This is a genomic window from Streptomyces sp. NPDC008121, from assembly GCF_042957155.1.
Classification (GTDB): domain Bacteria; phylum Actinomycetota; class Actinomycetes; order Streptomycetales; family Streptomycetaceae; genus Streptomyces.
Window position 1 is genome coordinate 105,331 of record NZ_JBIBHT010000005.1, and the last position, 114,125, is coordinate 219,455.

Annotated in this window: 98 protein-coding genes and 1 tRNA gene (1 of these 99 running past the window's edge); 39 read left to right on the forward strand and 60 right to left on the reverse strand. The window is 71.8% G+C overall.

Features of this window, described 5'->3' with window-relative positions:
• Positions 1-137: 137 nt before the first annotated feature.
• The 9 genes from ACFZBD_RS18085 to ACFZBD_RS18125 all read right to left on the reverse strand — a co-directional run bounded on the left by ACFZBD_RS18085 (position 138) and on the right by ACFZBD_RS18125 (position 8,398).
• The gene (locus tag ACFZBD_RS18085) at positions 138-476 is read right to left on the reverse strand and encodes a metal-sulfur cluster assembly factor (RefSeq protein WP_383163842.1); all 339 of its coding nucleotides are present in this window, start codon (positions 474-476) and stop codon (positions 138-140) included.
• Complete coding sequence (sufU, locus tag ACFZBD_RS18090; RefSeq protein WP_250768641.1) at positions 473-934, reverse strand: Fe-S cluster assembly sulfur transfer protein SufU; 462 nt, start codon at positions 932-934, stop codon at positions 473-475. The genes ACFZBD_RS18085 and sufU overlap by 4 nt, the downstream gene beginning before the upstream one ends.
• A gap of 9 nt (positions 935-943) precedes the next feature.
• Complete coding sequence (locus ACFZBD_RS18095; RefSeq protein ID WP_391140570.1) at positions 944-2,212, reverse strand: SufS family cysteine desulfurase; 1,269 nt, start codon at positions 2,210-2,212, stop codon at positions 944-946.
• Complete coding sequence (gene sufC, locus ACFZBD_RS18100) at positions 2,209-2,973, reverse strand: Fe-S cluster assembly ATPase SufC (RefSeq protein WP_365715232.1); 765 nt, start codon at positions 2,971-2,973, stop codon at positions 2,209-2,211. Before sufC ends, ACFZBD_RS18095 begins: the two co-directional genes overlap by 4 nt.
• 7 nt (positions 2,974-2,980) lie before the next feature.
• On the reverse strand, positions 2,981-3,298 hold the full coding sequence (locus ACFZBD_RS18105) for a bifunctional 3-phenylpropionate/cinnamic acid dioxygenase ferredoxin subunit (protein ID WP_391140571.1): 318 nt from the start codon (positions 3,296-3,298) through the stop codon (positions 2,981-2,983).
• Complete coding sequence (sufD, locus tag ACFZBD_RS18110; RefSeq protein ID WP_391140572.1) at positions 3,298-4,479, reverse strand: Fe-S cluster assembly protein SufD; 1,182 nt, start codon at positions 4,477-4,479, stop codon at positions 3,298-3,300. The genes ACFZBD_RS18105 and sufD overlap by 1 nt, the downstream gene beginning before the upstream one ends.
• An 87-nt stretch (positions 4,480-4,566) precedes the next feature.
• Positions 4,567-5,982, reverse strand: coding sequence for a Fe-S cluster assembly protein SufB (sufB, locus tag ACFZBD_RS18115; RefSeq protein WP_391140573.1), 1,416 nt, complete (start codon positions 5,980-5,982; stop codon positions 4,567-4,569).
• The gene (locus ACFZBD_RS18120) at positions 5,979-6,707 is read right to left on the reverse strand and encodes an ArsR family transcriptional regulator (protein WP_391140574.1); all 729 of its coding nucleotides are present in this window, start codon (positions 6,705-6,707) and stop codon (positions 5,979-5,981) included. Before ACFZBD_RS18120 ends, sufB begins: the two co-directional genes overlap by 4 nt.
• Positions 6,708-6,871: 164 nt before the next feature.
• Complete coding sequence (locus ACFZBD_RS18125; protein ID WP_391140575.1) at positions 6,872-8,398, reverse strand: carboxypeptidase-like regulatory domain-containing protein; 1,527 nt, start codon at positions 8,396-8,398, stop codon at positions 6,872-6,874.
• A 174-nt stretch (positions 8,399-8,572) separates the two neighbouring features.
• Between ACFZBD_RS18125 and ACFZBD_RS18130 the strand changes: the two genes are divergently transcribed.
• The 3 genes from ACFZBD_RS18130 (at position 8,573) to ACFZBD_RS18140 (ending at position 11,324) form a co-directional block, all read left to right on the forward strand.
• Positions 8,573-9,499 carry an ATP-binding cassette domain-containing protein gene (locus tag ACFZBD_RS18130; RefSeq protein ID WP_391140576.1) on the forward strand — a complete coding sequence of 309 codons (927 nt, stop codon included), beginning with the start codon at positions 8,573-8,575 and terminating at the stop codon, positions 9,497-9,499.
• The gene (locus ACFZBD_RS18135) at positions 9,496-10,281 is read left to right on the forward strand and encodes an ABC transporter permease (protein WP_391140577.1); all 786 of its coding nucleotides are present in this window, start codon (positions 9,496-9,498) and stop codon (positions 10,279-10,281) included. Before ACFZBD_RS18130 ends, ACFZBD_RS18135 begins: the two co-directional genes overlap by 4 nt.
• Before the next feature lie 83 nt (positions 10,282-10,364).
• Positions 10,365-11,324 carry a COX15/CtaA family protein gene (locus tag ACFZBD_RS18140; protein ID WP_391140578.1) on the forward strand — a complete coding sequence of 320 codons (960 nt, stop codon included), beginning with the start codon at positions 10,365-10,367 and terminating at the stop codon, positions 11,322-11,324.
• A gap of 14 nt (positions 11,325-11,338) precedes the next feature.
• Here ACFZBD_RS18140 and ACFZBD_RS18145 read toward each other — a convergent pair whose 3' ends face one another.
• From ACFZBD_RS18145 to ACFZBD_RS18155, 3 genes are all read right to left on the reverse strand, one after another.
• Entirely contained in the window at positions 11,339-12,463 is a 1,125-nt protein-coding gene (locus ACFZBD_RS18145; RefSeq protein ID WP_391140579.1) for an amidohydrolase, read from the reverse strand.
• Between the two features lie 92 nt (positions 12,464-12,555).
• On the reverse strand, positions 12,556-12,876 hold the full coding sequence (locus ACFZBD_RS18150; RefSeq protein ID WP_391140580.1) for a hypothetical protein: 321 nt from the start codon (positions 12,874-12,876) through the stop codon (positions 12,556-12,558).
• 103 nt (positions 12,877-12,979) lie between these two features.
• Positions 12,980-13,927, reverse strand: coding sequence for a heme o synthase (locus ACFZBD_RS18155; protein WP_391140581.1), 948 nt, complete (start codon positions 13,925-13,927; stop codon positions 12,980-12,982).
• A gap of 340 nt (positions 13,928-14,267) precedes the next feature.
• Between ACFZBD_RS18155 and tkt the strand changes: the two genes are divergently transcribed.
• The 5 genes from tkt to pgl are packed head-to-tail and all read left to right on the forward strand — an operon-like array spanning position 14,268 to position 20,866.
• Positions 14,268-16,370 (forward strand): transketolase, encoded by a 2,103-nt coding sequence (tkt, locus tag ACFZBD_RS18160; RefSeq protein ID WP_391140582.1) that lies wholly within the window; start codon positions 14,268-14,270, stop codon positions 16,368-16,370.
• Between the two features lie 35 nt (positions 16,371-16,405).
• Complete coding sequence (tal, locus tag ACFZBD_RS18165; protein ID WP_391140583.1) at positions 16,406-17,524, forward strand: transaldolase; 1,119 nt, start codon at positions 16,406-16,408, stop codon at positions 17,522-17,524.
• Between the two features lie 5 nt (positions 17,525-17,529).
• Positions 17,530-19,062 (forward strand): glucose-6-phosphate dehydrogenase, encoded by a 1,533-nt coding sequence (gene zwf, locus ACFZBD_RS18170; protein WP_391140584.1) that lies wholly within the window; start codon positions 17,530-17,532, stop codon positions 19,060-19,062.
• Positions 19,059-20,087, forward strand: a complete 1,029-nt coding sequence (gene opcA / locus ACFZBD_RS18175; RefSeq protein WP_391140585.1) for a glucose-6-phosphate dehydrogenase assembly protein OpcA — start codon at positions 19,059-19,061, stop codon at positions 20,085-20,087. The genes zwf and opcA overlap by 4 nt, the downstream gene beginning before the upstream one ends.
• Positions 20,084-20,866, forward strand: coding sequence for a 6-phosphogluconolactonase (pgl, locus tag ACFZBD_RS18180; protein WP_391140586.1), 783 nt, complete (start codon positions 20,084-20,086; stop codon positions 20,864-20,866). Before opcA ends, pgl begins: the two co-directional genes overlap by 4 nt.
• 34 nt (positions 20,867-20,900) lie before the next feature.
• On the opposite strand, the gene ACFZBD_RS18185 is transcribed toward pgl, so the two are convergent.
• The 5 genes from ACFZBD_RS18185 to ACFZBD_RS18205 form a co-directional block, all read right to left on the reverse strand.
• Positions 20,901-22,469 carry a PH domain-containing protein gene (locus tag ACFZBD_RS18185; protein WP_391140587.1) on the reverse strand — a complete coding sequence of 523 codons (1,569 nt, stop codon included), beginning with the start codon at positions 22,467-22,469 and terminating at the stop codon, positions 20,901-20,903.
• Positions 22,466-22,981, reverse strand: coding sequence for a PH domain-containing protein (locus ACFZBD_RS18190; RefSeq protein WP_391140588.1), 516 nt, complete (start codon positions 22,979-22,981; stop codon positions 22,466-22,468). Before ACFZBD_RS18190 ends, ACFZBD_RS18185 begins: the two co-directional genes overlap by 4 nt.
• A 4-nt stretch (positions 22,982-22,985) precedes the next feature.
• On the reverse strand, positions 22,986-24,650 hold the full coding sequence (gene pgi / locus ACFZBD_RS18195; protein WP_391140589.1) for a glucose-6-phosphate isomerase: 1,665 nt from the start codon (positions 24,648-24,650) through the stop codon (positions 22,986-22,988).
• A 157-nt stretch (positions 24,651-24,807) separates the two neighbouring features.
• Positions 24,808-25,572: a sugar isomerase domain-containing protein gene (locus ACFZBD_RS18200; RefSeq protein ID WP_391140590.1), complete on the reverse strand. Its 765-nt coding sequence runs from the start codon at positions 25,570-25,572 to the stop codon at positions 24,808-24,810.
• A 166-nt stretch (positions 25,573-25,738) separates the two neighbouring features.
• The gene (locus ACFZBD_RS18205; RefSeq protein WP_391140591.1) at positions 25,739-26,701 is read right to left on the reverse strand and encodes a BadF/BadG/BcrA/BcrD ATPase family protein; all 963 of its coding nucleotides are present in this window, start codon (positions 26,699-26,701) and stop codon (positions 25,739-25,741) included.
• Between the two features lie 73 nt (positions 26,702-26,774).
• Between ACFZBD_RS18205 and ACFZBD_RS18210 the strand changes: the two genes are divergently transcribed.
• The gene (locus ACFZBD_RS18210; protein WP_391140592.1) at positions 26,775-27,623 is read left to right on the forward strand and encodes an SIS domain-containing protein; all 849 of its coding nucleotides are present in this window, start codon (positions 26,775-26,777) and stop codon (positions 27,621-27,623) included.
• Positions 27,624-27,720: 97 nt separating this feature from the next.
• On the opposite strand, the gene ACFZBD_RS18215 is transcribed toward ACFZBD_RS18210, so the two are convergent.
• From ACFZBD_RS18215 to ACFZBD_RS18265, 11 genes are all read right to left on the reverse strand, one after another.
• Entirely contained in the window at positions 27,721-28,056 is a 336-nt protein-coding gene (locus ACFZBD_RS18215) for an RNA polymerase-binding protein RbpA (RefSeq protein ID WP_003976875.1), read from the reverse strand.
• Between the two features lie 110 nt (positions 28,057-28,166).
• Complete coding sequence (secG, locus tag ACFZBD_RS18220; RefSeq protein WP_391140593.1) at positions 28,167-28,397, reverse strand: preprotein translocase subunit SecG; 231 nt, start codon at positions 28,395-28,397, stop codon at positions 28,167-28,169.
• Positions 28,398-28,516: 119 nt separating this feature from the next.
• On the reverse strand, positions 28,517-29,293 hold the full coding sequence (gene tpiA, locus ACFZBD_RS18225; protein ID WP_391140594.1) for a triose-phosphate isomerase: 777 nt from the start codon (positions 29,291-29,293) through the stop codon (positions 28,517-28,519).
• A gap of 6 nt (positions 29,294-29,299) precedes the next feature.
• On the reverse strand, positions 29,300-30,511 hold the full coding sequence (locus ACFZBD_RS18230; RefSeq protein ID WP_391140595.1) for a phosphoglycerate kinase: 1,212 nt from the start codon (positions 30,509-30,511) through the stop codon (positions 29,300-29,302).
• 110 nt (positions 30,512-30,621) lie between these two features.
• Positions 30,622-31,632 carry a type I glyceraldehyde-3-phosphate dehydrogenase gene (gene gap / locus ACFZBD_RS18235; protein WP_391140596.1) on the reverse strand — a complete coding sequence of 337 codons (1,011 nt, stop codon included), beginning with the start codon at positions 31,630-31,632 and terminating at the stop codon, positions 30,622-30,624.
• Between the two features lie 223 nt (positions 31,633-31,855).
• On the reverse strand, positions 31,856-34,810 hold the full coding sequence (locus tag ACFZBD_RS18240) for a M14 family zinc carboxypeptidase (protein WP_391140597.1): 2,955 nt from the start codon (positions 34,808-34,810) through the stop codon (positions 31,856-31,858).
• Positions 34,811-34,960: 150 nt separating this feature from the next.
• Positions 34,961-35,950, reverse strand: a complete 990-nt coding sequence (whiA, locus tag ACFZBD_RS18245) for a DNA-binding protein WhiA (protein WP_365715207.1) — start codon at positions 35,948-35,950, stop codon at positions 34,961-34,963.
• On the reverse strand, positions 35,941-36,963 hold the full coding sequence (gene yvcK / locus ACFZBD_RS18250) for a uridine diphosphate-N-acetylglucosamine-binding protein YvcK (RefSeq protein ID WP_391140598.1): 1,023 nt from the start codon (positions 36,961-36,963) through the stop codon (positions 35,941-35,943). Before yvcK ends, whiA begins: the two co-directional genes overlap by 10 nt.
• Positions 36,960-37,970, reverse strand: coding sequence for an RNase adapter RapZ (gene rapZ / locus ACFZBD_RS18255; protein WP_391140599.1), 1,011 nt, complete (start codon positions 37,968-37,970; stop codon positions 36,960-36,962). The genes yvcK and rapZ overlap by 4 nt, the downstream gene beginning before the upstream one ends.
• Entirely contained in the window at positions 37,967-40,114 is a 2,148-nt protein-coding gene (gene uvrC / locus ACFZBD_RS18260) for an excinuclease ABC subunit UvrC (protein WP_391140600.1), read from the reverse strand. Before uvrC ends, rapZ begins: the two co-directional genes overlap by 4 nt.
• Before the next feature lie 161 nt (positions 40,115-40,275).
• Entirely contained in the window at positions 40,276-40,701 is a 426-nt protein-coding gene (locus tag ACFZBD_RS18265) for a Rieske 2Fe-2S domain-containing protein (RefSeq protein ID WP_391140601.1), read from the reverse strand.
• A 174-nt stretch (positions 40,702-40,875) separates the two neighbouring features.
• On the opposite strand from ACFZBD_RS18265, the gene ACFZBD_RS18270 reads away from it, so the two are divergent.
• Positions 40,876-41,772: a PfkB family carbohydrate kinase gene (locus ACFZBD_RS18270; RefSeq protein WP_391140602.1), complete on the forward strand. Its 897-nt coding sequence runs from the start codon at positions 40,876-40,878 to the stop codon at positions 41,770-41,772.
• Positions 41,773-41,811: 39 nt separating this feature from the next.
• Here ACFZBD_RS18270 and uvrA read toward each other — a convergent pair whose 3' ends face one another.
• Positions 41,812-44,820, reverse strand: coding sequence for an excinuclease ABC subunit UvrA (gene uvrA / locus ACFZBD_RS18275; RefSeq protein WP_391140603.1), 3,009 nt, complete (start codon positions 44,818-44,820; stop codon positions 41,812-41,814).
• 198 nt (positions 44,821-45,018) lie between these two features.
• Here uvrA and ACFZBD_RS18280 point away from each other — a divergent pair, with 198 nt between their 5' ends.
• The 3 genes from ACFZBD_RS18280 to ACFZBD_RS18290 all read left to right on the forward strand — a co-directional run bounded on the left by ACFZBD_RS18280 (position 45,019) and on the right by ACFZBD_RS18290 (position 47,858).
• A complete protein-coding gene (locus ACFZBD_RS18280) occupies positions 45,019-45,708 on the forward strand; it encodes a maleylpyruvate isomerase family mycothiol-dependent enzyme (protein ID WP_391140604.1) in 690 nt (229 codons plus the stop codon).
• An 84-nt stretch (positions 45,709-45,792) separates the two neighbouring features.
• A complete protein-coding gene (locus tag ACFZBD_RS18285; RefSeq protein WP_391140605.1) occupies positions 45,793-46,449 on the forward strand; it encodes an MBL fold metallo-hydrolase in 657 nt (218 codons plus the stop codon).
• A gap of 131 nt (positions 46,450-46,580) precedes the next feature.
• A complete protein-coding gene (locus ACFZBD_RS18290; protein WP_391140606.1) occupies positions 46,581-47,858 on the forward strand; it encodes an MFS transporter in 1,278 nt (425 codons plus the stop codon).
• 170 nt (positions 47,859-48,028) lie between these two features.
• Here ACFZBD_RS18290 and ACFZBD_RS18295 read toward each other — a convergent pair whose 3' ends face one another.
• The 5 genes from ACFZBD_RS18295 to ACFZBD_RS18315 all read right to left on the reverse strand — a co-directional run bounded on the left by ACFZBD_RS18295 (position 48,029) and on the right by ACFZBD_RS18315 (position 55,165).
• Positions 48,029-49,012 carry a TerC/Alx family metal homeostasis membrane protein gene (locus ACFZBD_RS18295; RefSeq protein ID WP_391140607.1) on the reverse strand — a complete coding sequence of 328 codons (984 nt, stop codon included), beginning with the start codon at positions 49,010-49,012 and terminating at the stop codon, positions 48,029-48,031.
• A gap of 243 nt (positions 49,013-49,255) precedes the next feature.
• Positions 49,256-51,211: a TerD family protein gene (locus ACFZBD_RS18300; RefSeq protein ID WP_391140608.1), complete on the reverse strand. Its 1,956-nt coding sequence runs from the start codon at positions 51,209-51,211 to the stop codon at positions 49,256-49,258.
• 98 nt (positions 51,212-51,309) lie between these two features.
• On the reverse strand, positions 51,310-51,888 hold the full coding sequence (locus tag ACFZBD_RS18305; protein ID WP_391140609.1) for a TerD family protein: 579 nt from the start codon (positions 51,886-51,888) through the stop codon (positions 51,310-51,312).
• A gap of 152 nt (positions 51,889-52,040) precedes the next feature.
• Positions 52,041-54,179 (reverse strand): excinuclease ABC subunit UvrB, encoded by a 2,139-nt coding sequence (gene uvrB, locus ACFZBD_RS18310; protein WP_391140610.1) that lies wholly within the window; start codon positions 54,177-54,179, stop codon positions 52,041-52,043.
• Positions 54,180-54,250: 71 nt separating this feature from the next.
• Positions 54,251-55,165, reverse strand: a complete 915-nt coding sequence (locus ACFZBD_RS18315) for an MHYT domain-containing protein (protein ID WP_391140611.1) — start codon at positions 55,163-55,165, stop codon at positions 54,251-54,253.
• Positions 55,166-55,348: 183 nt separating this feature from the next.
• On the opposite strand from ACFZBD_RS18315, the gene ACFZBD_RS18320 reads away from it, so the two are divergent.
• Entirely contained in the window at positions 55,349-55,882 is a 534-nt protein-coding gene (locus ACFZBD_RS18320; RefSeq protein WP_391140612.1) for a methylated-DNA--[protein]-cysteine S-methyltransferase, read from the forward strand.
• Between the two features lie 262 nt (positions 55,883-56,144).
• Entirely contained in the window at positions 56,145-57,455 is a 1,311-nt protein-coding gene (locus ACFZBD_RS18325; RefSeq protein WP_391140613.1) for an MFS transporter, read from the forward strand.
• 134 nt (positions 57,456-57,589) lie between these two features.
• On the opposite strand, the gene ACFZBD_RS18330 is transcribed toward ACFZBD_RS18325, so the two are convergent.
• On the reverse strand, positions 57,590-57,946 hold the full coding sequence (locus ACFZBD_RS18330) for a cupin domain-containing protein (RefSeq protein ID WP_391140614.1): 357 nt from the start codon (positions 57,944-57,946) through the stop codon (positions 57,590-57,592).
• A gap of 130 nt (positions 57,947-58,076) precedes the next feature.
• Here ACFZBD_RS18330 and ACFZBD_RS18335 point away from each other — a divergent pair, with 130 nt between their 5' ends.
• Genes ACFZBD_RS18335 through ACFZBD_RS18350 form a run of 4 tightly spaced genes read left to right on the forward strand, consistent with a single transcriptional unit; the run spans position 58,077 to position 62,046 of the window.
• Positions 58,077-59,015 carry a hypothetical protein gene (locus ACFZBD_RS18335; protein WP_391140615.1) on the forward strand — a complete coding sequence of 313 codons (939 nt, stop codon included), beginning with the start codon at positions 58,077-58,079 and terminating at the stop codon, positions 59,013-59,015.
• On the forward strand, positions 58,999-60,195 hold the full coding sequence (locus ACFZBD_RS18340; RefSeq protein WP_391140616.1) for a hypothetical protein: 1,197 nt from the start codon (positions 58,999-59,001) through the stop codon (positions 60,193-60,195). Before ACFZBD_RS18335 ends, ACFZBD_RS18340 begins: the two co-directional genes overlap by 17 nt.
• A gap of 49 nt (positions 60,196-60,244) precedes the next feature.
• On the forward strand, positions 60,245-61,159 hold the full coding sequence (locus tag ACFZBD_RS18345; RefSeq protein ID WP_391140617.1) for a pseudouridine-5'-phosphate glycosidase: 915 nt from the start codon (positions 60,245-60,247) through the stop codon (positions 61,157-61,159).
• Entirely contained in the window at positions 61,156-62,046 is an 891-nt protein-coding gene (locus tag ACFZBD_RS18350) for a PfkB family carbohydrate kinase (RefSeq protein WP_391140618.1), read from the forward strand. Before ACFZBD_RS18345 ends, ACFZBD_RS18350 begins: the two co-directional genes overlap by 4 nt.
• A gap of 54 nt (positions 62,047-62,100) precedes the next feature.
• Here the strand turns inward: ACFZBD_RS18350 and ACFZBD_RS18355 are convergent, their stop codons facing one another.
• The gene (locus ACFZBD_RS18355; protein WP_391140619.1) at positions 62,101-62,736 is read right to left on the reverse strand and encodes a uridine kinase; all 636 of its coding nucleotides are present in this window, start codon (positions 62,734-62,736) and stop codon (positions 62,101-62,103) included.
• 5 nt (positions 62,737-62,741) lie between these two features.
• Entirely contained in the window at positions 62,742-63,347 is a 606-nt protein-coding gene (locus tag ACFZBD_RS18360; RefSeq protein ID WP_391140620.1) for a winged helix-turn-helix transcriptional regulator, read from the reverse strand.
• 83 nt (positions 63,348-63,430) lie between these two features.
• Here ACFZBD_RS18360 and ACFZBD_RS18365 point away from each other — a divergent pair, with 83 nt between their 5' ends.
• The gene (locus ACFZBD_RS18365) at positions 63,431-64,642 is read left to right on the forward strand and encodes an aminotransferase class I/II-fold pyridoxal phosphate-dependent enzyme (RefSeq protein WP_391140621.1); all 1,212 of its coding nucleotides are present in this window, start codon (positions 63,431-63,433) and stop codon (positions 64,640-64,642) included.
• A gap of 382 nt (positions 64,643-65,024) precedes the next feature.
• Here ACFZBD_RS18365 and ACFZBD_RS18370 read toward each other — a convergent pair whose 3' ends face one another.
• Positions 65,025-65,759 (reverse strand): hypothetical protein, encoded by a 735-nt coding sequence (locus ACFZBD_RS18370; protein ID WP_391140622.1) that lies wholly within the window; start codon positions 65,757-65,759, stop codon positions 65,025-65,027.
• A gap of 155 nt (positions 65,760-65,914) precedes the next feature.
• On the opposite strand from ACFZBD_RS18370, the gene ACFZBD_RS18375 reads away from it, so the two are divergent.
• Positions 65,915-66,574 (forward strand): DUF2293 domain-containing protein, encoded by a 660-nt coding sequence (locus tag ACFZBD_RS18375; RefSeq protein WP_391140623.1) that lies wholly within the window; start codon positions 65,915-65,917, stop codon positions 66,572-66,574.
• 143 nt (positions 66,575-66,717) lie between these two features.
• Here the strand turns inward: ACFZBD_RS18375 and ACFZBD_RS18380 are convergent, their stop codons facing one another.
• The 3 genes from ACFZBD_RS18380 to ACFZBD_RS18390 form a co-directional block, all read right to left on the reverse strand.
• Positions 66,718-67,464 carry a chaplin family protein gene (locus ACFZBD_RS18380; RefSeq protein WP_391140624.1) on the reverse strand — a complete coding sequence of 249 codons (747 nt, stop codon included), beginning with the start codon at positions 67,462-67,464 and terminating at the stop codon, positions 66,718-66,720.
• A 233-nt stretch (positions 67,465-67,697) separates the two neighbouring features.
• Positions 67,698-68,987 carry an SWIM zinc finger family protein gene (locus tag ACFZBD_RS18385; protein ID WP_391140625.1) on the reverse strand — a complete coding sequence of 430 codons (1,290 nt, stop codon included), beginning with the start codon at positions 68,985-68,987 and terminating at the stop codon, positions 67,698-67,700.
• Entirely contained in the window at positions 68,984-71,833 is a 2,850-nt protein-coding gene (locus ACFZBD_RS18390) for an SNF2-related protein (RefSeq protein ID WP_391140626.1), read from the reverse strand. The genes ACFZBD_RS18385 and ACFZBD_RS18390 overlap by 4 nt, the downstream gene beginning before the upstream one ends.
• Positions 71,834-72,031: 198 nt before the next feature.
• On the opposite strand from ACFZBD_RS18390, the gene ACFZBD_RS18395 reads away from it, so the two are divergent.
• On the forward strand, positions 72,032-72,367 hold the full coding sequence (locus ACFZBD_RS18395; protein ID WP_391140627.1) for a hypothetical protein: 336 nt from the start codon (positions 72,032-72,034) through the stop codon (positions 72,365-72,367).
• Between the two features lie 33 nt (positions 72,368-72,400).
• Here the strand turns inward: ACFZBD_RS18395 and ACFZBD_RS18400 are convergent, their stop codons facing one another.
• Together ACFZBD_RS18400 and ACFZBD_RS18405 are read right to left on the reverse strand one after the other, a co-directional pair.
• Positions 72,401-72,868 (reverse strand): DoxX family protein, encoded by a 468-nt coding sequence (locus tag ACFZBD_RS18400; RefSeq protein ID WP_391140628.1) that lies wholly within the window; start codon positions 72,866-72,868, stop codon positions 72,401-72,403.
• 112 nt (positions 72,869-72,980) lie between these two features.
• Positions 72,981-73,676: a methyltransferase domain-containing protein gene (locus tag ACFZBD_RS18405; RefSeq protein WP_391140629.1), complete on the reverse strand. Its 696-nt coding sequence runs from the start codon at positions 73,674-73,676 to the stop codon at positions 72,981-72,983.
• Positions 73,677-73,899: 223 nt separating this feature from the next.
• Here ACFZBD_RS18405 and ACFZBD_RS18410 point away from each other — a divergent pair, with 223 nt between their 5' ends.
• Positions 73,900-74,208 carry a DUF6343 family protein gene (locus ACFZBD_RS18410; RefSeq protein WP_391140630.1) on the forward strand — a complete coding sequence of 103 codons (309 nt, stop codon included), beginning with the start codon at positions 73,900-73,902 and terminating at the stop codon, positions 74,206-74,208.
• Between the two features lie 48 nt (positions 74,209-74,256).
• Here the strand turns inward: ACFZBD_RS18410 and ACFZBD_RS18415 are convergent, their stop codons facing one another.
• The 3 genes from ACFZBD_RS18415 to ACFZBD_RS18425 all read right to left on the reverse strand — a co-directional run bounded on the left by ACFZBD_RS18415 (position 74,257) and on the right by ACFZBD_RS18425 (position 76,445).
• The gene (locus ACFZBD_RS18415; protein ID WP_376445837.1) at positions 74,257-74,625 is read right to left on the reverse strand and encodes a tetratricopeptide repeat protein; all 369 of its coding nucleotides are present in this window, start codon (positions 74,623-74,625) and stop codon (positions 74,257-74,259) included.
• Positions 74,626-74,818: 193 nt separating this feature from the next.
• Positions 74,819-75,427 carry a dephospho-CoA kinase gene (gene coaE, locus ACFZBD_RS18420; protein ID WP_391140631.1) on the reverse strand — a complete coding sequence of 203 codons (609 nt, stop codon included), beginning with the start codon at positions 75,425-75,427 and terminating at the stop codon, positions 74,819-74,821.
• Between the two features lie 79 nt (positions 75,428-75,506).
• Positions 75,507-76,445, reverse strand: a complete 939-nt coding sequence (locus ACFZBD_RS18425; RefSeq protein WP_391140632.1) for a PAC2 family protein — start codon at positions 76,443-76,445, stop codon at positions 75,507-75,509.
• 260 nt (positions 76,446-76,705) lie between these two features.
• Here ACFZBD_RS18425 and ACFZBD_RS18430 point away from each other — a divergent pair, with 260 nt between their 5' ends.
• Positions 76,706-77,653, forward strand: a complete 948-nt coding sequence (locus ACFZBD_RS18430; protein ID WP_391140633.1) for a right-handed parallel beta-helix repeat-containing protein — start codon at positions 76,706-76,708, stop codon at positions 77,651-77,653.
• A 124-nt stretch (positions 77,654-77,777) separates the two neighbouring features.
• Here ACFZBD_RS18430 and rpsA read toward each other — a convergent pair whose 3' ends face one another.
• Positions 77,778-79,280: a 30S ribosomal protein S1 gene (gene rpsA / locus ACFZBD_RS18435; protein ID WP_391140634.1), complete on the reverse strand. Its 1,503-nt coding sequence runs from the start codon at positions 79,278-79,280 to the stop codon at positions 77,778-77,780.
• Positions 79,281-79,623: 343 nt separating this feature from the next.
• On the opposite strand from rpsA, the gene ACFZBD_RS18440 reads away from it, so the two are divergent.
• Together ACFZBD_RS18440 and ACFZBD_RS18445 are read left to right on the forward strand one after the other, a co-directional pair.
• Entirely contained in the window at positions 79,624-80,451 is an 828-nt protein-coding gene (locus ACFZBD_RS18440; protein ID WP_391140635.1) for a methyltransferase domain-containing protein, read from the forward strand.
• 147 nt (positions 80,452-80,598) lie between these two features.
• Positions 80,599-83,226 (forward strand): ATP-dependent helicase C-terminal domain-containing protein, encoded by a 2,628-nt coding sequence (locus tag ACFZBD_RS18445; protein ID WP_391140636.1) that lies wholly within the window; start codon positions 80,599-80,601, stop codon positions 83,224-83,226.
• Here the strand turns inward: ACFZBD_RS18445 and ACFZBD_RS18450 are convergent.
• From ACFZBD_RS18450 to ACFZBD_RS18460, 3 genes are all read right to left on the reverse strand, one after another.
• Positions 83,210-84,199 carry a porin PorA family protein gene (locus ACFZBD_RS18450; RefSeq protein WP_391140637.1) on the reverse strand — a complete coding sequence of 330 codons (990 nt, stop codon included), beginning with the start codon at positions 84,197-84,199 and terminating at the stop codon, positions 83,210-83,212. The two genes, ACFZBD_RS18445 and ACFZBD_RS18450, sit on opposite strands and share 17 nt — an antisense overlap.
• Positions 84,200-84,214: 15 nt before the next feature.
• Positions 84,215-84,355, reverse strand: coding sequence for an SPW_0924 family protein (locus ACFZBD_RS18455; RefSeq protein WP_391140638.1), 141 nt, complete (start codon positions 84,353-84,355; stop codon positions 84,215-84,217).
• A gap of 194 nt (positions 84,356-84,549) precedes the next feature.
• Entirely contained in the window at positions 84,550-86,295 is a 1,746-nt protein-coding gene (locus tag ACFZBD_RS18460; protein WP_391140639.1) for a lytic murein transglycosylase, read from the reverse strand.
• Positions 86,296-86,480: 185 nt separating this feature from the next.
• Here ACFZBD_RS18460 and ACFZBD_RS18465 point away from each other — a divergent pair, with 185 nt between their 5' ends.
• Entirely contained in the window at positions 86,481-87,365 is an 885-nt protein-coding gene (locus ACFZBD_RS18465; RefSeq protein WP_391140640.1) for a DUF4184 family protein, read from the forward strand.
• 200 nt (positions 87,366-87,565) lie between these two features.
• Here the strand turns inward: ACFZBD_RS18465 and polA are convergent, their stop codons facing one another.
• Positions 87,566-90,220 (reverse strand): DNA polymerase I, encoded by a 2,655-nt coding sequence (polA, locus tag ACFZBD_RS18470; protein WP_391141189.1) that lies wholly within the window; start codon positions 90,218-90,220, stop codon positions 87,566-87,568.
• Between the two features lie 244 nt (positions 90,221-90,464).
• On the opposite strand from polA, the gene ACFZBD_RS18475 reads away from it, so the two are divergent.
• From ACFZBD_RS18475 to ACFZBD_RS18515, 9 genes are all read left to right on the forward strand, one after another.
• Positions 90,465-92,747: an FdhF/YdeP family oxidoreductase gene (locus ACFZBD_RS18475; RefSeq protein ID WP_391140641.1), complete on the forward strand. Its 2,283-nt coding sequence runs from the start codon at positions 90,465-90,467 to the stop codon at positions 92,745-92,747.
• A gap of 86 nt (positions 92,748-92,833) precedes the next feature.
• Positions 92,834-93,337, forward strand: coding sequence for a hotdog fold thioesterase (locus ACFZBD_RS18480; RefSeq protein WP_391140642.1), 504 nt, complete (start codon positions 92,834-92,836; stop codon positions 93,335-93,337).
• Positions 93,338-93,478: 141 nt separating this feature from the next.
• Complete coding sequence (locus ACFZBD_RS18485) at positions 93,479-93,631, forward strand: hypothetical protein (RefSeq protein WP_391140643.1); 153 nt, start codon at positions 93,479-93,481, stop codon at positions 93,629-93,631.
• Positions 93,632-93,703: 72 nt separating this feature from the next.
• Positions 93,704-93,895, forward strand: a complete 192-nt coding sequence (locus ACFZBD_RS18490) for a hypothetical protein (RefSeq protein WP_391140644.1) — start codon at positions 93,704-93,706, stop codon at positions 93,893-93,895.
• A gap of 442 nt (positions 93,896-94,337) precedes the next feature.
• On the forward strand, positions 94,338-95,573 hold the full coding sequence (locus ACFZBD_RS18495; RefSeq protein ID WP_391140645.1) for an ABC transporter substrate-binding protein: 1,236 nt from the start codon (positions 94,338-94,340) through the stop codon (positions 95,571-95,573).
• 106 nt (positions 95,574-95,679) lie between these two features.
• A complete protein-coding gene (locus ACFZBD_RS18500; protein WP_391140646.1) occupies positions 95,680-96,612 on the forward strand; it encodes a branched-chain amino acid ABC transporter permease in 933 nt (310 codons plus the stop codon).
• Between the two features lie 5 nt (positions 96,613-96,617).
• Positions 96,618-98,378, forward strand: coding sequence for a branched-chain amino acid ABC transporter permease (locus ACFZBD_RS18505; RefSeq protein WP_391140647.1), 1,761 nt, complete (start codon positions 96,618-96,620; stop codon positions 98,376-98,378).
• 5 nt (positions 98,379-98,383) lie between these two features.
• Positions 98,384-99,457 carry an ATP-binding cassette domain-containing protein gene (locus ACFZBD_RS18510; RefSeq protein WP_391141191.1) on the forward strand — a complete coding sequence of 358 codons (1,074 nt, stop codon included), beginning with the start codon at positions 98,384-98,386 and terminating at the stop codon, positions 99,455-99,457.
• On the forward strand, positions 99,454-100,170 hold the full coding sequence (locus ACFZBD_RS18515) for an ATP-binding cassette domain-containing protein (RefSeq protein ID WP_391140648.1): 717 nt from the start codon (positions 99,454-99,456) through the stop codon (positions 100,168-100,170). The genes ACFZBD_RS18510 and ACFZBD_RS18515 overlap by 4 nt, the downstream gene beginning before the upstream one ends.
• Before the next feature lie 84 nt (positions 100,171-100,254).
• Here the strand turns inward: ACFZBD_RS18515 and ACFZBD_RS18520 are convergent, their stop codons facing one another.
• Positions 100,255-100,923: a response regulator gene (locus ACFZBD_RS18520; RefSeq protein ID WP_391140649.1), complete on the reverse strand. Its 669-nt coding sequence runs from the start codon at positions 100,921-100,923 to the stop codon at positions 100,255-100,257.
• A gap of 98 nt (positions 100,924-101,021) precedes the next feature.
• On the opposite strand from ACFZBD_RS18520, the gene ACFZBD_RS18525 reads away from it, so the two are divergent.
• Together ACFZBD_RS18525 and ACFZBD_RS18530 are read left to right on the forward strand one after the other, a co-directional pair.
• A tRNA-Leu gene (locus tag ACFZBD_RS18525) sits at positions 101,022-101,094 on the forward strand.
• 110 nt (positions 101,095-101,204) lie between these two features.
• Positions 101,205-101,984: a helix-turn-helix domain-containing protein gene (locus tag ACFZBD_RS18530; protein ID WP_391141193.1), complete on the forward strand. Its 780-nt coding sequence runs from the start codon at positions 101,205-101,207 to the stop codon at positions 101,982-101,984.
• Between the two features lie 10 nt (positions 101,985-101,994).
• Here ACFZBD_RS18530 and pyk read toward each other — a convergent pair whose 3' ends face one another.
• Together pyk and ACFZBD_RS18540 are read right to left on the reverse strand one after the other, a co-directional pair.
• The gene (pyk, locus tag ACFZBD_RS18535) at positions 101,995-103,425 is read right to left on the reverse strand and encodes a pyruvate kinase (RefSeq protein ID WP_391140650.1); all 1,431 of its coding nucleotides are present in this window, start codon (positions 103,423-103,425) and stop codon (positions 101,995-101,997) included.
• Between the two features lie 142 nt (positions 103,426-103,567).
• Entirely contained in the window at positions 103,568-104,251 is a 684-nt protein-coding gene (locus ACFZBD_RS18540; protein WP_391140651.1) for an SIMPL domain-containing protein, read from the reverse strand.
• A gap of 143 nt (positions 104,252-104,394) precedes the next feature.
• Between ACFZBD_RS18540 and ACFZBD_RS18545 the strand changes: the two genes are divergently transcribed.
• Positions 104,395-106,191, forward strand: coding sequence for a 5'-nucleotidase C-terminal domain-containing protein (locus ACFZBD_RS18545; RefSeq protein WP_391140652.1), 1,797 nt, complete (start codon positions 104,395-104,397; stop codon positions 106,189-106,191).
• A 43-nt stretch (positions 106,192-106,234) separates the two neighbouring features.
• Here ACFZBD_RS18545 and ACFZBD_RS18550 read toward each other — a convergent pair whose 3' ends face one another.
• The 6 genes from ACFZBD_RS18550 to ACFZBD_RS18575 all read right to left on the reverse strand — a co-directional run.
• Positions 106,235-107,650 carry a SidA/IucD/PvdA family monooxygenase gene (locus ACFZBD_RS18550; protein ID WP_391140653.1) on the reverse strand — a complete coding sequence of 472 codons (1,416 nt, stop codon included), beginning with the start codon at positions 107,648-107,650 and terminating at the stop codon, positions 106,235-106,237.
• Positions 107,647-109,047 carry an aminotransferase class V-fold PLP-dependent enzyme gene (locus tag ACFZBD_RS18555; protein ID WP_391140654.1) on the reverse strand — a complete coding sequence of 467 codons (1,401 nt, stop codon included), beginning with the start codon at positions 109,045-109,047 and terminating at the stop codon, positions 107,647-107,649. Before ACFZBD_RS18555 ends, ACFZBD_RS18550 begins: the two co-directional genes overlap by 4 nt.
• 156 nt (positions 109,048-109,203) lie before the next feature.
• Positions 109,204-111,705 (reverse strand): aminopeptidase N, encoded by a 2,502-nt coding sequence (pepN, locus tag ACFZBD_RS18560; RefSeq protein ID WP_391140655.1) that lies wholly within the window; start codon positions 111,703-111,705, stop codon positions 109,204-109,206.
• 87 nt (positions 111,706-111,792) lie between these two features.
• Complete coding sequence (locus tag ACFZBD_RS18565; RefSeq protein WP_391140656.1) at positions 111,793-112,998, reverse strand: asparaginase domain-containing protein; 1,206 nt, start codon at positions 112,996-112,998, stop codon at positions 111,793-111,795.
• Positions 112,998-113,303, reverse strand: coding sequence for a chorismate mutase (locus ACFZBD_RS18570; protein ID WP_391140657.1), 306 nt, complete (start codon positions 113,301-113,303; stop codon positions 112,998-113,000). Before ACFZBD_RS18570 ends, ACFZBD_RS18565 begins: the two co-directional genes overlap by 1 nt.
• Positions 113,304-113,314: 11 nt before the next feature.
• On the reverse strand, positions 113,315-114,125 hold the 3' portion of the coding sequence (locus tag ACFZBD_RS18575) for a helix-turn-helix domain-containing protein (protein WP_391140658.1). 77 nt of this gene lie beyond the right edge of the window; only the last 811 of its 888 coding nucleotides appear in the window; the start codon falls outside the window, past its right edge — the gene reads right to left on this strand; the stop codon is at positions 113,315-113,317.

Sequence of the window (114,125 nt, forward strand, 5' to 3'; positions counted from 1 at the left end):
TCTCGGGGGGGGGGGGGGGGGGGGGGGGGGGGGGGCCCCCCCCGGCGGGCCCCCCCCCCGGGCGGGGTCGGGGACCGGGCCGGGCCCCCCCGGGCGGGGGCCCCCCACGGCCGTTCACCGGATGTCCGGCGGAAGCGTCAGACGTTGAAGCCGAGCGCGCGCAGCTGCTCCCGGCCGTCGTCCGTGATCTTGTCGGGGCCCCACGGCGGCATCCAGACCCAGTTGATCTTGAGTTCGCTGGCGATGCCGTCGGTGGCGGCCTTCGCCTGGTCCTCGATCACATCGGTCAGCGGACACGCCGCCGACGTCAGGGTCATGTCCAGCGTGACGACGTTGGAGTCGTCCACGTGGATGCCGTAGATCAGGCCGAGGTTGACCACGTCGATGCCCAGCTCGGGGTCGACGACGTCGTACAGTGCCTCGCGGATCTCTTCCTCGGAGGCCGGCTTCATCGTGGCCTCGGCGTTCTCGGTCATGCCGACTTCCTCTCCGCGTCGCCCAGTGCCTGGGCGGTCGCGTCCTTCCACGCCATCCAGCTGAGCAGCGCGCACTTGACCCGGGCGGGGTACTTGGAGACCCCGGCGAACGCGACCGCGTCCTCCAGGATCTCCTCCATCGCGTCGTCCGGCTCGATCTGGCCCTTGGACTGCATCAGTTCCAGGAAGGTGCCCTGGATCCGCTGCGCCTCGGCCAGCTCCTTGCCGACGAGCAGTTCGTTGAGCACGGAGGCCGAGGCCTGGCTGATCGAACAGCCCTGGCCTTCGTACGACACGTCCTCGATCCGCGACCCGTCGTACTTCACCCGGAGCGTGATCTCGTCGCCGCACGTCGGGTTGACGTGGTGCACCTCGGCATCGCCGTCCCGAAGACCGCGCCCGTGCGGGTGCTTGTAGTGGTCCAGGATGACGTCCTGGTACATCGAATCCAGCTTCACGAGAATCCCCTAGCCGAAGAAGTTCCGTACGTGCTCCAGACCCTCGACCAAGGCGTCGACCTCGGCGGGGGTGGAGTACAGATAGAACGACGCCCGCGTGGTCGCAGGAATTCCGTACCGCAGGCAGACCGGCCGCGCGCAGTGGTGGCCGACCCGGACCGCGATGCCCTGTTCGTCCAGGACCTGGCCCACGTCGTGCGGGTGGATGTCCCCGAGCGTGAACGAGATCGCCGCGCCGCGGTCCTCGGCCGTGGTGGGGCCGATGATCCGCAGGTCCGGCACCTCCAGGAGGCGACGGACGGCGTACTCCGTGATCGCGTGCTCATGGCGCGCGATGTTCTCCATGCCGATCGCCGAGAGGTAGTCCACGGCCGCGCCGAGGCCGACGGCCTGGGCGATCGGGGGCGTACCCGCCTCGAACTTGTGCGGGGCCGGCGCGTACGTCGAGGAGTGCATCGACACGGTCTCGATCATCTCGCCGCCGCCGAGGAACGGAGGCAGGTCCTCCAGGAGCTCCTGCCGTCCCCACAGCACGCCGATGCCGGTCGGGCCGACCATCTTGTGGCCGGTGAAGGCCACGAAGTCGGCCTGCAGCGCCTGCACGTCGAGCACCATGTGCGGGGCGGCCTGCGAGGCGTCGATGCAGACCAGCGCACCGACCTCCTGCGCACGCCGGATGATCGTCTCCACCGGGTTGACCGTGCCCAGCAGGTTCGAGACCAGCGTGAACGAGACGATCTTGGTCTTCTCTGTGATGACCTCTTCGATGTTCGACAGGTCGAGGCGCCCGTCGTCGGTGAGGCCGAACCACTTCAGCTTCGCGCCCGTGCGCTGCGAGAGCAGCTGCCACGGCACGATGTTGGAGTGGTGCTCCATCTCCGTGATGGCGATCTCGGTCTCGTGGTCCACGCGGTAGGGCTCGTCGGCCCAGCCCAGCATGTTGGCCACGAGGTTGAGCGACTCGGAGGCGTTCTTGGTGAAGATCACCTCGTCGCGGCTCGGCGCGTTGATGAACGCCGCGACCTTGTCACGGGCGCCTTCGTACAGCGCCGTCGCCTCCTCGGCGACCGTGTAGACGCCGCGGTGGACATTGGCGTTGTGGCGCTCGTAGTAGGTGTTGAGCGCGTCGAGCACCTGGCGCGGCTTCTGCGAGGTCGCCGCGGAGTCCAGGTACACGATCTTCTTGCCGTCGTGGACCACGCGATCCAGGAGCGGGAAGTCCTTGCGGATCGCCTCGGTGTCGAGGAGGCCGGAGAGCCCCTGATGGGCAGAAGTCACGCGGATGCGCCACCCTTCACGTACTTGTCGTAGCCCTCGTTCTCCAGCTGGTCGGCCAGCTCGGCGCCACCGGACTCGGCGATGCGGCCGTTCGCGAAGACGTGCACGAAGTCGGGCTTGATGTAGCGGAGGATCCGCGTGTAGTGCGTGATCAGCAGCGTGCCGACCTCGCCGCTCTCGCGGACGCGGTTGACGCCCTCGGAGACGACGCGCAGGGCGTCGACGTCGAGGCCGGAGTCGGTCTCGTCGAGGATCGCGATCTTCGGCTTGAGGAGCTCCAGCTGGAGGATCTCGTGGCGCTTCTTCTCACCGCCGGAGAAGCCCTCGTTGACGTTGCGCTCGGCGAAGGCCGGGTCCATCTGGAGCTGCTCCATGGCGGACTTGACCTCCTTCACCCAGGTACGCAGCTTGGGGGCCTCGCCGCGGATGGCGGTGGCGGAGGTGCGCAGGAAGTTGGAGACCGAGACACCGGGGACCTCGACCGGGTACTGCATGGCCAGGAAGACGCCGGCGCGGGCGCGCTCGTCGACCGACATCTCCAGGACGTCCTCGCCGTCGAGGGTGACGGTGCCGCCGGTGACCGTGTACTTCGGGTGGCCGGCGAGCGAGTACGCCAGGGTCGACTTGCCGGAGCCGTTGGGGCCCATGACGGCGTGGGTCTCGCCCTGCTTGATGGTCAGGTCGACACCCTTGAGGATCTCCCGGGGGCCGTTCTCGGCCTCGACGGAGACGTGCAGGTCGTGGATTTCAAGCGTTGCCATGGGTGACTCAGGACTCCTGGGTGACGGAGACGAGCACATCGTCCCCTTCGATCTTTACGGGGTATACGGGGACGGGGCGCGTCGCGGGAAGGCCGGACGGCTTGCCGGTGCGGAGGTCGAAGCTGGAGCCGTGCAGCCAGCACTCGATGGCGCAGTCCTCGACCTCGCCCTCCGAGAGGGAGACGTTCGCGTGCGAGCAGATGTCGTTGATCGCGAACACCTCGCCCTCGGTCTGCACGACCGACACCGGCGTGCCGTCGACCTCGACCCGCTTGGGGGTGTCGCTCTCCAGCTCGCTCAGCGCGCAGACTCGGACGAAGGGCATCAGACGGATGCCTCCAGCTCGGCCTCGATCTTGGCGAGGAGGCGCTCCTGGACGTCCGGCAGACCGATCTGCTGGACCAGCTCCGCGAAGAAGCCGCGGACGACGAGGCGACGGGCCTCGATCTCCGGGATACCGCGGGACATCAGGTAGAAGAGCTGCTCGTCGTCGAAGCGGCCGGTGGCCGAGGCGTGACCGGCGCCGGCGATCTCGCCGGTCTCGATCTCCAGGTTCGGCACGGAGTCGACCCGGGCGCCGTCCGTGAGGACCAGGTTCCGGTTGAGCTCGTAGGTGTCGGTGCCCTCGGCCTTGGCCTGGATGAGGACGTCACCGATCCAGACGGCGTGCGCGTCCTGGCCCTGCAGCGCGCCCTTGTAGGCCACGTTGGAGGTGCAGTGCGGGGTGTTGTGGTCGACGAGGAGGCGGTGCTCCTGGTGCTGGCCGGCGTCGGTGAAGTAGAGGCCGAACAGCTCGGCCTCGCCGCCGGTGCCGGCGTACGCGACGCGCGGGTGGAGGCGGACCACGTCGCCGCCGAAGGTGACGATGACCGACTTGAAGCTCGCGTCGCGGCCGACCAGGGCGTTGTGCTGGGCGACGTGGACGGCCTTCTCGTCCCAGTCCTGGACGGAGACCACGGTGAGCTTGGCGCCGTCGCCGAGGAGGTAGTCGACGTTGGCGGCGAGCACCGCGTCGCCGCTGTGGTCGATGACCACGACGGCCTCGGCGAACGCGCCGAGCTCGATCACCTGGTGGCCGAAGGCGACGCCGCCCTGGCCGTGCACGGCGATCCGGATGGGCTCGGTGAGGACGGTCTCCTTGGCGACCGAGACGACCGAGGCCTTCTCGAAGGAGGAGTACGCCTGGGCGGCGACCCGGTCGACGGGCATGCCCGCCTTGCCGAGCCGCGCGTCGTCGCGGCCGACGGTCTCCACGGTGACGCCCTCGGGGGCCTCGATCTCGACCTTGACGCCCTCGCCGGTGGCGACGGCGGTGCCGTCGTGCAGACCGCGCAGGCGCTCCAGCGGGGTGAAGCGCCACTCCTCCTCGCGCCCGTGCGGGACGGGGAAGTCCGCGACGTCGAAGGACGGGGGCGCGCTCATGCGCGTGGCGACGGTGGACTCGGCGGCCACCGCGATCGAGCCGGCGGTGGTGGAGCCCGCCGGGATGTTCTGAGCCTCAGCCATGGCTGTCGTCTTGCTCTCTTCCTACGTTTCGATCCTCGGCCCGCCCGTGTGGGGCGGGCCGCTAGCTGGTGGCGGGGCGTCGACGCGTCAGCCGACGGACCCTTCCATCTGCAGCTCGATCAGCCGGTTCAGCTCGAGCGCGTACTCCATGGGGAGCTCCTTGGCGATCGGCTCGACGAAGCCGCGCACGATCATCGCCATGGCCTCGAACTCGGTCATGCCGCGGCTCATCAGGTAGAAGAGCTGGTCCTCGGAGACCTTGGAGACGGTGGCCTCGTGGCCCATGGAGACGTCGTCCTCGCGGACGTCCACGTAGGGGTACGTGTCCGAGCGGGAGATCGTGTCGACGAGCAGCGCGTCGCACAGGACGTTCGACTTGGAGCCGGGGGCGCCTTCGCCGATCTCGATGAGACCGCGGTAGGAGGTGCGGCCGCCGCCTCGCGCCACCGACTTGGAGACGATGTTGGAGGAGGTGTTCGGTGCCATGTGGACCATCTTGGCGCCGGCGTCCTGGTGCTGGCCCTCGCCCGCGAAGGCGATGGAGAGGGTCTCGCCCTTGGCGTGCTCGCCCATCAGGTAGACGGCCGGGTACTTCATGGTGACCTTGGAGCCGATGTTGCCGTCGACCCACTCCATGGTCGCGCCCTCGTAGGCCACGGCGCGCTTGGTGACCAGGTTGTAGACGTTGTTCGACCAGTTCTGGATCGTCGTGTAGCGGCAGCGGCCGCCCTTCTTCACGATGATCTCGACGACCGCGGAGTGCAGCGAGTCGGAGGAGTAGATCGGGGCGGTGCAGCCCTCGACGTAGTGGACGTAGGCGTCCTCGTCGACGATGATCAGCGTCCGCTCGAACTGACCCATGTTCTCCGTGTTGATACGGAAGTAGGCCTGGAGCGGGATCTCGACCTGCACGCCCTTCGGCACGTAGATGAACGATCCGCCGGACCACACGGCCGTGTTCAGCGAGGCGAACTTGTTGTCGCCGACCGGGATGACCGTGCCGAAGTACTCGCGGAAGAGCTCCTCGTGCTCCTTCAGCGCGGTGTCGGTGTCGACGAAGATGACGCCCTGCTCCTCCAGGTCCTCACGGATCTGGTGGTAGACGACCTCGGACTCGTACTGGGCCGCGACACCGGCGACGAGGCGCTGCTTCTCCGCCTCCGGGATGCCGAGCTTGTCGTACGTGTTCTTGATGTCCTCGGGCAGTTCCTCCCAGGAAGCGGCCTGCTTCTCGGTGGAGCGCACGAAGTACTTGATGTTGTCGAAGTCGATGCCCGACAGGTCGGAGCCCCAGCTCGGCATGGGCTTCTTGTCGAAGAGGCGCAGACCCTTCAGCCGCAGCTTCAGCATCCACTCCGGCTCGTTCTTCTTCTCGGAGATGTCGCGGACGACGGCCTCGGAGAGACCGCGCTTGGCGGTGGCACCGGCCGCGTCCGAGTCGGCCCAGCCGTACTCGTACCGACCCAGGCCCTCGAGCTCGGGGTGGCTGATCTCGGTGGTCATGCGGGGTTCCTCCCGGCCGTACTTGCGGATGCTGATGATGGGGTGGTCTGTGGGGTGCTGTGCGGGATGAACGTGGTGCAGACGCCGTCGCCGTGGGCGATGGTGGCCAGGCGCTGGACGTGCGTTCCCAAGAGGCGGGAGAAGATCTCCGTCTCCGCCTCGCACAGCTGGGGGTACTGCTCGGCGACGTGGGCGACCGGGCAGTGGTGCTGGCAGAGCTGCTCGCCGACCGGCGCGTTCCGCGCAGTGGCAGCGTACCCGTCGGCGCTCAGCGCCTTGGCCAGAGCCTCGGTGCGCTGCGCCGGCTCCGCCGACTCGACGGCCTCGCGGTACGTCTCCGCCTGGGCCTCCAGCCGGTCGCGGGCGAAGGCGGCCACGGCCGCCTCGCCCCCGGCGTTCTTCTCGATCCACCGTAGGGCGTCCACGGCCAGCGCGTCGTACGACTGGTCGAAGGCGTCCCGGCCGCAGTCGGTCAGCGCGAAGACCTTCGCGGGGCGGCCGCGGGTGCGGGCCCCGTAGACGCGCTTCTCGCGGGCCTCGACGACGTTCTCGGCGACGAGCGAGTCGAGATGGCGGCGCACGGCCGCCTGGGTGAGGCGCAGGCGCTGCGCGAGGTCGGCGACCGTCGAGGGCCCGTGGTCCAGGATGGACCGCGCGATCCGGTTGCGAGTCGATCGCTCACCGGTCGCGAGTTCCTCCAGGGGAGCCTCTCCGACGTTTTTCACAACGCCATTGTTGCGTAATTCCTTCGCGAGTGACAAGCGACGCGGATCAAGGGGACGGTGCCGTGCATCACGCAGGTAAGGCTTACCTGACCTGCGAAAATGATCTCCAGAAGGGCCGGCGGCCGCGCCCCGGGAGGGCGCGGCCACCGTCGTTCGCTGCGGCCTCAGCGGCCCTGGGCGGCCCCTTCGGTGCCCCCGTGACCTCGCACGATCACCTTCACCGGGATGTCGATCACGGGCCGGCGCCCGCTCTCCGAACGGACCCGCACGGTGCCTCGCAGCACGGTGCCGGGGGCGGCGCCGGTCGTGTCGACGGTGACCGTGACGGCCGCCCGGTCGTAGGGCTCCTGTCCGGCACCTTCCAGGCCGCCGGAGGCCGGGGAGACGGTGAGCCAGCCCTGCCCGTCCTTCTCGGCCGCCGTGTACGCCGTGGGGATGCCGCCCTCGTTGATCAGGGTGAGCGTCCGGGCGCGTCGCGAGTCCGCCGGGGCCTCGACCGTCAGGGACCGCGTGTCGGCGGTGACGCGGCCGGTGCCCAGCTCGCCGTCGACCAGACGGACGCTGCCGGGCACGGCGGTGACCGGGATCCGGTCGCCCCCGTAGGACGGCGCGTCGAGGACGACGTCGTAGTCCTGCCAGGACGCCGGCACCTGGAACAGATAGGCCCCGTCGGCGCCGGTGGAGCCGGACGGCCCCACGCCCCCGCTGAGGGCCGCGACCCGGGCGCCGGCGACCGGGAGCAGGTCGTTGGCGTCGGTGACCCGGCCGAGGATCACGGCGGTCCTCGTCTGGCGGAGGGCGATCACCGTCCCGTCGCGCAGGGTGCCCTCGTCCCGCGAGTAGATCAGGGCGCCCTCCCCGGTGTGGCTCTCGGCGCCGATCGTGGCGGACGAGCCGTTCTCCCGTCCGGTCCCGGAGAGGTCCCGGTAGTGCAGGGCGGCGGTGCCGTCCTCGCCGATCACGGCGGCGAAGGAGATCCGCTCGCCGTGTGACGGGCCGGCGATCCGCACGTTCCGCCATTCGACGACGATCCGCCGGTGCGGGGCGGTGCCGGTGGCGGCCCAGTAGACGCCCGACCGGCCGTCGACGGCGAGGTCGTCCCCGAAGGCGTGGAGCGTGCCGTCGGCCGACCCTCCTCCGGGCGGTGCGAAGGAGAGCGTGCCGTCGACGGAGGCGGTCAGCGAGCGGTACGCGCGGCCGTAGAAGGGCACGGGGAACGGCAGCGCGAAGGACGCCGTGCCGGAGGCGCGGTCGGTGAGGCGGAGCCGTTCGGTCCCGGCCGGGAACTCGGCGGCGGTCGTGACCGAGCAGGCGGTGCCGAAGGTGTCGGTACGGGGCGCCAGCGCGACGTCCTCGGCGCCGCCGGTCGCGCCGACCTCGACCGCGACGGTCGCGGGAGAGGCGCAGCGGTGCGCGGGGGCGACAGCTAGCTCATATGCTCCGGCGGCCGGAAGGCGCAGGGTGTAGCGGCCGTCGGCGCCGGTGGTCGCGGTGGCGCCGGACGGGGAGGCGGTGACGACGGCGCCCGCCTCGGCGCCGGTGGCGCCGGTCACGAGACCGGTCAGGTCGATCGTGGCGGTGTCGGCCTGCGCGGGGGCGGCGGCCAGCGCCAGGGGGAGCACGAGGGCGGCGGTGGTGAGCGCGGCGAGGGTTCGCCACCGGTCACGGCGGTGCGATCGGGCCAGACGCACGGACTCTCCTTCACGAAAGGTGCGACATCTGTTCGCACGAACACCTGATCGTGAAGGAGGAGCGTGCTCGACGGCACGGCTTTCGCCCCATGTTTTCGGCCATTCCCGCGCCGCCGCGGCGGCCGGTTCTCCCCGCCGACCGGAGCGACCGGACGGCTCTCTAGACTTCCGGGCATGAAGAACGAGTCCGTCGTCCAGGTCCGGGGCCTGGTCAAGCGGTACGGGAACAAGACCGCCGTCGACGGCCTCGACCTCGACGTCCGGGCGGGCACCGTGACCGCCGTCCTGGGCCCGAACGGGGCCGGGAAGACCACCACCGTCGAGAGCTGCGAGGGCTACCGCAGGCCCGACGCCGGCACCGTCCGCGTGCTCGGCCTCGACCCGGTCGCCGACGCGGCCGCGCTCCGCCCCCGGATCGGCGTGATGCTCCAGTCGGGCGGCGTCTACTCCGGCGCCCGCGCCGACGAGATGCTCCGCCACATGGCCAGGCTGCACGCCCACCCCCTGGACGTGGACGCCCTGATCGAGCGCCTCGGGCTCGGCTCCTGCGGCCGGACCACCTACCGCCGGCTCTCCGGCGGCCAGCAGCAGCGCCTCGCGCTCGCCCTGGCCGTCGTCGGCCGCCCCGAGCTGGTCTTCCTCGACGAGCCGACCGCCGGACTCGACCCCCAGGCCCGCCACGCCACCTGGGAGCTGGTGCGCGAGCTGCGCGCCGACGGCGCCACGGTCGTCCTGACCACCCACTTCATGAACGAGGCCGAGACCCTCGCCGACGACGTCGCCATCATCGACGCCGGCAAGGTCGCGGCCCAGGGCAGCCCCGAGGAGCTGTGCCGGGGCGGCGCCGAGAACACCCTGCGCTTCACCGGCCGCCCGGGCCTGGACCTCGGCTCGCTGCTCAAGGCCCTGCCCGACGGCTCGGCCGCCGCCGAGCCGGTCCCGGGGACGTACCGGATCAGCGGCGAGGTGGGCCCCCAACTGCTCGCCACCGTCACCACCTGGTGCGCCCGGCACGGCGTCATGCCGGAGGGCATCTCGGTGGAGCGCCACACGCTCGAGGACGTCTTCCTCGAACTGACCGGCAAGGAGCTGCGCGGATGAGCACCGGTAAGGACACGGGCACGGGCACCTTCACGCCGAGGCCCGGCGCGGCCCCGGTCGGCCGGATGATCGCGGCGCAGACGGCGCTGGAGACCCGGATGCTGCTGCGCAACGGCGAGCAGCTGCTGCTGACGGTGATCATCCCCTCGCTGCTGCTGGTGCTCTTCTCCACGGTCGACATCGTCGACACGGGCGCCACCGAGGCCGTCGACTTCCTCGCGCCGGGCGTCCTGGCGCTGGCCGTGATGTCCACCGCCTTCACCGGCCAGGCGATCGCGACCGGCTTCGAGCGCCGGTACGGCGTGCTCAAGCGGCTCGGGGCCTCCCCGCTCCCCCGCTGGGCGCTGATGACCGCCAAGACGCTCTCGGTGCTGCTCACCGAGATCCTCCAGATCGCGCTCCTGACGGCGATCGCACTGGGCCTCGGCTGGTCCCCTCAGGGCAACCCCCTCGCCGTGGCCCTGCTGCTCCTCCTCGGCACGGCCGCCTTCTCGGGTCTCGGCCTGCTGATGGCCGGAACGCTGAAGGCGGAGGCGACCCTGGCCGCGGCCAACCTGGTCTTCCTGCTGCTGCTGGTGGGCGGCGGGGTGATCGTGCCGCTGGAGAAGTTCCCCGACGCGGCCCGCTCGGTCCTGGAGCTGCTGCCGATCTCGGCGCTCTCCGACGGCCTGCGGGACGTGCTCCAGGGCGGCGCCCCGATGCCGTGGGGACAGGCGCTGACGCTCACCGTGTGGGCGGTCCTCGGGCTCGGCGCGGCGGCGAGGTTTTTCCGCTGGGAGTAGCCGGAGGGTGACGTTCCGGGGTGACTTCACCCGTAACGCACCCCTCGTGAACGCGTGCACAAGCCCCGTCTACGATAGGGCCCGTGTTGACCCCCCTCGCCCACATCGCCAGGCGCTGGACCCCGTCCCCCCGGACCCTCCGGCGCGCCGCGCTCTCCGCCGTCGTGATGAGCGTCCTCATCATCGTCACGGGCGGCGCCGTCCGGCTGACCGGCTCCGGCCTCGGCTGCGACACGTGGCCCAAGTGCACCGACGACAGCCTCATCGTGACGCCCGAGCAGGGCTACCGCGGGGTGATCGAGTTCGGCAACCGCATGCTGACGTACGTCCTGTCGGCCGCCGTCGGCTGGGCCATCATCGCCGCGCGGTCCACCAAGCCGTGGCGGCGCGGGCTGACCCGGCTCGGGTGGGCGCAGTTCTGGATCGTCGCGAGCAACGCGGTCCTGGGCGGCATCACCGTGTGGATGGGGCTCAACCCGTGGACCGTCGCCGGTCACTTCATCGCCGCCAACGCGCTCCTGACCGTCGCCGTGATCACCTGGCACCGCACCGGCGAGGGCGACACGCCGCCCCGGCCGCGCGTCCCCGGCCCGGTGCGCAAGCTCTCCTGGGCGATCATCGCGACCTCGGTCCTCCTCATCGTGCTCGGCACGGGCGTCACGGGCTCGGGCAAGCACGCGGGTGACAGCAGTGACGTCCCGCGCATGCCGTGGGACTGGACCGCCGCCGCCCATCTGCACGCCATCGGCGCCTGGCTGGTCTGCGCCCTCGCCCTCGCGATGTGGCTGGTGCTGCGGGTGGTCGACGCCCCCGACGACATCCGTGCGCGCGCCCGCGCCCTGCTGATCGTGCTGCTCGCCCAGGGCGGGATCGGCTATCTCCAGTACTTCACCGGCGTCCCCGAGGTCCTGGTCGGCGCGCACATGCTCGGCTCCGCGCTGATGTGGATCGCGGTCCTGCGCCTGGCCCTGAGCCTGCGCGAGCGCCCGCTGACCGGCCCGGAGACCCCGGCCAGGACCGACGCGGCACTCACCGCCGTGTAAGCCCGGCTCGCCGTTCACCGCAGGGCGAGGCGCGAGAGCCCGGCGCCGGGGCCCGGCCGCACGGCCGGCACCGCGTCCAGGCGGTAGACGCGCCGCGCGTTGCCCGCCGCGATCATCGTGGCGACCCGCTGCGCGTCCGTACGGGACCAGGAGCCGTCGCCGACCCACTCGCCGAGCACGCGCGCGAGCGCCGCCCGGAAGACGCTCGCGGCGACCACGTGGAGTTCGGGCAGGGCCCGCGCGCCGCTGGAGAAGAGGAGCTTGCCGAAGGGCGCCAGCTCCAGGAGTTCGGCGAGGACGGCGGCCGCCCGCGCCCCGGTCCGGGTGACGACCGGCCCGAGGTCGGCGTACACGTGCGGGAAGGCCCGGCTGAGCCGCGCCGCCTGACGGTGGTACGGATAGCCGTCCAGCAGCACCAGGTCGGCGCCGAGGCCGCTGGTGGCGGTCGCGAAGCCGGCGAGTCCTGCCGGGTCCTCGCCCCCCACGTGCAGCTGGAGCGGGCGTCCGGCGCCGATGGCGATCCAGAGCAGATGGCGCAGCAGCACCGGGTCGGTCAGCCGGCCCCCGGCCCCGCGCCGGGCCAGCCAGCGGCCCGCCGCCCCGCGCACCTCGCCGGGCCCGGGCGGGTCGGGGACGTGCGCGAGCCCCCCGCGGACAGCGTCGGCCGAGCTGAAGGCGACGGCGGTCGCCGCGGCGCCGTGCACCGCCTCCGCGAGGTTGGCGAGGAGCGCGTCGACGGTCCCGGAGGTGTCGGCGACCTGTTCGGCCAGCGGCTCCAGCCGGACGACCTCATGGGCGTCGGCGTCGCCCGCGGCGGCGATCTCGGCGGGCCCCGTCAGATCCGCCGGCCGCCCGGTGTCCACCAGATAGGTGGTGATGCCGGAGGCGCGCAGCAGCCGCCGGCCGGTCTCCAGGACACCCAGTTCGCGGCGGCGGGCCAGATAGCGGGCCGGCGTGCAGTGGGGCTCCAGGCCGAGCAGGGGCGGGCACCAGCGGCGTACCGCGAAGCCGGTCTGGGTGTCGAAGAAGGTGGTGCCGGGCGCGGCGGTGCCCAGCTGGGCCTCGAAGGTGCCGAGGCCGAGCTCCGTGCGGAGCACGCCGTGGCAGTGCTGGTCCACCAGGCTCGGAGTCTCGATCATGCGGGGGCTCCCTGTGTGGACGTGCTTCCACACGTCCTAACGGGTGAGCCCCGCGCGAGGTTGTTGCCTCCGTGACAGGTGAGCGAAGCCGCTCACCTGTTGGACGGGCCGCCGATCTGGATGCCCGCCATCCGGGTCCACTCGTAGGGGCCGGTCACGACCTTGGCGGCGAACTCGCCGTCGAACTCGTCGTGGAGGGTCAGTCCGGCCTTCTCGGCGGCCTGCTGGGCGACGGGGTACGAGGGCGCCACGAGGTCCCCCCAGCCGCCGTCCTCGCCGACGAGGACGATCCGGGTGCCGGTCTGGCCGATGTAGGCCAGCTGCCCCTCGGCGCCGCCGTGCTTCTCGGAGAACGCCCGGATCTGCTTGGCGAGCTTGGCCGCCTTGCGCTCTGCCTGCTTGGTGTCTGCCATGTGCAGGATGCTACCGAGGGGTAGATCCAGTGGCGACGGCCGGGGCGTGTGGGGTGTCCCACGCGCCCCGGCCGTCCGCACGAGCCTGGAGGTTCCGGTTCCGCTACCGCAGGAAGGGGTCCACCGCGACCGCCACGAAGAGCAGCGAGACATAGGTGATCGACCAGTGGAAGAGGCGCATCTCCTTGAGCTTCGCGCCGGTCGCGCCCGACTTGGCGCGGTTCAGGAGACCGTGCGCCTCCCAGAGCCACCAGCCACCGGTGAGCAGCGCCACCGACGTGTAGAACCAGCCGGTGTAGCCGAGCGGCGTCAGCAGCAGCGAGACGGCGACCATGACCCAGCTGTAGGCGACGATCTGCCTGGCGACGACCTTGTTGGACGCGAGGACCGGCAGCATCGGCACGCCCGCGCGGGCGTAGTCGTCCTTCACCTTCATCGACAGCGGCCAGTAGTGCGGCGGCGTCCAGAAGAAGATGACGAGGAAGAGGATGACCGCGGCCCAGGACATCGAGTCGGTGACGGCCGACCAGCCGATGAGCACCGGCAGACAGCCGGCGATGCCGCCCCAGACGATGTTCTGCGCGGTGCGGCGCTTGAGGATCATCGTGTAGACGACGACGTAGAAGAGGAGCGCGCCGAGCGAGAGGGCGGCGGAGAGCCAGTTGACCAGGAGGCCGAACCAGAGGGTGGAGACGACGGCGAGGGTGAGGCCGAAGACCAGGCCCTCGCGCGGCGAGACCATGCCGGTGACCAGCGGGCGCTGCGAGGTGCGGTCCATCAGCGCGTCGATGTCGCGGTCGATGTACATGTTCAGCGCGTTGGCGCCGCCCGCCGACAGATAGCCGCCGAAGCAGGTGGCGAGCACCAGCCACAGGTCGGGCACGCCCTGCTCGGCGAGGAACATCACCGGGACGGTGGTGATGAGCAGCAGCTCGATGATCCGCGGCTTGGTCAGCGCCACGAACGCCTTGACGCGGGCCCCGAACGGCCGATGGCCCCCCGGGCTGGGAGTCAAGACGACCCCTGCGGGTCGGGACTCGACGGCCGTCACGCACACCCCTGACAGAGAATTTCCCAGCAAGCTCCCCAGTGAAGACGGGGTGAAGACTTGCGCGTACCACGCCACTCTAGACGTTGCCCATACGCCGATCTTCTCCGGGGTGGGCTCGTGTTGAGGGGGCTCGTTCCGGGGCGTTCCGGCGCTGCGTCCCACGGATCGGACGTCCCTCGGGAGGCGAAGTGACAGAGTCGCCCTCAGTCTTGAAGTGTCCGCTCATTTGAGGGACATGCACTCGAAAAGATGGACGTTGTGTCGGGGGTAGGCTCGACAACGCCGGTACACCCTCAGTCACCGGCTTATGCAGACATGTGGAGAGGAGCCCTGACTCAGGGTGAGCACTAAGCCGACCACCACAGACCTCGAGTGGACCGAATTGGACCAGCGGGCCGTGGACACCGCCCGCATCCTGGCCGCGGACGCCGTACAGAAGGTCGGCAACGGCCATCCTGGTACGGCCATGAGCCTGGCCCCCGTCGCGTACACGCTCTTCCAGCGGGTGATGCGCCACGATCCGGCGGACCCGGAGTGGGTGGGCCGCGACCGGTTCGTGCTGTCCGCCGGGCACTCGTCCCTGACCCTCTACACCCAGCTGTACCTGGGCGGTTTCGGTCTCGAGCTGGACGACCTGAAGGCGTTCCGCACCTGGGGCTCGAAGACTCCGGGCCACCCGGAGTACGGCCACACCCGGGGCGTGGAGACGACGACCGGCCCGCTGGGCCAGGGTGTCGCCAACGCCGTGGGCATGGCGATGGCCGCCCGCTACGAGCGCGGCCTGTTCGACCCGGAGGCGGCCCCCGGCACCTCCCCCTTCGACCACCACGTGTACGTCGTCGCGGGTGACGGCTGCCTCCAGGAGGGCATCTCCGCCGAGGCGTCCTCGATGGCCGGTCACCAGAAGCTCGGCAATCTGATCCTGCTGTGGGACGACAACCACATCTCGATCGAGGGCGACACCGAGACGGCCGTGTCCGAGGACACGATGAAGCGGTACGAGGCCTACGGCTGGCACGTCCAGCGCGTCGAGCCGAAGGCCGACGGCGACCTGGACCCGGCCGGCCTCTACGCCGCCATCAAGGCCGCCGAGGCCGAGACCGAGCGCCCGTCGTTCATCGCGATGCGCTCGATCATCGCCTGGCCGGCCCCGAACGCGCAGAACACCGAGGCCGCGCACGGCTCGGCGCTGGGCGACGAGGAGGTCGCGGCCACCAAGCGCGTCCTCGGCTTCGACCCGCAGCAGAGCTTCGAGGTCTCCGACGCCGTCATCGGCCACACGCGCGCGCTCGGCGACCGCGGCCGCGAGGCCCGGGGCGCCTGGGAGAAGTCGCTCGCCGAGTGGCGTACGGCCAACCCCGAGCGGGCCGCCCTGTTCGACCGGATGCAGGCCAACGAGCTGCCCGAGGGCTGGGAGTCGAAGCTCCCGGTGTTCGAGGCCGGCAAGGGCGTGGCCACCCGTGCCGCCTCCGGCAAGGTCCTGCAGGCGCTCGGCGCGGTGATCCCGGAGCTGTGGGGCGGCTCGGCCGACCTCGCGGGTTCGAACAACACCACGATCGACAAGACCTCCTCGTTCCTGCCCGAGGGCAACCCGCTGCCGGAGGCCGACCCGTACGGCCGCACGATCCACTTCGGCATCCGCGAGCACTCCATGGCCGCGGAGATGAACGGCATCGCGCTGCACGGCAACACGCGGATCTACGGCGGCACCTTCCTGGTGTTCTCCGACTACATGCGCAACGCCGTGCGCCTGTCCGCGCTGATGCACCTGCCGGTGACGTACGTGTGGACGCATGACTCGATCGGTCTGGGCGAGGACGGCCCGACGCACCAGCCGGTGGAGCACCTGGCCTCGCTGCGCGCCATCCCGGGTCTGAACGTCGTGCGCCCGGCGGACGCCAACGAGACCGCGATCGCCTGGCGGGAGATCGTCAAGCGGCACACCCGCGAGTTCGGCAAGGGCGCCCCGCACGGTCTGGCGCTGACCCGCCAAGGCGTGCCGACGTACGCGCCGAACGAGGACACCGCCAAGGGCGGGTACGTGCTCTTCGAGGCCGAAGGGCCCTCCGGGCAGAACACAGAGCCGCAGGTCGTGCTGATCGCCACCGGCTCCGAGGTGCACCTGGCCGTCGAGGCCCGCGAGCAGCTCCAGGCCGAGGGCGTGCCGACCCGAGTGGTCTCGATGCCCTCGGTGGAGTGGTTCGAGGAGCAGGACCAGGGGTACAAGGACGCCGTTCTGCCGCCGTCGGTCAGGGCCCGGGTGGCCGTCGAGGCCGGCATCGGTCTCACCTGGCACAAGTACGTCGGTGACGCAGGCCGGATCGTCTCGCTGGAGCACTTCGGTGCGTCGGCGGACGCCAAGGTCCTCTTCCGCGAGTTCGGGTTCACCCCCGAGGCCGTCGCCGCCGCGGCGCGGGAATCTCTCGCCGCCGCCTCGCGCTGACGCCCATACGTACGACTAATGGAGATGCAACTCTCATGACAGACGCTCTCAAGCGCCTCTCCGACGAAGGCGTCGCGATCTGGCTGGACGACCTCTCGCGTCAGCGGATCACGTCCGGCAACCTGGCCGAGCTGATCGACCAGCAGCACGTGGTCGGTGTCACCACCAACCCGTCGATCTTCCAGAAGGCCATCTCGGAGGGTCACGGCTACGACCAGCAGCTGACCGACCTCGCCGCGCGCCGGGTCACCGTCGAAGAGGCCATCCGCATGATCACGACGGCGGACGTGCGTGACGCCGCCGACATCCTGCGTCCGGTCTTCGACGCGACCGACGGCCAGGACGGCCGGGTCTCCATCGAGGTGGACCCGCGGCTGGCCCACAACACGACGGCCACCGTCGCCGAGGCCAAGCAGCTGGCCTGGCTGGTCGACCGGCCCAACACGCTCATCAAGATCCCGGCCACCGAGGCGGGTCTGCCGGCGATCACCGAGGTCATCGGCCTCGGCATCAGCGTCAACGTGACGCTGATCTTCTCGCTGGAGCGCTACCGCAAGGTCATGGACGCCTACCTGGCCGGTCTGGAGAAGGCCAAGGAGCGCGGCCTGGACCTGTCCAAGATCCACTCGGTGGCGTCCTTCTTCGTGTCCCGCGTGGACACGGAGATCGACAAGCGCCTGGACTCGGTCGGCACGGACGAGGCCAAGGCTCTGAAGGGCAAGGCGGCCCTCGCGAACGCCCGTCTCGCGTACGAGGCGTACGAAGAGGTCTTCTCATCTGAGCGCTGGGCGGCGCTGGACAAGGCGCAGGGCAACAAGCAGCGTCCGCTGTGGGCGTCGACCGGCGTGAAGGACCCGGCGTACAAGGACACCCTGTACGTGGTGGACCTGGTCGCCCCCGGCACCGTCAACACCATGCCCGAGGCGACCCTGGAGGCGACCGCCGACCACGGCGAGGTCTCCGGTGACACCGTGCGGGGCACCTACCAGCAGGCGCGCGCCGAGCTGGACGCCGTCGCGAAGCTCGGCATCTCGTACGACGACGTCGTGCAGCTGCTGGAGGACGAGGGCGTCGAGAAGTTCGAGGCGGCCTGGAACGACCTGCTCAAGTCGACCGAGGCGGAGCTCCAGCGCCTCGCACCTTCGGAGGCGTAACCACCTTGAGCGCTGTCCACGGAGCCAACCCGCTCCGTGACGCCGCAGACCGACGGCTCCCGCGCATCGCGGGGCCGTCGGGTCTGGTGATCTTCGGCGTCACGGGCGATTTGTCCCGGAAAAAGCTGATGCCCGCCGTCTATGACCTGGCCAACCGCGGCCTGCTGCCGCCGGGCTTCGCGCTCATCGGCTTCGCCCGCCGCGAGTGGCAGGACGAGGACTTCGCACAGGAGGTCCACGACGCCGTCGAGCAGCACGCCCGCACCCCGTTCCGCGAGGAGGTGTGGCAGCAGCTGATCCAGGGGATGCGCTTCGTCCAGGGAGACTTCGACGACGACGACGCCTTCGAGCAGCTGAAGTCCACCATCGAGGAGCTGGACAAGGCGCAGGGCACCGGCGGCAACTTCGCCTTCTACCTCTCCGTGCCGCCGAAGTTCTTCCCCAAGGTCGTCCAGCAGCTGAAGAAGCACGGCCTGGCCGACCAGAAGAACGGCTCCTGGCGCCGCGCGGTCATCGAGAAGCCCTTCGGCCACGACCTCGCCTCCGCCAAGGAGCTGAACGAGGTCGTCCACGAGGTCTTCCCGCCCAACGAGGTCTTCCGGATCGACCACTACCTCGGCAAGGAGACCGTCCAGAACATCCTGGCGCTCCGCTTCGCCAACACCCTCTTCGAGCCGATCTGGAACCGGTCGTACGTCGACCACGTGCAGATCACCATGGCCGAGGACATCGGCATCGGCGGCCGGGCCGGCTACTACGACGGCATCGGCGCCGCCCGGGACGTCATCCAGAACCACCTCCTCCAGCTGCTCGCGCTGACCGCGATGGAGGAGCCCGCCTCCTTCGACGCGGACGCGCTCGCGGCCGAGAAGACCAAGGTGCTCGGCGCGGTCAAGCTGCCCAAGGACCTGGGCGCCTCGACCGTGCGCGGCCAGTACGCCGCCGGATGGCAGGGCGGCGCCAAGGCCGTCGGCTATCTGCAGGAGGACGGGATCGACCCCAAGTCGAAGACCGACACCTTCGCCGCGGTCAAGCTGGAGATCGACAACCGCCGCTGGGCGGGCGTCCCCTTCTACCTCCGTACCGGCAAGCGGCTCGGCCGCCGCGTCACCGAGATCGCGGTCGTCTTCCAGCGCGCCCCGCACTCCCCCTTCGACTCCACCGCGACGGAGGAGCTGGGCCAGAACGCCCTGGTCATCCGGGTGCAGCCGGACGAGGGCGTGACGATGCGCTTCGGCTCCAAGGTGCCCGGCACCTCGATGGAGGTCCGGGACGTGTCGATGGACTTCGCCTACGGCGAGTCCTTCACGGAGTCCAGCCCCGAGGCGTACGAGCGGCTCCTCCTTGACGTGCTGCTCGGCGACTCGAACCTCTTCCCGCGGGTCGAGGAGGTCGAGCTGTCCTGGAAGATCCTCGACCCGATCGAGCAGTACTGGGACAAGCACGGCAAGCCCGCGCAGTACCAGTCCGGGACCTGGGGTCCGGTCGAGGCGGACGACATGCTCGCACGAGACGGACGGAGCTGGCGCAGGCCATGAAGACGGACCTGACGGACACCACGTCCAGCAAGATCAACAAGGCGCTGGTGCTCGGACGGCGGGCCATCGGCACGCCGGCCGTCGGCATGGTGCTCACCCTCGTCATCGTCACCGACGAGGAGAACGCCTACGACGCCCTGAAGGCCGCCAACGACGCGTCCCGCGAGCACCCCTCGCGGACGCTGGTGGTCATCAAGCGGGTCTCGCGTTCGCCGCGTGACCGGGCGAAGGCGCGGCTCGACGCCGAGGTCCGCCTCGGCGCCGACGCCAGCACCGGCGAGACGGTCGTCCTGCGGCTGTACGGCGAGGTCGTCGACCACGCCCAGTCGGTGGTCCTTCCGCTGCTGCTGCCCGACGCCCCCGTGGTCGTCTGGTGGCCGGTCAACGCCCCGGCCGACCCGGCGAACGACCCGCTGGGCGCGCTCGCCCAGCGGCGGGTGACGGACACCTACGCGTGCGAGCAGCCGATCCGCGAGCTGACCGGCCGCGCGGAGCGGTACACCCCGGGGGACACGGACCTGTCGTGGACCCGGATCACCCCCTGGCGTTCGATGCTGGCCGCCGCGCTCGACCAGGTCGTGTGCGAGGTCACCTCGGCCGAGGTGGAGGGCGAGGAGTTCAACCCGAGCGTCGAACTGCTCGCCATGTGGCTGGCGGACCGGCTGAAGGTGCCGGTACGGCGGGCCAAGTCGTCCGGTCCCGGGCTCACCTCCGTCCGGATGGAGTCCACCTGCGGGCCGATCGTCCTCGACCGGCCGGACGGCTCGCTGGCGACGCTCTCCATCGAGGGGCAGCCGGACCGTGCCGTGGCGCTGAAGCGCCGTGAGACGGCGGAGCTGATCGCGGAGGAGCTGCGGCGGCTCGACCCGGACGACACCTACGCCTCGGCGCTGCGGTACGGCGTCCACCGGCTGGAGGAGAACGTCGCCCCGACGGCTCCCGAGCCGGCCGAAGCGGCGGCGGCCACCGACCCCGCTCCCTCGTCGGCGAAGAAGCCCGCGGCGAGGAAGGCGGCGTCCAAGTGAGGGTTCCGCAGCTCGTCGTCCACCGCGACAAGGAGCTGATGGCCCAGGCGGCCGCGGCCCGGCTGATCACGCGGATCGTGGACGCCCAGGCCGCGCGCGGCTCGGCGTCCGTGGTCCTCACCGGGGGCCGCAACGGCAACGGGCTCCTCGCGGCGCTCGGCGCGGCTCCGGCCCGGGACGCGGTCGACTGGTCGCGGCTCGACCTGTGGTGGGGCGACGAGCGGTTCCTGCCCGAGGGCGACCCGGAGCGGAACGTCACCCAGGCCCGTGCGGCGCTGCTCGACAGCGTGCCGCTGGACCCGGCGCGGGTGCACGCCATGCCGGCCTCGGACGGTCCGTACGGTGACGACGTGGAGGCGGCGGCCGCCGCCTACGCCACCGAACTGGCCGCCGCGGCCGGTCCCGAGGACCATGCCGCGGTGCCGTCGTTCGACGTGCTGATGCTGGGCGTCGGGCCCGACACCCATGTGGCCTCGCTCTTCCCGGAGCTTCCGGCGGTCCGCGAGACCGAGCGGACGGTGGTCGGGGTGCACGGCGCGCCGAAGCCGCCGCCGACCCGGGTCTCGCTGACCCTTCCGGCGATCCGGGCGGCGCGCGAGGTCTGGCTGCTGGCGGCGGGCGAGGACAAGGCGAAGGCGGCGGCGATGGCGCTGTCGGGCGCCGGCGAGATCCAGGCGCCGGCGGCCGGGGCGTACGGCCGGTCGCGGACGCTCTGGCTGCTCGACGCCGCGGCGGCCTCGGAGCTGCCGCGTGATCTGTACCCGTCGGCGTCGGCCTGACGGACGGCGCGTCGGACGGGCGTGAAGGCCCGGTTCACCCGTGGGTGGGCCGGGCCTTCGGCGTCGGTACGGGTTCCAGGAAGGGCGCGAGGAGTCCGGGCACCGCCGCCGCCGCGAAGGCGAGGCCCTCGCTCTCGTCGGCGTCGAGGATGTCGTACGCCCCGGCGCCGGCCGCCGTGGTGGCGGTCAGCGTCAGGACCCCCGCGCGGCGCTGGAAGACGGACTGCTTGACGGTCCAGCCGATGACCCCGTCGCGCTGGAGCGCGACCGTGGCGCGCCGGACGGTGCCGGACCGGGTGACGAGATAGCCGTCCGTGATCCCGTGCCCGAGGCCGCGGTAGGCGTCGAGGGCGAAGAGGACGCCGGTCGGGACCAGGACGACCGCGCAGGCCGCCGCGACGTGGAACAGGACGGGAGTCAGGAAGGCGCCCAGGACCGCGAGGACCACGACCGGGGCGAGAGCGGCCCACAGGGCCCAGCGCAGCCGCCGGCCGCGGGCGGCGCGGGGGTGGGCGACGAGCGGGGCGCCGGTGGGCGCCGCGGGTTCGCCCAGGACCTGGGCGGCGACCCGGTCCGCGACGGCCCGGGGGGCCGGGGGCAGCAGGGTCTTGTGGTCGCCGTGCTTGTCCTCGTCGTCGTGGGTGAGGCCGGTGGCGACGGCGTCGACGCGGGCGGCGCGGCAGAGCCGTACGCCCAGCGGCTCGACGAGTTCCACGCCGCGCAGCCGCCGTTCCTCGATCGAGACCGAGCGGGCGGTGAGCAGTCCGCGGCGCACCCGCAGGGTGCCGCCGGGCTCGCGCTCCAGTCGGTAGTTCCACCACATCTCGACCCAGAGACCGAGTGCGCCGACGATTCCGGCGAGGGTGGCCAGCAGCACCAGGACGACGATCATCCAGACGACCGGTGTGTCCCGGAAGCGGTCGCCCACCCAGTCGATGACCGCGCCCTGGGCGCCGAACCACTGGCTGACCTGCATCACGGCTCCGGCCGCGGCTCCGCCGAGGAGCGGGGCGACGAAGGAGACGGGGGCGTAGCGGATCCAGCTCGGGTCGAGGGCGGCGAGCGCGCCGTCGTGCCGGGCATCCTGCGCGTCGGGGACCTGCCGGTCGAGGAGTTCGCGGCGCAGCCGCTCCCCCTCCGCCCTGCTGACCGGGTCGAGTTCGAGGGTGGACTCGCCTCCGCCGCTGTTCTCGCCGGTGCCGATGCGGACCTTGACGAGGCCGAGCACGCGCTGCAGCGGATGGGCGGTGAGGTCGACGCTGCGGATGCGTTCGCGGGCCAGCGAGCGGCGTTTGACCAGCAGGAGTCCGGTGTGAAGTTCGACCCTCCCCCAGCCTTCGGCCGGGGGCGCCCCCGTCTCGCTCGGCTCCGCCCCGATGCGGTAGCGGGTGCGGCGCCAGCGGACGTAGTCGACGGCGGAGCCCGCACCGACGAGCAGAAGGGCTCCGGCGAGGACCCAGGCGACGGCCTGCCACAGCGGCAGGGAGCCGGCGAGGCCGAGCGCGACGGGCAGCCCGGCCCCGCCGGCGACGCCTGCGAGGACGGCGGCGGTGACCAGGACCGTACGGCGGTCCAGGCGCCGCCACTCCTCGGCCGGTGTCATGTCGCGTCCCCGGGCGTGGCCTGGGTGATGCGGGTCAGCCGCCGGGCGAGGTCGGCGGCGAGTTCGTGGTCCAGGCCCTGGATCCGGACCGCGCCCTTGGAGGACGCGGTCGTCACGGTCACCGTGGCGAGCCTGAAGGCCTGTTCCAGCGGTCCCCGTATGGTGTCGACGGTCTGGATCCGGGACATCGGGGCGATCCGCCACTCCTGCCAGATGGCTCCCGTACGGACGTAGACGGCGTCCTCCGTCACCTCCCAGCGGTGCACCCGGAACCACCAGGCGGGGAAGAACGCGGTGCAGGCCAGGCCCGCCGCGGCCGTGGCCGCGGCGGCGAGCAGCAGCGCGAACCGCGCGGGGGCGAGGAAGGCGCCGAGGACGCCGAGGACGAGCACCGGGACGGCGGTCGTCACCAGCCACTGGGTCCGCCACCAGGTGACGGCCCGTTCGTTCAGCGTGTTGTCCGGCGGTCGCAGCCGCACCTCGGTCCCCACCGCGTTCTCCCCCCTGGTCATCGGATCAGCCGCGTCCGCGCAGGGTGCGGTAGGTGTCGACGAGTGCGGCGGTCGAGCCGTCGAGCCGGTCGCCGCCCTCGCCCCGGGTCAGGACCGGCTCGATCTTCTTGGCGAGGACCTTGCCGAGCTCGACGCCCCACTGGTCGAAGGAGTCGATGTTCCAGACGGCGCCCTGGACGAACACCTTGTGTTCGTAGAGGGCGATGAGCTGGCCGAGGACGGAGGGAGTGAGCTCCTTGGCCAGGATGGTGGTCGTGGGGTGGTTGCCCCGGAAGGTCTTGTGCGGGACCAGCTCCTCGGCCACGCCCTCGGCCCGGACCTCCTCCGGGGTCTTGCCGAAGGCGAGCGCCTGGGTCTGGGCGAAGAAGTTGGCCATCAGCAGGTCGTGCTGCGGGACAAGACCCGGCGGCAGGTCGGCGACGGGCTCGGCGAAGCCGATGAAGTCCGCCGGGATGACCTTGGTGCCCTGGTGGATCAACTGGTAGTAGGCGTGCTGCCCGTTGGTGCCGGGGGTGCCCCAGACGACGGGGCCGGTCTGCCAGTCGACGGGGACGCCGTCACGGTCGACGGACTTGCCGTTGGACTCCATGTCGAGCTGCTGGAGGTAGGCGGTGAACTTCGAGAGGTAGTGCGAGTACGGCAGGACGGCGTGCGACTGGGCGTCGAAGAAGGCGCCGTACCAGACGCCGAGCAGCCCGAGGAGCAGCGGCGCGTTCTCCTCGGCGGGGGCCGTACGGAAGTGCTCGTCGACGAGGTGGAAGCCGTCGAGCATCTCGCGGAAGCGGTCCGGGCCGATGGCGATCATCAGCGAGAGGCCGATGGCCGAGTCGTAGGAGTAGCGGCCGCCGACCCAGTCCCAGAACTCGAACATGTTCGCCGTGTCGATGCCGAACTCCTCGACCTTCTCGGCGTTGGTCGACAGCGCCACGAAGTGGCGGGCGACGGCCTCCTGGCCGGCCCCGAGTCCGGTGAGGAGCCAGGTCCGGGCGGAGGTGGCGTTGGTGATCGTCTCGATGGTGGTGAAGGTCTTCGAGGCGACGATGAAGAGCGTCTCGGCCGGGTCGAGGTCGCGGACGGCCTCGTGGAGGTCGGCGCCGTCGACGTTGGAGACGAAACGGACCGTCAGGTCCCGCCGGGTGTAGGCGCGCAGGACCTCGTAGGCCATGGCGGGGCCGAGGTCGGAGCCGCCGATGCCGATGTTCACGATGTTCTTGATCGGCTTGCTGGTGTGGCCGGTCCACTCCCCCGCGCGGACCTTGTCGGCGAAGGCGCCCATCCTGTCCAGGACGGCGTGCACCGCGGGGACGACGTTCTCTCCGTCGACCTCGACGACCGCGTCGCGCGGGGCGCGCAGCGCGGTGTGCAGCACCGCCCGGTCCTCGGTGGTGTTGATCTTCTCGCCGCGGAACATGGCGTCGCGCAGCTCGGCGACGCCGGTCGCGGCGGCCAGCTCGCGCAGCAGCGCCAGCGTCTCGTCGGTCACCAGGTGCTTGGAGTAGTCCAGGTACAGGTCGCCGACCCGCAGGGTGTAGCCGGTGCCCCGGTCGGGGTGGTCCGCGAACAGGTCGCGCAGATGGGTCTCGCCCCACTGCTCACGGTGCTTGCCGAGGGCGGCCCACTCCGGCGTCTGGTTGAGCCGCACGCGGCCTTCGGTCTTCATCTCGGACATCGCCCACTTCTTCTCTCACTGCCTGTTGCCCCGCTGCCTTCCCAACCTAATTGATCGCCGGTGCCGACGACGCGACGGCGCCGTGAACGGGCGGTGGCGTCGGGTGCCGGGGCGTCAGCGGCCGCCGGAGTGCGGGGAGCTGGGGGGCAACGGCGCGTCAGTGGCCGCCGCGATGGAGGCGGCCCGCGTAGTGGGCCTCCAGGGCCGCGTTGCGCTCGTGGCCGCCCGGCAGGTTGGCCGAGACGTAGACCGGCGGCCGGTGGCCCTCGGCGAGCAGCAGGGCGACCGCCTCGGCGACCACCATCTGCACGAGGAGGGAGGAGGTGAGGGTGGAGATGCCGCAGAGCCCGCCGCCGTCGGGCAGCGGCAGCACGGCGTCGCCGGTGGGGGCGCGATTGTCGAGGACGACGTCGGCGAGGTCGGCGAGCCGGTGGCCGCCGGCGTGCAGGGCGGGAACGGCGTGGGTGTGTTCCAGGGAGGTGAGGGCGACCAGCCGGTGACCGGCCGCGGTGACCTTCAGCGCCAGGTCGACGATCGCGTTGTTCACACCGGAGTTCGAGATGATGACGAAGAGGTCCTGGGGGCGGGGCGTGGCCAGGGCGTAGAGGCGTTCGGCGAGGCCCGGGGAGCGTTCCAGGAGCGGGTCGGCGAGCACCGCCGGGTCCTCTCCGCCGCGCAGGACGAGGTCGGCGAGGGAGAGACGGCTGGTGGGGACGAGGCCCCCGGCGCGGCCGGCGATCTCCAGGGCGGCCGCCTGGGAGTGCCCGGTGCCGAAGGCGTGGACCACTCCGTCGGCGGCGACGCAGTCGGCGAGGAGCCGGGCGGCGGCGGGGACGGTCTTCTCGTTGGCGGTGACGGCACGCTCGACGGCGTCCCGGGCGTACTCGGCGAAGAGGGCGGCACCGAGGGGCGGTTGTGGCATGAGCGGACCTCCGCTGGTTCGTTGAACCTATTTCTGGAGAGCGATCCGAATCAATGAACCAGCGACGGCCGAGCCCGTCAAGAGCGCCCGCCCGACGGGCGCCCCGACGGCCGCGGGCGGGGCGCGGGGTTCAGGCCCGACCCGGCGGCCGGGGCCGTGACGGCCGCTACCGGTACGGAAGCCGGGCCAGGGACACCGCGCCCGTGAGGCCGTCCGGAGCAGGGCGGGGGGCCAGGCCCGACCGGGCCACATGGGCGGTGAGCCGGGGCAGCAGCGGGCCGCCGGGGCCGAGCAGACCACCCGTCACCACCAGCGGCTCGCCCGGGCGGGGCGCCAACGCGCAGACGGTGGCCGCCAGTTCCTCCGCCGCCCGGTCGAGCAGCTCCCCGGCCACCGCGTCCCCGGCCCGCTCGGCATCGGCCACCAGGGGGCTCGGCGCGGCGAGGCGGACCGGGTGCCCTGCGTACCCGTACCCGACGATGTCCTCCTTGCTCAGCCCGCCGCACAGCTCCCCCACCGGCCCGGCGAGGGCGGTGGCAGGGCCGCGGCCGTCGAGGGAGCGCAGCACGGCCCGCAGCGCCTCGCGCCCCAGCCAGAAGCCGCTGCCCCCGTCACCGAGCAGCCAGCCGTCGCCGTCCACGGTCAGCACCGCCCGGCGGCGCTCCACCCGCGCGGCGGCGGCGCCCGTCCCGGCGATCAGGACGAGTCCGTCCGCCGGCGTGCCGGGCCCCGAGGCGAAGGCGATGTCCGCGTCCCCGAAGACCTCGACGCGTCCCGGGACGATCCCGGTCGCGGCCAGCGCCTCGGCCAGCGCCGAGCGGGCGTTGTCGTGGCCGCCGCCCGGTCCGCCGCCCGCGAAGCCGGCCACGACGGCGAGGACCGCGCCGCGCCGCCCCTCCGGCACGGCGGTGCCCAGGGCCGCCGCCAGGTTTCCGACCAGGGCCGCGCGCGGAACGCTCAGCGCGTTGCCCGGGCCGCCCGCCCCCTCCCCGAGGCTCTCCCCGGTCGCCGCGTCGGCGAGCCGCGCCCGCGTCCGCGTACCGCCGGCGTCGACGCCGACGACCACCGGCCGGCCCGGCCCGTCGGCCGCAGGGCCGCCGGCCCCCGTCTGAATCCCGGATTCGTTCATCAGCCCGCATGGTGGTTGATAGATTCACGCCTCGACAAGACCCCCGACCCGCCCGGGCAGGAGTGAGGCCCCCGTGATCACCGCGCTGATCCGTTCCGAACTTCCCCGGATGTCCGGTTCCCTGCGCAAGGTCGGCGCCTGGGTGCTCGACGATCCGGCGCGGGTCGCGGGCGTCTCCGCCGCCGAGCTGGGCCGCCGCACCGGTACGTCCCAGGCCACGGTGACCCGGTTCTGCCGGGCCCTCGGCCTCGACTCGTACCAGCGGCTGCTGCTGGCCCTCGCCCAGGAGCAGGGCGAGGAGGACCGCGGCGGGCAGACGCGCCCGCTCGGCCCCGACATCGGCCCCGACGACCCGCTCGACCAGGTCGTCGCGGCCGTCGCCCGGGCCGATCAGCAGGCGCTGCGCCGGACCGCCGAGCGGCTGGACCTCGACACCCTCGACCGCGCGGCCCGGGCCCTGGCGACGGCACGCCGTATCGACGTGTACGGCGTCGGTGCCTCCGGGGTCGTGGCCCAGGAGACCCAGGCGCGGCTCTTCGGCATCGGCTGCGACGCCCGGGGCTGGACCGAGGTGCACGCGGCGGAGACCTCGGCCGCCCTGCTGACGCCCGCCGACGCGGTCGTGGCGCTCTCGCACTCCGGCGCCACCCGCGAGGTGCTCGCCCCGCTGCGGCTGGCGGCGGAGCGCGGCGCCACCACCCTGGCGGTGACCGGCGATCCGCGCTCCCCCGTCGCCCGGGCCGCCGGAATCCATCTGACCTCGACCTCGGCGGAGACCGGCTTCCGGCGCGGCGGTTTCGGGACGCGGCATTCGGTGCTGCTGATCCTGGACTGCCTCTACGCGCGCGTGGCGCAGCTGACCTACCAGCGGTCGACGGCGTCGATGGCGCTCACCGCGCACATCGCGGACAAGCACCGTTGACGGCGGCCCGCGCGCGGGCGTGCGGACATGCGAAACGGGCCCTGCCCGCGAACTCGGTTCGCGGGCAGGGCCCGTTCGTCACACCTTCACGCCGGGATCAGATCTCGCCGCGCAGTTTGGCGAGCGCCTCGGCGAGGATCGCCTCGCCGTCGGCGTCGCTGCGCCGCTCGCGCACGTACGCGAGATGCGTCTTGTACGGCTCGGTGCGCGGCGGGTCCGGCGGGTTGTCCCGGTCCTGACCGGCCGGGAAACCGCAGCGCGGGCAGTCCCACGTCTCCGGAACCTGCGCGTCACTGGCGAAGCTCGGCTGCGTCTCGTGCCCGTTCGAGCACCAGAAGGAGATGCGGAGGCGCGGCGCCGACTCGCCGCGCTCGGCCTCCCCCATCGGCCCCGCTCCGACCCGGCTTCCCCGGATCGCGTTGCCACTTGCCACGGTCGTAACTCCCTGCGTGATGGTGCTCGAAGATGCCCCAGTCTACGTAAGGCCCAACGCGCGTCCAGTGATTGGAGTTACACAGAACTCCGCCACGCCGGAACGGACGCTCAGCCGTTCACCTTCATCAGAAGTGCAAGTACGATAATGCACGCGAACCAGAGCAGACCGACCACCACGGTGATCCGGTCCAGGTTGCGCTCGGCGACGGAGGATCCGCCGACGGAGGACTGCATACCTCCACCGAACATGTCGGAGAGGCCGCCGCCCTTTCCCTTGTGCATCAGCACGAGCAGCATCAGCAGCCCGCTGAAGACGATCAGGGCGATCGAGAACCCCATAACCACGGCTGGACCCTACTTCCTGGCAATTCGGGAAAAGTACGAACGACGGGGGCCGACAGGCTCACACAGCCTGGTCGGCCCCCGCAAGGGTACGACGGATCGCCGCTACCGCATACTCACTGGTCGCGGAAGCGGACGATCCTCACGAACTCCTCGGCGTCCAGTGCGGCGCCGCCCACGAGGGCGCCGTCCACGTCCGGCTGCGCCATGATCGCGGCGACGTTCCCGGCCTTGACCGAGCCGCCGTACTGGATGCGGACCTTGTCGGCCAGCTCCTGCGAGTACAGCTCCGCGAGACGGCCGCGGATCGCGCCGCAGACCTCCTGGGCGTCCTCCGGGGTGGCCACCTCGCCGGTGCCGATGGCCCACACCGGCTCGTAGGCGATCACGATGGACTCGGCCTGCTCGGCCGAGACGTCCTGCAGACCGCCGTCGAGCTGCTTCAGGGTGTACGGGACCTGCTCGCCGGCCTTGCGGACGTCCAGGCCCTCGCCGACGCAGAGGATCGGGGTCAGGCCGTGCTGGTAGGCGGCCTTCACCTTGGCGTTGCAGACCTCGTCCGACTCGGCGTGGTACTGGCGGCGCTCGGAGTGGCCCACGGCGACGTAGGCGCACTTCAGCTTGGACAGCATCGCGCCGGAGATCTCGCCGGTGTAGGCACCGGACTCGTGCGCCGACAGGTCCTGGGCGCCGTACTTGATCTTGAGCTTGTCGCCGTCGATCAGGGTCTGCACGGACCGCAGGTCGGTGAAGGGCACCAGCACCGCGACCTCGACGGCGTCGTAGTCCTTGTCGGTGAGGGCGAAGGCGAGCTTCTGGACGTGCGCGATGGCCTCGAGGTGGTTGAGGTTCATCTTCCAGTTGCCCGCCATCAGCGGGGTACGCGAACTCACTTTTTCTCAGTCCTCCAGAGCGGCGAGGCCGGGGAGCGTCTTGCCCTCGAGGTATTCGAGGCTGGCGCCACCACCGGTGGAAATGTGGCCGAAGGCGTTCTCGTCGAAGCCCAGGGTCCGGACGGCGGCGGCGCTGTCGCCACCGCCCACGACGGTGTACGCGCTGCTGTCGACCAGGGCCTTCGCGACGGCGGCGGTACCGCCGGCGTAGTCCGGGTGCTCGAAGACGCCCACCGGGCCGTTCCAGAAGACGGTCTCGGCGTCGGCGATCTTCGACGCGTACAGTTCGCGCGTCTTCGGGCCGATGTCGAGGCCCTCCTTGTCGGCCGGGATCTTGTCCGCGTCGACGGTGACGAAGTCCGCCGGGGCCTTCGTCTTCAGGTCCGGGAACTCGCCGGCGGCCAGGATGTCGACGGGGAGGACCAGCTCGACGCCGTTCGCCTCGGCGCGCTTCATGTACTCCTTGACGACGTCCACCTGGTCCTTCTGGAGCAGGGAGATGCCGACCTCGTAGCCCTTGGCGTAGAGGAAGGTGTACGCCATGCCGCCGCCGATCAGCAGGCGGTCGGCCTTGCCGAGCAGCTCGTCGATGACGGCCAGCTTGTCGGAGACCTTGGCGCCGCCCAGGACGACGACGTACGGGCGCTTGACGTCGGAGGTCAGCTTCTTCAGGACGCCGACCTCGGTGGCGATGAGGTAGCCGGCGGCGTGCGGCAGGCGGGCCGGGAGGTCGAAGACCGAGGCGTGCTTGCGGTGCACGGCGCCGAAGCCGTCGCCGACGTACAGGTCGGCGAGCGTGGCCAGCCGGTCCGCGAACGCGCCGCGCTCGGCGTCGTCCTTGGAGGTCTCGCCGGCGTTGAAGCGGAGGTTCTCCAGCACGGCGACCCGGCCGTCGGCGAGGCCCGCGACGGTGGCGGTGGCGGAGTCGCCGACCGTGTCCGTCGCGAAGGCCACGTCGGCGCCGAGCAGTTCGCCCAGCCGCGCGGCGGCGGGGGCGAGGGAGAACGCCGGGTCCGGGGCGCCCTTCGGGCGGCCCAGGTGCGAGGCGACCACGACACGGGCACCTGCGTCGGCGAGCGCCTTGACCGTGGGGAGGACGGCGCGGATCCGGCCGTCGTCGGTGATGGTGGTGCCGTCCAGGGGCACGTTGAGGTCGGCGCGGACGAATACCCGCTTGCCGGCGACGCCTTCGGCGAGAAGCTCGTCGATCGTCTTCATCTTGTCCTGACTCCTTGGAACGCGGTGGAGCACACGAGACAGGGCTCGTACAGCGCGACGTTACGCTGTCCGAGCCCTGCGCTCACATCAAGGGGTGCCTGCCCTGAGGCTTAGAGCTGACCGCCGACGAAGACGGTGAGGTCGACGAGACGGTTGGAGTAGCCCCACTCGTTGTCGTACCAGCCGAGGATCTTCACCGAGGTCCCCTCCTGGACCATGGTCAGGGAGGAGTCGAAGGTGCAGGAGGCCGGGTCGCTGACGATGTCCGACGACACGATCGGGTCCTCGGTGTAGTAGAGGATGCCCTTGAGGTCGCCGTCCTCGGACGCCTTCTTGAAGGCGGCGTTGACCTCGTCCTTGGTGACCTCGCGCTGCAGGGTCACGACGAGGTCGGTGGCCGAGCCGGTCGGGACCGGGACGCGCATGGCGATGCCGTCCAGCTTGCCCTTGAGCTGCGGGAGGACCAGGGCGGTGGCCTTGGCGGCACCGGTCGTGGTGGGGATGATGTTCTCCGCGGCGGCGCGGGCGCGACGCAGGTCGGAGTGCGGGAAGTCCAGGATGCGCTGGTCGTTGGTGTACGCGTGGACCGTCGTCATCAGGCCCTTGACGATGCCGAAGTTCTCGTCGAGGACCTTGGCCATCGGCGCCACGCAGTTGGTGGTGCAGGAGGCGTTGGAGATGACGTGGTGGTTGGCCGCGTCGTACTTGTCCTGGTTGACGCCCATCACGATGGTGATGTCCTCGTCCTTGGCCGGAGCCGAGATGAGGACCTTCTTGGCGCCACCGGCGATGTGCTTCTCGGCGTCGGCCTTCTTGGTGAAGATGCCGGTCGACTCGATGACGATGTCGACGCCCAGGTCGCCCCAGGGGATGTCGGCCGGGTTGCGCTCGGAGAGCACCTTGATGGTGTGGCCGTCGACGGTGATGGTGTCGGCGGTGTGGGTGACCTCGGCCTTGAGGCGTCCCAGGATCGTGTCGTACTTCAGCAGGTGAGCAGTGGTCGCGGTGTCACCCAGGTCGTTGACAGCCACGATCTCGATGTCGGCACCCTGCTCAAGGAGCGCGCGGAAGTAGTTGCGACCGATGCGGCCAAAGCCGTTGATGCCTACGCGGATCGTCACGAACCGATCTCCTCGTTAGGTACGCCGGTTTCGACGCCGGCGAGATTCTTTTAGGGATGTCCCCGACCGCTTACGACCCTACCTCTCCCATCGGCTGAGAGTGACATCGTGTGCGGCTGGAAACCCCTGGGAAAGCACCGTGGCCCGTAACTACCGGCGGGTTCGAGCCACGGTGCGGCTTTCATCCCGATCACTGACTGTGATCAAAAGGGCGGGTGGTCGCTCAGCCGTGCACCGCGCGGAGCGCCTTCCGGATCAGTGCGCTGCGCTGGTCCGCGCGCGTGACGTGCTCCAGGCCGAAACCGAGGAGGACGGTGTCACGCGTGGTGACGGCGGCCTGGGAGTGGAACATCCCGGTGGAGCGGGTCCAGTCGCTGCCGTTCCCGGGGCTGCCGGCCGGCGGTCCCGGTACGGACCAGTCGCCGAGCGCGGTCTCGAAGCCCTCGGCGTCGGTCGCCGTGGAGCCGACGACGAGCTTGGTGTCGTCGACGAAGGCGCCCATCTCTCCGGTGCCGGGGTCCGAGATGTACGAGATCGACAGCTCGACCGTCCGGCCCGCGTAGGCGCTGAGGTCGATCGAGGCCTGCCGCCAGCCGTGGGAGGGGCCGGTGAAGGCGTTCCAGGAGCCGGTGGTGCCGGTGGTGGCGCAGCCGTCCTCGCCGACCGTCAGGTAGCGGGCGAGGAAGGGGTGGCCCTGGACGTAGTAGCCCTCGCCGCAGTCGGCGGGGGCGGCGGTGGAGGTGCCGCCGTTGGCGTCGGGGAGCGTGGTCCAGTCGTCCTGGCCGGCGGTGTGCGCCTCGACGACGAGGTTGTCGTAGCCGGGCTCGGTGTCGTAGCTGACCTGGAAGGAGAGGCTCGGCTTCGCCGCGGCGGGCACCGCGGTGAGGTCGACGGTGCGGGTGAGGCGGCTCCAGGTGTCGTCGGCGTGGCGTACGGCGGCGAAGTACGCGCCCTCGTACGGCTCGAATGGGGTGCGGACGCCCGGGTAGTCACCGGCGGAGGCGCTGCTGCCGAAGTCGGGGAACTGCCGCGGGGGCAGGGTGTCCGAGGTGACGGTGTACGCGCCGGCGTTGTCCAGCGGGTTGCCGGCGGCGGCGCCGAGGGTCGCCGAGGCGCCCGCGAAGCCGCCGGCTCCGGCGAAGCCGGGCGGGTTCTTCAGGCCGGCCCGGTGGTAGGCGCCGAGGTAGTACTGGGCGAAGTCGTTGGAGTCGGCGCGGCCGATGTCGACGAGGCCGCCGGACTTCTCGCCGGCGTTGAGCAGCTTGCCGCCCTCGTTGAGGTAGTCGCGGACGGCCAGCATGACCGGCCCGGAGGGCTGCTCGGCGCCGGTGTACCAGACGACGGTCCGGAAGTGGCTCAGGACGCCGAGCGGGTCCGGGACGCCCTGGGTGGCGACGTCCCAGACGGCGGCCTTGCGGCCGCTGTCGGCGAGCGCCTTCACGTAGGCGGCGGTGTGCCGTGCGGCGGTCGTGCCGCCCTCCTCGGCGAGGACGAGGACGTCGCCGCGCGGCCGCTCGGCGACGGTGTACGTGAACGGGGTGGAGGAGGCCGCTCTGCCCTCGCGGGTACGGGCGGTGAACCAGACCTCGACCGTGTCGCCCGGCTCGGCGTCCTCCACCTCGGCCCGGTACCGGTCGAAGTAGAGGTTGTCCTCGCCGCCGTAGGTCTCGCCGCCCTTCCACGCCTCCAGCCGCTCGCTGTGGACGCGGCCGCCGTTGACGCGGTACCTGAGCTCCTTGCCGCGCAGGCTCTTGCGGGCGGTGACGGACACCTCCTGGTCGCCGCCGCGGGCGTAGGAGGTGGCGAAGGGCTGCGGGGTGAAGTCGGGGGCGTCGAGACCGGTGACGGAGACGGGCCGGTCGGGCCGGGCCGCGCTCTCGGCGACGGCGACGGCGAAGGGCACGTTCTTGGCGAACTCCGCCTGGATCAGCTTCTCGTCGTCGGGGAAGGTGAAGACGGAGGCGCAGTCGGCGGGTTCCCAGGCGTCGGCGGGGTCGACGCGGGAGGCGGTGGCACAAGTCGACATCTCCGGGGTGAACATCTGCATGCCATTGACGTTGGCCGCGTGTCCGTCGGCCTCGCCGTTGGTGGTGTAGAGCTCGGAGGAGACCTGGGGGCGGTAGCCGGGCACGGCGGACTTCTCCGGGGTGCCGGCGAGCGCCTTGAGGGCCACGTCGTCCGGGGTGTCGGTGGCGACCTGCCAGCCCACGCCGTACAGCAGCAGCTGGGCGGCGGAGTGGTAGTTGATGCCGTACTGGAAGCCGATGCGCCGCTGGAAGGCGTCGAGGGCCCGGGTCTCCGGCTCGGACATGGGGCGGGGGCCGCGGAAGGTCTCGTCGGCCGGGTCGGGCGACGAGCCCTCGTTGTCGTAACCCCACTTGTAGGCGAAGTTGCGGTTGAGGTCGACGCCGTCGTCCGGGCCGATCTTCCCGTCGCCGTCGTTGTCGCGGAGGTTCTTGCGCCACTGGCGGTTCGCCGGGTCGGCGTGGGTGTGGTCGTAGCCGTCCGGGTTGGCGGAGAGGACGAACCACAGCTCGGTGGTGTCGACGACCCGGGTGAGCCGGGCGTCCTTGCCGTAGCCGTCGAGGTAGTGATGCATCAGCCGCCGGGTCATCTCGGTGGTGATCCACTCGCGAGCGTGCTGGTTGGAGGCGTAGAGGGTGGCGGGCCGGGATCCGTCCCGGATCGCGCGGGCGCCCTTGCTGATCTTGAGGGCGAGGATGTCCTGGCCCCCGACGGTCTTCCCGATGGAGACGACCTTGGTCAGGCCGGGGTGGGCCCGGGCCGTGGCGAGGATCTCCTGCTTCAGTCCGCCGGCTCCGCCGTACGGGCGGAAGACGCCGTCCCCGGCGCCGGCGACGCGCCGGGCGGCCTGGGCGGAGAGCGTGTGCTCGGCCAGCTCGACGCCCTTGCCGCGGAGCCCGGCCGCCTGCCGGTCGGTGAGGTGGAGCTCCAGGGTGGCGGAGCCCTTCTCGGGCACCTGCTCGGTGAGTTCGTGCGCGTCGGTGCCGGCTTCGAGGAGCAGCGGGACCTGTGCCCGGCTGACCTCCGCACGCCATACCGAGAGGGCGTCGCCGCCGTCGGCGTCCTGTGGTGCCGCTCCGGCGACGGGTGCCGTCGCCAGACCCGCGATCAGCAGTGAAGCCGCGGCGAGGATCGATCTCGCTCTGCGTCTCATGAGCCCCCCTTGCTGTTGTCTGCCACGAAGGTGAACAGACGACAGGCTCATGACAGTCCTTGATCATGTCAAGGACGCCTCCGGCGCGCCCACGAAAGCTGCCGGTGCCTCAGAAAGGCACCGGCAGCGGGGTGTTGGGCCGAACGGGGCTCAGCCGACGAGGCTGTCGTCCAGCTCTTCCGACAGGTTGGACTCGGTTCCCGGGATGCCCAGGTCCTGGGCCCGCTTGTCGGCCATGGCGAGCAGGCGGCGGATCCGGCCCGCGACGGCGTCCTTGGTCAGCGGCGGGTCGGCGAGGGCGCCCAGCTCCTCCAGGGAGGCCTGCTTGTGCTCCATGCGCAGCCGGCCGGCGGCGGCGAGGTGCTCGGGCACCTCCTCGCCGAGGATCTCCAGGGCCCGCTGGACGCGGGCGCCGGCGGCGACCGCCGCACGGGCCGAGCGGCGCAGGTTGGCGTCGTCGAAGTTGGCCAGTCGGTTGGCGGTGGCGCGGACCTCGCGGCGCATCCGCCGCTCCTCCCAGGCCAGCACCGACTCGTGCGCGCCGAGCCGGGTCAGCAGGGCGCCGATGGCGTCACCGTCCCGGACGACGACCCGGTCCACCCCGCGCACCTCACGCGCCTTCGCGGCGATCGAGAGCCTGCGGGCGGCACCCACCAGGGCCAGGGCGGCCTCCGGGCCCGGGCAGGTGACCTCCAGGGAGGAGGACCTGCCCGGCTCCGTGAGGGAGCCGTGGGCGAGGAAGGCGCCGCGCCAGGCGGCCTCGGCGTCGCAGGTGGCGCCGGAGACGACCTGCGGGGGCAGCCCGCGGATCGGCCGGCCGCGGCCGTCGACCAGACCGGTCTGCCGGGCCAGCTGGTCGCCGCCCGCCACCACCCGGACGACGTACCGGGAGCCGCGCCGCAGCCCGCCGGGAGCCATCACGATCAGCTCGGAGCTGTGGCCGAAGATCTCCAGGATGTCCCGCTTGAGGCGCCGCGCGGCCATGGCCGTGTCCAGCTCCGCCTCGATCACGATCCGCCCGCTCACCAGGTGCAGACCGCCGGCGAACCGCAGGATCGACGAGACCTCTGCCTTCCTGCAGCAGGTCCGGGTGACGGGAAGCCGGGAGATCTCGTCCTTCACCGCTGCCGTCATCGCCATGGGCCGATCCTTCCATGCATCCGAAAAATACGGTCGTACGCGGCGGCCAACAGCTCCGGGTCGTGCTTCGGGAGACCGTCGGCCCGGGCGACCGGCGCCAGCTCGACCGCGGCGCCGAGCCGCTTGGCGGCGTCGGACAGGGACTCGCGGTCGGGCACGGCGGCCTCGTCGGCCAGCACCACGTCCAGGGCGAGTTTAGGGGCGTGTCGTCCCAAAACCTCCAAATGACGCTGCGGAGAGAACCCCTCGGTTTCTCCGGGCTGCGGTGCGAGGTTGAGCGAGAGGACACGCCGGGCCTTGGTCACGACCAGGGCGTCGAGCAGCTCGGGCACGAGCAGGTGCGGGATCACCGAGGAGAACCAGGAGCCGGGGCCCAGGACCACCCAGTCCGCGTCGAGGACCGCGGCGACGGCCTCGGGCACGGCCGGCGGGTCGTGCGGGAGGAGGTGCACGGACTGCACCTCGCCGGGGGTGAGCGCCACCGTCGCCTGGCCGCGGACGGTGTCCACGTCGTCCGGGCGCGCCGGGTCGTGCCCCTTGACCAGCGCCTGGAGCTCCAGCGGCACGGCGGACATGGGCAGCACCCGGCCGTGCGCGCCGAGCAGCCTGCCCACCAGGTCCAGGGCCTGCACGTGGTCGCCGAGCTGCTCCCAGAGGGCCACGATCAGCAGGTTGCCGACCGCGTGCTCGTGCAGGTCGCCCTTGGACTCGAAGCGGTGCTGGATGACCCGGGCCCAGGTCTGGCCCCAGTCGTCGTCGCCGCACAGCGCGGCGAGCGCCTTGCGCAGGTCCCCGGGCGGGAGCACGCCCAGCTCCTCCCGGAGCCGGCCGCTGGAACCGCCGTCGTCGGCGACGGTGACCACGGCGGTGAGGTCACCGGTGATCCGGCGCAGGGCGGCGAGGGAGGCCGACAGGCCCATGCCGCCGCCCAGCGCGACGACCTTGGGCTGGGCGCCGCGCCTGCGGAGCGTACGCACCGAAAGGGTGGACGTACGCCGGCGGTACGGCTTCACTCGCGCCCCATGTCCCGGTGGACGACGACGGTCTCGACCCCTTCCGCGGCGAGACGGGCGGCGAGCTTCTCGGACGTGGCGACGGAGCGGTGCTTGCCCCCGGTGCAGCCGACGGCGATGGTCACGTACCGCTTGCCCTCGCGGCGGTAGCCCGCGGCGATCAGCTGGAGCAGCTCGGTGTAGCGGTCGAGGAACTCCTTGGCGCCGGGCTGGTTGAAGACGTACGCCGACACCTCCTCGTTGAGGCCGGTGAAGGGCCGCAGCTCGGGGACCCAGTGCGGGTTGGGCAGGAACCGCATGTCGACGACGAGGTCGGCGTCGACGGGCAGCCCGTACTTGAACCCGAAGGACATGACCGTGGCCCGCAGCTCCGGCTCCTCGTCGCCGGCGAACTGGGCGTCCATCTTGGCGCGCAGCTCGTGGACGTTGAGGCTGGAGGTGTCGATCACCAGGTCGGCGTCGCCGCGCAGCTCGCGCAGCAGGTCCCGCTCGGCGGCGATGCCGTCCGTGATCCGGCCGTCGCCCTGCAGCGGGTGCGGCCTGCGGACCGACTCGAAACGCCTGACCAGGGCCTCGTCGGAGGACTCCAGGAAGACGATCCGGCGGGTGACCTGCTGGGCGTCGAGGGCGGCCAGGGACTCCCGCAGGGCGTCGAAGAACTGCCGGCCGCGGACGTCGACGACGACGGCGATCCGGGCGACGTTGCCCTGGGAGCGGGCGCCGAGCTCCACCATGGTGGGGATCAGCGCGGGCGGCAGGTTGTCCACGACGAACCAGCCGAGGTCCTCGAGGCACTTCGCCGCGGTGGACCGGCCGGCGCCGGACATGCCGGAGATGATCACCAGCTCGGGGATGGCCGCGTCGGCGGCGGTGTCGCCGTTGGCCTCCGTGCCCGTACTCATGTGTCCTGCTCCGTCTTCTCGCTGATGCCGTTCGTGCTCTTCACGCTCGGCGCGCTCTGCGTGCCGGTGCTGCTCGTGCTGGTCCTGCGGGTCGTGCGCGGTCATGCGGTGCTGCCCCCGTCGTCTTCCATGATCTCTCCTGTTGCCGTGTTCACGGCCGGTGCGGCCGGAGCCGCCTGGGCGAGGGCCACGGCGACGGCCTCGGCGGTCTTGCGGCCCATGCCGGGGACCTCGCAGATCTGCTCGATTGTCGCCTGCCGGAGCCGCTTCACCGAGCCGAAATGCTTGATCAGCGCCTGTTTGCGCGTGTCGCCGAGGCCGGGCACGGCGTCCAGGGGCCCCGTCCTGATGCGCTTGTTCCGCTTGGAGCGCTGATAGCGGATGGCGAAGTCGTGAGCCGTGTCACGTACCCGCTGAAGGAGGTACAGACCCTCGCTGGAGCGGGGCAGCACGACCGGGTCGTCGTCGCCGGGCAGCCAGACCTCCTCCAGGCGCTTGGCGAGGCCGCAGACGGCGATGTCGTCGATGCCCAGCTCGTCGAGGGCGCGCCGGGCGGCCGCCACCTGCGGCTGCCCGCCGTCGACCACGACGAGCTGCGGCGGGTACGCGAAGCGCTTGGGCCGCCCGTCGTCGGCGGGGACCTCGCCGGAACGGGCGAAGCCGCCGCCGGGGGGCGTGCCGCCGTCCGTGACGGCGTACGGGACCGAGCCGGCCGGCGCGGACCCGCCCGGGGCCGTCCCGTCGACGAAGCCGTTCACCGAGCCGTTCGCCGCGCCGTCGACCCCCGCGGCCGCGGCCTCCGCCGCCTCGGTGTCGTCGACGCCCTCCGGGCCCCACTCCCCCGTCCGCTCCTTCTCGGCGAGGTAGCGCTTGAAGCGGCGGCTGATCACCTCGTGCATCGAGCGGACGTCGTCCTGGCCCTCGAAGCCCTTGATCTGGAAGCGGCGGTACTCGCTCTTGCGCGGCAGGCCGTCCTCGAAGACGACCATGGACGCCACGACGTCGTCGCCCTGGAGGTGCGAGATGTCGAAGCACTCGATCCGCAGCGGCGCCGAGTCCAGCTCCAGGGCCTCGGCGATCTCCTCCAGGGCCCGGGAGCGCGTGGTCAGGTCGCTGGCGCGCTTGGTCTTGTGCAGCACGAGGGCGTGCTGGGCGTTGCGCGCGACCGTCTCCATCAGGTCCTTCTTGTCGCCGCGCTGCGGGATCCGCAGCGAGACCGCCGAGCCCCGGCGTCCGGAGAGCCACTGCCCGACCGCCTCCAGGTCCTCGGGGAGGGCCGGGACGAGCACCTCCTTGGGGACCGCGTCGCCACTCTCCTCGCCGTACAGCTGCTGGATGGCGTGCTCGACGAGCCCGGCCGTCGACACGGCCTCGACCTTGTCCGTGACCCAGCCGCGCTGGCCGCGCACGCGTCCGCCGCGGACGTGGAAGATCTGGACGGCGGCCTCCAGCTCGTCCTCCGCGAGCGCGATCAGGTCGGCGTCGGTGGCGTCGGCGAGGACGACGGCGTTCTTCTCCATGGCCCGCCGCAGGGCCTCTATGTCGTCGCGGAGCCGGGCCGCCCGCTCGTACTCCATCTCCTCGGCCGCCGCCGTCATCTGCTTCTCCAGGCGGCGGATGTACGTGCCGGTGCGGCCGGCCATGAAGTCGCTGAACTCCTCCGCCAGTTCCCGGTGCTCGTCCGGGGCGATCCGGCCCACGCAGGGGGCGGAGCACTTGCCGATGTAGCCCAGGAGGCAGGGGCGTCCGGCGGAGGCGGCGTTCCGGAAGACGCCGGCGGAGCACGTGCGGACGGGGAAGACGCGGAGCATCAGGTCGACGGTCTCGCGGATGGCCCACGCGTGCGCGTACGGCCCGAAATAGCGCACGCCCTTCTTCTTGTGGCCGCGCATGACCTGGACCCGCGGGAACTCCTCGTTGAGGGTCACCGCGAGATACGGATAGCTCTTGTCGTCCCGGTACTTGACGTTGAACCGGGGGTCGAACTCCTTGATCCAGGAGTACTCCAGCTGCAGCGCCTCGACCTCGGTGGAGACGACGGTCCACTCCACGGAGGCGGCCGTGGTGACCATCGTGGCCGTGCGCGGGTGCAGGCTCGCCAGCGGCTGGAAGTAGTTGGCCAGCCGCTGGCGCAGGGACTTCGCCTTGCCGACGTAGATCACCCGGCGGTGCTCGTCGCGGAATTTGTAGACCCCGGGCGAGTCGGGGATCTGTCCCGGCTTGGGGCGGTAGCTGGAGGGGTCGGCCATGTTCCCCACCCTACTGGCGGGAACTGACACTCCGGGTGTCCGTCCCGGTCCTCCGACCGCCCCGACGCGCCCCCGCGGGGGGACCCGGGCAACCGGCGCCGACGAGGAGCGTCGAGCGTGATCGGGAGCGGGCCGGGCCAGTCATGCCGCGCCCCCGGGTGCTACGCCTCCGGGCCCGCCACCAGCTTGCCGCCGACGACCCGGACGGGGACCTCGGGGAGCGGGACGGTCGCCGGACCCCGGAGGGCCTTGCCGGTGGTGACGTCGAAGCGGCTGCCGTGGCAGGGGCAGTTGCCCTCGTTGTCCTCGATCTTGTCCAGGACGCAGCCGGCGTGGGTGCACTGGGCGCTGAACGCCTTGTACTGCCCCTGGGCCGGGCAGCTCACCAGGACCCGCTGCTCGCGGTAGAGCTTGGCGCCGCCGACGGGCACCTCGTCCGGGGCACCGAGGTCGACCGGGGCGGTCGGGGTCGGGACCTGGGCGTGGCCGAGCTTGGACTCGGTGGAGCAGGCGGCGACACCCAGCCCGGCGGCACCGGCGAGGGCGGCGCCTTTCAGTACGGTGCGGCGGGTGGACTGGCCGGACATGAGCGCTCCACGGTCGGATCGGGGCATGACGTGACCGACCCGACGATACCGGCGCGCTCCGAGCGTCCCCCGCCCGGGCCGGGCGTCCGCCGGGAGCGCCCGGCCCGGGCGTCCGCCGGGAGCGGCCGGGCCGGCGGGGCTGTGCCCGCCCCGGGCATGGGTTACGTTCACGGCGTGATCGTCGTCGCCGGTGAGTCCCTGATCGACCTGGTCCCGGACGGGGCCGCCGCCCCGCCCTCTCCGCTGGACCCGCTGGTGCCCAGACCCGGCGGCGGCCCGTACAACACGGCCGTGGCGCTGGGGCGGCTCGGCGCGGAGGTGGCGTTCTGCTCGCGGGTCTCCACGGACGCCTTCGGCGAGGCCCTGGTGGCGGGGCTGCGGGCGGCGGGGGTCTCCGACGTCCTCGTCCAGCGCGGGCCCGAACCGACGACCCTGGCGGTCGCGACCCTGGGTGCGGACGGTTCGGCCCGGTACGGCTTCTACGTCGAGGGCACGGCGGACCGCCTCTTCGCCCTTCCCCCGTCCCTGCCGGCGGGGGTGCGGGCGCTCGCCTTCGGCACCTGTTCGCTGGCTCTGGAACCGGGGGCGAGCGCCTACGAGGCGCTGCTGCGGCGCGAGTCGCGCCGGGGCGCCTTCACGCTCCTCGACCCGAACGTCCGGGCCGGGCTGATCCCGGACGCGGCGGCCTACCGGGAGCGCTTCGCGGGCTGGCTGCCGTACGTCTCCCTGCTGAAGCTCTCGGAGGAGGACGCGTCCTGGCTGGGCGGCACTCCGGCGGAGTGGCTGGCCCGGGGCCCGTCGGCGGTGGTCCTGACCCGGGGCGCGGAGGGTCTGACGGTCTTCACGCCGTCGTACGAGGTGTCGGTGCCGTCGGTCCGGATGCCGGTCGTGGACACGATCGGCGCGGGCGACACGGTGAACGCGGCGCTGCTGCACGGCCTGGCGGACCGTCCTGTCGGGACGCTGGACGCCGGGGCCTGGAGCGACCTTCTGGCGTACGCGGCGCGGGCGGCGGCGCTGACCTGCACGCGCGCGGGGGCGGAGCCTCCGTACGCGCGCGAACTCGGCTGAGGCCGTGGCGCGGCTGTCCCCCGCGCCACGGCCCCGGGCTCACGCCTTGCGGGCGCGGGTCACCGTCTTCTTCGCGGCGGTCTTCTTCGCCGCCGGTGCGGCCGTCTTCTTGGCGGGCGCCTTGGCCGTCGTCTTCTTGGCGGCCGTCTTCTTCACCGTCCCGGAGCCGCGGCGGGCGGCCGGGATGGCCGCGTCGCTGATCCGGTCCGCGCCGAGGATCTCGCGGAGGAACTTGCCCGTGTGGCTCGCGGGGACCGACGCGACCTCCTCCGGGGTGCCCTCGGCGACCACGAGTCCGCCGCCGCTGCCGCCTTCGGGGCCCATGTCGACGACCCAGTCCGCGGTCTTGATGACATCGAGGTTGTGCTCGATGACGATCACGGAGTTGCCCTTGTCGACCAGGCCGGACAGGACCTTGATCAGCTTCGAGATGTCCTCGAAGTGCAGACCCGTCGTCGGCTCGTCCAGGACGTAGACCGTGCGGCCCGTCGAGCGCTTCTGGAGTTCGGAGGCGAGCTTGACGCGCTGCGCCTCGCCGCCGGAGAGGGTCGGCGCGGACTGTCCGAGGCGGACGTATCCGAGCCCCACCTCGTGGAGCGTGCGCAGGTGGCGGGCGATCGTCGGGACGGCCTCGAAGAAGTCCAGCGCCTCCTCGATCGGCATGTCCAGGACCTCGGCGATGGACTTGCCCTTGTAGTGGACCTCCAGGGTCTCCCGGTTGTACCGGGCGCCGTGGCAGACCTCGCACGGGACGTAGACGTCCGGGAGGAAGTTCATCTCGATCTTGATGGTGCCGTCGCCGGAGCAGTTCTCGCAGCGGCCGCCCTTGACGTTGAAGGAGAACCGGCCGGGCAGATAGCCGCGGACCTTCGCCTCCATCGTCTCGGCGAAGAGCCGCCGGACGTGGTCGAAGACGCCGGTGTAGGTCGCCGGGTTCGACCGCGGGGTGCGGCCGATCGGCGACTGGTCGACGTGGACGACCTTGTCGACGAGGTCGTCGCCCTCCACGCGCGTGTGGCGCCCGGGGACCGACTTGGCGCCGTTCAGCTCGCGCGCCAGGTGGGTGTAGAGGATGTCGTTGACCAGGGTTGACTTGCCGGAGCCGGAGACGCCGGTGACGGCCGTGAGGACGCCCAGGGGGAAGGAGACGTCGATGTCCTGGAGGTTGTTCTCCCGGGCGCCGTGCACGGTGAGCCGGCGCGAGGGGTCGACGGGGCGGCGGATGTCCGGCGTCCCGATGGCCCGGCGGCCGGAGAGGTACTGCCCGGTCATCGACTCCTCGTTGGCGAGCAGCTCGGCGAGGGGCCCGGAGTGGACGACCTTGCCGCCGTGCTCGCCGGCACCGGGACCGATGTCGACGACCCAGTCGGCGACCTTGATCGTGTCCTCGTCGTGCTCCACGACGATGAGGGTGTTGCCCATGTCCCGCAGGCGGACCAGGGTCTCGATGAGCCGGTGGTTGTCCCGCTGGTGCAGGCCGATGGACGGCTCGTCGAGGACGTAGAGCACGCCGACGAGGCCGGAGCCGATCTGGGTGGCGAGCCGGATGCGCTGGGCCTCGCCGCCGGAGAGCGTGCCGGCCGCGCGGTTGAGGGAGAGATAGTCCAGGCCGACGTCGACGAGGAAGCGCAGTCGTTCGTTGACCTCCTTCAGGACCCGCTCGGCGATCTTCTTGTCGCGGGCGTTGAGCTTCAGGCGGCCGAGGAAGTCGGCGCAGTCGCTGATCGACATCGCCGAGACCTCGGCGATGGAGCGCTCCATGACCGTGACGGCGAGGACGATCGGCTTGAGGCGGGTGCCCTCGCAGGTGGGGCACGGCACCTCGCGCATGTAGCCCTCGAAGCGCTCGCGGCTGGAGTCGCTCTCGGCCTCGCTGTGGCGCCGCTTGACGAAGGAGACGGCGCCTTCGAAGGCGGGGGTGGTGTACGCCCGCTCCCGTCCGTAGCGGTTGCGGTAGCGGACCTCGACCTGGGTCTTGTGGCCGTGCATCAGGGCCTTCTTGGCCCGCTGCGGGAGTCCGGCGTACGCGATGTCCGTACGGAAGCCGAGCGCCTGGGAGAGTCCGCCGATGAGCCGGCCGAAGTACTCCCTGGTGTGGCCGTGGGACCAGGGGTGGATGGCGCCCTCGTCGAGGGACTTGTCCGGGTCCGGGACGATCAGCTCGGGGTCGACCTCCATGCGGGTGCCGATGCCCGTGCAGTCGGGGCAGGCACCGAAGGGCGAGTTGAAGGAGAAGGAGCGCGGCTCCAGCTCCTCGAAGGAGAGGTCGTCGTACGGGCAGTAGAGGTGCTCCGAGTACATCCGCTCGCGCTCGGGGTCGTCCTCGGCGAGGTCGACGAAGTCGAGCACGACCATGCCGCCGGAGAGACCGAGCGCGGTCTCGACGGAGTCGGTGAGCCGACGCTTGGCGCCTTCCTTGACGGTGAGGCGGTCGACGACTACCTCGATCGTGTGCTTTTCCTGCTTCTTCAGCGTCGGCGGTTCGCTCAGCTGTACGGTCACGCCGTCGACGCGGGCCCGGCTGTAGCCCTTGGTCTGGAGGTCGGCGAAGAGGTCGACGAACTCGCCCTTGCGCTCGCGCACGAGGGGCGAGAGGACCTGGAAGCGGCTGCCCTCGGGCAGCTCCAGGACCCTGTCGACGATGGCCTGCGGCGACTGCCGCGAGATCGGCCGGCGGCACTCGGGACAGTGCGGCTTGCCGATGCGCGCGAAGAGCAGCCGGAGGTAGTCGTAGACCTCCGTGATGGTGCCGACCGTCGAGCGCGGGTTGCGCGAGGTCGACTTCTGGTCGATGGAGACGGCGGGCGAGAGACCCTCGATGAAGTCGACGTCCGGCTTGTCCATCTGGCCGAGGAACTGCCGGGCGTACGACGAGAGCGACTCGACGTACCGGCGCTGTCCCTCGGCGAAGATCGTGTCGAACGCGAGGGAGGACTTGCCCGACCCGGAGAGCCCGGTGAAGACGATGAGGGAGTCACGCGGGAGGTCGAGCGAGACGTTTTTCAGATTGTGCTCGCGAGCGCCACGAACGATGAGACGGTCGGCCACGCCGGTCCGCACCTTTCTTGAGAGAGCGGAGGCACAGGGAGGGGGGTCACAGGATGTCCGATGTGCCTGAATGTGTGCCTGCATACCCAACAACCAAGGATGCCGGATGCTTCCTGCGAGCCTATAGCACGCACATTCGATTTCCGGCCGTGCACCGACCGCTTCACCCGAACGAGTGGCGGCGCTAGGGTCGGCGCCATGATCGACCACGTACGTGACCTGGACTCTGTACGCCAGGCGACCGACCGACTCCTCACCGCGGCCGCCGCATGGGACAACGCGGCGGTGGCCCTGCCGTCACGGCTTCCCGGCTGGAGCCGCGGCCATGTCCTCGCCCACCTCGCCCGCAACGCCGACGCTCTGGTGAACGTCCTCCAGGGCCGGCCCATGTACGTCTCCGCCGAGGCACGCGACGCCGACATCGAGCGGGACGCCGCCCGCCCCCTCGACGCGCAGCTCGCCGACATCCGCGCGACCGCCGCGCGGTTCGACGCCCTGGGCGCCGAGCCCGCCGACTGGGAGCGGACCGTGGAGCTCCGCAACGGCGTCACCGACCGCGCCGCGCGGATCCCCTTCCGCCGCTGGGTGGAGGTCGCCCTGCACCACGTCGACCTCGGGACCGGCTACGAGCTGGAGGACCTGCCGGAGGAGTTCGTCCAGCGGGAGATCGACTTCCTGACGGAGCGGTTCCGCGGGCACCGGGACGTGCCGCCGACCGGCGTCCGGGCCGAGAGCGGCCGGGAGTGGACGACCGGCGGCGGGGCGTCCGGCGGCCCGGTGACCGTGTCCGGGCCCGCGCCGGAGCTGCTCGGCTGGCTCGCCGGACGCCGCGACGGCTCGGCCCTCAAGGTGGAGGGCGGTCCGCTCCCGCAGCTGCCGGCGTTGTGACCCTCAGCGTCGGCGCCCGGCGCCCGGGGGGTGTCTTGTCACGACCCCGGCAGGAGCGGCCCGAAAGGCCCTAGGCTGGCACCCATGACGTACAGCGGAGCGGTGAAGGTCGGCGGACCTGCGGACGTGCACGAGCTGTCGGACCTGATGATCTCCAAGGTCGCGGTGGGCCCGATGGACAACAACGCCTATCTGCTGCGCTGCCGGGCGACCGGCGAGCAGCTGCTGATCGACGCGGCCAACGACGCCGAGACGCTGCTGACGCTGATCGGTGACGACGGCATCGCCTCCGTCGTCACCACCCACCAGCACGGCGACCACTGGCAGGCCCTCGCCGCGGTGGTCGCCGCAACCGGCGCGCGGACGTACGCCGGCGCGTACGACGCCGACGGGATCCCGGTCCCGACCGAGGTGCGCGTCGAGGACGGCGACACGATCCGGGTGGGCCGGGTCGAGCTGACCGCACGGCACCTGGTCGGTCACACCCCCGGCTCGATCGCCCTGGTCTACGACGACCCGCACGGCCACCCGCACGTCTTCACCGGCGACTGCCTCTTCCCCGGCGGCGTGGGGAACACCTGGAAGGACCCGGAGGCCTTCGCCAGCCTCCTCCACGACGTCCGGACCAAGCTCTTCGACGCCCTGCCCGACGAGACCTGGGTCTACCCCGGGCACGGCAAGGACACCACCCTCGGCGACGAGCGGCCGCATCTCGACACGTGGCACGAGCGCGGCTGGTAGCGGCCGCTCCCGGCCCGGGCGCACGGCCTCGGGTCGTGCGCTCCCACGCGCCCCCGTAACCCTCCCCGTCGACGGGTAGTTGGCGCGGCATGCACGACAGTCACTCTCCGCGTCCGCCGTCCGCTCCCTCCATGGCGCGGCTCGCCGCCGCCTCCCTCGTCGGCACGGCCATCGAGTTCTTCGACTTCTTCGTCTACGGAACGGCCGCCGCGCTCGTCCTCGGCCCGCTGTTCTTCCCGACCTTCTCCCCGCTCGCCGGGACCCTGGCCGCCTTCGGCACCTTCGCCGTGGGCTTCGTCGCCCGCCCGCTCGGCTCCGCCCTCTTCGGCCACATCGGCGACCGCTACGGACGGCGACCGGTCATGTTCGCCTCCCTGGTGCTGACCGGCTGCGCCACGGTCGCCGTCGGCTGTGTCCCCACGTACGCGACCCTCGGCATCACCGCCCCCGTCCTCCTCCTCGCCCTGCGGTTCCTGCAGGGGCTCGGGCTCGGCGGCGAGTGGGGCGGGGCGGTGCTGCTGACGGCCGAGCACGCGCCCGCCGGGCGGCGCGCCCTGTGGTCGAGCTTTCCGCAGATCGGCCCCCCGGTGGGGTTCCTGCTGGCCAACGGCGTGATGCTGGCGCTCTCCGCCGGGCTGACCGACGCGCAGTTCCGCGAGTGGGGGTGGCGGGTGCCGTTCTGGGCGGCCGGGCTGCTCGCGGCGGGCGGTCTGCTGCTGCGCTCCTCGCTGGCGGAGACACCGCAGTTCGAGGCGCTGAGCGCGGCCGGAAAGCGGGCGAACGCGCCTCTGGCGGAGGTGGCGCGCGATCACTGGCGTCTGGTGCTGCTGACCGCCGGCGCGCTCGCCGTGGGGTACGCGGTCTTCTACACGGTGTCGACCTGGGCCCTGGCGTACGGCACCGAGCGGCTGGGGATCGACCGCACGGTGATGCTGGTCTGCGTCATGGGGGCGGTGGCGATCAGCGGCGTGGTGACGCCGTTCGTGGCGATCCTCGGTGACCGGCACGGCCGTCGGCCGCTCTGCCTGGTGGGCTGCGCCGCCTCGGCGCTCTGGATGTTCCCGATGGTGGCCCTGCTGCACACCGGCCGACCGGTACTGATGTTCCTCGGCTTCACGGGCGCGCTGCTGGCGTTCATCACGATGTTCGCGGTGGTCGCCGCGTACCTCCCGGAGCTGTACGAGCCGCGGGTGCGGTGCACGGGCGCGGCGGTCGGCTACAACCTCGCCGGGGTCCTCGGCGGGGCGCTGACGCCCATCGTGGCGACGGCCGTCTCGACCGGCGCGGGCACGCCGTGGGGCGTGGCGGTCTATCTGACGGTGGTGGCGCTGGTGAGTCTGGGCTGCTTTGCGCTGCTGCCGGAGACACTGCCGGCCCGCGAGGAGGCCCCAGAGCTGGCGCGGGTCTAGGGCCTTTCGTCTGGATCAGGCCGGATGAGGGAGCGGGCCCTGAGGGGCCTCCCCCGGCGCCGGGGCTCCCCGGGGGCGGAGACGCGCCGCGGCCGGCGCGGGCGGTGGTGTACCGCCCGCGCCGGCCGCGGTGTTGTTCGATACCGGCGCGTGTCGCGCCGTCGGGACGGTCAGGCCTCGACGCTGTCCTTCTCGGCCTCGCCGGCCTCGGCCGCCTCGCGCTGCGCCTGCTTCTTGGAGGCGATCAGGCTGGTGATCGTGGTGATGACCAGGACGCCGCAGATGACGGCGAGCGAGAACGGGATGGAGATCTCGGGGACGTGCACCCCGGATTCGTGCAGTGCGTGCAGCACCAGCTTCACGCCGATGAAGCCGAGGATCACCGACAGGCCGTAGCTGAGGTGGACCAGCTTCTTCAGCAGGCCGCCGATCAGGAAGTACAGCTGTCGCAGACCCATCAGGGCGAAGGCGTTGGCGGTGAAGACGATGTACGGGTCCTGGGTCAGGCCGAAGATCGCGGGGATCGAGTCGAGGGCGAAGAGGATGTCGGTGGTGCCGATGGCCAGCATGACGACCATCAGCGGCGTCAGCACCCGCTTGCCGTTGACCTGGATGAAGAGCTTGGTGCCGTGGTACTTGTCCGCGACGCCGAACCGCTTCTCGACGGACTTGAGGAGGCGGTTCTCCTCCCACTCGTCCTCGTCCTCGTCGGCGCGGGCCTCCTGGATGAGCTTCCAGGCGGTGTAGATCAGGAACGCGCCGAAGATGTAGAAGACCCAGGAGAAGCTGGCGATGATCGTGGCGCCGGCGGCAATGAAGATCGCGCGGAGCACCAGGGCGATCAGCACACCCACGAGCAGCACGCGCTGCTGGAGGTGGGAGGGCACCGAGAACTTCGCCATGATCAGGACGAAGACGAAGAGGTTGTCGACACTGAGCGACTTCTCGGTGATGAAGCCGGCGAAGAACTCGCCCGACGCCTGGCTGTTGCCGAAGAACAACAGGCCGAGGCCGAAGAGCGCGGCCAGGACGATCCAGACGATCGTCCAGATTCCGGCTTCCTTGATCGACACGTCATGGGGCTTGCGCCCGATGAGGAAGTCGATACCGATCAGGGCGGTGAGACCGAGAATGGTCAGCACCCAGAGAGTCATTGAAACGTCCACTGCGCCTCCGGCGTCGTACGGCTACTGATCAGCGTCGTCGCTGCCGGAGGTCTCTTCCACCCGGGACCGTCCGTGACGGGCCGGGCCGACGCCCCGGGATCAGACCGCTCACGATCTGTCCGTATTGACGGGAACGCCGCACATGGGGAGTACTCCCCTCCGCGCCATGAAGACTACCCGAAGACCCAAGAAAAGGTAAAGGAGAGGGTAAAGAGAGCCCAAGGAGGCAGGTCAGCGGCCCCCTTGGCGACGGGCCTCGGCGACCTGTGCCAGGACCGTACGGAGCACATGGCTCCCGTCCGGGATGCGCGGCGGCTCGTACGTCCACGCGTGACCGACCCACGGGTCGGCGAGGTGGTCGTCGGCCACCGGGGTGATCCGGAGCAGGGAGCGCCACAACGGATCGAGGACGGGGCCGTACGCCGAGGCCTCCTCCCGGTCCGCCACCATCATCAGGTGGACGCCGACGGACGGGCCCTCGTCGGCGAGGTAGCGGAGCTGGGTGACCGCCCGGTCGTCGAAGCCGTGCGGGAAGTCGTGGACGATCAGCAGCTGCTCGGCGATGTCCACGCCGGGCGGCAGCGCGTCGGGGGCACCGGCCCGCACGGCCATCTGGACCAGGTCGACCCGTTCGGTGAGCCGGGCCAGGACGGCGCCGACCCCGGCGGCCCCGGCGGCCGGAGGGCTCGCGAGGACCCCCGCCTCGGCGAGCGGGGCGAGGGACGCGGCGCCCGCGCCGGCCGGGTCGATGACATGGACGGTGAACTCGCCGGAGGGATACACGGCCAGCAGCCGGGCGGCGTGCGCGACGGCGGTGTCCAGCGCGAGGCGGCGCAGCTCCGTCTCGTCGAGCAGGTTCGCCGCCTCGGAGTGGCCGCGGCCGCTGTCCACCCACAGTCCGCGCTCCAGCGGGAGGCGGACCAGCATGGGGATCCGCAGCCCGGTGCGCTCGGGAAGGTGGAGGTCGCCCAGGCGCACGGCCATCGGGACCTCCATGGGGACGCGGTAGGCGTGCCAGACGGGGTTGTCCCAGCGAGCGAAGGCGGTGGGCAGGGCAGGTTCGACGACCTCGGCCTCCGCCGCCAGCTGGTCGAGGTCCCGGTCCAGGGCCTCCTGGGCGCGGGCGGTCAGCTCGTCGTGCCGGGAGCGGGCCGCCTCGCGGGCGGCGTCCCCGGCACCGCCGATCCGGCTGCGGGGGTCGGACAGGGCCCGGTCGAGCTCCTGGTCGAGGCGGGACTCGGCGAAGTCGCAGGCGCTGCGGTACGCGGCGGTGCTGCGGGCGAGGTCCTCGAACATGCCCCACACCTGGTTGTAGAGCCGCTCCTCCATGGACCACCCGGAGGCGTCCCCGGCGACGGGAACGGGCGGGGCCTGGGCCGGCTGAGGCTGGGGGGCGGCCGCCTGGCGGCGGGGGTGGGCGTAACTGATGCCCCCGCCGGGGGTCGGGGCGCCGGAGGCCGCGGCCGAGGCGGGGGCCGGGGGCGTGACGGGCGCGTCGGCGGGCAGGGCGGGCGTGGTGGCCGGCGGGGGCGTCACCGGCAGCGTCGGAGCCGCGTCGGAGGCCGCCACGGGCGAGGAGTGGCGTACCCGCTCGGTGTCGGGGACGCGCGGCGGCGGGGCGGAGACGGAACGGGCCATGCCCCGGGCGACGGCGTCCAGGACGGTCGCCGCGAGCTCCGCGGGCCGCTCCACGCCCTGGTCGCCGAGCATGGCCGCGAGGCCGCCTTCGTACCCCTGGCCGACGGCGCGGACCTTCCAGCCTCCCTGGCGGCGGTACAGCTCCAGGGCGACGACGGCGGACTCCCGGTCGAGGCCGGTGAGGGTGAAGCTGGCGATCTCGACGCCGTCGAGGCCGGTGACGGCCACGAAGGGGGCGGCGACGGCGCCGAAACAGGACGGCCCGCCGACGCCGACGGGCAGCGCCAGGAGGACCGAGACCCGATGGACGGAGTGCGGCAGCGCTTCGAGGTCGACGGCGAGGCGGTGGTCGGCGGCGGCCTGCTGCGAGACCTCGATGCCGGGCAGCGAGGGCGATCCCGGATGGGCGATCCACTCGACGCCGGCCACCCTGCCCCCCTCGTCGCCGAGGGTGGCTCCGGCGACGACCGGATGCCCGGCCGACACCCGGACCTCCAGTCGGGTGTGGGGCAGGGGGTGGTTCTGCCCGCGGACCAGCTCGGCCGTCATCGACTCTGTCCCCTCAGCGTCTTTCCGTGTGGATCATGTGGGACAGCTCCCGGCGGCCTGCTGCCTCCGGGAGCTGTGGGTTCGCCTGCGGGTGCCGTCTACAGATGCGGCAGGATCGCGGGCATCAGGTCCTGGAACGTCCGGCCGTTGGCCGGGTTGCCCAGGGCGGTCATCTGCCAGCCGGAGCCGGCCCGGTGCACCTTCGCCATGATCTGCGCGGTGTACTGGCCGCCGCCGTCCAGGGTGTAGCGCGCGAGCTCCTGGCCGTTGGTCTCGTCGACGATCCGGCAGAAGGCGTTCTGGACCTCCTGGAACGTCTGACCGGTGAAGGAGTTCACGGTGAAGACGATCTGGTCGATGTGGACGGGGACGCGCTGCAGGTCGACCAGGATCGACTCGTCGTCGCCGCCCTGACCGGCGCCCCCGACCAGGTTGTCACCGGTGTGACGGACCGAGCCGTCGTCGCTGACCAGATGGCGGAAGAAGACCACGTCCACCGGCTGCTTGTCCGCGAAGAGCACCGCGGAGGCGTCCAGGTCGACCTCCCGGGTGCGCGAGCCGAACAGTCCGCGGCGCGGAGCCGCCTGCCAGCCGAGCCCCATCCGTACCGAGGTAAGGGCGCCCCCGCCCTGCTTCTCCAGGCTGATGGCCTGACCCTTGGTCATGTTGACCGTCACGCGCTGTCCCCTCTCGTTGCGATCCCCGCGGCCGTCTCTGCTGTGCGTGCGGTTGGCAGCACCCTACGCAGGGGGGCGGACGGCGCAGCAGCCGCCGTCCGGTTTTGTGTCGGTCTTGCAACACACCGGACGGCGTCCGGGGCGCGGCGCTGTCAGGCGAGACCCGCCTCCTTCATCTGGCGCAACTCCTTCTTCAGCTCTCCTACTTCGTCACGGAGCCGGGCCGCCACCTCGAACTGCAGCTCCGCCGCGGCGGCGCGCATCCGGTCGGTCATCTCCTCGATGATCGACGCCAGTTCGGTGGCCGGCCGGTCGCCCAGCTCGAGGGTGGAACCGGCCTTTCCGCCCTTGCCCTTGCCCTTGACGCTGTGGGCGGCGAGGGAGGGCACGGGGGCCTTGGCGCTCTTGCCGTCCTTGCCCTGGCGGTACCCGGTGCCCAGCAGCTGCTCGGTGTCGACCTCCTCGCGCGCGATCGTGGCGACGATGTCGTTGATCTTCTTGCGCAGTGGCTGGGGGTCGATGCCGTGGGCGGTGTTGTACGCGATCTGCTTCTCGCGGCGCCGGTTGGTCTCGTCGATGGCCTTCTCCATCGCGGGCGTGATCGTGTCCGCGTACATGTGGACCTGGCCCGAGACGTTGCGCGCCGCGCGGCCGATGGTCTGGATCAGGGAGGTGCCCGAGCGCAGGAAGCCCTGCTTGTCGGCGTCGAGGATGGCGACGAGGGAGACCTCGGGCAGGTCGAGGCCCTCCCGGAGCAGGTTGATGCCGACCAGGACGTCGTACTCACCCGCCCGCAGCTCGCGCAGCAGCTCGATACGGCGCAGGGTGTCGACGTCGCTGTGGAGGTAGCGGACCTGGATGCCCAGCTCCAGGAAGTAGTCGGTGAGGTCCTCGGACATCTTCTTGGTGAGGGTGGTGACGAGGACGCGCTCGTCCCTCTCGGTGCGCAGCCGGATCTCGTGGACCAGGTCGTCGATCTGGCCCTCGGTGGGCTTGACGACGACCTCGGGGTCGACCAGGCCGGTGGGGCGGATGATCTGCTCGACGAAACCGTCGCCGCGCGACAATTCGTACGCCCCGGGGGTGGCGGAGAGGTAGACCGTCTGGCCGATCCGCTCCTGGAACTCCTCCCACTTCAGCGGGCGGTTGTCGAGCGCCGAGGGGAGCCGGAAGCCGTGGTCGACCAGGGTCCGCTTGCGGGAGGCGTCGCCCTCGTACATGGCGCCGATCTGCGGCACGGTGACGTGCGACTCGTCGATGACGAGCAGGAAGTCCTCGGGGAAGTAGTCGAGGAGGGTGTTGGGCGCGGAGCCCGGCTCGCGGTCGTCGAAGTGCATCGAATAGTTCTCGATGCCGGAGCAGGAGCCGATCTGGCGCATCATCTCGATGTCGTACGTGGTGCGCATGCGCAGGCGCTGGGATTCCAGCATCTTGCCCTGCTTGTCGAGCTCGGCGAGGCGGGTCTCGAGCTCCCGCTCGATGCCGTTGATCGCCTTCTCCATGCGCTCGGGACCCGCCACATAGTGGCTGGCGGGGAAGACGTACAGCTCGCGGTCGTCGCTGATGACCTCGCCGGTGAGCGGGTGGAGCGTGGAGAGGGCCTCGATCTCGTCGCCGAACATCTCGATGCGGACGGCGAGCTCTTCGTAGACCGGGAAGATCTCGATGGTGTCGCCGCGGACGCGGAAGGTGCCGCGGGTGAACGCCAGGTCGTTGCGCGCGTACTGGATGTCGACGAAGCGGCGCAGCAGCTGGTCCCGGTCGATCTCCTCGCCCACCTTGAGCGAAACCATCCGGTCGACGTACTCCTGGGGCGTACCGAGGCCGTAGATGCAGGAGACGGAGGCGACCACGATGACGTCACGGCGGGTGAGCAGCGAGTTCGTCGCGGAGTGGCGCAGCCGTTCGACCTCCTCGTTGATCGAGGAGTCCTTCTCGATGTAGGTGTCCGACTGCGGAACGTACGCCTCGGGCTGGTAGTAGTCGTAGTACGAGACGAAGTACTCGACGGCGTTGTTCGGCAGGAGCTCGCGGAACTCGTTCGCCAGCTGGGCGGCCAGCGTCTTGTTCGGCGCCATCACCAGCGTGGGGCGCTGGAGCTTCTCGATCATCCAGGCGGTGGTCGCGGACTTGCCGGTGCCGGTGGCACCGAGCAGGACGACGTCCTTCTCGCCGGCCCGGACGCGCCGGTCGAGGTCGGCGATGGCCGTCGGCTGGTCGCCGCTGGGCTGGTAGGGACTGACGACCTCGAAAGGCGCCACCGTACGTTCGATCTGGGAAACGGGCCGCATGCAACCACCGTACGACCCCCCACTGACAGTCGGGCGGTGAACGGGGCGCGGGCCGGGCGACGGCGGCCCGGTCACCAGTCCTGGGAGCGGTGGACGCCGCGCTGGGTGCCGCCGCGGCCGCCCCGGCGCGCCCCCCGGCCCGACGGCGGCTTGGCCGCCCAGTTGGCGGGCTCGCCGTAGGCGGCCGGGCGGCGCGGCGCGGGCACGCCGGGCCGGGGGCCGCCCTGGGAGGCGGGGCGCTGCCAGTCCGGCTCCCCCATGACGAGCAGCGGGTCGAACATCACGACGACCGCCGCCAGGAGGAGGAAGACCCCGGGGCCGATCAGCATCGGCAGCAGCAGGGAGGTGGCGGAGTCGCCGACGACCGGCGAGGTGCCCTCGGCGTACAGGTTGACGTGGACCGCCGCCATGGCGGTGTAATGCATGCCGCTGACCGCGAGGCCCATCACCATGCTGGCCCCCAGGCTGGCCAGGAAGCCGTGCACCGAGACGGCGGCCCAGAGGGCGGCGGTGGCCGCCACGACCGCGATGACCACGGAGAGGGCGACGGTGGGGGTGTCGTACTCGATGCGCCCGTGGAGCCGCATGCCCGCCATGCCGAGGTAGTGCATGGTGGCGATGCCGAGGCCGGTGATCGTGCCGCCGGTGACCAGGGTGAGGCGCGTGGCGCCGCGGTACCCGACGATGAAGATGCCGATGCCGACCATGAGGACGGCGACGCCGAGACTGGCGAAGGTCAGCGGCCGGTCGTAGCCGATGGGGACCTGCCGGACCGAGAAGCCCATCATGGCGATGAAGTGCATCGTCCAGATGCCGGTGCCGATCGAGGTGGCGCCCAGGACCAGCCAGCCGGCCTTGAAGCTCTCCCGGTTGCGCAGCGATCTGGTGGTGCAGCGCAGCCCGAGGGCGCCGCCGAGGCAGGCCATGAGGTAGGCGGCCACCGGCGTGACCAGGCCGTAGCTGAATCCGTCGACCGTGCCCTGCATGAGCGTGAGTCCTCCACCCGTGGCGCAACGTCGTCCGAAAACAGTCGGTACCGCTGAGTAGTACTACGGGGCGAGATTATGGCGCGCGGGCGGCCACACGACCACGCGGTCCGGGAATTGGTACGCGTGGGGCCGGCGTGATGCCCGACCGTGTTGTCAGTGCCGGGTCGTACCGTGGGCGGCATGGACACCACGGTGGAATGGGCGGTCGTCGAAGGCTCCATCGGCCCGCTGTTGCTGGCCGCGACCGATCGCGGCCTGGTGAGCGTGGTCTTCCATGCCGACGAGACGGTGCGGGAGCGGGCGCTCGACCGGCTCGCCGGGCAGCTGGGAGCCGCTCCGGTGGAGAGCGGCACGGGCCGGCTCGCCGAGCCTATACGCCGGCTCGCGGAGTACTTCTCCGGTGATCTGCACCGCTTCGACATACCGCTGGACTGGACGCTGACGGCCGGATTCAACCGGCAGGTGCTGCGCGCGCTGGCGGACTCGGTGCCGTACGGGACGGTGGTGGGGTACGGAGACCTGGCGAAGCGGGTGGGGCAGCCGGGCGCGGCCCAGGCGGTCGGGGCGGCGATGGGCTCCAATCCGCTGCCGCTCGTCGTGCCGTGCCACCGGGTGGTGGAGAGCGACGGCGGCCTCGGCGGCTTCGGTGGCGGCCTGGAGACGAAACGGAGACTGCTCGCCCTGGAGGGGGTCCTGCCGGAGCCGCTGTTCTGAGGGGGCGGGGGGCGCGGGGTGCCGGACCGGCGGCCCCGGGGGCTGCGGGGGTGCGGCGGCTGGACTTCCAGGGGCCAGGCACCGGGAGGCGAGGGGGCCGGGCGCCGTGGGGTGCCGGACCGGCGGGGCCGGGGGATGCCGGGGTGCGGAGGCTGGACTTCCCGGGGCCAGGCACCGGGAGGCGAGGGGGCCGGACCCCCAGGGCCAGGCCCCGGGGTGTACGGCGTTCCCCTGGCGCCGCCCGGCTGGCACACTCCCGTAAGTGACCGAGACACCCGGCGCCCCTGACGCCACCGCAGCCGTCCCGCCCCGGCCCATACCCGTCCCGGCAGGCCCCGAGCTGACGGCCCTGCGCCGACGGATCCAGGCCGTCCTGATCGCCAGCCAGATCCTCGGCGGACTCGGCATCGCCATCGGTGTCGCCCTCGCCGCGGTGCTCGCCAAGGACGTCAGCGGCACGGAGGCCCTGTCCGGTCTGGCCTCCACGGCGACCGTGGCCGGCCCCGCCCTGCTCGCCATGCCGCTCGCCGCCCTCATGGCCTCCCGGGGCCGCCGGTCAGGACTGGTGTTCGCCTACCTGATGGGCGCCCTCGGCGCCGGCGTCGTGGTCCTCGGCGCGGTCCTCGACAGCTTCCCGCTGCTCCTGGTGGGCCTGGTCGGCTTCGGCGCCGGGTCCTCGGCCAACCTCGCGGCCCGGTTCGCCGCCGCCGACCTCGCGGAGGCGGACCGCCGGGGCCGCGCCATCTCCACGGTGGTGTGGGCGACCACCATCGGCGCCGTCCTCGGCCCGAACGTCGCGGCGCCGGCCGGGGAGAGCGTCTCTGGGTTCGGCATCCCGGCGACGGCCGGCCCGTTCGTCTGGGCGGCCGGGGTGTTCCTCGTCGCCGCGGTCATGGTCGCGCTGCTGCTCCGCCCCGACCCGCTGCTCACCGCCCGCGCCCTGGCCGGTCCCGAGGACGGTGAGGCGGCCGCCGGCCGCTCCCTCAAGGCGGGGATGCGGGCCGTGCGGGCGTCGACCCGGGCCCGTCTCGCCCTGGTGACCGTGGCCGCCTCGCACACCGCCATGGTCTCGATCATGTCGATGACCCCGGTGGCGCTGAGCCACCACGGGGCGGGCATCCAGCTGATCGGTCTCGTGATCAGCGTCCACATCGCCGGCATGTACGCCTTCTCGCCGGTGATGGGCTGGCTCTCGGACCGGCTGGGACGGCTGACGGTGATCGGCCTCGCGGTCGGCCTGCTGGCGGTGGCCGCGCTGCTGGCCGGTACGGCGGGGGCGAGCCACGGACAGACCGCCCTGGGCCTCTTCGTGCTGGGCCTCGGCTGGTCGGCAGGGCTGGTCTCGGGGTCGGCGCTGCTGACGGACTCGGTGCCCCAGGCGGCCAGGGCGGCGGTCCAGGGCCTGTCCGACGCCACCATGAACACGGCGGCGGGCATCGGCGGCCTGGTGGCGGGCCTGATCGTCGCGCAGGCCGGCTACGGCTGGCTGAACGTGGTGGGGGCGTGTCTGCTGCTGCCGATGGCCGCCCTGGCGGTACGGGGAGCGGTCCGGCCGGGGGCCCTGAAGGCCTGAAGCCACCGGGCCCGGGGCGCCTGAGGCCGCCGGGGGGCCGGGGGGCGCCTGAGACCGCCGGGGCCCGAAGCGCCTGAGGCCCCTGGCGCCCCTCCCGGATCCTTCTCCTCCCGGAATCCCTCTCCTCCGCGGGCTCAGAGGCTGATGTGGTACGCCTTGCGCAGCGTCTCGTGGACCGTCCAGGTGGTCCGGTCCCCCTCGCGCAGCACGCAGGCGTCCCCCGCCCCGATCTCCAGGACGTCCCCGCCCTCGACGGCGACGGTGGCGCGTCCGCTGACCACGACGAAGAGTTCATTGGCCTCCGTGTCCGTCACCACCCCGGGCGTGATCTGCCAGATGCCCCGCACCTGCTTGCCGTCCGCGGACTCCCACAGGACCTTGCCGGTCACCTCGGGCGTACCCGAGACGATCTGGCCGGGATCGAGCGGCTCGGGCTCCAAGTCCGTGTCGGCGATGTGAACGGCGAAAGAGGGGTGATCATGTGTCGTCATGGGCGGTGACTGTAGCCGGGGCCCGCCGACCGGCGACGGGCGGCACCCGTGCGATCCCGTGGCGTCCCCCCGCCCCCGCTTCCGCCCTTCCTTCCGTCAGGCTCCCCCCACCTCTGACAGGAGAGTGCCGATGCCGGCCTCCACCTTCCTCCACCGCAGCCTCGCCCTGACCGCCGCCGCGCTCCTCGCGACCGCGGCGGCCGCGACCGCTCCCTCCGCCTTCGCCGTGCCCCGGGCCGCCGCCGACCCGGCGCCGGACACCGCCCTGCCCGCCCCCGCCGCCCCGGCGACCCCCCAGAGCGCCGAGCACCCCGAGGCCCCGGGCGCCGCGTACAAGGAGGCGCACGACACCCTCGGCCCGCAGTACCTCACCCCCGACCAGTGGAGACTGAGCGCCGCCAAGCAGGCGGAGGCGGAGGCGAGAGCGTACGAGAGGTCCTGGGGGCGGGCCTGGACCGGGACCCGGCCGGGGAGCACGCGCGCCGGCTTCAAACTGTCCGGCGGCCTCCACCAGCCGCAGCGCACTTCCTACTGGTGCGGCCCGGCCACCCTCGTGATCGCCCAGTCCGCCCACGACGGGGTCGCGGGCCGCTCGCAGCAGGACGCGGCCACCCTCCTGCGGACCACCACCAGCGGCACCGCCTGGTACGGCATCGACATCAACGTCGCGGCCCCGACCGGCTACCCGATGGCGGACGCGCTCAACCACCGGCTGCCCGGCGCCGGGTACGTCCCCAAGGCGCTGCCCTACACGCCGACCGCCACCGACAAGGCGAACTTCCGGCAGCACATCGCCTTCGACACCGACAACGACTACGCCGTCGCCGGCAACGCGTGGGAGGTGCCGGGCGGCCCCCACCTCGTCGGGCACCCGAACGTCGAGATCTTCCACTGGGTGGCGATCGACGGCTACGACACCGACACCGAGGCCGCCCAGGTCAACTACCTGGACCCGGTCGGCGGGGTGAGCACGAGCGTGATCTCGTGGGCCGGGACGGTGCCCAGGTCGGCGCGCATCTCCTCCGACACCCTCACCACCATCATGGGCGGCCGTGGGTACGTCTGGTAGGGGCCGCACGGCGCCTCCGGCCCTGCTGCTGGCGGGCCTCCTGTCGGCGGGCGTCCTGGTGACGGGATGCTCGCCGGCGGGGCCCGCCCCCGCCCCCGTACCGGATCGCGGACGGACCCCGTCCGCGCTTCCCCGGCCCACCGCTCCCCCGCCCGGGCGGCCGACGGCACGGGCGGCCGTTCCCGCCGCCGCCTGCGAGGTGGGGCTGCCCGCCGCCTGGCGCGCCGCCTTCGGCGCGGGCGAGCTGCGCGCCCCGGCCGCCGAGCGGGCGGTCCTCTCCGACGCCGGGCCGGGCTGGACCGCCGTCCAGCTCACCGGCGCCGGGCAGCGGCGCGCCGTCCTGGTCCGGCACGGCGCGGCGCCCCGCACCCTCCTCGCCTTCGCCGACCCCGTCGAACACCAGCTGCTCGCCGCCGACTTCGACGGCGTCCGGTGGGCGGCGTTCGCCGTCCTGGAGGGGCGGACCCTCGACAGCCCGTGGAGCCTGTACGTCTGGGACGCCGGCACCGGCAAGGCGAGGCGCGTGGCCCGCGCCGACCGCCCGGGCCCTCTTCCCCGGCCCGTCCTCCTCGGCGGCACGGTCCACTGGGCGCAGGGCGTGGGCGGCGGAAAGGCCACCGTGTACGCGGCCGCGGCGGCGGGCGGGGCCCCGCGCCCTCTGCGGACGGGCGTGCCGGACACGCCGTTCGCCGCCGGCGAGCTGCTGGTGTGGCGCGAGGCGGCCGGTTCCGGAACCCGGCTGGCCGCCGTCTCCCTGAAGGACGGCCGCCCGGCCGCCCTGCCCGCTCCCCTCGCCGCGCTCCGCGACATCCGGTCCGTCGTCTCCGACGGCCGCACCTGGGCCTGGGTGGCGGGCGAGAGCGAGCCCCGGCTCATGGTGTGGCGTACGGGAGATCCGGAGCCGGTGGCCGTGGTGAGCGGGTCACCGGCCGTCGACGGCATGGACCAGCTCCGGATCGGCGGCCGCCTGGTCACCTGGCGCACCCCGGAGACCTCCTACGCACTGGACCTGGCCGCGGGCGCGTACGCGCGGATCACTCCCGCGTACGGATACGCGCAGGCCGGGGGCGGCTCGCTGGCCGTCGCGTACACCGTGGGCGACGCCAAGGCGCGCGGCTCCCGGTCGGTGATCCAGGTGGTGGACGCCGGCCGGCTGCCGCCGCTGCCGGGCTGTGGCTGAGGGCCGCCACCGAGGTTTGACGGGGTCGCCGCCGCGCCAGAGATGGGACATGTCCACACACGTGTCCGAAGAGGTACGGGAAGCGCTCCACGAGGGCCGTCCCGTCGTCGCGCTCGAGTCCACGATCATCGCCCACGGCCTGCCGCGGCCGCGGAATTTCGCCGTGGCGCGGGAGTTGGAGGCGTTGGTGCGCGAGGGCGGAGCCGTGCCCGCCACCATCGCCGTGATCGACGGCGTGGCCCGAGTCGGCCTGGACGAGGAGGGGTTGACCCGGATCGCGGAGGACCCGGAGGTGCGGAAGCTGGGGCACCGCGATCTGGCGCCGGCCCTGGCGACCGGGGCGACCGGGGCGACGACCGTCTCCGGCACCGCCTGGCTGGCGCACTCCGCGGGCATACGCGTCTTCGCGACCGGCGGGCTCGGGGGCGTGCACCGGGAGTGGAGCGAGACACAGGACGAGTCGGCCGATCTGCGGCTGCTCTCGCGGGTGGGGATCGCGGTGGTCTGCGCCGGCGTCAAGTCGATCCTCGACGTCCCGGCGACGCTCCAGCGTCTGGAGACCCTGGGCGTGACGGTCGTCGGGTACGGCACGGAGCACTTCCCCGGCTTCTATCTGGCCTCCTCGGGCGAGCCGGTGGACTGGACGCTGCGGACGCCGGGTGAGGTGGCGGGGGTGATACGGGCCCAGGACGCGCTGGGCGAGCCGTCCGCCGCGCTGATCGTGGCCCATCCGGTGCCGGTGGAGGACCAGTTGGATCCCGCCCTGCACGACCGGGTGCTGGCGGGGGGCCTCGCCGAGGCACGGGCGAAGGGGATCACGGGGCAGGCGGTGACGCCGTTCCTGCTCGAGTACCTGACGGTGCACACGGGCGGGGCGTCCCTGGAGGCCAACCTCGCGGCCGTGCGCGGGAACGTCCGGCTGGCCGCCCGGATCGCGACGGCGTACGCCGAAGCGGGCGCGTGAGGGGCCTGCTGGTCGTCGGGGACGTGGTCACCGACGTGGTCGCCCGGCACGGTGCTCCCCTCGCGGCCGCGACCGACACGGCGGCCCGGATCCGCACGCTTCCGGGCGGGGCGGGCGCCAATGTCGCCTGCTGGGCGGCGCGCGCGGGCTGCGCGGACGTACGGCTGCTCGGGCGGGTCGGGACCGACGCGGCCGACTGGCACGAGCGGGCGCTGGTGTCGGCGGGTGTGCGCCCGCTGCTGGTCAGGGACGCGGAGGCCGCCACGGCCACGGTGATAGCGCTGGTCGACGCGAGCGCCGAGCGCACGTTCCTGACCGACAGCGGGGCGGCCCTGCGGCTGTCGCCCGACGACTGGTCGCCCGCGTTCCTCGACGGGGCCGCCCATCTCCATCTGTCCGGGTATCTCTTCTTCTCCGAGCCGAGCCGGGCGGCCGTGCGGCGGGCGCTGCGCGACGCGCGGGAGGCGGGGGTCACGGTGAGCGTGGACCCGGCGTCGGCGGGGTTCCTGGCGGAGCTGGGGACGGACCGCTTCCTGAGGGAGGCGGCGGGCGTGGACATGCTGTTCCCCAACGCCGACGAGGCCCGGCTGCTGACCGGGTGCCCCGGGCCGGCCGAGGCCGCGGTGGCGTTGAGCCGCGCCTTTCCGCTGGTGGCGGTCACGTCGGGCGCGCAGGGCGCTCTCGTCGCCGAGTCGGGGGCGGTGACGGCGCGGGTCGCGGCGCCGGCGGCGCGGCCGGTGGACTCCACGGGCGCGGGAGACGCCTTCACCGGGGCCTTCCTCGCGGCACGGCTCTCGGGCGCGGACGCGGCGAAGGCGGCGGAGGCCGGATGCCGTGCGGGCGCCCGGGCGGTGGTCTCGGTGGGCGGGCGCCCCGCGGGCCCCTGACCCCGTGGGGCGGCTGTGGCTCGGGAGCCGGGAACAGGCGTTCCCGGACACGGCTTATGCCGGGAGGCCCGTCCAGGCGGGGTGGCGCGGGTCGTCGGTGCGGACGACGACGTCGGCTGCGTCCGCGGGGCCCACCTCCTGCTCGTAGCGTGCGAAGGCGGGCAGGGTCCAGCGTTCCTCGCTGCGGCGCGCGAGGGCGGCCGCGGACAGGCGCAGGTGCACGGTCAGGTCGAAGGGGAACCAGTGCCCGAGCAGGAAGGGGCCGTGCAGCAGCAGTACCCCTCCGGGCGGCAGGGTGACGTAGGGGCTGCGGGTCGCCCGGTCGGTGGCCGGGTCCCACAGATCGGGGAGCACCCGTCCGCTGCCGCCGGCCTCCAGCGGCCCGAAGACCTCGCGCCACAGCGCTCCCGTGTCGAACCAGCCGCTGTAGTACGCGTCGGCGTCCCGCTTGCCGTACTCGTACCGCAGCGACGCCGGCCGCAGGAACCCGCCGGTGCCCACCACCAGCACGGAGCGGCCCCGCAACCGCAGCGCGGTGGCGATCGATGCGGCGGTGTCTCCGGTGGGCGCGGCGGGAGCGCCGTCGATGCCCACCGTGAGCCGGTCGCCACCGCCGCCGGGGGTGGTCCCGTCGAGGTGTTCGGCCAGAGCGTCGGCCAGCCGTTCCCAGGTGATCGGTTCCCATCGCACGGAGCTCATGGTGACGGTTCGTCCACCGCGGCCCGGCCCGCCACGACCGCGTCCGCCAGCGTCAGTTCCCCGGCCGCGAGGGCCCGGCAGGTCGCCAGGTCGGTCCGCAGGTGCGCGACGGCGCCCTCCGCCGGGCCGTCGCCGTACTCCACGCTCGCGTCCTCCCCGGTCCGCACGTGGAACGGCCCCTCGTCGAGGGTCACCTGCACCACCCCCGCGCCCCGGTCCTGGAGGGCACTCAGCAGGGGGATCGCGAACCAGTGCGCCCGTACGGCATCGGTCGGCCGCGGCTCGTCCAGTGCGGGGGCTCCCCACTCGGCCAGGGCCCGCAGGACCGGCAGCAAGGCGCTGCCCCGGTCGGTGAGTTCGTACACGTGGGCCGCGACGGGAGGCGGCAGACGGCGGCGGGTGACGAGTCCGGCGCCCTCCATCTCCTTGAGGCGCCCGGCGAGCATGTCCGTACTGACGCCGGGGAGATCGGCGTGCAGGTCGGTGTAGCGGCGCGGCCCCGCGAGGAGTTCACGGACGATCAGCAGCGTCCACCGGTCACCGACGGCGTCGAGGGCACGGGCGGCGGCGCAGTACTGGTCATAGCTTCGGCGACGTGGCATGCGACGCAGTCTAGACAAGTTGTTGGACTTTCCAAGCTCGAACTTGGTAAAACCAAGCATCAGCACTCTGGGGAGGTCGTCACATGGAGTTCCGGCAGTCGAGCAAGTTGAGCGAGGTCTGTTACGAGATCCGCGGACCGGTCATCGAGCACGCCAACGCCCTGGAGGAGGCGGGCCACAGCGTCCTGCGGCTCAACACCGGCAACCCGGCGCTCTTCGGCTTCGAGGCTCCGGAGGAGATCGTCCAGGACATGATCCGGATGCTCCCGAAGGCCCACGGCTACACCGATTCCCGCGGGATCCTCTCCGCCCGCCGCGCCGTCGCCCAGCGCTACCAGGCCCTCGGCCTGCCCGACGTCGACGTGGACGACGTCTTCCTCGGCAACGGCGTCTCGGAGCTGGTCTCCATGGCCGTCCAGGCGCTCCTGGAGGACGGCGACGAGGTGCTGATCCCCGCCCCCGACTTCCCCCTGTGGACGGCGGTGACCACCCTCGCGGGCGGCAAGGCGGTGCACTACCTCTGCGACGAGTCGGCCGACTGGTACCCGGACCTCGACGACATGGCCGCGAAGATCACCGACCGCACCAAGGCGGTCGTGCTCATCAACCCCAACAACCCCACCGGCGCCGTGTATCCGCGCGAGATCGTCGAGGGCGTCCTCGACCTCGCCCGCCGCCACCAGCTGATGGTCTTCGCCGACGAGATCTACGACCAGATCGTCTACGACGACGCCGTCCACCACACCGCCGCCGCCCTCGCCCCCGACCTCGTCGTCCTCACCTTCTCCGGGCTCTCCAAGACGTACCGTGTCGCCGGCTTCCGCTCCGGCTGGCTGGTCGTCAGCGGCCCTCGGCAGCACGCGAAGAGCTATCTGGAGGGCCTGATGATGCTGGCCTCCATGCGGCTGTGCCCCAACGCCCCCGCGCAGTACGCCATCCAGGCCGCGCTCGGCGGACGGCAGTCGATCCGGGAGCTGACCGGCCCCGGCGGCAGGCTGCTCGAACAGCGCGACACGGCGTGGGAGAAGCTGAACGAGATCCCGGGGGTGTCCTGCGTGAAGCCGAAGGGCGCGCTCTACGCCTTCCCGCGTCTCGACCCGAAGGTGCACCGGATCCACGACGACGAGAAGTTCGTCCTCGACCTGCTGCTGCGCGAGAAGATCCAGGTCGTCCAGGGCACCGGCTTCAACTGGCCGCGTCCGGATCACTTCCGCATCCTGACCCTGCCGTACGCCGACGACCTGGACGCGGCGATCAGCCGCATCGGCCGCTTCCTGAGCGGCTACCGCCAGTAGGCGGCCGGAGCGGGGCCCGCGCCCGGAAACGGGAGCGGGTCCGAGGGCGTAGCCTGCCCCCGGACCCTGTCGATGCCGCTCACATCACACGCCGGCACGCTTGAGGACCCGGGTCAGTCGTCATTGCGTCGCGTCCTGCCATTGGACCACCGCCGATCGGAGCTCGGCGGACCAGATTCGAACTGGCATTTCGACGCACCAGGGCCCGGGCCCGGTCGATCCGGCGATGAGCGGCGCATGCTGAGTCTGGAGCAATAGTCTGAGTCTGATCACGGCCCTCGTCAGGAGGGCCGCGGATTCACGACAAGCCTCATCTTCAGCTTCGCGCTCCTCGCGCGCCCCGGCCGTGTTCTGTGGCCGGGGAGTCTGTGGTCCGTCCCGGCTACCCGAAGAGGTAGCCGAAGACGGCGTCGCCGACCCGCTGGTCGGTGACCTCGGCGCCGTTCGCCTCCTCGCGGGCGAACTTGACCGCCTGCTGGAGCTTCTCGACCCGCTCCAGGAGTTCGTTCACCCTGCGGGCCGGCAGCGCCCCGGAGAACTTCACCGTGCTCCAGTACCCGACCGGGATGTCCTCGTAGTACACCTCGACCTGCGCCGGGTGCTTCTCCGTCGCCTCCGCCTTGACGTGGTTGCGCGGGACCTTCTTCGTCCGGACAGTGCGGACGACCTCGGTCTTCCACGCGTCGGTCGACGGGTCCTGCACCCAGGACTCGGCGGCGTCCAGGACGGGCAGCTTGCGCACGAAGGTGTTGATGTCCGTCAGCTGCTTCTCCAGGAAGAGCAGGTACGCGACGGGCACCCGGCCCACCAGGACGCGCCCGTCGACCGTGATGTCGGCGCGCGCCTCGCAGTTGGCCCAGTCCTTGGTGGCGGTCACATCGAACAGCCGGGTGAGCGCCCGCGCGGTGTCGCGCAGCACGTCCTCCGCCTTCACCTGCACCAGCGTGGACTCCGGCGGAAGCTGCTCGCCCTCCTCGTCCTTCGCCTGGTACGTCCGGGAGATGCCGGCGAGCAGCGCGGGCTTCTGCAGCCCGTGGTGCGCCGCCGTCAGGTCCTGGTGCGCCCGGGACTTGACGCCCTTCTCCACTGCGATGATCTGATTGAGTTTCGTTGCCACGTCACGGACCCTAACCGTGCGACCGACTGCGAATCGAACGATTTATCAGGCCAGTTGAGCTTCCGAGGAGCGACCTGTCATGGAGACGGCCCTGATCGCCGTGGTCGGCACCCTGCCGGGCGTGGTGGCCACGCACTGCCGCTGAGGAGCCCGACATGGATCTGGTCGCCCCCGTCGTCGTCGAGCCCCTCAAGCGCCGGCGCTGCTCCGAGTGCCAACAGGGGCCGCTGCGACGGATGATCGTCGAATTCCACGCCCCGGTCTGCCTCGACTGCGCCGACCTCGGGCATCTGGTCTTCCTCGGGCGCGGTGACACGGCGCTCACCCGGCGGGCCCGCGAGGGCAGTGCGCTGTGGGCGGTGGTGGTACGGCACAACCGGCGCCGGACCCGGTACGAACGTCAGGGGCTGCTCGTCGAGGCGGACGCGCTGGCGCGGGCCGAGGAGGCCTGCCTGGCGGACGCGGAGGCGAGGGCGCGTCGGCGGGCGAGGGACGCGGTCCGGCGTGCGGAGCGGGACGCGCGGGTCACGGCGGAGCTGGAGGCCGAGATCCTGCGGCTGTTCCCGCGCTGCCCCGGGGAACGGGCCGCGGAGATCGCGGCCCACGCCTCGCAGAAGGGCAGCGGCCGGGTGGGGCGCACGGCGGCGGGGCGGGCGCTGGACCGGGACGCGGTCACGGCCGCGGTGCGGGCGTCCGTACGGCATGTCGACACCGCGTACGACGCGCTGCTCATGCGGGGCGTTCCCCGCCACCAGGCCCGGGCGAGGGTCGCGCCCGCCATCGAGGCGGTGCTCCGGGCCTGGCGTCGTGCGTGAGGGTTCAGGACCGTCCTACGGATCGTGGCGACGGTCCCTGTCCCCTCGGTCCGCCCGCCGGTGCGCCCGGGCCGGTCGGTCTGGCCGGGGGCCGGTCCGGCGGCCGGACCTGCCGGGCGCGGGGCGGGAAGTCTGTCCCGTCCTCAGACGTCCGTGCCCGCGCGGCGGGAGCGGCGGTAGAGCAGCGCGCCACCGAGCAGCAGGGCGGCGCTCGCCGGGGCGGCGTAACCGACCAGGTCCGAGCCCGTGCTGGCCAGCGAGACGGAGCTGGTCCGCGGCGCGGGGGCCGGGGCCGGCTCGTCGGTGTCCGTGCTGGGCAGCGGCGGAATGTTCCGGGGCTCCGTCGGCTTCGGCTCCACGCCCGGGCCCTCCGGATTCGAGGGGCCGTTGACCGAGGTGTTCCCGAAGGCCGGGTTGCCGATGCCGACGACGTTGACGGAGTTGCCGCTGACGTTCACCGGCAGGTCGACCGGCAGCTGGATGCCGTTGCCGGAGAGGACGCCGGGCGAGTTGGCGGCGACGCCCTCGGCCGTGGCTCCCCCGCCGTTGCCGCTGGACGCGCTGCCGCCGCGCGGGGTGGCGGGCAGGTCCTTGTGCTTCCCGCCCTCGCCGCCACGGTCGCTGGAGCCCTGGCCGCCGGTCGGGCCGTCGTGGTTCGCGCAGCTGTTGCCGAACGAGGGGTTGAGCAGTCCGACGACGTTGACGGTGTTGCCGCAGACGTTGACGGGGGCGTGCACCGGCAGCTGCACGGTGTTGCCGGAGACCGCGCCCGGCGAACCGACCGCGGCGCCCTGGGCACCGGAGTCGGCGTGCGCGGCGCCGGCGGAGAGCGCGAGCGCGCCACCCGTGACCATCAGTGTGGCCAGTCCACTACGGCGAATCTGCCTCATGGTTCCTGCCTTCCGGAGGTGTAGACGAGCATTCGCCCGTACCGCAATTAACGCGATTCCACCCCGCTCGGATCAGGCCGAAGGGCTCTTTCACTCCTTCGAGTGGGTATGACTCGAACGTTCGTGGGCAGCCTTCCTGGCCGCTTCCCCCTGTGCTTCTCCCTGACCTGCGGAGGGGGCCCGGGCCCACCCTCGCCGGGTGCGGTCGGACCGGGCCGCCGGTGCGCCCGGCGTCACTGGCCCAGCAGGTCGGTCAGGGCGCCGACCGGGTCGGGGTCGGGGGTGCCGCGGGGCCACCAGTCCTCGCGGTCGGCGTCCGATTCGTAGCCGTACCAGAGCCCGTCCCGGCCGAAACGGAGCTGGAGGGAGCGCGTCGACAGGCGGTTCCGCCAGGGCCGGAAGGCGGGCTGGTCGGCGGCGAGCAGGGCGGGGCGGGCCCGGTCGAAGGGGCCGGCGGGCGGGTCCCAGGGCTCCTCGAGGACCAGGAGGCCGGCTAGTCCGCCCTGGCGCCAGGCGGCGACCGCGCGCGCCAGGTCGGTGGGGGTCCGGTCGAGCGCGTACGCCAGGTCGCGGTAGAGCGCCCGGGTCGACGCGGTGAGCCCGGAGCCGGGGTGCGCGGCGGCGAGCCGGACGGCGTCCTGCCAGGGGGTGAGGGCGGCGACGGGGTCGTGGCCCGTCATCAGGAACGCGTGGGCGCGGACGGCGGCCTCCGAGGCGAGCAGGTCGAGCGCGAGGGGGTCGGGGGCGTCCGGGTCCGGCGGGTGGACGGGCGGGCGGCCCGGCTGTGCGGGGGCGGGCAGCGGCGGGGGCAGCGGCGGCAGCGGCCGGGGCACGGTGTCGTCGGCGGTCGGGGCGAGGACCGCGCGGGCGGGGACGGTCGCCAGGGCGGGCGCGGCGGCGCTGGTCTCGGCGGCGGAGCGGGCCGCGTTACGCCGGGTCAGGGCGGCGAGAATCTCCTGTTCGCCGCGGCCGCGCATCAGGAAGAGGACGAAGGGGTCCTCGTCGAGCAGGCGCGCTGCTTGGTAGCAGAGGGCGGCGGCGTGCTTGCAGGGGAAGCCGTCGTCGGGGCAGGAGCAGTCGGGGATCAGGTCGCCGGGGGCGGGCAGCAGACCGGTGACGGCCTCCAGGGCGTGCGGGACGTCCTTGTCGAGCAGGGCGGCGATGTGGTCCGGCCGGGCGGCCGCCTTGTCGAGGAACCGCTCCCAGTCGTCGTCGCCGAGGGTGCGCAGCCGGATCTCCGAGCGGTACGGGCGGGGTCGGCTGCCGTGGACGTAGGCGACGACCCGGCCCGGGGTGACCGTGATGGCGTCGACATGTCCGCGCCGCGCGTACGCCTGACCGCGGGCGAGGCGCGCCGCGTCGAGGGCGGTGTCCTCCAGGGCGTCCACCCAGGCGTTGCCCCACCAGGTGGCGGCGAACCGACCGTCCGGTGCCTCCCGGGGGGCGAGCTGGGGGAACGTACGACGACGGTCGTCGTGGCGCGGGAGACCGGGGCGGCCGCCCGGGGCCGGACGGGGAGTCATGACGGCCTCCTCAGCGAGACCAGGTCCGCCAGTTCACGGTCGGTCAGTTCGGTCAGGGCCGCCTCGCCGGAGCCGAGGACGGCGTCGGCGAGGGCCTGCTTGGCGCGGAGCATCTCGGCGATGCGGTCCTCGACGGTGCCTTCGGCGATGAGCCGGTGGACCTGGACCGGCTGGGTCTGTCCGATGCGGTACGCCCGGTCGGTGGCCTGCTCCTCGACCGCCGGGTTCCACCAGCGGTCGAAGTGGACGACATGACCGGCCCTGGTCAGGTTGAGTCCGGTGCCCGCGGCCTTCAGGGAGAGGAGGAAGACGGGCACCTCGCCGGACTGGAAGCGGTCGACCATCCGCTCGCGTTCGGCGACGGGCGTTCCGCCGTGCAGCAGCTGGGCCGGGATCGCGCGGGCGGCCAGGTGGTCGGCGAGGAGCCGGGCCATGGAGACGTACTGGGTGAAGACCAGGACGGAGCCGTCCTCGGTGAGGATCGTGTCGAGGAGTTCGTCGAGCAGGGCGAGCTTTCCCGACCGGCCGGCGAGCCGGGCCGTGCCGCCGCCCTTCGGGCTCTGCTCCTTGAGGTACTGCGCGGGGTGGTTGCAGATCTGCTTGAGGGAGGTGAGGAGCTTCATGACGAGTCCGCGGCGCGCGATCCCCTCGGCCTCCTCGATCCGGGCCATCGTCTCCCGTACCACCGCTTCGTAGAGCGAGGCCTGCTCGCGGGTGAGGGGAACGGGGTGGTCGGACTCGGTCTTGGGCGGCAGCTCGGGGACGATGCCCGGGTCGGACTTGCGGCGGCGCAGCAGGAAGGGCCGGACCAGTCGGGCGAGCCGCTCGACGGCCTCGTCGTTCTCGATCTCCTCGCTGTTCTCCACGGCGCGGGCGTGGCGGGAGCGGAAGGCCTTGAGGGGGCCGAGGAGTCCGGGGGTGGTCCAGTCGAGGAGGGCCCACAGCTCGGAGAGGTTGTTCTCCACGGGGGTGCCGGTGAGGGCGACCCTGGCCGGTGAGGGAATCGTGCGCAGGGCCTTGGCGGTCGCGGAGAACGGGTTCTTCACGTGCTGGGCCTCGTCGGCGACGACCATGCCCCAGTCGTGCTCGGCGAGATGGGCGGCGCTGGTACGCAGGGTGCCGTAGGTGGTGAGGACGAAGCCGCCGTCGACGCCGTCCAGGGAGCGGTCGGCGCCGTGAAAGCGGCGCACCGGCACCCCGGGGGCGAACCGCTCGACCTCCCGCTGCCAGTTGCCGAGCAGGGAGGCGGGACAGACGACGAGGGTGGGCGCGCGGCGGGCCCGGCGCAGGTGGAGGGCGATCAGGGTGACGGTCTTGCCGAGGCCCATGTCGTCGGCGAGGCAGCCGCCGAGGCCGAGCGAGGTCATCAGGTCGAGCCAGGCCAGGCCCCGCAGCTGGTAGTCGCGCAGGGTGGCGTCGAGCCCCGGGGGCGGGTCGGCGGCCTCGGGGCCGGCGGTGAGCCGGTCCCGCAGGGTCGCGAGCGCGCCGACGGGGACGGCGGGGACGGTCTCGCCGTCCACCTCCGCGGTGCCGCTGAGGGCGACGGCGAGGGCGTCGACGGGCTCCAGCAGACCGAGTTCCCGCTTGCGGGCCTTGCGGACGAGGTCGGGGTCGACGACGACCCACTGGTCGCGCAGGCGCACGATGGGCCGGTGGGATTCGGCCAGGGCGTCCATCTCGCGCTCGCTGAGCGGGTCGCCGTCCAGGGCGAGCTGCCAGTTGAAGCGGAGGAGTTCCTCGCTGTCGAAGAAGGCCGTGCCGTCGGTGGCGGAGCCGGGGGCGGACATCGCCGGCCGGACGACGGCGGCGGCGCTGAGCGAGCGGGCCAGCTCGCGGGGCCAGTGGACGGCGACGCCGGCATCGGCGAGGCGGGCGGCCGCGGGGCCGAGAAGTTCGTACAGCTCGTCCTCGGTCAGCGCAAGCACGTCGGGCACGTCGCGCTCCAAGAGCCTGCCGAGCGGTGTCCAGACGCGGGCCGCCCGGCGCACGGCGAGGAGGGCGTCGATCCGGGCGCGCGGGCCGAAGTGCTCGTCGCCCTCACCCTCCCAGAGTGCGGCGGCGTCGATGACGAGGGTCGGGTCGGCGAGGCTGTGCACCTGGAGGAGGGCCGCTGCGGCGTGCCGTTCGTCGCCGCCTTCCTCGGCGATGTCGAACAGTTCGTACCCCGCGAGGTCGAGGCGGAGGGAGACGCGGACGTCGGCGTCCATGCCGGCCGCCGCCTCGGCCGCCCAGGCCCGCGCGCGGGGCAGGTGCTGGGGCTCGCGCGCGGCGAACGGCGCACCCGCCGCGTGGGCCGCGGCGGGGGTGCGAGGCAGGGTGTCGGCGACGGCGTCGAGGAAGGCCCGCACCAGCGCCTCGGGCTCGGGTACCCGGAGCGGGCCGCGGCCGGGGACGGGCACGGCGTGGGCTTCGTACGGCATGGCGGCGGCGACCGCCCGCAGATGGGCGATGTCGTCGGCGTCCAGCGGCCCCGCCCGCCAGGCGTCGAGGTCGTCGGCGGTCAGACCGGGCAGCAGCCGACCCCGCGCCGTGAGGTGCAGGGCGTGCAGAGCGGCGGCGCCCCAGCAGGCGGTGGCCGGGTGGGCGCCCGGGTGCCGTCGGGCCGCGACCAGATGGGGCAGCGCCTCGGCGACGGGCAGGATCAGGGCGGGCACCGTGCGTCCGCGGGCACCGGCGCCGTGGCGGCGCACGACGGTGAGCGAGCCCGCCGGGGACGCCCCGGACGGCTCCGGGGCCGGGAGGTCGGGCAGGGCGCCGCCGTCGGGCGCCCAGAAGGCGACGCGGCCCTCGCGGGGCAGGGCGGCCGGGAGGAAGACGGCGGCGTACGTGTGCAGGGTGTGGGTCACGGCGCTGGTCACCTCCCGTTCCGGCTCGGATTCCGACTGGACTTCCGACCTTACGGGTGGGGTCTGACAACGACCTCCCCCGCCGCTTCGCCCGGGCGGCCCAACAGCGTGTGACAGCCGCTCCGACAGGGGGCATGGTGACGTGGAACAGGCTGCGGACCGGGTCTGCCGCCTTCGCCCGACAGACGAGGATCCGCCATGTCCGTTCACCGGCGTCTCGGCACCGCCGCCGGGGCCGCGCTCCTGACTCTCGCCGTCGCGGGCTGCTCCGGCCTCGGCCGCTCGGCGGTCGGGACGATCACGTACGAGACCTCGAACGAGGTCGTGGTCTCCGTGACGAGCCCCTCGGTCAAGGGCTGTCACCGGCTCGCGCCGGCCGGTGCGACGAGGATCGAGAACCGCTCGCTCGTCGACATCATCATGTACACGACGCCCCGCTGCCGGGGCGGGAACGGCGTCTACGTCGCCTCCCGCTCGGGGGACTCGATCGTCCCCGGCGCCCTGCCCTGGCGGAGCTACAGCCTCGTCCACTAGGCATGGCCCGGCGGGTCCGCCGGGCCGCCCGCCTCAGGCGCGGCGGCGGAGGACCAGGGCGAGCAGTTCCGCGTTGTGCCGGCGGCGCGTCCAGGCGATCGCGACGAGGGGCACGGCGAAGAGGAGCGGCGTCAGCGCGTACTCGCCGTCGAAGACGGTCAGCTGCGTGACGAACGCCCCGGCCATCAGGCCCGTGAGCGCGATCGCCGAGGCGCTCGACAGGATCGGGATCACCAGCGCGATCGCTCCGGCCAGTTCCAGCGCGCCGACCGTGTACATCAGCCAGTCGCCCCAGCCGATGGCGTCGAAGGACTCGGCGGCGGACCAGTGTCCGACGAGCTTCGGCGCGGCGCTGGGGATGGCGAAGGCGAGCGCGAGAAGGATCTGCAGCGCTCGCACGGTGAGGTCGAGGCGGCGTCCGGGGCGTCGGACCGCGTGGGTGTCGGGGGTCGTGGCGGCGTCCGTGGTCGCGGTGGCGGCGGCGGTCGGGGTGGTGGTCATGGTGCGTCTCCTCGTGTCGGCGTCGCGTCCGCTCTCGCGTGCGCTGTCACAGAGGTAGACGGTCCGGACGCCGGGAACTCATCGCTCTCCCGGCGTCCGAATCACTGTTTCCTCAAGGCGACTTGGGGCGCGCCCGCACCCATGTGCCGTCGTCCGTCAGGGTCGCGTCGACGACGAGTCCGGCCTCGCCCAGATACCGCTCGAAGTCCTCCGCGGCGAGCGGTCGGGACAGGAACGTCTGGGTCCAGCGGGCGTCCGGGAAGAGGTACTCGGCCAGGACCGAGTTGACGCCGTCGCCGACCGGCCGGGCCGACACGATCCGTACCGTGCAGCCGGCGGCGTCGGTCCGCTCGCGCGGGACTTCGCGGTGCCAGTTCTCGCCCTCGCGCTGGATCAGCACACACCCGTCGTCCTTCACGTGGCGTCTGCAGGTCTCCAGGAGCGCCTGCCGCACACCGTGATCGGCCGTGTGGACGAGGTACGACGCGAGCATCACCACGTCGAACCGTCTGCCGAGGTCCAGCGCCTCGATGGGGCCGAGCGCGGTCTCCACCCCCGGCACCCGCTCGCGGACGGCGTCCAGCATCTCCGCCGACTCGTCGACCGCGGTGACCGCGAAGCCCCGTTCGACGAGCGGGCTCGTCACCCGCCCCGCTCCGCAGCCCAGTTCGAGCAGGGTCGCGCCGTGCGGCACGGCCGCCGCGATCACGTCCGGTTCGTTCCCGACCGCGAGCCGGCGGTACAGCTCGACGGCACATCCGTCCGGGGTGATCGCCCCGGCTCCCGTTCCTTGATGTCCTTCACGCATCGGTCCCCTCATGCCCGGAGAACGGGGCGCCGCGGACCGGCGTTCCCCCGACGGGCGCATGAGACCGGATATCGCTCGTACGAGTGAACGAACGACGTACGAGGGGCCGCCCGGCCCTCGCGTGCGGCCCGCCCGGCCTCTCCCGCCCCGGCCCGTTCACAGGAGCCTGTGGCGGGTAGACCGTCAGTAGACGTACCGCCTCTCGACGGGAGGTGCGACCGTCATGCGCACCGGAAGTGAGCCGTCGACCGCGCGCAGTCCGCTGCGGATGCGGTTCTGGCTGAGCCTGTGGGGTCTGCTCTGGGCGGGCTTCGGAACGGCGGCGTTCGCCCTGGTCGGGCGGCCCGGATGGGCCGTCGCCTGCGGGGTGCTCTTTCTGGTGGTCCTCATCGACCTGGTGATGGTCGTACGCCATATCCGGCAGGGCCCGCACTGGCAGCCGGGGCGCGACGTCCCGCCGTACGAACCGGATCACGGCGGCCCGCGGCCGCGGAGCGCTCCGCGCCGTGACCACGGCGACACGCGGCGCTGACCGGGCAACCCGGCGCGTACCGCGGGGAGAGGGGCAGGGCCGCCGCGCTCAGTCCTCGGTGCCGAAGCGGGCGGCCTGGAGGTACTCCGGCTTCGGGTCGAGGGCGGCCGCGAGCCGGAAGTGACGGGTGGCCTGGTCGGGGCGGCCCGAGCGCTGGAAGGTGCGGGCCAGCGCGAAGTGCGCGAAGGCGTTGTCGGGCTCCCGCTCCAGGACCAGTTCGAATTCGAGCTCCGCGGGCCGCAGTTGCGCGGCGGCGAAGAAGGCACGGGCCCGCAACAGGCGCGCGGCGGTGTTCTCGGGATGGGCGGCGATCACCGAGTCGAGCAGCTTCACGGCACCGCGGGGGTCGCGCGCGGCGAGCAGCTGCTCGGCGGCGCGAAAGTCGATGACGTGGGTTTCCGGGTTCCTCTCGGCCACGGTGACATCCTTCCCCTTGCTCCGGCGGTTCAACATCGGGCACGGCGGCGGTATTCCGTATCGCATGACGATCCGACCGCCGCGCCTCGCGCGATCCTTACCCACCCGGGGCCGCCACCGATCGGTCCCGGCCCCCTGCGGCCGGCCGCACACCCCTTGCCGGGCCCGGCCGGGCGGACTTTCGAACCCGGGCCTAGTGTTCGTCGGCCGCGGCTCGCCGGACGAGTTCGGCCCAGACCTTCCGGACCTGCGGTTCGAGCGCCTCCAGCGGGCCGTCGTTGTCGATGATGAGATCCGCGACGGCCCGCCGCTGGGCACGGGTGGCCTGGGCGGACATCCGGGCCCGCGCCTCGGGCTCGGCCATGCCTCGCAGGCGTACGAGCCGGTCGAGCTGGGTCTCGGGGGACGCGTCCACGACCACGACGAGGTCGTACAGCGGGGCGAGCCCGTTCTCGGTGAGGAGGGGGACATCGTGGACGACCACGTCATCCGGTCCTGCCTCCCCCTCCAGCTCTGCGGAGCGGGCCCCGACGAGCGGGTGGACGATGGCGTTGAGGGCGGCCAGCCGGTCGGAGTCGGCGAAGACGATCGACCCCAGCTTCGGCCGGTCCAGGGTGCCCTCGTCCGTGAGGATCCCGGGGCCGAACGTCTCCACGACGGCCGCGAGGCCGGGGGTCCCGGGCTCGACGACCTCGCGGGCGATCCGGTCGGCGTCGATCAGCACGGCGCCGTACGAGACGAACAGCCGCGACACTTCACTCTTGCCGGCGCCGATACCGCCGGTCAGGCCCACCTTCAGCATGAGCGGCAGCTTAGGACCCCGGGTCGGCCCCTGCCCGGCGGGGGCCGGATTCCGCTGTCGCGGAAGGACGGCGGCCCCCCTACGCGTCGCCCTCGCGCTCCGCGAGGAAGCGCTCGAACTCGCGGCCGATCTCGTCGGCCGAGGGCAGGTCGACCGGCTCGGCGACCAGGCTGCCGCGGGTCTCCGCGCCCGCCATGGCGTCGTACTGGTGCTCCAGGCCCTGGACCAGGGACACCAGCTCGTCGTCGCCCTCGCCGATCTGGCGGTCGATCTCGGTCTGGGTCCGCCGGGCCTCCGTGCGCAGCGCGTGGGCCACCCCGGGCAGGACGAGCCCGGTGGCGGCCGTGACGGCCTCCAGGGCGGTCAGCGCGGCATCGGGGTAGGAGGCGCGGGCCACGTAGTGCGGGACGTGGGCGGCGATGCCGAGGGTGTCGTGGCCGGATTCCGACAGCCGGTACTCGATGAGCGCCTCGGCGCTGCCGGGCACCTGGGCCTCGTCGAAGGGACTGCGGTGGCCCGGCACGAGGTCGGTACGGCTGCCGTGCGGGGTGAGGCCGACGGGGCGGGTGTGCGGAACCCCCATCGGAATGCCGTGGAAATTGACCGCGAGCCGCACCCCGAGGCGCTCCACGATCTGGCGGACGGCGGCGGCGAACCGCTCCCACTCCACGTCCGGTTCGGGGCCGGAGAGCACCAGGAAGGGCGCGCCGGTGGCGTCCTGCACCAGGCGGACCTCGATGGACGGCGTCTCGTACGCGGTCCAGCGGTCGCGGCGGAAGGTGAGCAGCGGTCGCCGAGCGCGGTAGTCCACAAGGCGGTCGTGGTCGAAACGGGCGACCAGCTGATGCGGAAGCGTGTCGAGCAGACCCTCGACGATCTGCTCACCGGTCTCACCCGCGTCGATGTACCCGTCGAAGTGGTACAGCATGACCAGCCCGGCCGACTCCTGCGCCAGGGCCATGTCCACCACGGCCAAGCCCTTCTGGTCCCACTCGTACAAAGCCTGGGGATCAAGCACGATTACCGCTCCTCCTCGCGTTCTTCAGGAAAACACCTTCCGGAGCGGCGCCATTCCCCCGCGGCGGGTGTTTCGATCTCCGATCCCCCACCCCCAACCGGACCCCTGGTCCAGACCTTGACATGCCCATGGACCATCCCTACCGTCACGATGCAGCACCGCGTTCAGCCAGCCGTTCGTCGTACACATACGAGAACCCTGTCCCGGGCGACCGTTTCCGCGACTCCACGCACCCCACGCATCCACGGGAAGGCACCCCCATGCGCACCCGAACGCTGCTCCTCCCCCTGCTCCCCGCCCTGCTCGCCGTCCCTCTCCTCGCCCCTCCGGCCACCGCCGCCACCATCGACGTCTCCACCGCCGCACAGCTGAAGACGGCGCTCGGCAACGCCAGGCCCGGCGACACGATCCGGCTCGCCGACGGGACGTACACCGGGAACTTCAAGGCCACCACCCCCGGGACCTCGACCGCACGGATCACCCTCACCGGGTCCTCGCGCGCGGTGCTCACCGCCGGCGGCGGCTACGGGCTGCACCTCAACGGTGCCTCGTACTGGACCGTCACGGGGCTGACCGTGACCGGCGGCCAGAAGGGGATCATGACCGACGCGGCGAACGGCGTGATCATCGACGGGGTGACCGTGCACGGCCTCGACATGGAGGGCGTGCACTTCCGCGCGTCGAGCAGGAACGGCGTCATCAGGAACTCCCGGATCTACGACACGGGCAACGACGGGCGCGGCATGGGCGAGGGGGTCTACGTCGGCTCCGCCAACAACCTCTCCGACAAGAGCGACCACGCGCAGATCATCGGCAACACCATCGGCCCGGATGTCGGCGGAGAGGCCGTCGACATCAAGGAGGGCACCACCGGCGCCAGGATCACCGGCAACACCTTCGACGGCCGGGGTCTCACCGGCGCCCACTTCGACGACTCCTGGGTCGATGTGAAGGGCAACGACGTGCTGGTCGAGAACAACACCGGCCGCCACACCACCGACAACGGCTACGAGACCCACACGCAGCAGAGCGGCTGGGGCTGCGGGACGGTCTTCCGGGGCAACCGTTCGGATCTGACGGGGGCGACCGGCCCCAAGCAGTTGGCGATCAACGTCACCAACCAGAGCACCTCCTGCCGGACGACGGTCTACGGCTCGAACACGGTGACCGGAGGGAAGGGGCTGACGAACATCCCCGTCACCCCCTGACGGCCGCGAACCGACCGATCCGCGACGCCCCAGGACGCCCCAGACCGTGAAACGCCACAAGGCCCGCTCCCCCGAAGGGGAACGGGCCTTGTCGGTTCAGCCTGTCAGCTGGTGGTCAGAGCGTTCAGCTCTGGCCGCCGGCCAGCTTCTCGCGCAGGGCCGCAAGGGCCTCGTCCGACGCCAGGGCGCCGGAGGTGTCGTCCGACTCCGAGGAGTAGGAGCCACCCGAGACGCCCGCCGGGGCACCGGCCGGAGCGGCGGTGCCACCCTCGGCAGCGGCGGCCTCGTCGGCCTCGCGGGACTTGATGACCTGAGCCTGGTGCTGCTCGAAGCGCTGCTGCGCCTCGGCGTACTGGGTCTCCCAGGCCTCACGCTGGGTCTCGTAGCCCTCGAGCCAGTCGTTGGTCTCGGGGTCGAAGCCCTCGGGGTAGATGTAGTTGCCCTGGTCGTCGTAGGACGCGGCCATGCCGTACAGGGTCGGGTCGAACTCGACCGAGGCCGGGTCGGCACCGAAGGACTCGTTGGCCTGCTTCAGCGAGAGGCTGATGCGACGACGCTCGAGGTCGATGTCGATGACCTTGACGAAGATCTCGTCGTTGACCTGGACGACCTGCTCCGGGATCTCCACGTGGCGCTCGGCCAGCTCGGAGATGTGGACCAGACCCTCGATGCCCTCGTCCACGCGGACGAACGCACCGAACGGAACCAGCTTGGTGACCTTGCCGGGAACGACCTGGCCGATCTGGTGCGTCCGGGCGAACTGCTGCCACGGGTCCTCCTGCGTCGCCTTCAGCGACAGGGAGACACGCTCGCGGTCCATGTCCACGTCGAGAACCTCGACGGTGACCTCCTGGCCGACCTCGACAACCTCGGAGGGGTGGTCGATGTGCTTCCAGGACAGCTCGGAGACGTGCACCAGGCCGTCGACGCCACCCAGGTCCACGAAGGCACCGAAGTTGACGATCGAGGACACGACGCCGGAGCGGACCTGACCCTTCTGGAGGGTCGTGAGGAAGGTCTGGCGGACCTCCGACTGGGTCTGCTCGAGCCAGGCGCGGCGGGACAGGACCACGTTGTTGCGGTTCTTGTCCAGCTCGATGATCTTCGCCTCGAGCTCCTTGCCCACGTAGGGCTGGAGGTCGCGGACGCGGCGCATCTCGACCAGGGAGGCCGGGAGGAAGCCGCGGAGGCCGATGTCGAGGATGAGACCACCCTTGACGACCTCGATGACGGTACCGGTGACGATGCCGTCCTCTTCCTTGATCTTCTCGATGGTGCCCCAGGCGCGCTCGTACTGGGCACGCTTCTTCGAGAGGATCAGGCGGCCTTCCTTGTCCTCCTTCTGGAGAACAAGGGCTTCGATCTCGTCGCCGACCTTGACGACCTCGTTCGGGTCGACGTCGTGCTTGATCGAGAGCTCGCGGCTCGGGATGACACCTTCGGTCTTGTAACCGATGTCGAGCAGGACCTCGTCCCGGTCGACCTTCACGATGACGCCGTCGACGATGTCGCCGTCGTTGAAGTACTTGATCGTCTCGTCGATCGCGGCGAGGAAGGCTTCCTCGTTACCGATGTCGTTGACCGCAACCTGCGGGGTGGTGGCGGTGGTCTCGGTGCTGCTCGTCATGTGGGAAAGGGCTCCGGTTACGGACAGAAAGTCGTAGGTACTGCTACGCCGTGAGCCCGTATCGCACCAAGAAGCCGGACAGCCAATGAAGCGCCGATCCGCGAACGGTAGGCGCCTCGAAAACCGAGGGGACATACAACAGGTACGAGCGCGGCCTGCTCCGTCTGAGGCGCGCAGGCCCGCAGCGCAACCTTTAGCATACGGAAGCAGCCGGACAGGGTCAATGCGCGAAGCGCGCACCCGGGGCGGATCGCCGCATAACCGGCACAACTCAGGCCACCCACGGCCGTCCTGGCCACGGGGGCCGCAGCCGCGCTGAGCGCAAACTACATCGACGGGCGAGATGAACCAAGAGTACGGACCGCGGGACGAGGACGGCTTCGAGCCGGAGGCCACCCGGCGTGACGCCGGGGACGCGGAGAGCAGCCGGGCGAGTCGCGGCTGGTGGGACAGGAACGCCGACGAGTACCAGAACGATCACGGGGCGTTCCTCGGGGACGACCGGTTCGTCTGGGGGCCCGAGGGGCTCGACGAGGCCGAGGCGGCGCTGCTGGGGCCGGCCGGGTCGCTGAAGGGCCGGGATGTACTAGAGATCGGCGCGGGCGCGGCGCAGTGCTCGCGCTGGCTGGCGCGGCAGGGCGCCCGGGCGGTCGCGCTGGACCTCTCTCACCGCCAGCTGCAGCACGCCCTGCGGATCGGCGCGGACGTGCCGCTGGTCGAGGCGGACGCCGGCGCGCTGCCGTTCCGGGACGGCTCCTTCGACCTGGCGTGCTCGGCGTACGGCGCGGTCCCCTTCGTGTCGGATCCGGTACGGGTCTTCCGCGAGGTGCGCCGGGTGCTGCGTCCCGGCGGGCGGTGGGTGTTCTCGGTGACCCACCCGATCCGCTGGGCCTTCCCGGACGAGCCGGGGCCCGAGGGCCTGTCCGTCGCGGCCTCCTACTTCGACCGCACTCCCTATGTCGAGCAGGACGACGAGGGTCGGGCCGTTTATGTGGAGCACCACCGGACGATCGGGGACCGGGTGCGGGACGTGGTGGCGGGCGGCTTCCGCCTGGTGGACCTGGTCGAGCCGGAGTGGCCGGCGTGGAACGACCAGGAGTGGGGCGGCTGGTCCCCGCTGAGGGGCAACCTGATCCCGGGGACGGCGATCTTCGTCTGCGAGCGGGACTGACGTTCGTCGTCCCACCGGCCCGGGCTGGGCAGCGGGCGTGGCGAGCCGGCCGGGCGGGGGTGCCGGCGGCCCTGACTGGTCATATGAACAGACAGGCCCTGTGGACAGCCGCGCCCGCCGTCGGCGGCGACGTACGAGACTGAGTGCGTGATCCGAAACGACGCACTCGACCGACTCCCCGTCCGCCATGCCGTCCCCGAGCTGCTGAGCGCGCTCGACGAGCGCGGCACGGCGGTGCTGTTCGCGCCTCCCGGCACGGGCAAGACGACGCTGGTGCCGCTGGCGCTGGCCGGGCTCATAGGGGACGGGCCGCGGCGGCGGGTGCTGGTGGCCGAACCGCGCAGGATGGCGGTGCGGGCGGCGGCCCGGCGGATGGCGTGGCTCCTCGGACAGGAGGTCGGCGAGGCCGTCGGCTTCTCCGTCCGGGGCGAACGCCGGGCCGGGCCGGCCACCCGGGTCGAGGTGGTGACGACGGGCGTCCTGCTCCAGCGGCTCCAGCGGGATCCCGAACTGTCCGGGGTGGACGTCGTGCTGCTCGACGAGTGCCATGAGCGCCACCTGGACGCCGACACGGCGATGGCCTTCCTGGTCGACGTCCGGGCGACGCTGCGGCCGGAGCTGGGTCTGATCGCGGCTTCGGCGACCAGCGACGCCGAGGCGTGGGCGGAGCTCCTCACCGTCCTCGACGGTTCCGGTCCTGCCCCGATCGTGTGGGCGAAGGGAGAGGGGCACGGCCATGCCGTCCGGTTCGCCGCGCCGCCGGCCGGCGTCCGGCCCTCCCATGGCACCTGGGTGGATGCCGCTCTCCTGCGCCATGTGGCGGCGACGGTCCGGCAGGCGTGCGCGCACCACGAAGGCGACGTTCTCTGCTTCCTTCCCGGCACGGGAGAGATCGCCCGGACGGCGGGGATGCTGGCGGACCTCGACGCCGAGGTGCTCCAGCTACACGGGCGGGCCCCGGCGGCGGTGCAGGACGCGGTGCTCCGCGGGACCGAGCCCGGTGGGCGGCGCCGGGTGATCCTCGCGACCTCGGTGGCGGAGTCCAGCCTGACCGTGCCGGGGGTACGGATCGTCGTCGACTCCGGCCTGGCGCGGGAGCCGCGAACGGACCACGCCCGGGGACTCGGGTCGCTCACCACGGTGCCGGTCTCGATCGCGGGGGCGACGCAGCGCGCGGGCCGCGCCGGCCGGGAGGCCTTCGGGGTCGTGTACCGGTGCTGGGCGGAGGCGGACGACGGGCGCCGGTCCCGTTTCCCCTCCCCCGAGATCGAGATAGCGGATCTGGCCTCGTTCGCCTTGCGCACGGCCTGCTGGGGCGATCCGTCGGCGGCCGGGCTCGCCCTCCTGGACGCTCCGCCCGCCGGCGCGATGGCGGCCGCCCGTTCCGTGCTGACGGCGATCGGCGCGGTGGACGAGGAGGGGCACGCGACGGATCGGGGTGTACGGATGTCCCGGCCCGGGGTGCACCCCCGGCTGGCACGGGCCCTCCTGGACGGTGCCCCCGTGGTCGGTCGCAGGCGGGCGGCCGAGGTGGTGGCGCTGCTGAGCGAGGAGCCTCCCCGGGAGTACGGCGACGATCTGGCGGCGGCCTGGCGGACGGCCCGTCGGGGCGGCGACGGGTACGGGGCGCGTTGGAAGGCGGAGGCGCGGCGCCTGGAGCGGTCGGCCGACGCGGCGGGGGGCCCGGGCGGGGCGGGGGGCCCGGGCGCGGCGGACGGTCCGGGCAGGGCGGACGGTCCGGCCGGGTCGGACGGTCCGGGTGGGGAAAGCCAGCGGGTCCCCGGCGGGGTCGGGGACGATGCGGCGGCCGGGTGGGTGACGGCGCTGGCGTTCCCCGAGCGGATGGCCCGGGCGCGGCAGGGCAGCGGGTTCCTGATGGTGTCGGGGACGGGCGCGGAGCTCGCGGCGGGGTCGGGGCTGCGGACGGCCCCCTGGCTGGCCGTCGCCGTCGCGGACCGGACGGCGCAGAACGCCACGGCGCGGGTGCGGCTGGCGGCGGTGGTCGACGAGGACGTGGCGCGGGCGGCCGCCGGGCACCTGCTCACCTCCGGTGAGGAGGTCCGGTGGGAGGAGGGGGACGTGGTCGCGCGGTCGGTGTCCCGGCTGGGGGCCGTCGAGCTGACGGCGCGCCCGCTCAGGGACCGGGCCGCCCCCGGGGCGGTGCGGGCGGCGCTCCTCGACGGTCTGCGGCGGGAGGGGCTGGGGCTGCTGCGGTGGAACCGGGAGTCGGAGGAGCTGCGCGGGCGGCTCGGTTTCCTCCACCGGGTGCGGGGCGAGCCGTGGCCGGACGTCGCGGACGGGGCGCTTCTGGACCGGGCGGAGGAGTGGCTGGAGCCCGAGCTGTCCCGGGCGCGCCGGCGGGCCGATCTCGGGCGGATCGACGCCGGTCAGGGGCTGACGCGGCTGCTGCCGTGGGCGACGGGCGAGGCGGCCCGGCTGGACGAGCTGGCGCCCGAGCGGATCGAGGTGCCGAGCGGTTCGCGGATACGCGTCGACTACGCCGGTGAGCAGCCGGTGCTGGCGGTGAAGGTGCAGGAGATGTTCGGGCTCGCCGAGACGCCCCGGGTGGCGGGGGTTCCGGTCCTGGTCCATCTCCTCTCCCCCGCGGGACGTCCGGCGGCGGTCACCGCCGATCTGGCCTCGTTCTGGAAGGAGGGGTACCGCGCGGTGCGGGCGGAGCTGCGCGGCCGCTATCCGAAGCATCCGTGGCCGGAGGACCCGGGGGCGGCGGCGCCGACCCGGCACACCAGCGCCCGGCTCAGACGGGAGCGGTGACGGCCGGCGGCGCGGGGGCGGGTCCGGCGTGCGGGCGGCGGGAGCGGGCCTCGAGCCAGAGGGCGAGGGCGAAGAGGGCGAGGCCCAGGACGACGAAGGTCCACGGGAGGTAGGAGACGAGCAGCAGGACCATGAGGCGGTTGGACTCGACCAGCTCGACGATGGCGGTGATGTAGTCCTCGCGCATCTTCACATGGCCCTCGAAGACCGTGACGGTGTCCTGTCCCATCAGCGCCCGGGCGTTGCGGAGCTCCTCCTTGTGGATCTCCTCGCCGTTAACGGGGGCTCCGGTGACCGGGTCGACCCAGAACATGCGCTGGGTGGTGTACCAGCGAGTGAGGCCTGAGTCGGCGAGGATCTCGGGGGTGATGCCCTTGACCGGCATGGTCTTGGGCATGGGGACCTTGGTCCAGGGGATGGTCTGCTCGAAGTAGTAGACCTCCAGGCCGCGGAAGGTACGGGTGCCCCGGTAGTGGATGGGGGCCGAGGTGCGGGTCTGGGCGTCGAAGTACTGGTAGTCCCGCTTCTCGGTGAGGAAGGGCCATTTGAACTCGATGCCTTCGCGCCGGACGGGGTCGCCGTCGACCATCTCGCCGGTGGCGTGCACCGGGTCCTGGGTGTGGGCGTCGAAGATGTACCGCTCGGGGATCCGGGACACCATGGCGCCGTCCGGTCCGGTGATGTAGGAGAGCGAGTCCCAGACGACCACGTCCCGGCCGGCGTCGCGCTCGATCTTCTTCGACTCCTCCACGTTGCCCTTGAGGGTCTGGATGATCGTGATCTTCTCGATCTTCTCGGCCTTGAGCGTGGAGTAGTTGAGGAGGGTGGCCGGCTTCGCCTCCAGGACGGTCTCCTGGTACTGGTTCGGCGGGATCTTGGCCAGCCGGGGGAAGGCGTACCACCGCAGGGTGGGGGCCATCGCGACGAGGAAGACGGCGAAGGAGAGCAGGACGAGGCTCGCTCGGCGGCGCATGGAAGGGCTCCTCTCCTACTTCTTGGGGCCGGGGTCGGCGGTGAGGAGGGGGCGGGGGGAGGTGGGGCCGTCGGGCGGCACCTCGACCACCGCGAGGAGCAGGATGAGGAGGAGGACGGGGACCAGCCCGAGGGCTGCGGCGACGAGGGCGCGCATGGTCGGCCTCCCGGTGCTCGAACTGATGCGGCGTCAGGGCTGGGGCACCGTAGCAACGCGGCCGCGAGATGAGAACACGTTGCACTCAGAACACGGGAACACCCCGCCCACGCCACCGGACACGGCGCCGCCCCTGCGCCCGGGGTGGGCGGAGGGGCGGCGTCGGGACGTGCGTGCGGACGGGGTCCGTGCGGTCAGGAGGTGGAGCTGGGCTTCGGCTGCGGCGTGCCGTCGGGTGAGGTCGACGGGGACGGGGCGGGCTCCGGGGCCGGGGCTGTCACCTTGAGCTCGACGAGGACGGTGCCGCCGCCGGGCGCGGTCAGGCGGAGCAGGAAGGTGCCCGCCTCACCGTCCGCGTAGAGGTCCGGGAGGGTCAGCAGACCGTTCTCGTCCGTCTTCAGGCCGGTGAGCGTCCGCACGGGGGCGCCGTTCGCGTCCTTGAAGTGGGGGCCCTTGCCGGCCGGCTCGGTGTCGGTCGCCGAGGCGACCATGGTGGCGGTGAGGGCGACCGAAGCCGCGGGGGCGCCGTCGAGGGTGGCCTTGACGAGCACCCGGTCGGCGAACCGCTCGCCGGTGGTCGCGGTCAGCTCCTTGGCGTCGCTGCGGACCAGGGTGTCGGCCTGGCGGGCGGTGACGGTGGCGTCGAACGCGACGGCCGCGAGGGTCCGGCCCACGACCGTGGCCCGCACGGTGAACGTGCCCAGCTGCTCGCCCGCCCGCAGGAGCGGGGTGACCGCCGTGCCGGTGGAGTTCGTCCTGAGCGTGACGCTCTTGACCACACCGCCGAAGTTGGCGCCGGTGGTGCCGGTGATCTCGAAGCGGACGTCGAGCCCGGCGACCGGCTTGCCCGCCGAATCGAGCGCGACGACGGTGGGCCGGCCGGTGAAGACGCCGCCGGCGGTCGCCGTCAGCGTGCCGGTGCCGGCGTCCTTGATGCGCACCACCCGGACCGTCGCCGGCGGAGTGGGGGGCGGGGTGGTCGGCTTGGTGCCCGGCGTCGGGGTCGGCTTCGGGGTGACCGGCGGCTTCGACGGGGACGGGGAGGGCGAGGGCGTCGCGGGCTTCGTCGGCGTCACCCGCGCCGGCGTCGTGCCGCCGGAAGTGCTGTCGCTGCGGTCGTTCGGCAGCACGCCCGTGCCGTCGGGGACCTGGTGGGTGCCGCGCTTGTAGTACTCGAACCAGGAGAGCACCGTGTGGAGGTACTCGGTCGACCGGTTGTAGCTGAGGATCGCGCGGTCCAGGTCGGCCTTCACCGCGAGGTCGCGGTTGTTGGCGCAGAGGTAGAGACCGGCCGCCTGGGCGGCGTCGTAGATGTTGTTGGGGTCCTTGCGGCCGTCGCCGTTGGCGTCCTGGCCCCAGGTGGCCCACGTGGAGGGGATGAACTGCATGGGGCCGACCGCGCGGTCGTGGCTCGTGTCGCCGTCGTACGCGCCGTTGTCGGTGTCCGAGATGTTGGCGAACCCGGCGCCGTTGAGCTGGGGGCCGAGGATCGGCGAGAGCGTGGTGCCGTTGGCGTCCACCCGGCCGCCTCGGGCCTGACCGGACTCGACCTTGCCGATTCCGGCGAGCAGCTGCCACGGCAGGTGGCACGCGGCGTCGCTGGAGCGTATGGACTCCTCCGCGCGCTTGTACGCGGCCAGCACGGTCGCGGGTATGCCGGCCTCGGCCGGGCCGGTGACGATCGGCAGGTCGACGGAAGTGCCGGGCTTGTTCGGGGTGTTGAGCGGCGGGAGGTCGGTGTAGTACGGCGACTGGCCGGTGGCCGAGTCGTCGGGGGGCGTGGTCGCGCCTCCGGTGCCGATCGACTCGCCGCTCGCGTTGTCGGTGGGGGGCGGTGCCATGCCGGGTGCCTGCGAAGCGGCCAGCGCCGCGACCGCAGCGGCCACCACGGCCCCGCTGGTGGCTCCCCTGCGCAGCCGACGGCCGAGTTGCGCTGCCATGCGTATGGTCCCTCCCCCTTGAGTACTCGCGCTCCCCGCGCGTGGACTCAGGAGACCCTATGACAACTCCGGGTCTCCGGGCACCGGGGCCTGACCGTGTTTCACGCTTTCGTCACCACTTGGCCGCCCCCGCGTCCGACGAAATCACTCCCGCATACTGTGCGGACCGTCGAAGGGGGAGATCGATGCCGTTCACCTTGAGTCATGCCGCCGCCGTCCTGCCCGGGATCCGAAGAGACGGGGCGGGGCGTGGCCGGCTGGTGGCGTCGGCGCTCGTGGCGGGGTCGTTCGCGCCCGACATGACCTATTTCGCGGCCACGGCGGTCCCGGAGGCGATGGAGTTCGGGGACATCACCCACGGGCCGCTGGGGATCCTGACCGCCGATGTACTGATCGCCGCCCTGCTGGTCGCGGTCTGGCTGATGGTGCGCGAGCCGCTCATGGCCCTGCTGCCGGCCGGCCGCCGGGCGGGGGTGTACGCCTTCGTGCGGGGCCGGCCGTGGCGGGGCCGCCGACCGGTGCCGCTGGCCGCGTGGTTCTACGTGTCCGCGGCCCTGGGGGCGTCGACCCACGTGGTGTGGGACTCCTTCACCCACATCGACCGCTGGGGCACCCGCGCGATCCCGTTCCTCGGGGAGGTCGTGGCCGGCTTCCCGGTCTACACGTACACGCAGTACGGCAGTTCGGCCTTGGCGCTGGTGCTGCTGGTGTGGTTCGCGGTGCGCGCGGTGCGCACGCCACGCGAGGAGTTCACGACGCCGACGCCGATCCCGGGGGTCCCGGTGCTCGACCGGCGCGGCCGGTGGCTGGCGGCCGCCCTGATCGGCGGATGCGTCCTCGCCGGGATCGTGCACCGCTGCCTGCGCTGGTACGCCTACTGGGGCCGCGTCGAGACGCCGCTGGACATCATTCCGACCGCCTGCTTCGGCGGCGGCGCGGGGCTCGCCCTCGGCCTGGTGGTATACGCGGCGGTGATGAGGCTGCGGGCGGCATCCGGGCCGGCCCGGCCGGCGGCGCGGGAGCCCGAGCCAGTGCGCTCCCCCGAGGGGACCGCCGATCGCGGGGCCTGACCAGGCGGACACCTGACCGGGAGGAAACGGGGCCAGGCTGAAATCTGCCGGGCGGAAACCTGACCGGACGGACGCGGGGCCAGGCTGAAACCACCCGAGCGGGAATCGGGCCGGACGGAATGCCGGGCGGGAATCGGGCCGGGCGGGAATCTGCGAGGCGGGAGCCGGTCACCCGGAGGGCGCCGGCTCCCGCGGTGGCGTCAGTGGGCCGCCGACTCCCAGTCCGGGCCGACGCCGACCGAGACGTCGAGCGGGGCGCGGAGGGAGACCGCCCCCGCCATCTCACGGCGGACCAGCGTCTCGACCCGCTCGCGCTCGCCGGGGGCGAGCTCCACCACGATTTCGTCGTGGACCTGAAGGAGCATGCGGGAGGCGAGACCGGCTTCCCGCAGGGACCGGTCGACGTTCAGCATGGCGACCTTCACGATGTCCGCCGCCGTGCCCTGGATCGGGGCGTTCAGCGCCATCCGCTCGGCGGCCTCACGGCGCTGGCGGTTGTCGCTGTTCAGGTCCGGGAGGTACCGCCGACGGCCGAGCATCGTCTCGGTGTAGCCGGTGGCGCGGGCCTCGTCGACGACCCGGCGCAGATAGTCGCGCACTCCGCCGAAGCGCTCGAAGTACGTGTCCATCAGCGCGCGCGCCTCGCCCGCCTCGATGTTCAGCTGCTGGGAGAGCCCGAACGCCGACAGGCCGTACGCCAGGCCGTAGGACATGGCCTTGATCTTGCGCCGCATCTCCGCGTCGACGGCGGACCTCTCGACGCCGAAGACCTGCGAGGCGACCGTGGTGTGCAGGTCCTCGCCCGAGGTGAACGCCTCGATCAGGCCCTCGTCCTCGGAGAGGTGGGCCATCACCCGCAGCTCGATCTGGCTGTAGTCGGCGGTCATCAGCGCCTCGAAGCCCTCACCGACGACGAAGCCGTGGCGGATGGCCCGGCCCTCGTCGGTGCGGACCGGCACGTTCTGCAGGTTCGGCTCGGTGGAGGAGAGGCGACCGGTCGCGGCCACCGTCTGGCTGAACGTGGTATGGATCCGGCCGTCGGCGGCGATGGTCTTGATCAGGCCCTCGACCGTGGACCGCAGGCGGGCCTGCTCGCGGTGGCGGAGCATGATCACCGGCAGCTCGTGCTCGGTCTGGCCAGCCAGCCAGGCCAGCGCGTCGGCGTCCGTGGTGTAGCCGGTCTTGGTCTTCTTCGTCTTCGGGAGGTTCAGCTCGCCGAAGAAGACCTCCTGGAGCTGCTTGGGCGAGCCGAGGTTGAACTCGTGCCCCACGGAGGCGTGCGCCTCCTTCACCGCCTGCTGCACCGCGCCGGCGAACTGCTGCTCCATCGCCTCCAGATGGGCGCGGTCGGCGGCGATGCCGTGCCGCTCCATCCGGGCGAGGAGCAGGGACGTGGGCAGTTCCACGTCGTGGAGCAGCTCGGTGGCACCGACCTCGCCCAGCCTGCCGCCGAACGCCTCGCCGAGGTCGAGGACGGCGCGAGCCTGGGCCATCAGGGCGTCCGCCTCGGCGTGCTCGTCGGCGCCGAAGGCCAGCTGCCCGTCGGCGGCCGCGGGGGCCAGCTCGCGGTGGAGGTACTCGACGGAGAGCGCGTCCAGGGCGAAGGAGCGGCGGCCGGGCTTGACGAGATAGGCGGCGAGCGCGGTGTCCATCGTGATGCCCTCGATGTGCCAGCCGTGCTCGGGGAAAACCCGCAGCGCGTCCTTGGCGTTGTGCATCACCTTCGGGCGGGCGGCGTCGCCGAGCCAGGCCGTGAAGGCCCGCTCGTCGGCCTCGTCGAGCCGGGTGGTGTCGAACCAGGCCGCCGCGCCGTCGGCGGCCGCCAGGGCGACCTCGCTGACGTTCCCCACGCCCAGGGCCCAGGTGGCGACGGTGGCGACGCCGAGCGGCCGGCCGCCGTGCTCCTCCAGCCAGCCGGCCAGCTCGCCGGTGCCCAGGACCGTGCCGTCCAGCTCGACGCCGGCCGCGGGAGCCGGGGCCTCCTCCTCGGCCGCGCCCGGGTCGACCGCGAGGAGCCGCTCCCGCAGGCTGGGATTGCGGATCTCCAGGACCTCCAGGAAGCCCTTGAGCGCGGTCCGGTCGTACGGCGCGCGCTCCAGCTCCGCGACGGTGCGGGGCAGCTCGACGTCCCGGACCAGCTCAGTCAGGTGGCGGTTGAGCTTGACCGACTCCAGGTGGTCGCGCAGGGCCTGGCCGACCTTGCCCTTGACCTCGTCGGCGCGCTCGACCAGCTCGGCGAAGGAACCGAACTGGTTGATCCACTTCGTGGCGGTCTTCTCGCCGACACCGGGGATGCCCGGGAGGTTGTCGGACGGGTCTCCGCGCAGCGCGGCGAAGTCGGGGTACTGCGAGGGGGTCAGGCCGTACTTCTCCTGGACCTTCTCCGGGGTGAAGCGGGTCAGCTCGGAGACGCCCTTGGTGGGGTACAGCACGGTCACGTGGTCGGTGACCAGCTGGAAGGAGTCGCGGTCGCCGGTGACGATCAGGACATCGAACCCGGCCGCCTCGGCCTGGGTGGCGAGGGTGGCGATGACGTCGTCGGCCTCGAAGCCGTCCACCGCGAACCGCTCGGCGTTCATCGTGTCGAGCAGCTCGCCGATCAGCTCGACCTGCCCCTTGAACTCGTCCGGGGTCGTCGAGCGGTTCGCCTTGTACTCCGGGAAGTCGGCCGAGCGCCACGTCTTGCGGGAGACGTCGAACGCCACCGCGAAGTGCGTGGGCGCCTCGTCGCGCAGCGTGTTCGCCAGCATCGACGCGAAGCCGTAGATCGCGTTCGTCGTCTGTCCGCTCGCGGTCGTGAAGTTCTCCGCGGGCAGTGCGAAGAACGCCCGGTACGCCAGCGAGTGCCCGTCCATGAGGAGCAGGCGGGGACGGTTGTCTTGGGTCTTCTTCGATGCTGTCTCGGCCACGTACACGATCCTGCCACGGACCGCTGACAATCCCGCCCACGCCCGGTCCGGGCGGGCGGCCGCCGCTCGGTCCCGCCCGGCGCCCGGTCCGCGTCCGGGAGGCCCGGCGCGCCCGTACCGGGGGGCTCTGTCAGTGGTCCGTGACAGGATCGGAGACGTACACCCAGGTTTCCGCTCAAGGGAGAGCGCGATGGTCAGCAAGCCGCCCGCAGGCGATCCGGTCCAGGACGCACCGCAGGTCGCGCCGCCGCAGCACGCGGCCGCCGGGCTGCCGGCCGTGGCGCACACGCTCAGGGTGGCCCAGGCGCAGATGGGCGTGCGGCGCACGGCCCGGACCCTGCTCAAGGTCAACCAGAAGGACGGGTTCGACTGCCCGGGCTGCGCCTGGCCAGAGGGTGACAAGCGGCATGTGGCGGAGTTCTGCGAGAACGGCGCGAAGGCGGTCGCCGAGGAGGCGACGCTGCGCCGGGTGACGCCGGACTTCTTCGCCGCGCATCCGCTGGCGGACCTGGCCGCCCGCAGCGGCTACTGGCTGGGGCAGCAGGGCCGGATCACCGAGCCGATGTATCTCCCCGAGGGCGCGGACCGGTACGAGGCGGTGTCCTGGGAGCGGGCCTTCGCGATCATCGCCGAGGAGCTGGGCGCGCTCTCCTCGCCCGACGAGGCGCTCTTCTACACCTCGGGCCGGACCAGCAACGAGGCCGCGTTCCTGTTGCAGCTCTTCGCCCGCGAGTTCGGTACGAACAATCTGCCGGACTGCTCCAACATGTGCCACGAGTCGTCCGGTTCGGCGCTGAACGAGACCATCGGGATCGGCAAGGGCAGCGTCTCCCTGGAGGATCTCCACCAGGCCGACCTGATCGTGGTCGCCGGGCAGAACCCGGGCACGAACCACCCCCGGATGCTCTCCGCCCTGGAGAAGGCGAAGGCGGCCGGCGCGAAGATCATCTCGGTGAATCCGCTGCCCGAGGCGGGCCTGGAGAAGTTCAAGAACCCGCAGACACCGGCAGGACTCCTCAAGGGCGCCGCGCTCAACGACCTCTTCCTGCAGATCCGCATCGGCGGCGACCAGGCCCTCTTCCGCCTCCTCAACAAGCTGATCGTGGAGACGGAGGGCGCGGTCGACGAGGAGTTCGTACGGGAACACACCCACGGATACGAGGAGTTCGCCGCGGCCGCCCGCGCGGCCGACTGGGACGAGACGCTGGCCGCGACGGGGCTGGGCCGGGACGAGATCGAGCGGGCCCTGGAGATGGTCCTCGCGTCGGAGCGGACCATCGTCTGCTGGGCGATGGGGCTCACCCAGCACAAGCACTCCGTGCCGACCATCCGCGAGGTGGTCAACCTCCTGCTGCTGCGCGGCGCGATCGGCCGGCCGGGCGCCGGGGTCTGCCCGGTCCGCGGCCACTCCAACGTGCAGGGCGACCGCACGATGGGCATCTTCGAGCGCCCGGCGCCCGCCTTCCTCGACGCCCTGGACAAGGAGTTCGGGATCGTCTCGCCGCGCCACCACGGCTTCGACGTGGTCCGCTCGATCCAGGCGCTCCGGGACGGCGAGGCGAAGGTCTTCTTCGCCATGGGCGGCAACTTCGTCGGCGCCACCCCCGACACGGAGGTCACCGAGGCGGCCATGCGCCGCGCCCGGCTGACCGTCCACGTCTCGACCAAGCTGAACCGCTCACACGCGGTGACCGGCCGGCGGGCGCTGATCCTGCCGACCCTCGGGCGCACCGACAAGGACGTGCAGCGCGGCGGCAAGCAGTTCGTGACGGTGGAGGACTCGATGAGCCTGGTGCACGCCTCGCGCGGCAACCTGCCGCCGGCGAGCCCCCATCTGCTCTCGGAGCCGGCGATCGTGGCCCGAATGGCGCGGGCGGTCCTCGGCGCGGCCTCGGCGACCCCGTGGGAGGAGTTCGAGCGGGACTACGCCACGATCCGTGACCGGATCGCGCGCGTGGTGCCCGGCTTCGAGGACTTCAACGCCCGGCTCGCGGCGAACCCCGGGGGCTTCGCGCTGCCGCACGCCCCGCGCGACGAGCGCCGCTTCCCCACGGCCACCGGCAAGGCCAACTTCACCGCCGCGCCCGTCGAGTACCCGAAGGTGCCGGAGGGCCGGCTGCTGCTGCAGACCCTGCGGTCGCACGACCAGTACAACACCACGATCTACGGCCTGGACGACCGCTACCGCGGGATCAAGGGCGGGCGCCGGGTCGTCCTGGTGCATCCGCTGGACGCGGCGGAGCTGGGCCTGGCCGACGGGGCCTACACGGACCTGGTCAGCGAGTGGACGGACGGCAGCGAGCGCCGGGCGCCCGGCTTCCGGGTGGTGCACTATCCGACGGCCCGCGGCTGCGCGGCCGCGTACTACCCCGAGACGAACGTCCTGGTGCCGCTGGAGTCCACCGCGGACGTCAGCAACACACCCGCGAGCAAGTCGGTCGTCGTGCGTCTGGAACAATCACCCACCGCCTAAGCGTTTGCTCAGGCAGCCGGGGCCGCCGCGTGGCGGCGCCGGTCGCACCACACTGACGACGTACGACGACGAACGGAGCCGGGCCGATGGGCGAGCAGCAGCATGTGAAGTTCCCGCAGGAGGTCATCGACGAGTACGCCTCGCTCGGGGTCGACCTGCCGGCACTGTTCTCGGCCGGGCACCTCGGCAACCGGATGGGCGTGCAGATCGTCGAGGCCTCGGCCGAGAAGGTCGTCGGGACGATGCCGGTCGAGGGCAACACCCAGCCGTACGGGCTGCTGCACGGCGGCGCCTCGGCGGTGCTGGCCGAGACGCTGGGCTCGATCGGCTCCATGCTGCACGGCGGGGTCTCCAAGATCGCGGTGGGCGTGGACCTGAACTGCACGCACCACCGAGGGGCCCGCAGCGGCCTGGTGACGGGCGTCGCCACCCCGGTCCACCGCGGGCGCTCCACGGCCACGTACGAGATCGTGATCACGGACGAGCAGGACAAGCGGGTCTGCACCGCGCGGCTGACCTGCCTGCTGCGCGAGGTCACCGCCAAGGACGCGGGCAACGTCCCGGAGGCGGGAAAGAGCCCGTCGGCCTGACCCGGCCCCGCGCGCCGACGGCGCCCCGCGCACACCCGCACGCACCCCGGACGCCCACCGGACCCCCCGCGTCCGCCCTCTCAACTTGCCTGTCCCGCAAGCACGTTGTGCGCATGGCGAGCATCGCCTAGCGTGGCGCCCATGGCGCTCTCGCCGCACGCCCCGGCCAGGACCGCCCTCCGCGCGGTCCTGGCCTTCGGCGTTCTGGCCGCCGCACCGGCCTGCGCACGGGAGCCGGCACCCCCGAGCGCCCGCACGCCGGTGGACCTCTGCGTCGACCTCGTCGCGTACTGAGTCGAGGAGGCCCTCCGGGGCAGCGCCTGGGCAGGACTCGACTGGGAGCAGAAGGGGCTGTCCAACGAGCAGTTGGCGATCCACGACGACGTGCTGGCGCTCGCCCGCGCCCGGGAGCGCGCGGAGGGCCGCGAGGCCGCCTTCGACGCGGTCGACCGGGAGACCCGAAGACGGTGCGCGTCGGCGAACGGCGCGACCGGTGGTTCGGAGAACTGGCGACCGCCCCCGACGACGCGGGGCACACCCGAACCCGCTACCTCGTAACACTGCGTAACACTCGCGCAATGTCGCGGCCGCGCGTGGTGCTCAGCGTTCCGTCCGCTGGGATTTGAGGGCTTGTCCGCTATGCGGACACTCGCGCGCCCGGCCCGACAGGACCAAGATCCGCTCAAGCACCTTAACGGAACTGCGCGTTCTCACTATGTGAACACCCCATAGCTGACCGTTACGTCCCGTTTTGCCCCCCGCGTGCGCACCTCCTCTCCCCCTCGCGATAACAAGACAGTCACATCCTGACCTCGCCGCTCCCCACCTCCCCCACCTGCGCTTAGAGTCACCGCCAGTCACCGCGCCGCCGGGCGCCACACTGCACGGCCCTGCATACCCAGTCATCCCCGTACGGCCCGGCACTCAACAACGGCACCTCTTGCCACAGCTTCACGGCACCGCCTCAGTCGAGGGGGCCGCGCCAGGGAAAGGATTCATCGTGCGACACCGTTCCTTGCTCATCCTCACCACCGTGATCACCACGGGAGCACTGACCCTCACCGCCTGTGGCTCGCGCGACGACAAGGGCGGAAGCGACTCCAACGCCAAGGGCGGCACCACCGTCGTCATCGGCGTCGACGCACCCCTGACGGGCTCGCTCTCCGCGCTGGGCCAGGGCATCAAGAACTCCGTGGACCTGGCGGTGCAGACCGCCAACAAGAACAACGAGGTCCCGGGCGTCACCTTCAAGATCGAAGCCCTCGACGACCAGGCCGTCCCGGCCACCGGCAAGGCCAACGCCACCAAACTGGTCGGCATCAAGGACGTCCTCGGCGTCGTCGGCCCCCTGAACTCCGGCGTCTCGCAGTCCATGCAGGCGGACTTCGACAAGGCCAACCTGACCCAGGTCTCCCCGGCCAACACCAACCCGTCCCTCTCCCAGGGCGACAAGTGGGGCTCGGGCGAGTTCAAGCGCCCCTTCAAGACGTACTTCCGCACCGCCACCACGGACGTCGTCCAGGGCAAGTTCGCGGCCAACTACCTCTTCAAGGACGCCGGCAAGAAGAAGGTCTTCGTCGTCAACGACAAGCAGACCTACGGCGCCGGTCTCGCCGCGATCTTCTCCGACGAGTTCAAGCGCCTCGGCGGCACCGTCGCCGGCACCGACTCCGTCACCGTGAAGGAGACCGACTTCTCCTCCACCGCCAACAAGATCAAGGCCTCGGGCGCCGACTCCGTCTACTTCGGCGGCCAGTACCCCGAGGGCGGTCTCCTCTCCGACCAGGTCAAGAAGGCCGGCGCCAAGATCCCCACCATGGGCGGCGACGGCATCTACGACCCGCAGTTCATCAAGGCCTCCGGCGAAGCCAACGACGGTGACCTCGCGACCTCGGTCGGCTTCCCCGTCGAGAAGCTCCCGACCGCCAAGAAGTTCATCGCCGACTACAACGCGGCCGGCTACAAGGACCCGTACGCGGCCTACGGCGGCTACTCCTACGACGCCGCCTGGTCCATCATCCAGGCCGTCAAGGCCGTCGTCGCCGACAACGACGGCAAGCTGCCCGACGACGCCCGCGCCAAGGTCACCGAGGCCATGTCCAAGGTCTCCTTCGAAGGCGTGACCGGCAAGGTCTCCTTCGACCAGTACGGCGACACCACCAACAAGCAGCTCACCGTCTACCAGGTCAAGAACGGCGCCTGGGCCGACGTCAAGTCCGAGACCTTCAAGGACTGACCCACCGCACAGCCCCGCACACGCACCACCTGAACCAAGCCGCGCGAGGGCGCAAACAGCGCCCTCGCGCGGTGTCATATCCGACACGCTCATCGGAGGCCCTGCGGTGAACGAACTGCCGCAACAGCTGGCCGACGGCCTTGCCCTGGGGGCCCTTTACGGCCTCATCGCCATCGGATACACGATGGTCTACGGCATCGTCCAGCTCATCAACTTCGCCCACGGCGAGATCTTCATGATCGGGGGCTTCGGCGCCCTCACGGCCTACACGATCCTCCCCGAGGGCACCGCCCTCGTGATCGCGATACCCGTGATGCTCATAGGCGGCGCGGTGGTCTCCGTGGCCGTCGCCACCGCCGCCGAACGCTTCGCCTACCGGCCCCTGCGCGGCGCCCCCCGCCTCGCCCCGCTCATCACGGCGATCGGTCTGTCGATCGTGCTCCAGCAGCTCGTCTGGGGCTTCTACCCCAACGCCAAGAGCCCGGTCAGCTTCCCCGAATTCAAGGGAGGCAGCTTCGAGATCTTCAACAATCTCGCGATCTCCCGCGCCGACGCGTTCGTCCTCGTCGCCGCCCCCGCCTGCATGCTCGCCCTCGGCCTCTTCGTCTCGAAGAGCCGCAGCGGACGCGCCATGCAAGCCACGGCGCAGGACCCGGACACCGCGAAGCTGATGGGCATCAACACCGACCGCATCATCGTGATGGCCTTCGCCATCGGCGCGGCCTTCGCCGCCGTCGCCGCGGTCGCCGAAGGCCTCGACAAGGGCCAGATCCGCTTCGAGATGGGCTTCCTCCTGGGCCTCAAGGCCTTCACGGCCGCCGTCCTCGGAGGCATCGGCAACATCTACGGCGCCATGATCGGCGGCGTCGTCCTCGGCGTCGCGGAAACCCTCTCCATCGCCTACGTCGAGCACATCCCCGGGATGGCACAGTTCGGCGGCGGCGCCTGGAAGGACATCTGGGTCTTCTCCCTCCTCATCCTCGTGCTGCTCTTCAGACCACAAGGTCTGCTCGGACAGCGCGTCGCGGACAGGGCGTGATCGCGATGACGACCGACCTCACCAAGACCCCCGACGTCTCCGGCACCCCCGAGAAGACCGAGGCCCCCCAGACCCCCGGCCTCCTCCACTGGATCGTCGCCGCCGGTGGCCTCGCCACCGTCGCCAGCACCTTCCTCGCCTGGACCTACACCACCGAATTCCCCGGCAACCTCACGGTCTCCGGCTACCCCGGCGGCCTCCAGGTCCTCACCCTCGTCGGCGGCCTGCTCCTCACGCTGTTCGCCCTCTCCGGACTCGGCATCAAGGGCCTGCGCTGGCTCACCCCCGCCGGCTCCACCAAGGCGCTGCAGTTCCTCGCCCTCGCGGCACTCGGCACCACCTGGTACACCGTGATCGCGATCGCCGTGCAGCTCGGCGGCCTCGCCCACTGGGAGCCCGGCGCCTACGTCGCCTTCGTCGCCGTCCTCATCCCGCTCGCGGCCTTCTCCCTCAAGGACGACTCCCGCAAGCCGGCGAAACCCCAGGAGATCCCCTCCTGGGCCGAAATCCTGATCATCGTCGTCGCGTTCGCCCTCGGCATGTACGCCGTCACCTACGGCATCTCCACCGAGTACCCCGAACTGTTCATCGGCTACCTGCTCCTCGCAGGCCTCGCCGCCGGCGCGTTCAACAAATCCGGCCTCATGGGCCGCCTCTCGGCGATCGCCTCGAAGAACAAGCAGATCGCCGCCGTCGCGGCCTTCGCCGCCGCGGCCGTCTTCCCCTTCACCCAGGCCACGGACACCTTCACCGTCATCGCGGTGCAGATCCTGATCTTCGCCACCGTCGCCCTCGGCCTCAACGTCGTCGTCGGCCTGGCAGGCCTGCTCGACCTCGGTTACGTCGCCTTCCTCGGCGTCGGCGCCTACACGGCCGCCCTCGTCTCCGGATCGACCGCCTCCGCGTTCGACATCCAGCTCCCGTTCTGGGTCGCCATGATCATCGGCGCCATCGCCTCGCTGATCTTCGGCGTCATCATCGGCGCCCCGACCCTCCGGCTCCACGGTGACTACCTCGCCATCGTGACGCTCGGCTTCGGTGAGATCTTCCGCATCACCGTCAACAACATGGACGGCGACAACGGACCGCAGATCACCAACGGCCCCAACGGCATCCCGAACATCCCGGCGCTGAACATCTTCGGCTACGACTTCGGCGAGACCCACACCATCCTCGGCGTGGAACTCGGCTCGTACGCCAACTACTACCTGCTGATGCTCCTCGTCATGGTCTTCGTCGTCCTGGTCTTCAGCCGGGCACAGGACTCCCGCATCGGCCGCGCCTGGGTCGCCATCCGCGAAGACGAGACCGCCGCCACCGCCATGGGCATCAACGGCTTCCGCGTCAAGCTCATCGCCTTCGCCCTCGGCGCCACCCTCGCCGGCGTCGCCGGCACCGTCCAGGCCCACTTCCAGGGCACCGTCCTCCCCGAGATGTACGTGTTCGCCGGCCCCGTCGCCCCGAACTCCGCGTTCCTCCTCGCGGCCGTCATCCTCGGCGGCATGGGCACCATCCGCGGCCCGCTCCTCGGCGCCGCACTGCTCTTCCTCATCCCCGAGAAGCTGGCCTTCCTCAAGGACTACCAGCTCCTCGCGTTCGGCCTCGCGCTCATCCTGCTGATGCGCTTCCGCCCCGAGGGCCTCATCCCCAACCGGCGCGCCCAGCTCGAATACCACGAGCACGAGGAGAGCGCCGACAAGCTCGACGTACCGGAACAGCGGCCCCCGGCCGACCCGATCGTCGGAACCTCGAAGGCGGGTGCGTGAACGCCATGACGACGACCACCACCACGGAGAACACGGCAGCGGCCTCCACCGCCGCCACGGTCCTCGACGCCAGCGGTGTCACCATGCGCTTCGGCGGACTCACCGCCGTCCGCAACGTCGACCTGACCGTCCGCGAAGGCGAGATCGTCGGTCTCATCGGCCCCAACGGCGCCGGCAAGACCACCTTCTTCAACTGCCTCACCGGCCTGTACGTCCCCACCGAGGGAACGGTCAGCTACAAGGGGACCGTGCTGCCGCCCAAGCCGCACCTGGTCACCAAAGCCGGCATCGCCCGCACCTTCCAGAACATCCGTCTCTTCTCCAACATGACGGTCCTGGAAAACGTCCTCGTCGGACGCCACACCCGCACCAAGGAAGGCCTCTGGTCCGCCCTCCTGCGCGGACCCGGCTTCAAGAAGGCCGAGACCGCCTCCCGCGAACGGGCCATGGAACTCCTCGAGTTCATCGGCCTCCAGCACAAGGCCGAACACCTCGCCCGCAACCTCCCCTACGGCGAGCAGCGCAAGCTGGAAATCGCCCGCGCACTGGCCAGCGACCCCGGCCTGCTCCTGCTCGACGAGCCCACGGCGGGCATGAACCAGAACGAGACCCGCACCACCGAGGAACTCGTCTTCGCCATCCGCGACAAGGGCATCGCCGTCCTCGTCATCGAGCACGACATGAAGTTCATCTTCAACCTGTGCGACCGGGTGGCCGTCCTCGTCCAGGGCGAGAAGCTCGTCGAAGGCACCTCCGAGGTCGTCCAGGGCGACGAGCGCGTCGTGGCCGCGTACCTGGGCACGCCGTTCGAGGGCGCCCCCGGCGCGGACGAGGTCGCCGAAGTCGAGGCGGCCGAGGCGCACGCGGAGGCCGAGGCCGAGGCGGCGGACGCCGAGGCCACGGAGGCCGACGAGGCCCCCACGGCCCCGGAGGCCCCCGCCGCTCCGACGGCGCCCGAGACCCCGGAAGCCCCGGAGACCCCGGAGCCGCCGAAGGCCAAGGCCGCCGCCGACAAGGCCGCCCCCGAGGCACCCGCGACCAAGGACGCGGACAGCACCACCGAAGGAGACTCCAAGTGACCGCACTTCTCGAGGTCGAGGACCTCAGGGTCGCCTACGGCAAGATCGAGGCCGTCAAGGGCATCTCCTTCTCCGTCGAAGCCGGTCAGGTCGTCACCCTCATCGGCACCAACGGCGCCGGCAAGACCACCACCCTGCGCACCCTCTCCGGGCTGATCAAACCCGCCAGCGGCAAGATCACCTTCGACGGCCAGGTCCTCAACGGCATCCCGGCCCACAAGGTCGTCTCGCTCGGCATGGCCCACTCCCCCGAGGGCCGCCACATCTTCCCCAAGCTCACCATCGCCGAGAACCTCCAGCTCGGTGCCTTCCTCCGCAAGGACAAGGACGGCATCGAACGGGACGTCCAGCGCGCCTACGACCTCTTCCCCATCCTGGGCGAACGTCGCAAGCAGGCCGCCGGCACCCTCTCCGGCGGCGAGCAGCAGATGCTGGCCATGGGCCGGGCACTCATGTCCCAGCCCAAGCTGCTCATGCTGGACGAGCCCTCCATGGGCCTCTCCCCCATCATGATGCAGAAGATCATGGAGACCATCGCCACCCTCAAGGCCGAGGGCATGACGATCCTCCTCATCGAACAGAACGCGCAGGCCGCCCTCTCCCTGGCGGACTACGGCTACGTCCTGGAGGTCGGCTCGATCAAGCTCTCCGGCACCGGCCAGGACCTGCTCCACGACGACGAGGTCCGCAAGACCTACCTCGGCGAGGAGTAGCCGCCACCCCGCTCCACCCAAACGGAAGGCCCGCCCCACGACGATGTGGGGCGGGCCTTCTCGCGTACGTACGGTACGACTGCCTTACTGCTGGCCCTGCTGGCCCTTGGCCGCCTTCTTCTCCTCGGCGTCCTCGATGACCGCCTCCGCGACCTGCTGCATCGACATCCGGCGATCCATCGACGTCTTCTGGATCCACCGGAACGCCGCCGGCTCGGACAGCCCGTACTGCGTCTGCAGAATGCTCTTCGCCCGGTCCACCAGCTTCCGCGTCTCCAGCCGCTGGGAGAGGTCGGCGACCTCCTTCTCCAGCGCCCGCAGCTCGGCGAACCGGGAAACCGCCATCTCGATCGCCGGCACCACGTCACTCTTGCTGAACGGCTTCACGAGGTACGCCATCGCCCCGGCGTCCCTCGCCCGCTCCACCAGGTCGCGCTGCGAGAAGGCCGTGAGCATGAGGACCGGGGCGATGGACTCCCCCGCGATCTTCTCGGCGGCCGAGATGCCGTCCAGGACGGGCATCTTCACGTCCAGGATCACCAGATCGGGCCGGTGCTCCCGGGCCAGCTCGACGGCCCGGGCGCCGTCGCCGGCCTCGCCGACGACCGTGTAGCCCTCTTCTTCGAGCATCTCCTTGAGGTCGAGGCGGATGAGGGCCTCGTCCTCGGCGATGACGACACGGGTCGTCAGCGGCGGGACGTGCGACGCATCAGCATCGTCGGCGGCGGGCTGGGGCGACTCGGGGGCGGTCACGGGGGCTCCTCGTTGCGGGGCGGTACTGCTACAGGAGCCTACCTAGGTCCTGTATGTTTGAGACACAGCAGGTTGCCACTGACCTTCGTTTCGAAGGGGCCCCGGTAGCCCAGCGGAAGAGGCGATGGTCTCAAACACCATACAGCGTGGGTTCGAATCCCACCCGGGGCACTTCCCCTTCGATTCCAAGGAATCGCAAGGGTTCGATGATCTTCACTCGTCACGGTGAACGTTTCTTCGATTCCATTTTCTGCGAGTCGCGATCCGACCAAGCTGCCGATATGAATCAGCACAATTCTTCGATTCGCGACGAAGCGCTCGCACTCCTGCATCAAGGGCTGACCAACCGGGCGGTGGCAGAGCGCCTCAACGTGCCGCGCGGCACAGTCGGTTGGTGGCTCTCGGAGGAACGCCGGAGGAGCGGCGTCCGCTTCGAACGCCCCACAGACTGTCCCCTGTGTACGGACCGGTCGCTCGACGCGCCGGCCTACGCCTATCTCCTGGGGCTCTACCTGGGCGACGGCCACATCATCTCGAAGCCCCGTCAACACCACCTGTCGATCTTCTGCGCCGCCTCCTGGCCGGCACTGATCGACGCCGCCGAATCGGCGATGCGCAGAGTGATGGCCGCGCCGAGGGTGGCCCGACGGATCAGGCAGGGATGCGCCGAGGTGAAGTCGTACACAAAGCACTGGACGTGCATGTTCCCCCAACACGGACCCGGCAAGAAGCATGAGCGCAAGATCGCCTTGGAAGGCTGGCAGCAGGCGATCGTCGACGCGCACCCCTGGGAATTCGTCCGTGGCCTGGTCCACTCCGACGGCTGCCGGACCATGAACTGGGCGACGCGCCTCGTGAACGGTGAGCGCAAGCGGTACGAGTACCCACGGTACTGGTTCACCAATGTCTCGGATGACATCCGGCAGCTCTACACCGACACGCTGGACAAGCTCAGTGTCGACTGGACGCACTGCACCCGGAACGGGAAGCCGTACAACATCTCCGTCGCCCGCAAAGCCTCCGTCGCCCTCATGGATCTGCACGTCGGGCCCAAGTCCTGACCCGCTCCCCTCAGTTCGTGAGGGGGTCGCCGATGTGGTGGACGCGGACCAGGTTGGTGGAGCCGGCCATTCCGGGCGGGGAGCCCGCGGTGATGACGACGATGTCGCCCTTGCGGCAGCGGCCGATGCGCAGCAGTTCCTCGTCGACCTGGGCGACCATCGCGTCCGTGGAGTCGACGTGCGGGCCGAGGAAGGTCTCGACGCCCCAGGTGAGGTTGAGCTGGGAGCGGGTGGCCGGGTCGGGGGTGAAGGCCAGGAGGGGGATCGGGGAGCGGTAGCGGGAGAGGCGTTTGACCGTGTCGCCGGACTGGGTGAAGGCGACGAGGAATTTGGCGCCGAGGAAGTCGCCCATTTCGGCGGCGGCGCGGGCGACGGCGCCGCCCTGGGTGCGGGGTTTGTTGCGGTCGGTCAGTGGGGGCAGGCCCTTGGCGAGGACATCCTCTTCGGCGGCTTCGACGATGCGGCTCATGGTCTTGACGGTTTCGACGGGGTATTTGCCGACGCTGGTCTCGCCGGAGAGCATGACGGCGTCGGTGCCGTCGATGACGGCGTTGGCGACGTCGCTGGCTTCGGCGCGGGTGGGTCGGGAGTTGTCGATCATCGAGTCGAGCATCTGGGTGGCGACGATGACGGGTTTGGCGTTGCGCTTGGCGAGTTTGACGGCGCGCTTTTGGACGATGGGGACTTGTTCCAGGGGCATTTCGACGCCGAGGTCGCCGCGGGCGACCATGATGCCGTCGAAGGCGGCGACGATGTCGTCGATGTTCTCGACGGCCTGGGGCTTTTCGATCTTGGCGATGACGGGGAGGCGGCGGCCTTCTTCGTCCATGATGCGGTGGACGTCGTCGATGTCGCGGCCGCTGCGGACGAAGGAGAGGGCGATGACGTCGGCGCCGGTGCGCAGGGCCCAGCGGAGGTCGTCGATGTCTTTTTCGGAGAGGGCGGGGACGGAGACGGCGACTCCGGGGAGGTTGAGGCCCTTGTGGTCGGAGACCATGCCTCCTTCGACGACGCGGGTGTGGACGCGGGGGCCGTCGACGGAGGTGACTTCGAGGGTGACGCGGCCGTCGTCGACGAGGATGCGTTCGCCGGTGGTGACGTCGGTGGCGAGTCCGTCGTAGGTGGTGCCGCAGAGGTGGCGGTCGCCTTCGGTGGGTTCGACGGTGATGGTGAAGTCGTCGCCGCGTTCAAGGAGTACGGGGCCTTCGCGGAAGCGGCCGAGGCGAATCTTCGGGCCTTGAAGGTCGGCGAGGACGCCGATGCTGCGGCCGGTTTCGTCGGAGGCTTTGCGGACGCGCTGGTAGCGCTCCTCGTGTTCGGCGTAGGTGCCGTGGCTGAGGTTGAGGCGGGCGACGTCCATTCCGGCTTCGACCAGTGCCTTGATCTGGTCGTATGAGTCGGTGGCGGGGCCCAGGGTGCAAACGATTTTCGCTCGGCGCATGGTGTGAGCCTAGGGCTTACCGATGGGTAGAGCAGGGGCGTGGCATGGCTGTTCAACAACCTTTGCATGAAAGGTTATTGACAAGTCTTGAATATGTGCGGGGGTGTGCTCCGATGAGCAGGTGTGGGGTGGGGGCGGGGGGTCAGAGGGTGGGCGGGTGCATGGTGAAGCGGGCGGTGACGTCGGCGGTGACGGTCTGTCGTCGGGGTTCGAGGTCGAGGGGTGTGGGTTCGTCGGTGGGTTCGTCGGCGGTCGCGGCGGCAAAGGCCATGCGGTTGCCGCGGAGGGTGGTGGGGGGCGGGAGGAGTCCGGTGTCGGAGAGTTCGAGGAGGGCGGCGAGGGTGGTGCCGAGGGCGGTGCTGTAGGCGCGGGCTCGTTGGACTGCGTCGTGTACGGCGAGTCGGCGGGCTTCCGCGTAGGCGGGGGAATCGGGGCGGAGGGCCCACCAGGGGCCGTCGATGCGGGTGGCCTCTTGGTCGGCGAGGCGGGTGGTCAGTTCGCCGAGGGCGGTGAAGTCGTTCAGTTCGGCGGTCAGGCGGACTCGGCCTTGGTAGGCGCGGATGCGGTCGCCTCGGCCGTGTCTGGCTGTTTCGGGGGCGATGGAGAAGGCGCCGGTCTCGAGCTTTTCGACGGCTTCGCCGTAAGACCGGGTGAGGTCGAGGATGTGGGCGTTGCGGTGGGTGAGTCGGTCGAGGGTGGTGGCGCGGTCGGTGTCCCGGGCGGTGAGGGTGATGTCGATGCGGGCGATCTCGGGTTCCACGTCGAGGTGGGCTTCGCCGCGGACGGATACGTGGGGTGCGGCGGGGGTGGGGGTGTCGGTTGTCATGGCGGGCTCCTGGGTCGGTGGGGGGTGTTGGGGGGCGCGGTGTCGAACACTTTCCCACTCCGTGACCCGCAAAGCCTGTTGCGGGAGTGGCGTCTGGGCCAGAATCTACGCGCGTTGTGCGCCACTGGACCAAGGAGAGACACATGCCGTTGAATCGCCGGACCTTCCTGGAGAGCTCCGTCGTCGTCGGGGCGGGAGCCGCTGTGACCGCCGGGGTCGCCGTCCCCGCGGAGGCGCATGGCCGTCCGCCGAGGCCGGCGAAGCGGTACTCCTTCACGGTGATGGGGACGACCGATCTGCACGGGAACGTCTTCAACTGGGACTACTTCACGGACAGGGAGTTCGACGACAAGGCGCGCAATGACGTGGGCCTGGCGAAGATCTCGACGCTCGTGGAGCAGGTGCGGAGGGCGAAGGGGCGGCGGAACACGCTGCTCATCGATGCCGGGGACACGATCCAGGGGACGCAGCTTTCGTATTACTACGCCAAGGTGGACCCGATCACCGCGCGGCGTGGGCCGGTCCATCCGATGGCCCAGGCGATGAATGCGATCGGGTACGACGCCGCCGCGTTGGGTAATCACGAGTTCAATTACGGCATTCCGGTGTTGCGGAAGTTCGAGGAGCAGTGTGATTTTCCGCTGCTCGGTGCGAATGCGTTGGATGCGAAGACGCTGCGGCCGGCGTTCCCGCCGTTCAGCATGCACCGGTTGCGGACGCCGCACGGGCGGGATGTGAGGGTGGCGGTGCTGGGTCTGACGAATCCGGGGATCGCGATCTGGGACAAGGCGAATGTCACGGGGAAGATGGTGTTCCCGGGGCTTGAGGAGCAGGCGGCGAAGTGGGTGCCGCGGCTGCGGTCGATGGGTGCGGATGTGGTGGTGGTGTCGGCGCACAGTGGTTCCAGTGGTACGTCCTCGTACGGTGATCAGCTTCCGTATGTGGAGAACGCGGCGGGTCTGGTGGCCGAGCAGGTGCCGGGGATCGACGCGATCCTCGTCGGGCACGCGCATACGGAGATTCCGGAGTACCGGGTGCGGAACAAGGAGACGGGTCGGGATGTGGTGCTGTCCGAGCCTTTGAAGTGGGGGCAGCGGCTGACGTTGTTCGACTTCGACCTGGTCTGGAGCCGGGGTCGTTGGACGGTGGAGAAGGTCGCGGCGCAGGTCCTGAACTCCAACACGGTGGAGGAGGACCCGAAGATCACCGGGTTGCTGGTGGACGAGCACCGGAAGGTGGTGGCGTACGTCAATCAGGTCATCGGTACGTCCACGGCGGCGATGGCGACGGCCGACGCGCCGTGGAAGGACGAGCCGATCATCGACCTGATCAACCATGTGCAGGCGGAGACGGTGAGGGCGGCGCTGGCGGGTGGGGAGTTCGCCGGGCTGCCGGTGTTGTCGCAGGCGTCGTGCTTCTCCCGGACGGCGGCGATTCCGGCGGGTCAGGTCACGATCAAGGATGCGGCGGGGCTGTATCCGTTCGAGAACACGCTGGAGGCGCGGGTGTTGACGGGGGCGCAGGTGCGGGACTATCTGGAGTTCTCGGCGCGGTATTACGTGCAGACTCCGGCGGGGGTGCCGGTGGACACGGCGAAGTTGACGAACGCGGGGGGCATTCCGGATTACAACTACGACGCGGTGTACGGGTTGTCGTACGAGATCGACATCGCCAAGCCGGCGGGTTCGCGGGTCGTGGGTCTGGCGTTCGAGGGGCGGCCGGTCGATCCGGCCGCGCGGTTCGTGTTGGCGGTGAACAATTATCGCGCGAGTGGGGGTGGGGCGTTTCCGCATGTGGCGGGGGCGCGGCAGGTGTGGGCGAATTCGGATGAGATTCGCAACACGATCATTCAGTGGGTGAAGGCGAAGGGGACGGTCGATCCGGGGGAGTTCGCCTCGGTGGGTTGGAGGCTGACGCGGGACGGGGTTGCCGTGTTCTAGGGCGTCTTGGGAAACACCTGGGGGGATCGACCGTCCGGGTGGTTCATGTCAGTTGGGTGAGGGGCGTCAGCTTCTGGCTTTGGGCCGGGATGCGTGGCGCCTCTCGGCGTTCCAGGCCGAAGCTGGTGAAGGCGGTGCGGTGCGGCAGGGGGTAGGGCTCGGTGCCGGTGAGGGTGTTGAGGATGGTGGCGCTGCGCCAGGCGGCGAGGCCGAGGTCGGGGGCGCCGACGCCGTGGGTGTGGGTTTCGGCGTTCTGGACGTAGACGGAGCCGGTGACGGATGCGTCGAGGACGAGGCGATAGGTGTTGTCGATGCGGGCTCGGCCTGCGGAGTCGTGGCGGAGGTAGGGGTCGAGTCCGGCCAGCATGCGGTCGACGGGGCGTTCGCGGTAGCCGGTGGCGAGGACGACGGCGTCGGTGGTGAGGCGGGTGCGGGTGGCCTGCTGGGTGTGTTCCAGGTGGAGTTCCACTTTGGTGGTGGCGACTCGGCCGGCGGTGCGGACGCGGACGCCGGGGGTGAGGACGGCGTCGGGCCAGCCGCCGTGGAGGGTGCGGCGGTAGAGCTCGTCGTGGATGGCGGCGATGGTGTCGGTGTCGATGCCTTTGTGGAGTTGCCATTGGCGGGGGACGAGGTCGTTGCGTACGGGTTCGGGCAGGCCGTGGAAGTAGCGGGTGTAGTCGGGGGTGAAGTGTTCCAGGCCGAGCTTGGAGTACTCCATCGGTGCGAAGGCTTCGGTGCGGGCGAGCCAGTGGATTTTCTCGGCGCCGGTGGGGCGGGCGCGGAGGAGGTCGAGGAAGATCTCGGCGCCGGACTGGCCGGAGCCGATGACGGTGACGTGGTCGGCGGCGAGGAGTTGCTGGCGGTGGTCGAGGTAGTGGGCGGAGTGGATGACGGGGACGCCGGGGGCGTCGGCGAGTGGTTTGAGGGGGTCGGGGATGTAGGGCTCGGTGCCGACGCCGAGGACGATGTGCCGGGCGTGGGCGCGGCCGAGCGCTTCGGCTTCGCCGTCGGGGTCGAGTTGGGTGAAGTCGATTTCGAAGAGGGAGCGTTCCGGGTTCCAGCGGACGGCGTCGACTTGGTGGCCGAAGTGGAGGTCGGGGAGGTGGGTGCTGACCCAGCGGCAGTAGGCGTCGTATTCGGCGCGCTGGATGTGGAATTTCTCGGCGAAGTAGAAGGGGAAGAGCCGTTCGCGGGTGCGGAGGTAGTTGAGGAAGGACCAGGGGCTTGCGGGGTCGGCGAGGGTGACGAGGTCGGCGAGGAAGGGGACTTGGAGGGTGGCGCCGTCGATGAGGAGGCCGGGGTGCCAGTGGAATGCGGGGTTCTGGTCGAAGAAGGCGGTCTGGAGTCCGCCGGGGACGCCGTGGGCGAGTGCGGCGAGGGAGAGGTTGAAGGGGCCGATGCCGATGCCGACGAGATCGTGGGGGTGGTCGAGGTCGGTCTGTGGGGTGTTGCCGGTCATCGGTCGGTACTGCCTTCCACGAGGGTGATGAGGGTGTCGAGGTCGTCGGGGGTGGTGTGGGGGTTGAGGAGGGTGGCCTTGAGCCAGAGTCTGTCGTCGGCGCGGGCGCGGCCGAGGACGGCGCGGCCTTGGGTGAGGAGGGTGCGGCGGATCGCGGCGATGTGGCTGTCGGGGGCGTGCCGGGGGCGGAAGAGGACGGTGGTGAGGGTGGGGCGTTCGTAGAGTTCGAGGGCGGGGTTCTTGTCGACGAGGTCGGCGAGGTGTCGGGCGAGGGTGGCGCATCGGTCGACGAGGTCGCCGAGGCCGGTGCGGCCGAGGGCGCGGAGGGCGACGGCGATCTTGAGGACGTCGGGGCGGCGGGTGGTGCGGGGGGAGCGGCCGAGGAGGTCGGGCAGGCCGGCTTCGGTGTCGTCGTCGGCGTTGAGGTAGTCGGTGGTGTGGGCGAGGGGGGTGAGGTCGGCGGTGTCGCGGACGGCGAGGATGCCGGCGGCGGCGGGCAGCCAGCCGAGTTTGTGCAGGTCGAGGGTGACGGTGTGGGCGCGGTCGATGCCGGCGAGGAGGGGCCGGTGGGTGGCGCTGAGGAGGGCGGGGCCTCCGTAGGCGGCGTCGATGTGGAGGTCGGCGCCGTGGGTCCGGCAGAGGTCGGCGATCTCGGGGAGGGGGTCGATGCGGCCGGTGTCGGTGGTGCCGGCGGTGGCGGCGACCAGGAGGGGGCCGTGGAGGTGGGTGAGGGCCTCGTCCAGGGCGACGGGGTCGAGGGTGCCGGTGGGGCTGGGGATGGTGACGGGTTCGGGGAGGCCGAGGAGCCAGGCGGCGCGGTGGAAGGAGTGGTGGGCGGCTGCGGCGACGACGGTCTGGACGGCGCGGGCGGGGCCGTGGCGTTCGCGGGCGAGGAGGAGGGCGAGCTGGTTGGACTCGGTGCCGCCGGTGGTGACGAGGGCGTCGGGGTGGGGGGCGTGGGGGTAGACCTCGGCGGCGAGGGCTTGGGTGACGAGGTGTTCCAGGGCGGAGGCGGCGGGGGCCTGGTCCCAGGAGTCCATGGAGGGGTTGAGCGCGGAGGCGGCGAGGTCGGCGGCGGCGGCGAGCGCGAGGGGTGGGGTGTGGAGGTGGGCGGCGCAGTGGGGGTGGGCGGGGTCCGCGGCGCCTTCGGTGAGAGCGCGGGTGAGGGTGTGGAGCGCTTCGCGGGGGTCGGTGCCGGTGTCGGGGAGGGTTTCTCCGAGGGCTTCGCGGAGTCGTGCGGTGACCGCGGCGGGTCCTCCGGCGGGCAGTGGTCCGCCGCGGGCGGCGGCTCCTTCGCGCAGGGCGTCGAGGACGGTGTCGAGGAGGGGGCGCAGGGCGTCGGGGCCGGTCTCGCCTCCGGCCAGGGGCGGGATCGTCGGGGAGGGCGCGGCACGCATGGCACGAGCTTGCCGGGGGTTTCACGGATTTGTCCGGCGAGCCGTGGGACGCAACCCGAACGGGGGACGCGGGGTGCCGGTGGCCGGCCGCGGGGGGAGCGGGCTGGGCCGTCGGGGCCCGGGCCGCCGGAGGTGCGGGCGGCCCGGGGTGGGGTGTCAGAGGGTGCGGGCCCGCAGGGCGCGGGCGAGGTCGTCGAGCTGGTCGACGAGCTTGCGGTGGAGGGCGGGCGTCGGGTCCGCGGTCGTGAGGTGGGTGTGGCCGAGGGCGAGGGCGTCCGGGTCGATGGCGTAGGCCGGGAAGGCGTGGCGGCCGGCGGCCTCGGCGATGGCGGGGCCGCGGCGGGCACCGAGGGCGGTGGCGGCGGGGTAGAAGCGGGGGACGTATTCCTGCAGCAGTTCGGCTTGTTCGGGCTGCCAGAAGCCTTGTGCGGTGGCGGCGAAGAGGTAGTTGGAGAGGTCGTCCGAGTCGAAGAGGCGGGACCAGGCGGCGGCCTTCGCTTCCGCGGTGGGCAGGGCGGCGCGGCAGCGGGCGGCGCCTTCCTGGCCGGTGGCGCTGGGGTCGCGCGCCAGTTCCTTGTCGAGGGCGGTCTCGTCGACGGCGCCGAGGACGGCGAGCCGGGCGAGGATCCGCCAGCGGAGCTCCGGGTCGGTCTCGGGGCCGCCGGGGACGGTGCCTTCCGTGAGCCAGGCGGCGATGGTGTCGGGCTGGGTGGCGCTGCTGATGAAGGTGCGGACGGCGGTGAGGCGCAGTCCGGGGGCGGAGCCGTCCTCGGTGCGGCGGATGAGGTCGCGGGCGAGGGACGTGAGGAGGGCGAGCGCGGCGGGGCGTTGGTCGGCGGGGACGTACCGGTCGGCGATCTGGTTCCGGGCGAAGGCGAGGACGCCCTGCACGATGGCGAGGTCGGTCTCCTCGGGGAGGTGGGCGTGGGCGGTGTGCAGGTAGTCGTCGGGGGCGAGTTCGCCGTCGCGGACCATGTCGCGGAGGGTGTTCCAGACGAGGGCGCGGGTGAGGGCGTCGGGGATGCCGGAGAGGCCGCGCAGGGCGGTCTCCAGTGAGTCCGGGTCGAGGCGGATCTTGGCGTAGGTGAGGTCGCCGTCGTTGAGGACGACGAGCGCGGGGCGGGGGCCGGGGAGTTCGACGGGCTCGTCGGCCGGGGTGTCGGTGATGTCGAGTTCGATGCGTTCGCGCAGGACGAGGCGTCGGCCGTCGATGAGGTCGCGGTCGTAGACGCCGACGGTGACGCGGTGGGGGCGGTTTCCTTCGCGGCGGATGGTGAGGGTGGTGCGGGTGTCCTCGCGGCCGAGTTCGGGGGTGAGGGTGTCGACGCCGGTGGTGCGCAGCCATCGTTCGGCCCAGCCGTGCACGTCGCGGTCGGTCGCGGTGGCGAGGTTGTCGATGAAGTCGGCGAGGGTGGCGTTGCCGAACTTGTGGCGTGCGAAGTGGACGTTGATGCCGGCGAGGAAGTCCTTCTCTCCCATCCAGGTGACGAGCTGGCGGAGGGCGGAGGCGCCCTTGGCGTAGGAGATGCCGTCGAAGTTGAGGAGGGCGGAGGCGGTGTCGGGGACGGCGGCCGGGTCGGGGGCGACGGGGTGGGTGGAGGGCCGCTGGTCGGCGTCGTACCCCCAGGCCTTGCGGGAGACGGCGAAGTCGACCCAGGTGTCGGGGAAGCGGCGGGTGGCGTCGTTGATGGTCTGGTAGCCCATGTACTCGGCGAAGGACTCGTTGAGCCAGATGTCGTCCCACCAGCGCAGGGTGACGAGGTCGCCGAACCACATGTGGGCCATCTCGTGGGCGATGACCATGGCGCGGGTCTGGCGTTCGGTGTCGGTGACGGCGGAGCGGTAGACGAATTCGTCGGAGAAGGTGACGAGTCCGGGGTTCTCCATGGCGGAGGCGTTGAACTCGGGGACGAAGGCCTGGTCGTAGGAGTCGAAGGGGTACGGCTCCTCGAACATCGTGTGGAAGCGGTCGAAGCAGGCCTTGGTGACGTCGAGGATCTCGTCGGCGTCGGCGTCGAGGTGGGGGGCGAGGGAGCGGCGGCAGTGGATGCCGAAGGGCAGGCCGGCGTGTTCGGTGCGTACGGAGTGCCAGGGTCCGGCGGCGACGCAGACGAGGTAGGTGGAGAGGAGGGGGGTGGGGGCGGCGGTCCAGCGGCCGTCGGGCTGCTGCTCGGTGATGCCGTTGGAGAGGACGGTCCAGTCTTCGGGGGCGCGGACGGTCATCTCGAAGACGGCTTTGAGGTCGGGCTGGTCGAAGGCGGGGAAGACGCGCTGGACGTCCTCCATGAAGAGCTGGGTGTAGACGTACGTGGCGCCGTCGGTGGGGTCCGTGAAGCGGTGCATGCCCTCGCCGGTGCGGGAGTACCGCATCGCGGCCTCGATCCGGAGCTCGTGCTCGCCGGCGGTGAGGCCGGTGAGGGGGAGGCGGTTGCCGGTGAGTGCGGTGGGGTCGAGGGGGGTGCCGTCGAGCGTGGCGGAGTGCAGGGTCTCGGGCTTCAGCTCGACGAAGGTGTCCCCGGTGGTGCGGGTGGTGAACCGGATCACGGTCGCGGAGGCGAAGGTGTCGTCTCCGGTGGTGAGGTCGAGCTCGACCGCGTAGTGCTGGACGTCGAGGAGCTGGGCACGGGTCTGCGCTTCGTCGCGCGTCAGTACGGACATGGGGCCATGCTGCCTGATGGGCGCGGGCGCGGGGAGGGGGGTCCGGGTACCCGTGAGGGGGGCGGCGGGGGCCCGGGGTGGCGGGTGTCAGGCCAGGCCGGTGCCGGTGAGGTGGGTGAAGGCGGCGGTGATGCGGGGGCGGTCGTAGCCCGCCGGTCCCGTGGCGCCGCTGGAGAGGAGGGCGTGCAGCAGGAGGCGGGCCTTGGCGGGGTCCAGGGGGCCGGCCGGGATGAGGCCGCGGCTGAGGACGTCGTGTTCGGAGCCGGGGCCGCGGTAGGTGTGGGTGAGGGTGTGGCCGGCGCCCGTGCGGGAGGCGAGGACGACGGGGATGCGGGCAGCGAGCCGCTCCAGGGGCTCGACCAGCCGGGTCGGGACGTGTCCGGCTCCGAAGGCGGCCAGGACCAGGCCGTCGAAGCGGTTCTCCAGGCCGTCGAGGAGTTCGCCGCGGTCCCCGAGGGAGAGGGTGACGAGGGCGACCCGTACCTCCGGGTCGAGCCGCAGGGGGCAGGGCGCCAAGGGGACCGCGGGCCGGAGCAGGATCCGGGGTTCGCCCTCGACGACGGAGCCGAGGGGGCCGGCGCCCGGCGAGGCGAAGGTGGCCACGGAGGTGGTGTGGGTCTTGCGGACGTGCCGGGCGGCGTGGATCTCGTCGGCGAACACGACGAGGACGCCGAGGTCACGGCAGGCCGGGTCGGCGGCCGCGGCGATCGCCGCCGCGAGGTTGGCGGGGCCGTCGGCGCCGGGGAGGTCGGGCCGGCGCATGGCTCCGGTGACGACGACCGGTTCGCTGGTCGGGCACAGCAGGTCGAGGAGGAACGCGGTCTCCTCCAAGGTGTCGGTGCCCTGGACCACGACGACCCCGGAGCCCTCCGCCACGGTGCGGCGCACCTCGTCGGCGAGGGCGGCGAGGTCGTCGAAGGAGAGGGAGGAGCTGGGGAGGCGGCGGAAGTCGCGCAGCCGGACGTCGGGCCCGCCGGCCGTACCGGAGGCGGGGCTCGCCGTACCGGCCGGGGTGCTGGAGGCGGGGCTGCCCGTACTGGCCGTACCGGAGGCGGGGATCGCCGCACTCGCCGTACCGGAGGCGGTGCTCGCCGCACCCGCCGGGGTGCCGGAGGCGGGGCTGCCCGTACTGGCCGTACCGGAGGCGGGGATCGCCGCACCCGCCGTATCCGCCGTACCGGTCGTGTCGGCGAGTCCCAGGCCTGCCAGGACCTCCGTGCCCGTCATCCGCGTCGCGGTGCCGCCTCGTGCGGAGATCGTCCCGCCCAGCGTGAAGACCGTGACGAGGCCCATCAGCGCGTGCCGTCAGCGATGGTCTCGTGGTGGCGGATGACCTCCGCGATGATGAAGTTCAACAGCTTCTCGGCGAACGCCGGGTCCAGTTTCGCGTTCTCGGCCAGCTCGCGCAGCCGGGTGATCTGGCGGGCCTCGCGGTCCGGGTCGGCGGGCGGCAGCTGGTGCTCGGCCTTGAGGACGCCGACCTGCTGGGTGCACTTGAAGCGCTCGGCGAGCATGTGGACGACCGCCGCGTCGATGTTGTCGATGCTCTCGCGCAGCCGGTTCAGTTCCGCTCGTACGGTCTCGTCGATCTCGCTCATGAGCAGCGAGCTTAGACCGACCGGGAGCCGATCGTCGGTGGGTGGTCGGGATCCGGGACGCGGTTGCTCCAGCCGCCCGGCACGGTCCTGCCCTGCTGTTCGCGGAAGCGGACGGGGGCGGTGCCGACCCGGCGGGTGAAGAGCCGGGAGAAGTAGGCCGGGTCGTCGTAGCCGACGCGGCGGGCGACCGCGGCGACGGGCAGGTCGGTGGCGGCGAGGAGCTCCTTGGCGCGGCCGAGGCGCAGGGAGAGGAGGTAGTCCTTGGGGCTGCATCCGGCGGCCCGGCGGACGGCGGTGCGCAGTTCGGTGGGCGTCATGCCGTGCCGGGCGGCGTGCTCGGCGACGGACAGGGGCCGGAAGGCGTCGCGGGCGAGGGCGGTGAGGACGGGGTCGCCGTCGGCGTTGGTGTCGGCGCGGGAGCGGCGCAGGGCGACGAGGAGTTCGTGGACGGCGGCACCGGTCTCGACCTCCAGGAGGGGGTTGCCGTGTCGTGCCGCGCGGACGATGCGGCCGATGGCGGCCCGGGCCGCGGCGGCGTCGGAGAGCGGGACCACGGGCCGGTCGGGCTCGATGTAGCCGAGTTCGGTGTAGGTGGCGGTGGCGGGTCCGGCGAAGTCGACGAAGGACTCGTCCCAGCCGGTTCCGGGGTCGGCGGAGTAGTGGTGGGGCACGCCGGGGGTGAGCCAGATCAGGGCGGGCGCGGTGACGGTGGTGCGGCGGCCGTCGGTGCCGAGGTACCAGCCGCTGCCCGCGCTGACGACGACGGCGACGTGGTGGTCGAGGGTGCGCGGGCCGACGGTGGGGAGGGCGCCGTGCTGCAGG

Bases quoted from the DNA above. Each gene is read 5' to 3' on its own strand.
- ACFZBD_RS18380 (WP_391140624.1), bottom strand. From the start codon at position 67,464: ATGAGGCAGATTCGCCGTAGTGGACTGGCCACACTGATGGTCACGGGT.
- ACFZBD_RS18205 (WP_391140591.1), bottom strand. From the start codon at position 26,701: ATGAACGAATCCGGGATTCAGACGGGGGCCGGCGGCCCTGCGGCCGAC.
- ACFZBD_RS18320 (WP_391140612.1), top strand. From the start codon at position 55,349: ATGGACACCACGGTGGAATGGGCGGTCGTCGAAGGCTCCATCGGCCCG.
- ACFZBD_RS18450 (WP_391140637.1), bottom strand. From the start codon at position 84,199: ATGCGCCGCCGAGCGAGCCTCGTCCTGCTCTCCTTCGCCGTCTTCCTC.
- ACFZBD_RS18430 (WP_391140633.1), top strand. From the start codon at position 76,706: ATGCGCACCCGAACGCTGCTCCTCCCCCTGCTCCCCGCCCTGCTCGCC.
- ACFZBD_RS18190 (WP_391140588.1), bottom strand. From the start codon at position 22,981: ATGACCAGGGGGGAGAACGCGGTGGGGACCGAGGTGCGGCTGCGACCG.
- ACFZBD_RS18130 (WP_391140576.1), top strand. From the start codon at position 8,573: ATGAAGAACGAGTCCGTCGTCCAGGTCCGGGGCCTGGTCAAGCGGTAC.
- ACFZBD_RS18410 (WP_391140630.1), top strand. From the start codon at position 73,900: ATGCGCACCGGAAGTGAGCCGTCGACCGCGCGCAGTCCGCTGCGGATG.
- sufB (WP_391140573.1), bottom strand. From the start codon at position 5,982: ATGACCACCGAGATCAGCCACCCCGAGCTCGAGGGCCTGGGTCGGTAC.
- ACFZBD_RS18550 (WP_391140653.1), bottom strand. From the start codon at position 107,650: ATGACCGGCAACACCCCACAGACCGACCTCGACCACCCCCACGATCTC.
- ACFZBD_RS18395 (WP_391140627.1), top strand. From the start codon at position 72,032: ATGTCCGTTCACCGGCGTCTCGGCACCGCCGCCGGGGCCGCGCTCCTG.
- ACFZBD_RS18545 (WP_391140652.1), top strand. From the start codon at position 104,395: ATGCCGTTGAATCGCCGGACCTTCCTGGAGAGCTCCGTCGTCGTCGGG.
- opcA (WP_391140585.1), top strand. From the start codon at position 19,059: ATGAAGACGGACCTGACGGACACCACGTCCAGCAAGATCAACAAGGCG.
- sufD (WP_391140572.1), bottom strand. From the start codon at position 4,479: ATGGCTGAGGCTCAGAACATCCCGGCGGGCTCCACCACCGCCGGCTCG.
- ACFZBD_RS18185 (WP_391140587.1), bottom strand. From the start codon at position 22,469: ATGACACCGGCCGAGGAGTGGCGGCGCCTGGACCGCCGTACGGTCCTG.
- secG (WP_391140593.1), bottom strand. From the start codon at position 28,397: ATGGGGTTCTCGATCGCCCTGATCGTCTTCAGCGGGCTGCTGATGCTG.
- ACFZBD_RS18290 (WP_391140606.1), top strand. From the start codon at position 46,581: ATGGCGCGGCTCGCCGCCGCCTCCCTCGTCGGCACGGCCATCGAGTTC.
- ACFZBD_RS18265 (WP_391140601.1), bottom strand. From the start codon at position 40,701: ATGTCCGGCCAGTCCACCCGCCGCACCGTACTGAAAGGCGCCGCCCTC.
- ACFZBD_RS18400 (WP_391140628.1), bottom strand. From the start codon at position 72,868: ATGACCACCACCCCGACCGCCGCCGCCACCGCGACCACGGACGCCGCC.
- rpsA (WP_391140634.1), bottom strand. From the start codon at position 79,280: ATGACGAGCAGCACCGAGACCACCGCCACCACCCCGCAGGTTGCGGTC.
- ACFZBD_RS18480 (WP_391140642.1), top strand. From the start codon at position 92,834: ATGGGCGAGCAGCAGCATGTGAAGTTCCCGCAGGAGGTCATCGACGAG.
- ACFZBD_RS18570 (WP_391140657.1), bottom strand. From the start codon at position 113,303: ATGAGCGAGATCGACGAGACCGTACGAGCGGAACTGAACCGGCTGCGC.
- ACFZBD_RS18460 (WP_391140639.1), bottom strand. From the start codon at position 86,295: ATGGCAGCGCAACTCGGCCGTCGGCTGCGCAGGGGAGCCACCAGCGGG.
- pepN (WP_391140655.1), bottom strand. From the start codon at position 111,705: ATGTCCGTACTGACGCGCGACGAAGCGCAGACCCGTGCCCAGCTCCTC.
- ACFZBD_RS18540 (WP_391140651.1), bottom strand. From the start codon at position 104,251: ATGACAACCGACACCCCCACCCCCGCCGCACCCCACGTATCCGTCCGC.
- ACFZBD_RS18330 (WP_391140614.1), bottom strand. From the start codon at position 57,946: ATGACGACACATGATCACCCCTCTTTCGCCGTTCACATCGCCGACACG.
- ACFZBD_RS18240 (WP_391140597.1), bottom strand. From the start codon at position 34,810: ATGAGACGCAGAGCGAGATCGATCCTCGCCGCGGCTTCACTGCTGATC.
- ACFZBD_RS18505 (WP_391140647.1), top strand. From the start codon at position 96,618: ATGACGACCGACCTCACCAAGACCCCCGACGTCTCCGGCACCCCCGAG.
- ACFZBD_RS18565 (WP_391140656.1), bottom strand. From the start codon at position 112,998: ATGGGCCTCGTCACGGTCTTCACGCTGGGCGGGACGATCTCCGCACGA.
- ACFZBD_RS18145 (WP_391140579.1), bottom strand. From the start codon at position 12,463: ATGATCGAGACTCCGAGCCTGGTGGACCAGCACTGCCACGGCGTGCTC.
- ACFZBD_RS18510 (WP_391141191.1), top strand. From the start codon at position 98,384: ATGACGACGACCACCACCACGGAGAACACGGCAGCGGCCTCCACCGCC.
- ACFZBD_RS18150 (WP_391140580.1), bottom strand. From the start codon at position 12,876: ATGGCAGACACCAAGCAGGCAGAGCGCAAGGCGGCCAAGCTCGCCAAG.
- ACFZBD_RS18230 (WP_391140595.1), bottom strand. From the start codon at position 30,511: ATGAAGACGATCGACGAGCTTCTCGCCGAAGGCGTCGCCGGCAAGCGG.
- ACFZBD_RS18475 (WP_391140641.1), top strand. From the start codon at position 90,465: ATGGTCAGCAAGCCGCCCGCAGGCGATCCGGTCCAGGACGCACCGCAG.
- uvrC (WP_391140600.1), bottom strand. From the start codon at position 40,114: ATGGCCGACCCCTCCAGCTACCGCCCCAAGCCGGGACAGATCCCCGAC.
- ACFZBD_RS18440 (WP_391140635.1), top strand. From the start codon at position 79,624: ATGAACCAAGAGTACGGACCGCGGGACGAGGACGGCTTCGAGCCGGAG.
- ACFZBD_RS18405 (WP_391140629.1), bottom strand. From the start codon at position 73,676: ATGCGTGAAGGACATCAAGGAACGGGAGCCGGGGCGATCACCCCGGAC.
- ACFZBD_RS18455 (WP_391140638.1), bottom strand. From the start codon at position 84,355: ATGCGCGCCCTCGTCGCCGCAGCCCTCGGGCTGGTCCCCGTCCTCCTC.
- ACFZBD_RS18280 (WP_391140604.1), top strand. From the start codon at position 45,019: ATGATCGACCACGTACGTGACCTGGACTCTGTACGCCAGGCGACCGAC.
- polA (WP_391141189.1), bottom strand. From the start codon at position 90,220: ATGGACGGGCACTCGCTGGCGTACCGGGCGTTCTTCGCACTGCCCGCG.
- ACFZBD_RS18335 (WP_391140615.1), top strand. From the start codon at position 58,077: ATGCCGGCCTCCACCTTCCTCCACCGCAGCCTCGCCCTGACCGCCGCC.
- uvrB (WP_391140610.1), bottom strand. From the start codon at position 54,179: ATGCGGCCCGTTTCCCAGATCGAACGTACGGTGGCGCCTTTCGAGGTC.
- ACFZBD_RS18105 (WP_391140571.1), bottom strand. From the start codon at position 3,298: ATGCCCTTCGTCCGAGTCTGCGCGCTGAGCGAGCTGGAGAGCGACACC.
- ACFZBD_RS18285 (WP_391140605.1), top strand. From the start codon at position 45,793: ATGACGTACAGCGGAGCGGTGAAGGTCGGCGGACCTGCGGACGTGCAC.
- sufC (WP_365715232.1), bottom strand. From the start codon at position 2,973: ATGGCAACGCTTGAAATCCACGACCTGCACGTCTCCGTCGAGGCCGAG.
- ACFZBD_RS18530 (WP_391141193.1), top strand. From the start codon at position 101,205: ATGAATCAGCACAATTCTTCGATTCGCGACGAAGCGCTCGCACTCCTG.
- pyk (WP_391140650.1), bottom strand. From the start codon at position 103,425: ATGCGCCGAGCGAAAATCGTTTGCACCCTGGGCCCCGCCACCGACTCA.
- rapZ (WP_391140599.1), bottom strand. From the start codon at position 37,970: ATGACCGCGCACGACCCGCAGGACCAGCACGAGCAGCACCGGCACGCA.
- ACFZBD_RS18315 (WP_391140611.1), bottom strand. From the start codon at position 55,165: ATGCAGGGCACGGTCGACGGATTCAGCTACGGCCTGGTCACGCCGGTG.
- ACFZBD_RS18365 (WP_391140621.1), top strand. From the start codon at position 63,431: ATGGAGTTCCGGCAGTCGAGCAAGTTGAGCGAGGTCTGTTACGAGATC.
- ACFZBD_RS18085 (WP_383163842.1), bottom strand. From the start codon at position 476: ATGACCGAGAACGCCGAGGCCACGATGAAGCCGGCCTCCGAGGAAGAG.
- ACFZBD_RS18465 (WP_391140640.1), top strand. From the start codon at position 86,481: ATGCCGTTCACCTTGAGTCATGCCGCCGCCGTCCTGCCCGGGATCCGA.
- ACFZBD_RS18360 (WP_391140620.1), bottom strand. From the start codon at position 63,347: ATGCCACGTCGCCGAAGCTATGACCAGTACTGCGCCGCCGCCCGTGCC.
- ACFZBD_RS18300 (WP_391140608.1), bottom strand. From the start codon at position 51,211: ATGACGGCCGAGCTGGTCCGCGGGCAGAACCACCCCCTGCCCCACACC.
- ACFZBD_RS18295 (WP_391140607.1), bottom strand. From the start codon at position 49,012: ATGACTCTCTGGGTGCTGACCATTCTCGGTCTCACCGCCCTGATCGGT.
- ACFZBD_RS18200 (WP_391140590.1), bottom strand. From the start codon at position 25,572: ATGCCACAACCGCCCCTCGGTGCCGCCCTCTTCGCCGAGTACGCCCGG.
- ACFZBD_RS18485 (WP_391140643.1), top strand. From the start codon at position 93,479: ATGGCGCTCTCGCCGCACGCCCCGGCCAGGACCGCCCTCCGCGCGGTC.
- ACFZBD_RS18375 (WP_391140623.1), top strand. From the start codon at position 65,915: ATGGATCTGGTCGCCCCCGTCGTCGTCGAGCCCCTCAAGCGCCGGCGC.
- whiA (WP_365715207.1), bottom strand. From the start codon at position 35,950: ATGGCGATGACGGCAGCGGTGAAGGACGAGATCTCCCGGCTTCCCGTC.
- tal (WP_391140583.1), top strand. From the start codon at position 16,406: ATGACAGACGCTCTCAAGCGCCTCTCCGACGAAGGCGTCGCGATCTGG.
- ACFZBD_RS18135 (WP_391140577.1), top strand. From the start codon at position 9,496: ATGAGCACCGGTAAGGACACGGGCACGGGCACCTTCACGCCGAGGCCC.
- ACFZBD_RS18555 (WP_391140654.1), bottom strand. From the start codon at position 109,047: ATGCGTGCCGCGCCCTCCCCGACGATCCCGCCCCTGGCCGGAGGCGAG.
- ACFZBD_RS18345 (WP_391140617.1), top strand. From the start codon at position 60,245: ATGTCCACACACGTGTCCGAAGAGGTACGGGAAGCGCTCCACGAGGGC.
- pgi (WP_391140589.1), bottom strand. From the start codon at position 24,650: ATGTCCGAGATGAAGACCGAAGGCCGCGTGCGGCTCAACCAGACGCCG.
- ACFZBD_RS18385 (WP_391140625.1), bottom strand. From the start codon at position 68,987: ATGACTCCCCGTCCGGCCCCGGGCGGCCGCCCCGGTCTCCCGCGCCAC.
- coaE (WP_391140631.1), bottom strand. From the start codon at position 75,427: ATGCTGAAGGTGGGCCTGACCGGCGGTATCGGCGCCGGCAAGAGTGAA.